Source organism: Moraxella sp. I5G, from assembly GCF_055193055.1.
The window spans coordinates 1-88,441 of the sequence record NZ_JBUXLH010000011.1; the positions used below are offsets into that span (position 1 = coordinate 1).

General features: G+C 37.8%; 80 protein-coding genes, 2 tRNA genes and 4 pseudogenes. 39 read left to right on the plus strand and 47 right to left on the minus strand.

Features of this window, described 5'->3' with window-relative positions; translation table 11 throughout:
- Positions 1 to 352 precede the first annotated feature (352 nt).
- Both pssA and ACZBKJ_RS06930 read right to left on the minus strand, forming a co-directional pair.
- Positions 353 to 1,138, minus strand: a complete 786-nt coding sequence (pssA, locus tag ACZBKJ_RS06925) for a CDP-diacylglycerol--serine O-phosphatidyltransferase (RefSeq protein ID WP_463200254.1) — start codon at positions 1,136 to 1,138, stop codon at positions 353 to 355.
- Between the two features lie 14 nt (positions 1,139 to 1,152).
- Complete coding sequence (locus tag ACZBKJ_RS06930; RefSeq protein ID WP_463200255.1) at positions 1,153 to 2,037, minus strand: 23S rRNA (adenine(2030)-N(6))-methyltransferase RlmJ; 885 nt, start codon at positions 2,035 to 2,037, stop codon at positions 1,153 to 1,155.
- An 83-nt stretch (positions 2,038 to 2,120) separates the two neighbouring features.
- On the opposite strand from ACZBKJ_RS06930, the gene ACZBKJ_RS06935 reads away from it, so the two are divergent.
- Complete coding sequence (locus ACZBKJ_RS06935; RefSeq protein ID WP_463200256.1) at positions 2,121 to 2,723, plus strand: 2OG-Fe(II) oxygenase; 603 nt, start codon at positions 2,121 to 2,123, stop codon at positions 2,721 to 2,723.
- A 36-nt stretch (positions 2,724 to 2,759) separates the two neighbouring features.
- Positions 2,760 to 3,920: a succinyl-diaminopimelate desuccinylase gene (gene dapE, locus ACZBKJ_RS06940; protein ID WP_463200257.1), complete on the plus strand. Its 1,161-nt coding sequence runs from the start codon at positions 2,760 to 2,762 to the stop codon at positions 3,918 to 3,920.
- A gap of 14 nt (positions 3,921 to 3,934) precedes the next feature.
- On the opposite strand, the gene iscX is transcribed toward dapE, so the two are convergent.
- Positions 3,935 to 4,132: a Fe-S cluster assembly protein IscX gene (gene iscX, locus ACZBKJ_RS06945; RefSeq protein ID WP_463200258.1), complete on the minus strand. Its 198-nt coding sequence runs from the start codon at positions 4,130 to 4,132 to the stop codon at positions 3,935 to 3,937.
- A gap of 105 nt (positions 4,133 to 4,237) precedes the next feature.
- Here iscX and yaaA point away from each other — a divergent pair, with 105 nt between their 5' ends.
- The 3 genes from yaaA (at position 4,238) to ACZBKJ_RS06960 (ending at position 7,006) form a co-directional block, all read left to right on the plus strand.
- A complete protein-coding gene (yaaA, locus tag ACZBKJ_RS06950; protein WP_463200259.1) occupies positions 4,238 to 5,026 on the plus strand; it encodes a peroxide stress protein YaaA in 789 nt (262 codons plus the stop codon).
- Positions 5,027 to 5,140: 114 nt separating this feature from the next.
- Positions 5,141 to 6,193: a recombinase RecA gene (gene recA / locus ACZBKJ_RS06955; protein ID WP_463200260.1), complete on the plus strand. Its 1,053-nt coding sequence runs from the start codon at positions 5,141 to 5,143 to the stop codon at positions 6,191 to 6,193.
- Between the two features lie 3 nt (positions 6,194 to 6,196).
- A complete protein-coding gene (locus ACZBKJ_RS06960; protein WP_463200261.1) occupies positions 6,197 to 7,006 on the plus strand; it encodes a regulatory protein RecX in 810 nt (269 codons plus the stop codon).
- A gap of 1 nt (position 7,007) precedes the next feature.
- Here ACZBKJ_RS06960 and ACZBKJ_RS06965 read toward each other — a convergent pair whose 3' ends face one another.
- The 4 genes and pseudogenes from ACZBKJ_RS06965 to ACZBKJ_RS06980 form a co-directional block, all read right to left on the minus strand.
- Entirely contained in the window at positions 7,008 to 7,583 is a 576-nt protein-coding gene (locus tag ACZBKJ_RS06965; RefSeq protein ID WP_463200262.1) for a DUF4126 domain-containing protein, read from the minus strand.
- A gap of 399 nt (positions 7,584 to 7,982) precedes the next feature.
- Positions 7,983 to 9,269: pseudogene (locus ACZBKJ_RS06970) on the minus strand (DASS family sodium-coupled anion symporter).
- The gene (locus tag ACZBKJ_RS06975; RefSeq protein WP_463200263.1) at positions 9,266 to 9,439 is read right to left on the minus strand and encodes a hypothetical protein; all 174 of its coding nucleotides are present in this window, start codon (positions 9,437 to 9,439) and stop codon (positions 9,266 to 9,268) included. Before ACZBKJ_RS06975 ends, ACZBKJ_RS06970 begins: the two are co-directional and overlap by 4 nt.
- 187 nt (positions 9,440 to 9,626) lie before the next feature.
- The gene (locus tag ACZBKJ_RS06980; RefSeq protein ID WP_463200264.1) at positions 9,627 to 10,319 is read right to left on the minus strand and encodes a YidB family protein; all 693 of its coding nucleotides are present in this window, start codon (positions 10,317 to 10,319) and stop codon (positions 9,627 to 9,629) included.
- A gap of 486 nt (positions 10,320 to 10,805) precedes the next feature.
- On the opposite strand from ACZBKJ_RS06980, the gene ACZBKJ_RS06985 reads away from it, so the two are divergent.
- Together ACZBKJ_RS06985 and rpsU are read left to right on the plus strand one after the other, a co-directional pair.
- Positions 10,806 to 11,711, plus strand: a complete 906-nt coding sequence (locus ACZBKJ_RS06985; protein WP_463200266.1) for a DUF808 domain-containing protein — start codon at positions 10,806 to 10,808, stop codon at positions 11,709 to 11,711.
- Positions 11,712 to 11,857: 146 nt separating this feature from the next.
- On the plus strand, positions 11,858 to 12,073 hold the full coding sequence (rpsU, locus tag ACZBKJ_RS06990) for a 30S ribosomal protein S21 (RefSeq protein ID WP_463200267.1): 216 nt from the start codon (positions 11,858 to 11,860) through the stop codon (positions 12,071 to 12,073).
- Between the two features lie 29 nt (positions 12,074 to 12,102).
- Here the strand turns inward: rpsU and ACZBKJ_RS06995 are convergent, their stop codons facing one another.
- The 4 genes from ACZBKJ_RS06995 to ACZBKJ_RS07010 form a co-directional block, all read right to left on the minus strand.
- On the minus strand, positions 12,103 to 12,429 hold the full coding sequence (locus ACZBKJ_RS06995; RefSeq protein ID WP_463200268.1) for an RnfH family protein: 327 nt from the start codon (positions 12,427 to 12,429) through the stop codon (positions 12,103 to 12,105).
- A complete protein-coding gene (locus ACZBKJ_RS07000) occupies positions 12,420 to 13,505 on the minus strand; it encodes a hypothetical protein (RefSeq protein ID WP_463200269.1) in 1,086 nt (361 codons plus the stop codon). Before ACZBKJ_RS07000 ends, ACZBKJ_RS06995 begins: the two co-directional genes overlap by 10 nt.
- A gap of 113 nt (positions 13,506 to 13,618) precedes the next feature.
- Positions 13,619 to 14,305: a c-type cytochrome gene (locus ACZBKJ_RS07005; RefSeq protein WP_463200270.1), complete on the minus strand. Its 687-nt coding sequence runs from the start codon at positions 14,303 to 14,305 to the stop codon at positions 13,619 to 13,621.
- 184 nt (positions 14,306 to 14,489) lie between these two features.
- Entirely contained in the window at positions 14,490 to 14,774 is a 285-nt protein-coding gene (locus ACZBKJ_RS07010; protein WP_463200271.1) for a c-type cytochrome, read from the minus strand.
- Positions 14,775 to 15,039: 265 nt separating this feature from the next.
- On the opposite strand from ACZBKJ_RS07010, the gene yihA reads away from it, so the two are divergent.
- The 4 genes from yihA to ACZBKJ_RS07030 all read left to right on the plus strand — a co-directional run bounded on the left by yihA (position 15,040) and on the right by ACZBKJ_RS07030 (position 18,168).
- Positions 15,040 to 15,708: a ribosome biogenesis GTP-binding protein YihA/YsxC gene (gene yihA, locus ACZBKJ_RS07015; protein WP_463200272.1), complete on the plus strand. Its 669-nt coding sequence runs from the start codon at positions 15,040 to 15,042 to the stop codon at positions 15,706 to 15,708.
- Positions 15,701 to 16,543: a 16S rRNA (cytidine(1402)-2'-O)-methyltransferase gene (gene rsmI / locus ACZBKJ_RS07020; protein ID WP_463200273.1), complete on the plus strand. Its 843-nt coding sequence runs from the start codon at positions 15,701 to 15,703 to the stop codon at positions 16,541 to 16,543. Before yihA ends, rsmI begins: the two co-directional genes overlap by 8 nt.
- A gap of 36 nt (positions 16,544 to 16,579) precedes the next feature.
- Positions 16,580 to 17,029 (plus strand): GatB/YqeY domain-containing protein, encoded by a 450-nt coding sequence (locus tag ACZBKJ_RS07025; protein ID WP_463200275.1) that lies wholly within the window; start codon positions 16,580 to 16,582, stop codon positions 17,027 to 17,029.
- Between the two features lie 95 nt (positions 17,030 to 17,124).
- Positions 17,125 to 18,168 carry a threonine aldolase family protein gene (locus tag ACZBKJ_RS07030; protein WP_463200276.1) on the plus strand — a complete coding sequence of 348 codons (1,044 nt, stop codon included), beginning with the start codon at positions 17,125 to 17,127 and terminating at the stop codon, positions 18,166 to 18,168.
- Between the two features lie 29 nt (positions 18,169 to 18,197).
- On the opposite strand, the gene ACZBKJ_RS07035 is transcribed toward ACZBKJ_RS07030, so the two are convergent.
- A complete protein-coding gene (locus tag ACZBKJ_RS07035) occupies positions 18,198 to 19,787 on the minus strand; it encodes a M48 family metalloprotease (protein ID WP_463200278.1) in 1,590 nt (529 codons plus the stop codon).
- Between the two features lie 12 nt (positions 19,788 to 19,799).
- Positions 19,800 to 20,228 (minus strand): hypothetical protein, encoded by a 429-nt coding sequence (locus ACZBKJ_RS07040; RefSeq protein ID WP_463200279.1) that lies wholly within the window; start codon positions 20,226 to 20,228, stop codon positions 19,800 to 19,802.
- 223 nt (positions 20,229 to 20,451) lie between these two features.
- Here ACZBKJ_RS07040 and ACZBKJ_RS07045 point away from each other — a divergent pair, with 223 nt between their 5' ends.
- Entirely contained in the window at positions 20,452 to 21,900 is a 1,449-nt protein-coding gene (locus ACZBKJ_RS07045) for a YihY family inner membrane protein (RefSeq protein ID WP_463200280.1), read from the plus strand.
- A gap of 14 nt (positions 21,901 to 21,914) precedes the next feature.
- Here ACZBKJ_RS07045 and hisA read toward each other — a convergent pair whose 3' ends face one another.
- The 9 genes from hisA to ACZBKJ_RS07090 form a co-directional block, all read right to left on the minus strand.
- On the minus strand, positions 21,915 to 22,643 hold the full coding sequence (gene hisA, locus ACZBKJ_RS07050) for a 1-(5-phosphoribosyl)-5-[(5-phosphoribosylamino)methylideneamino]imidazole-4-carboxamide isomerase (RefSeq protein ID WP_463200340.1): 729 nt from the start codon (positions 22,641 to 22,643) through the stop codon (positions 21,915 to 21,917).
- Between the two features lie 104 nt (positions 22,644 to 22,747).
- A complete protein-coding gene (gene nqrF / locus ACZBKJ_RS07055) occupies positions 22,748 to 23,983 on the minus strand; it encodes an NADH:ubiquinone reductase (Na(+)-transporting) subunit F (RefSeq protein WP_463200281.1) in 1,236 nt (411 codons plus the stop codon).
- Between the two features lie 9 nt (positions 23,984 to 23,992).
- A complete protein-coding gene (gene nqrE, locus ACZBKJ_RS07060; RefSeq protein WP_463200282.1) occupies positions 23,993 to 24,601 on the minus strand; it encodes an NADH:ubiquinone reductase (Na(+)-transporting) subunit E in 609 nt (202 codons plus the stop codon).
- Entirely contained in the window at positions 24,601 to 25,266 is a 666-nt protein-coding gene (locus tag ACZBKJ_RS07065; protein ID WP_463200283.1) for an NADH:ubiquinone reductase (Na(+)-transporting) subunit D, read from the minus strand. Before ACZBKJ_RS07065 ends, nqrE begins: the two co-directional genes overlap by 1 nt.
- 2 nt (positions 25,267 to 25,268) lie before the next feature.
- Positions 25,269 to 26,072 (minus strand): Na(+)-translocating NADH-quinone reductase subunit C, encoded by an 804-nt coding sequence (locus tag ACZBKJ_RS07070; protein WP_463200284.1) that lies wholly within the window; start codon positions 26,070 to 26,072, stop codon positions 25,269 to 25,271.
- Positions 26,053 to 27,285, minus strand: coding sequence for an NADH:ubiquinone reductase (Na(+)-transporting) subunit B (locus ACZBKJ_RS07075; RefSeq protein ID WP_463200285.1), 1,233 nt, complete (start codon positions 27,283 to 27,285; stop codon positions 26,053 to 26,055). Before ACZBKJ_RS07075 ends, ACZBKJ_RS07070 begins: the two co-directional genes overlap by 20 nt.
- 3 nt (positions 27,286 to 27,288) lie before the next feature.
- Complete coding sequence (locus tag ACZBKJ_RS07080) at positions 27,289 to 28,635, minus strand: Na(+)-translocating NADH-quinone reductase subunit A (RefSeq protein WP_463200286.1); 1,347 nt, start codon at positions 28,633 to 28,635, stop codon at positions 27,289 to 27,291.
- Between the two features lie 404 nt (positions 28,636 to 29,039).
- On the minus strand, positions 29,040 to 30,122 hold the full coding sequence (gene lptG, locus ACZBKJ_RS07085; protein WP_463200288.1) for an LPS export ABC transporter permease LptG: 1,083 nt from the start codon (positions 30,120 to 30,122) through the stop codon (positions 29,040 to 29,042).
- Positions 30,123 to 31,349 (minus strand): LPS export ABC transporter permease LptF, encoded by a 1,227-nt coding sequence (locus ACZBKJ_RS07090; protein ID WP_463200289.1) that lies wholly within the window; start codon positions 31,347 to 31,349, stop codon positions 30,123 to 30,125. It abuts the gene before it with no gap.
- Positions 31,350 to 31,666: 317 nt separating this feature from the next.
- Between ACZBKJ_RS07090 and ACZBKJ_RS07095 the strand changes: the two genes are divergently transcribed.
- Together ACZBKJ_RS07095 and sstT are read left to right on the plus strand one after the other, a co-directional pair.
- Positions 31,667 to 33,151 (plus strand): leucyl aminopeptidase, encoded by a 1,485-nt coding sequence (locus ACZBKJ_RS07095; RefSeq protein ID WP_463200341.1) that lies wholly within the window; start codon positions 31,667 to 31,669, stop codon positions 33,149 to 33,151.
- 179 nt (positions 33,152 to 33,330) lie between these two features.
- Positions 33,331 to 34,548, plus strand: coding sequence for a serine/threonine transporter SstT (gene sstT / locus ACZBKJ_RS07100; RefSeq protein WP_463200290.1), 1,218 nt, complete (start codon positions 33,331 to 33,333; stop codon positions 34,546 to 34,548).
- 44 nt (positions 34,549 to 34,592) lie between these two features.
- On the opposite strand, the gene ACZBKJ_RS07105 is transcribed toward sstT, so the two are convergent.
- Both ACZBKJ_RS07105 and ACZBKJ_RS07110 read right to left on the minus strand, forming a co-directional pair.
- Positions 34,593 to 34,889 (minus strand): oxidative damage protection protein, encoded by a 297-nt coding sequence (locus ACZBKJ_RS07105; RefSeq protein ID WP_463200291.1) that lies wholly within the window; start codon positions 34,887 to 34,889, stop codon positions 34,593 to 34,595.
- 78 nt (positions 34,890 to 34,967) lie between these two features.
- Positions 34,968 to 35,609, minus strand: a pseudogene (locus ACZBKJ_RS07110) (ATP-binding protein); the annotation flags it as partial.
- 141 nt (positions 35,610 to 35,750) lie between these two features.
- On the opposite strand from ACZBKJ_RS07110, the gene ACZBKJ_RS07115 reads away from it, so the two are divergent.
- The 7 genes from ACZBKJ_RS07115 (at position 35,751) to ACZBKJ_RS07145 (ending at position 42,881) form a co-directional block, all read left to right on the plus strand.
- Positions 35,751 to 36,443: a TnsA endonuclease N-terminal domain-containing protein gene (locus ACZBKJ_RS07115; RefSeq protein ID WP_463200292.1), complete on the plus strand. Its 693-nt coding sequence runs from the start codon at positions 35,751 to 35,753 to the stop codon at positions 36,441 to 36,443.
- Positions 36,412 to 38,499 carry a transposase gene (locus tag ACZBKJ_RS07120; RefSeq protein WP_463200293.1) on the plus strand — a complete coding sequence of 696 codons (2,088 nt, stop codon included), beginning with the start codon at positions 36,412 to 36,414 and terminating at the stop codon, positions 38,497 to 38,499. The genes ACZBKJ_RS07115 and ACZBKJ_RS07120 overlap by 32 nt, the downstream gene beginning before the upstream one ends.
- Before the next feature lie 11 nt (positions 38,500 to 38,510).
- Positions 38,511 to 39,440, plus strand: a complete 930-nt coding sequence (locus ACZBKJ_RS07125) for a TniB family NTP-binding protein (RefSeq protein WP_463200294.1) — start codon at positions 38,511 to 38,513, stop codon at positions 39,438 to 39,440.
- Between the two features lie 22 nt (positions 39,441 to 39,462).
- The gene (locus tag ACZBKJ_RS07130; RefSeq protein WP_463200295.1) at positions 39,463 to 40,635 is read left to right on the plus strand and encodes a TniQ family protein; all 1,173 of its coding nucleotides are present in this window, start codon (positions 39,463 to 39,465) and stop codon (positions 40,633 to 40,635) included.
- On the plus strand, positions 40,632 to 41,918 hold the full coding sequence (locus ACZBKJ_RS07135; RefSeq protein ID WP_463200296.1) for a hypothetical protein: 1,287 nt from the start codon (positions 40,632 to 40,634) through the stop codon (positions 41,916 to 41,918). Before ACZBKJ_RS07130 ends, ACZBKJ_RS07135 begins: the two co-directional genes overlap by 4 nt.
- Positions 41,919 to 42,044: 126 nt before the next feature.
- Positions 42,045 to 42,266: a helix-turn-helix domain-containing protein gene (locus tag ACZBKJ_RS07140; RefSeq protein WP_463200297.1), complete on the plus strand. Its 222-nt coding sequence runs from the start codon at positions 42,045 to 42,047 to the stop codon at positions 42,264 to 42,266.
- 18 nt (positions 42,267 to 42,284) lie between these two features.
- The gene (locus tag ACZBKJ_RS07145; protein WP_463200298.1) at positions 42,285 to 42,881 is read left to right on the plus strand and encodes a hypothetical protein; all 597 of its coding nucleotides are present in this window, start codon (positions 42,285 to 42,287) and stop codon (positions 42,879 to 42,881) included.
- Between the two features lie 25 nt (positions 42,882 to 42,906).
- Here the strand turns inward: ACZBKJ_RS07145 and ACZBKJ_RS07150 are convergent, their stop codons facing one another.
- On the minus strand, positions 42,907 to 45,642 hold the full coding sequence (locus ACZBKJ_RS07150) for a DEAD/DEAH box helicase family protein (RefSeq protein ID WP_463200299.1): 2,736 nt from the start codon (positions 45,640 to 45,642) through the stop codon (positions 42,907 to 42,909).
- A gap of 9 nt (positions 45,643 to 45,651) precedes the next feature.
- A complete protein-coding gene (locus ACZBKJ_RS07155) occupies positions 45,652 to 47,583 on the minus strand; it encodes a DNA methyltransferase (protein WP_463200300.1) in 1,932 nt (643 codons plus the stop codon).
- A gap of 243 nt (positions 47,584 to 47,826) precedes the next feature.
- On the opposite strand from ACZBKJ_RS07155, the gene ACZBKJ_RS07160 reads away from it, so the two are divergent.
- Positions 47,827 to 47,997 carry a helix-turn-helix domain-containing protein gene (locus ACZBKJ_RS07160; RefSeq protein ID WP_463200301.1) on the plus strand — a complete coding sequence of 57 codons (171 nt, stop codon included), beginning with the start codon at positions 47,827 to 47,829 and terminating at the stop codon, positions 47,995 to 47,997.
- A 24-nt stretch (positions 47,998 to 48,021) separates the two neighbouring features.
- Here the strand turns inward: ACZBKJ_RS07160 and ACZBKJ_RS07165 are convergent, their stop codons facing one another.
- Positions 48,022 to 50,298: an N-6 DNA methylase gene (locus tag ACZBKJ_RS07165; RefSeq protein WP_463200302.1), complete on the minus strand. Its 2,277-nt coding sequence runs from the start codon at positions 50,296 to 50,298 to the stop codon at positions 48,022 to 48,024.
- Positions 50,299 to 50,435: 137 nt separating this feature from the next.
- Positions 50,436 to 50,666 carry a DUF6471 domain-containing protein gene (locus ACZBKJ_RS07170; RefSeq protein WP_463200303.1) on the minus strand — a complete coding sequence of 77 codons (231 nt, stop codon included), beginning with the start codon at positions 50,664 to 50,666 and terminating at the stop codon, positions 50,436 to 50,438.
- Between the two features lie 128 nt (positions 50,667 to 50,794).
- On the opposite strand from ACZBKJ_RS07170, the gene ACZBKJ_RS07175 reads away from it, so the two are divergent.
- Positions 50,795 to 51,850 (plus strand): IS1595 family transposase, encoded by a 1,056-nt coding sequence (locus tag ACZBKJ_RS07175; RefSeq protein WP_463200304.1) that lies wholly within the window; start codon positions 50,795 to 50,797, stop codon positions 51,848 to 51,850.
- A gap of 27 nt (positions 51,851 to 51,877) precedes the next feature.
- The gene (locus ACZBKJ_RS07180; RefSeq protein ID WP_463200305.1) at positions 51,878 to 52,306 is read left to right on the plus strand and encodes a hypothetical protein; all 429 of its coding nucleotides are present in this window, start codon (positions 51,878 to 51,880) and stop codon (positions 52,304 to 52,306) included.
- Positions 52,307 to 52,548: 242 nt separating this feature from the next.
- Here the strand turns inward: ACZBKJ_RS07180 and ACZBKJ_RS07185 are convergent, their stop codons facing one another.
- The 4 genes and pseudogenes from ACZBKJ_RS07185 to rapA form a co-directional block, all read right to left on the minus strand.
- Positions 52,549 to 54,423, minus strand: a complete 1,875-nt coding sequence (locus ACZBKJ_RS07185) for a hypothetical protein (protein WP_463200307.1) — start codon at positions 54,421 to 54,423, stop codon at positions 52,549 to 52,551.
- Between the two features lie 93 nt (positions 54,424 to 54,516).
- A pseudogene (locus ACZBKJ_RS07190) lies at positions 54,517 to 55,383 on the minus strand (YifB family Mg chelatase-like AAA ATPase); the annotation flags it as partial.
- Positions 55,380 to 55,742, minus strand: coding sequence for a 5-carboxymethyl-2-hydroxymuconate Delta-isomerase (locus tag ACZBKJ_RS07195; RefSeq protein WP_463200308.1), 363 nt, complete (start codon positions 55,740 to 55,742; stop codon positions 55,380 to 55,382). The gene ACZBKJ_RS07195 and the pseudogene ACZBKJ_RS07190, both read right to left, overlap by 4 nt.
- Positions 55,743 to 55,755: 13 nt before the next feature.
- Positions 55,756 to 58,617 (minus strand): RNA polymerase-associated protein RapA, encoded by a 2,862-nt coding sequence (rapA, locus tag ACZBKJ_RS07200; RefSeq protein WP_463200309.1) that lies wholly within the window; start codon positions 58,615 to 58,617, stop codon positions 55,756 to 55,758.
- 565 nt (positions 58,618 to 59,182) lie between these two features.
- Between rapA and ileS the strand changes: the two genes are divergently transcribed.
- On the plus strand, positions 59,183 to 61,939 hold the full coding sequence (gene ileS / locus ACZBKJ_RS07205) for an isoleucine--tRNA ligase (protein WP_463200310.1): 2,757 nt from the start codon (positions 59,183 to 59,185) through the stop codon (positions 61,937 to 61,939).
- The gene (gene lspA, locus ACZBKJ_RS07210) at positions 61,932 to 62,441 is read left to right on the plus strand and encodes a signal peptidase II (RefSeq protein ID WP_463200311.1); all 510 of its coding nucleotides are present in this window, start codon (positions 61,932 to 61,934) and stop codon (positions 62,439 to 62,441) included. Before ileS ends, lspA begins: the two co-directional genes overlap by 8 nt.
- A 48-nt stretch (positions 62,442 to 62,489) precedes the next feature.
- Here the strand turns inward: lspA and ACZBKJ_RS07215 are convergent, their stop codons facing one another.
- Positions 62,490 to 62,837: a hypothetical protein gene (locus ACZBKJ_RS07215; protein ID WP_463200312.1), complete on the minus strand. Its 348-nt coding sequence runs from the start codon at positions 62,835 to 62,837 to the stop codon at positions 62,490 to 62,492.
- A 182-nt stretch (positions 62,838 to 63,019) separates the two neighbouring features.
- Here ACZBKJ_RS07215 and ACZBKJ_RS07220 point away from each other — a divergent pair, with 182 nt between their 5' ends.
- Entirely contained in the window at positions 63,020 to 63,511 is a 492-nt protein-coding gene (locus ACZBKJ_RS07220) for an FKBP-type peptidyl-prolyl cis-trans isomerase (protein ID WP_463200313.1), read from the plus strand.
- A gap of 8 nt (positions 63,512 to 63,519) precedes the next feature.
- On the plus strand, positions 63,520 to 63,996 hold the full coding sequence (locus tag ACZBKJ_RS07225; RefSeq protein WP_463200315.1) for a HEPN domain-containing protein: 477 nt from the start codon (positions 63,520 to 63,522) through the stop codon (positions 63,994 to 63,996).
- Between the two features lie 360 nt (positions 63,997 to 64,356).
- Here ACZBKJ_RS07225 and ACZBKJ_RS07230 read toward each other — a convergent pair whose 3' ends face one another.
- Positions 64,357 to 65,766: a TROVE domain-containing protein gene (locus tag ACZBKJ_RS07230; protein WP_463200316.1), complete on the minus strand. Its 1,410-nt coding sequence runs from the start codon at positions 65,764 to 65,766 to the stop codon at positions 64,357 to 64,359.
- 130 nt (positions 65,767 to 65,896) lie between these two features.
- Positions 65,897 to 66,676: a lysophospholipid acyltransferase family protein gene (locus ACZBKJ_RS07235; protein WP_463200317.1), complete on the minus strand. Its 780-nt coding sequence runs from the start codon at positions 66,674 to 66,676 to the stop codon at positions 65,897 to 65,899.
- Positions 66,677 to 66,765: 89 nt separating this feature from the next.
- Here ACZBKJ_RS07235 and ACZBKJ_RS07240 point away from each other — a divergent pair, with 89 nt between their 5' ends.
- Entirely contained in the window at positions 66,766 to 67,530 is a 765-nt protein-coding gene (locus tag ACZBKJ_RS07240) for a M15 family metallopeptidase (RefSeq protein WP_463200318.1), read from the plus strand.
- Between the two features lie 42 nt (positions 67,531 to 67,572).
- On the opposite strand, the gene ACZBKJ_RS07245 is transcribed toward ACZBKJ_RS07240, so the two are convergent.
- The 3 genes from ACZBKJ_RS07245 to rlmE all read right to left on the minus strand — a co-directional run bounded on the left by ACZBKJ_RS07245 (position 67,573) and on the right by rlmE (position 71,034).
- On the minus strand, positions 67,573 to 68,178 hold the full coding sequence (locus ACZBKJ_RS07245; RefSeq protein ID WP_463200319.1) for an opacity family porin: 606 nt from the start codon (positions 68,176 to 68,178) through the stop codon (positions 67,573 to 67,575).
- A 190-nt stretch (positions 68,179 to 68,368) separates the two neighbouring features.
- A complete protein-coding gene (ftsH, locus tag ACZBKJ_RS07250) occupies positions 68,369 to 70,270 on the minus strand; it encodes an ATP-dependent zinc metalloprotease FtsH (protein ID WP_463200320.1) in 1,902 nt (633 codons plus the stop codon).
- Between the two features lie 131 nt (positions 70,271 to 70,401).
- Positions 70,402 to 71,034, minus strand: coding sequence for a 23S rRNA (uridine(2552)-2'-O)-methyltransferase RlmE (gene rlmE, locus ACZBKJ_RS07255; RefSeq protein ID WP_463200322.1), 633 nt, complete (start codon positions 71,032 to 71,034; stop codon positions 70,402 to 70,404).
- 112 nt (positions 71,035 to 71,146) lie between these two features.
- Between rlmE and ACZBKJ_RS07260 the strand changes: the two genes are divergently transcribed.
- Together ACZBKJ_RS07260 and ACZBKJ_RS07265 are read left to right on the plus strand one after the other, a co-directional pair.
- Positions 71,147 to 71,467: a YhbY family RNA-binding protein gene (locus ACZBKJ_RS07260; protein ID WP_463200323.1), complete on the plus strand. Its 321-nt coding sequence runs from the start codon at positions 71,147 to 71,149 to the stop codon at positions 71,465 to 71,467.
- A gap of 36 nt (positions 71,468 to 71,503) precedes the next feature.
- On the plus strand, positions 71,504 to 72,142 hold the full coding sequence (locus tag ACZBKJ_RS07265; protein WP_463200325.1) for a DOMON domain-containing protein: 639 nt from the start codon (positions 71,504 to 71,506) through the stop codon (positions 72,140 to 72,142).
- A gap of 25 nt (positions 72,143 to 72,167) precedes the next feature.
- On the opposite strand, the pseudogene ACZBKJ_RS07270 reads toward ACZBKJ_RS07265, so the two are convergent.
- Positions 72,168 to 72,822 (minus strand): annotated as a pseudogene (locus ACZBKJ_RS07270) (IS1595 family transposase).
- A 228-nt stretch (positions 72,823 to 73,050) separates the two neighbouring features.
- Between ACZBKJ_RS07270 and ACZBKJ_RS07275 the strand changes: the two are divergent.
- The 3 genes from ACZBKJ_RS07275 to ACZBKJ_RS07285 are packed head-to-tail and all read left to right on the plus strand — an operon-like array spanning position 73,051 to position 75,341.
- The gene (locus ACZBKJ_RS07275; protein WP_463200326.1) at positions 73,051 to 73,320 is read left to right on the plus strand and encodes a FeoA family protein; all 270 of its coding nucleotides are present in this window, start codon (positions 73,051 to 73,053) and stop codon (positions 73,318 to 73,320) included.
- Positions 73,321 to 73,347: 27 nt separating this feature from the next.
- Positions 73,348 to 75,216 carry a ferrous iron transporter B gene (feoB, locus tag ACZBKJ_RS07280; protein WP_463200328.1) on the plus strand — a complete coding sequence of 623 codons (1,869 nt, stop codon included), beginning with the start codon at positions 73,348 to 73,350 and terminating at the stop codon, positions 75,214 to 75,216.
- Positions 75,213 to 75,341, plus strand: a complete 129-nt coding sequence (locus tag ACZBKJ_RS07285; protein WP_003683546.1) for a FeoB-associated Cys-rich membrane protein — start codon at positions 75,213 to 75,215, stop codon at positions 75,339 to 75,341. The genes feoB and ACZBKJ_RS07285 overlap by 4 nt, the downstream gene beginning before the upstream one ends.
- 78 nt (positions 75,342 to 75,419) lie before the next feature.
- Here ACZBKJ_RS07285 and mpl read toward each other — a convergent pair whose 3' ends face one another.
- The 3 genes from mpl to ACZBKJ_RS07300 all read right to left on the minus strand — a co-directional run bounded on the left by mpl (position 75,420) and on the right by ACZBKJ_RS07300 (position 78,571).
- Positions 75,420 to 76,796 (minus strand): UDP-N-acetylmuramate:L-alanyl-gamma-D-glutamyl-meso-diaminopimelate ligase, encoded by a 1,377-nt coding sequence (gene mpl / locus ACZBKJ_RS07290; protein WP_463200329.1) that lies wholly within the window; start codon positions 76,794 to 76,796, stop codon positions 75,420 to 75,422.
- Between the two features lie 344 nt (positions 76,797 to 77,140).
- Positions 77,141 to 77,707, minus strand: coding sequence for a hypothetical protein (locus ACZBKJ_RS07295; protein WP_463200330.1), 567 nt, complete (start codon positions 77,705 to 77,707; stop codon positions 77,141 to 77,143).
- Positions 77,708 to 77,788: 81 nt separating this feature from the next.
- On the minus strand, positions 77,789 to 78,571 hold the full coding sequence (locus tag ACZBKJ_RS07300) for a CHAP domain-containing protein (protein ID WP_463200332.1): 783 nt from the start codon (positions 78,569 to 78,571) through the stop codon (positions 77,789 to 77,791).
- Between the two features lie 297 nt (positions 78,572 to 78,868).
- Here ACZBKJ_RS07300 and ACZBKJ_RS07305 point away from each other — a divergent pair, with 297 nt between their 5' ends.
- Positions 78,869 to 79,264 (plus strand): hypothetical protein, encoded by a 396-nt coding sequence (locus ACZBKJ_RS07305; protein WP_463200333.1) that lies wholly within the window; start codon positions 78,869 to 78,871, stop codon positions 79,262 to 79,264.
- A gap of 361 nt (positions 79,265 to 79,625) precedes the next feature.
- Here ACZBKJ_RS07305 and lpxC read toward each other — a convergent pair whose 3' ends face one another.
- The 4 genes from lpxC to ACZBKJ_RS07325 all read right to left on the minus strand — a co-directional run bounded on the left by lpxC (position 79,626) and on the right by ACZBKJ_RS07325 (position 81,671).
- The gene (gene lpxC, locus ACZBKJ_RS07310; protein WP_463200343.1) at positions 79,626 to 80,540 is read right to left on the minus strand and encodes a UDP-3-O-acyl-N-acetylglucosamine deacetylase; all 915 of its coding nucleotides are present in this window, start codon (positions 80,538 to 80,540) and stop codon (positions 79,626 to 79,628) included.
- A gap of 100 nt (positions 80,541 to 80,640) precedes the next feature.
- Complete coding sequence (locus tag ACZBKJ_RS07315; RefSeq protein ID WP_463200334.1) at positions 80,641 to 81,327, minus strand: metal-dependent hydrolase; 687 nt, start codon at positions 81,325 to 81,327, stop codon at positions 80,641 to 80,643.
- A gap of 114 nt (positions 81,328 to 81,441) precedes the next feature.
- Positions 81,442 to 81,517, minus strand: a tRNA-Glu gene (locus ACZBKJ_RS07320).
- A gap of 78 nt (positions 81,518 to 81,595) precedes the next feature.
- A tRNA-Ala gene (locus ACZBKJ_RS07325) sits at positions 81,596 to 81,671 on the minus strand.
- A 154-nt stretch (positions 81,672 to 81,825) separates the two neighbouring features.
- Here ACZBKJ_RS07325 and ACZBKJ_RS07330 point away from each other — a divergent pair.
- The 4 genes from ACZBKJ_RS07330 to ACZBKJ_RS07345 all read left to right on the plus strand — a co-directional run bounded on the left by ACZBKJ_RS07330 (position 81,826) and on the right by ACZBKJ_RS07345 (position 86,428).
- Positions 81,826 to 82,875, plus strand: a complete 1,050-nt coding sequence (locus tag ACZBKJ_RS07330) for an FAD:protein FMN transferase (protein WP_463200335.1) — start codon at positions 81,826 to 81,828, stop codon at positions 82,873 to 82,875.
- 46 nt (positions 82,876 to 82,921) lie between these two features.
- Positions 82,922 to 83,398: a hypothetical protein gene (locus tag ACZBKJ_RS07335; protein ID WP_463200336.1), complete on the plus strand. Its 477-nt coding sequence runs from the start codon at positions 82,922 to 82,924 to the stop codon at positions 83,396 to 83,398.
- Between the two features lie 9 nt (positions 83,399 to 83,407).
- Positions 83,408 to 84,616 (plus strand): 5-demethoxyubiquinol-8 5-hydroxylase UbiM, encoded by a 1,209-nt coding sequence (ubiM, locus tag ACZBKJ_RS07340; protein ID WP_463200337.1) that lies wholly within the window; start codon positions 83,408 to 83,410, stop codon positions 84,614 to 84,616.
- Between the two features lie 225 nt (positions 84,617 to 84,841).
- Positions 84,842 to 86,428, plus strand: a complete 1,587-nt coding sequence (locus tag ACZBKJ_RS07345) for a Na/Pi cotransporter family protein (RefSeq protein ID WP_463200338.1) — start codon at positions 84,842 to 84,844, stop codon at positions 86,426 to 86,428.
- Here ACZBKJ_RS07345 and uvrC read toward each other — a convergent pair.
- Complete coding sequence (gene uvrC, locus ACZBKJ_RS07350) at positions 86,425 to 88,263, minus strand: excinuclease ABC subunit UvrC (protein WP_463200339.1); 1,839 nt, start codon at positions 88,261 to 88,263, stop codon at positions 86,425 to 86,427. The genes ACZBKJ_RS07345 and uvrC overlap by 4 nt on opposite strands.
- Between the last annotated feature and the right edge of the window lie 178 nt (positions 88,264 to 88,441).

Consider the following 88,441-nt stretch of genomic DNA (forward strand, 5'->3'; position numbering starts at 1 on the left):
TAGGATTTGGCTCATTTATGTACGTTTAATTTACTGGCAAATATTTGCTCATCGTGTAAATGAATTAACTTTGAGTATTTTTGTCAGATAAAACTTATTATAAATGAAATAATATAGTTAATTATCATAGATGACAAAAATCCACACAAGTTGTTCTTAATTTGTTTTTAAAAAGTGTTTAACCCATCATCTGGTGTTAAGGCTGACTATTTTACTATGAAAAGTAAATTTGTCAAGCTATTTTTCAAATTTTTACTTAATCAATACTTACTATTTTGTAAAGTTTTATTGGCTAAGTGGCTGCGTATTATATAGCAAAATTTTTCTAGGTCAAGGGATTTTTAAAAAATTTTTAAATTTTTTCATTTTTATGTCTTAATGTGATGACAAATCCTGAGAGTGCATAGACAATCCCTAACATTAAAATCCCCATTGGGATGTCATAAATGACTGCAACCATCAGTAATACCATTGCCATCAATACCACAAAGGGAACTTTTTTTCTATCAAAGTCTTTAAATGAATAATATTTAACATTACTCACCATCAAAAGACCACAAACTGCTGTCCAAATAGCAAAGAAAATAGTAAGATTTGATTGAGTAAAATTTATCTGTAAATCCAACAAAACCATAGTACTACTAGCAATGAGTAGCGCCGCTAAAGGGCTTGCCAAACCAATAAAAAACTTTTTATCCACTACACCAATTTGTATATTAAACCTTGCCAATCGAAAAGCCGCGCAAGCTGCAAACACAAAAGCACACGCCAAACCAAATCGCCCTAAGTATTGTAATGCAAAATGATAAGCAAGCATCGCAGGAGCAAGTCCAAATGCCACCATGTCTGCTAAGCTATCATATTGTTCACCAAAAGGGCTTTGGGCGTTTAACAATCTAGCTGCCCGACCATCCATACCATCTAAAATTGCTGAAATAAAAATCGCCAAAGCCGCCTTATAAAAATGCCCATCAGCACTTAATGTTAATGAAAAAAAAGCAGACAATAACGACAAACTGGTAATTAGGTTTGGAACCAAATAAACACCGCGTCTCCGTTCTTTTTTACCATTTATGGTGTCGTCTTCCATCACCTCAAAGACAATGCCGTTATGTTCATCTGTAATTTTTTGTCCCATAGTTTATCACTCAATCACTCACCCACAAGCCATTTAACCACTACTATATCATCAAGTGGCATAACAGGTGCATCTTCAGGTTTTAAAACGTTTGCTAGATATTGCAAAATTTGAGTGGCAAATACATCAAATTGCCAAGGCGGATTTATCACAAAAAACCCTGTACCATTAAGACCAACAGCTACATCGTTGGGATATAAATTAAGCTCACAAATCAGCTGTTTTTTAATACCTGTACGTTTCATTTTTTTATAAAACAAATCTGTGGCTTCTTTGTTTTTTAAAGGATACCAAAGCACAAATGTACCTGTTGCCCATTTTTTATGGCAAGCAACTAAAAGGTCAACCAATCGGCTAAAATCTTTGTGTTCTTGTTCAAAAGGCGGATCTAAAAGTATGAGTCCGCGCTTTTCCTTAGGAGGGATAACAGCGGGCACACCTTCAAAAGCATCACGATGATGAATGCCAATAGGTAGTTGATATAACTGATAATTTAATGCATCGTATTCATCAGCAATTGCCTCAAAAGCTTCGGCTCGCATTAATGTAGTATCTGACAAATGTGTTTGACTATAATTAGCTATCCACCATGGTGAACCTGGATATACATGATTGTCATAAGTTTTTTTGGCTATTTGTAAATCGCTTAAATACTGCATGACCGCCTTTGGAGTTTGATTATCCAAAGCAGTTTTTTCAAGTAACTTAACTCCCAAGGTAGCTTCTTGAGTTTTTTGAGCTTCAGTGCTATTGAGTGCATAAAGTCCACGCCCACCATACGCATCTAAAACATAAAATGGCTTATTTTTGCTTGAAAAGTGACTTAACAATTGAAGTAATAAAATATGCTTGGCGACATCGGCAAAATTGCCTGCATGATAAGCGTGTTTGTAATTCATAAATTTAAGATTATTCACATTTTTATTTATAGTTATGGTAGCATAGGTTAGTATTTTTGGCTAATTTTATTTGAGTGGTGGGCATGATTGAACAATTTACTCCCAATTGGCACGAAATTTTTGATGATAAAAAATTAGATTTTTTTGTGAAATATGGCTATGTGATTTTAGATGATTGTTTTGGCAAAAAAACACTTAACCAATTACAAAAAGAAAGTGAACTTTTATCGTATCAAAATGCTCATCTAACACATGGACAAAGACTTACTGATATTCGTGGTGATAGTACAGTATGGATAAATAAAAATTGTCCATATGGTTTGGCGTATCTAAAAGACATTGAACGACTTGGATTGTTTTTTAATCAGATGTTTTTTAGCAACATTAAACGCGGGGAAGCCCATTACGCTCGTTATCCTGTAGGGCATGGCTATCAATGGCATCGCGATAATCCTGCTGGCAGAAATGAACGGATTATTTCAGCAGTTTATTATCTTAATAATGATTGGGGTGATAACGATGGCGGAGAAATCAGCTTGGTAGATAAAACAAACATCACACACCAAATCAGCCCAAAAGCCGATAGATTGGTGATTTTTGATAGCAATCTTTTGCATCAAGTGGAAAAAACTCACCGAGAACGTTATTCCATCGCCACTTGGCTGCGCTGCGATGATGCATTATAACAAGATGTCTTTTAACCTTAAATAATTGGAATTTTTATGACACCTACATTATCACTTAGTATTGAATTATTACAAAAACCCTCCATTACTCCCAACGATGAAAATTGCCAAGATATTATTTACCAACGCTTACAAAAATACGGTTTTAATGGTGAATTTATGTATTTTGGCGAACCAAACAATCCTGCCAGTGAAGTAAAAAATCTCTGGTTAAAACGTGGTAACCAAGGTCCATTAATTTGTTTTTTAGGGCATACTGATGTTGTGCCTGTGGGTGATGAAAATAGCTGGACTTACCCGCCTTTTAGTGCAACCATTGCCGATGGCATGCTTTATGGGCGAGGGGCTGCTGATATGAAAACGGCAATTGCTTGTTTTGTGATAGCGTGTGAAAATTTTATTAACAAACACCCAAACCACAAAGGTTCAATTGCCCTACTGCTGACTGCTGATGAGGAAGGAGTGGCAACACATGGCACTGTAAAAGTTGCTCAAACTCTACAAAACCGCCAAGAAAAAATTGATTATTGTTTGGTTGGAGAGCCATCAAGTACAAAAATCCTAGGTGATGTTATTAAAAATGGGCGTCGCGGTTCACTAAATGGTGTTTTAACCGTTACTGGCAAACAAGGACATGTTGCTTATCCGCACTTAGCCGTTAATCCAATTCACGATGCTTTGACAGCTTTGGATGAATTATCATCAGTTGTATGGGACAATGGCAATGACTATTTTCCACCAACCAGCTTACAAATCTCCAACATTCATGCTGGTACAGGAGCCAATAATGTCATTCCCAAAACACTACACGTTGAATTTAATTTTCGTTTTTCAACTGAGCAAAATGAATCTGGTTTAAAACAAGCCGTTCATGATATTTTTGATAAACATTTTGCCAACAAAAAAGCAGATTATCATATTGACTGGAAGTTATCAGGCAATCCATTTTTAACCGAAAAAGGCGTGCTGGTTGATGCCTGTGAAAATGCCATCAAAAAAGTTACGGGGACAAAAACGACTCTATCCACTTCAGGCGGCACATCTGACGGGCGATTTATTGCACCCATGGGGGCTGAAGTGGTGGAATTAGGCGTATTAAACGCAACCATTCATCAAGTAAATGAAAACGTAGCAATTGCCGATTTAGAAAAATTAACCCAGATTTATGAGTTGATTTTGGAAAATTTATTGCTCTGATTTTGAGTTAAATTTTACAATTCATCAAGCCATGCCATTTGTATGGCTTCTAAAATTTTTTCGTTGGACTTTTCAGGCAACCCTACAAAGCCGTCAAGCTCACAAACATAACGGTGCAAATCGGTAAAACGAATATATTGCACATCTTCATTAGGATATTTTTCTGCCAATGCAATGGCAATTTCTAATGTATCTGACCAATCTAATGTCATATTTTTCTCCAATTAAAATTTGGATATTAACAAACTATTATTTTTCAATCAAGAATAATTTATCTAAATTTTAATTAAACTACAGAAACAATTGGAAATTTCATAATGTATTTTTTACTTTCTCCAGCAAAAAATTTAGATGAAAATCATCAAATTTCTTTAAATTTATCAGAGTATTATAGTCAGCCAAATTTAATTCAATATTCGCAACAAATTATGTCAAAGTTAAAACAGTATGACAATATTGAATTGCAAGAATTGATGAATATTTCTGATAAAATTGCTCAATTAAATACAGTTCGTCACCAACACTGGTCTTATCCTTTTAATCATCATGCCAAACCTGCTATTTATCTATTTAATGGGGATGTTTATCAGGGCTTAGATGCTGACTCTTTGAATAAAAATGAAATACTTTATTTGAATCACCGTATGGGAATTTTATCGGGACTGTATGGTTTATTAAAACCCTTAGATTTAATCTTGGCCTATCGTCTAGAAATGGGAATAAAACTAAAAATCAATCAAAAAGATAATTTATATCAATTTTGGGATAACCACATTACCAATTTAATCAATCAGATTTTAAAAGAAAATAATTTTAATACTTTAATCAATTTAGCTTCTGAAGAATATTTTAAGGTGGTTAATAAACAAAAAATTCATGCTGACATTATTACACCTAAATTTTTAGATTATAAAAATGGACAATACAAAATCATTAGTTTTTATGCAAAAAAAGCACGTGGTATGATGGCAAGGTTTATCGCCCAGAACCAATTGGAAAATCCAGAAGATTTAAAAGCATTTAATCAAGATGGCTATTATTTTTCTGCTAGTCAAAGCGATAAAAACACTTGGGTATTTTTGCGTAATGAATTAAGTAGTATTTAATAATTATGTTCAAAATTTAAACAATATTACCAAATTTTTCAGATAAACGGTCATTTTTATCTAAAAATTTATGCTAAAATAAAGTTGATTTTCACAACGTTTAAAGGTGTATCTGTGGACGAAAATAAAGAAAAAGCGCTTAAGGCAGCACTTGCTCAGATTGAAAAACATTTTGGCAAAAACGCCATCATGAACCTAGGCGACGAAGCGGTTGCCGTTGATGTTGATGTTGTCTCTACAGGTTCACTTGGGCTTGATGTAGCGTTGGGTATTGGTGGACTGCCCAAAGGAAGAATTGTGGAAATTTTTGGTCCAGAAAGCTCTGGTAAAACCACTTTAACCCTACAGACCATTGCCGAATGTCAAAAACAAGGTGGTGTTTGCGCCTTTATTGACGCTGAACATGCTTTAGACCCCATTTATGCGCGCAAACTTGGCGTCAATGTTGACAAACTCATGGTTAGCCAGCCTGATAATGGTGAACAAGCGCTTGAAATCGTGGACATGTTAGTGCGTTCAGGCGCGGTGGATATGATTGTGGTTGACTCAGTTGCTGCTTTGACACCAAAAGCTGAGATTGAAGGCGAAATGGGCGACAGTCATATGGGGCTGCAAGCTCGCCTAATGAGTCAAGCCCTACGTAAAATCACTGGTAACGCCAAACGTTCCAACTGCTTGGTGGTCTTTATTAACCAAATTCGCATGAAAATTGGTGTTATGTTTGGTAGTCCTGAAACCACAACTGGCGGTAATGCATTGAAATTTTATGCATCTGTGCGTTTAGATATTCGCCGCATCGGCTCTGTTAAAGAAGGTGAAGAAATCACTGGTTCTGAAACTCGCGTTAAAGTCATCAAAAACAAAATGGCTCCCCCATTTCGCCAAACTGAATTCCAAATTATGTATGGCGCTGGCATTAACCATTTAGCTGAAGTTGTCGATTTGGGTGTGGATGTTGGTGCTTTAGGAAAATCTGGCGCTTGGTACAGTTACGGCAGCAGTAAAATTGGTCAAGGAAAAGCAAATACAGTTAAATATTTAGCTGAAAATCCTGATATTGCTAACGAAATTGAAGCAAAAATTCGCGCTGAAAAACTCAATAAAGCCAGCATTTCTTCTCAAGAAAGCGCTGATGACGATGTAGAGATGGATGCAGAAGAATCCTAATCTATGTCTAAAATCAAAACATTGGATGAAATTTTGGCAGGTATGGGCAAATCTGTACCTGCCGATTCTTCCCCATCCACCCAAAAAGAAAAAACAACAAAAGACCATATTGCATTAAAAAACAAAAATCAATCTAAAACTACAAAAAAAATCAGCAAAAAATCTTTAGCCAAAACAGCCAATCCATCTGAAAATAAAACAATAAATTGCCAAATTTCTATTAATGATGACCATCTATCCAAAATATTAGCAACCATTGATAGCGAGCCTTTGGTTGAAAATAATAAAAAAACCAATCGTTTACGTTGGCTAGCTTTTTATTATCTATCACGACGTGAACTCTCTCAAAAGGAGCTTCGTCAAAAACTGCTTGATAAAGACCAAGACCCTAAAATGGTAGAAGAGCTTTTGGTAGAATTTGCTAAAAAAGGTTATCAAAGTGATGAACGCTGTACTTATATGCTTATTCGTGAAGCGCTGCGTAAAGGACGTGGCAAACAATACATTTTACAAAGCTTTTATAAGCATGGTATTTCCCCGCAATTACCCTTAGATGAATTGATTCATCATGCAGACATTGACAGTTTAACTGATGGTACTGTTTTGGAAAATCCAGACAATCACCAAAACCAAGAAAATATTGATTGGCGAAAACTTGCAATTGAAGCCAGAACTAAAAAATATGGTAATTTTATTCCTAAAGACCCCAAAGAAAAAGCCCGACAATTGCGATTTTTGCAATATCGGGGTTTTAGCATGGATATCAGTTTAGAAGCCTTGACGATGACGCTTGAAGACTTAGATGATATGTAATTTATGGCTCATTTGCCAAACGTTTTTTAATTTTGACACCAAACCAAATTAAACACAACAGTCCCAAAATAGCTACAATAGCAGCAGCAACGGGCATAACAATAGCCAAAACAGATAAACCAACTGCTGCGCCCGTTTCAGCAGCACCAATGACCGGATTGGCAAGCCCTGCAGTGGTAGCAGTTGAAGCTACTCGGGTCAGCGCTGAGGTGCTTTTTACTACCGTAGCCGCTCCACCACCTGCCACAATGGCAAGTGCCCAAGTTGCTTCTGGACTTAAATTTGCCACATTAGACGCCATGGTCATTGTACCTGCCATACCTGCTAATGGTATCGCTAAACTATCCAACGCGTTATCCACGATAGGCACCAAATAAGCCAAAGACTCCACAATACTCGCCACTGCAAAAATTATCAAAGCATAAGGGCTGCCAAGCCAAGTCCAATTTTCACTTAAAGACAACACATTAAAATAAGCCGCAATTGACATAACAAATAGTGGCACAAACACACGAAAACCTGAACTTGCTGCCAACCCGACGCCCAAACAAATGCTTAACATCAATTCAAAATTCATAATCATCATCCGAAATATTTTTACAATGACAATAGATTTATCAATGATTGATTGAACTTAATACTATTATTAAAAATACAAAATACTATCATAAAAATCTTTTCTGTCATCATATTTTTTATTAGTGTGTGATGCCAATAATACATCTAATACATTATTTGATTAGAAGTTTATCATGAAATGCGCCCTATTTTATTTATTTTAAGTGTTTTTACCTCTATTCACCTCTTAGGTTTATATTATTTATTAAATTGATAAAAATCAATGAAAGTTTATCAGTGTAATAATGTTTACACTAGTAACTTAAGCAGCTAAATCAGTCATGATAAACAAATAAATAAATTAAACAAAATGCCAAATTAACTTGGTATTTTGTTATTACAGTTATTTTAAGGTGTGTTAGTAATAGCCTAAAACCTTCCACCAAACCAATCCCACACCAATCCAAACAATCAAATTGACCACACTCATAACAAAACCAACTTTCCACCATTCACCAAGTGTAGTATAACCTGAACCAAAGATAACAGGTGCTGTACCCGTCGCATAATGAGTTAAAGTCATCATCAAGCTGCTTGTTGCTGCCAAAATTAATGCATAAAGCATCGGTGGCGCCCCAAGAGTTAAACCAACACCATAAAAAGCAGCAAACATCGCAGTAATATGGGCAGTTGTACTAGCAAAAAAAATAATGAGTGTAAAGATAAATCAGTGTCAAGATTGCCACTGCCCCCACCCATGAAACGCCAGCATGTCCAATCGCAAACTCAATATTCTGAGAGACCATTTCACCAGCCCTAATTTACCTAAAAATGTTGCCATCATAATCAGAGCACTAAACCACATAATGGTATCCCATGCTGATTTTTCTTTTAACACGTCATCCCAAGTCAAGACATCCGTCAAAATTAAAATGGACAGCCCCAAAAAAGCGGTTGTGGTTGCATCAACCTCAAAAGCACTGCCAAAAAGCATTGCAGGAATATTTGCCCATAAAAGTAGCATAAATGCAAACACGCCTAGCATTATTTTTTCATGGGCGCTGATAGCACCTAATTCAGACAGTTTGGCACTGGTAAATTCTTTAACATTAGGCGTTTGAGTGATTTCAGATTTTTGTATAAAATAAATAACTAAAGGCATTAGCAAAATACATGCAATGCCCGGTAATAACATCGCTACTGCCCACTGGGTCCAAGTAATAGAAATATTAGCACCTGTGGCATCACTGATTAATTTAACCACCATTGGGTTTGGAGCGGTGGCGGTAATAAACATTGCTGAAGTAATTGGGTTTGAATGATAATTAACCAATGATAAATATTTACCAATGCGATTTTGTGTGCCGTTTTCCACTTTAGAATCAAAACTATTAGCAATGGACTTCATAATTGGATGAATAATGCCACCACCACGAGCGGTATTAGAAGGCGTGATGGGGCTTAAAATCAATTCAGCAATTGCCAAGGAATAACCAATCCCTAAAGTTTTTTTACCAAAAACAGAAATAACTTTATAGGCGATTCTTGCCCCCAAACCCGTCTTAATCAAGCCTCTTGAAATCATAATAGAAATACCAATCAGCCAAATTAATGAATTAGAAAAACTGGACAGTGCGTCATTTAGAGCTTGCTTAGGCGAATCGGCAGTAACTCCTGTAATAGCAACCAATGCAATGGAAATCAAAGCAATTGCCCCAATTGGTAAACTTTACCAATAATTGCCGCAATGGTTCCTACAAATAAAGCGAGTAAATGCCACGCGTTAGGAGCGACACCTTCTGGAACGGGTATCACAAACCAAATTAACAATGTAATGCCAACAGCAATGGCGGCAGGTATTGGTTTAAAAGGCATATCAGCCTCCTTTGTTATAACCCAAAAACAATACAGCCCAAAAACCTCTAAAAATCTGTCCTAACGGACTCATTTTTATTGGCTTTTAGGCTGTTATATAATCTGTTACATTTGTAACTAATTATAACAAAGAAAGTTGATTATCTATGAATGCATTCATTGCCTTATTTAAACCGTTTATCGGATTTTATAAAACTTTTTGCAATTGAGTTAAAATATCGCTGATTTCTTGATTAGCAGCTTGTTCACTATCATTAAGATTGCCCGTTGGTGTCAAATCATTTACCACCTGTGGCAATAATTCAGCAATACCCTGACACACCTGATTTTGACTTGCACCAGTTTGCTGACAAGCATTATTAATGGTATCTTGCCCAAACAGTCGAATTACATCGCCTGCATCAATACCATCATTGTTAGTGTCTATATTTACCCAAGATTGTGCTTGATTACCCAGTCCGCTTCCCTTAATTTTATCTAATACACCTGAAAGCCCGCCGCTACTTTGGATAAAACCTAACACAATTGGTAACAGTGCAAGCAATAATGTACTTTTATCCAAACCACCTGACTGGTTTTGTGATTGGCTTTGACCGCCTAGCACACTACCCAAAACACCGCCTAAACCGCTATTTTGCTGACTTTGACCACCCAGTACGCTGCCTAAGATTCCACCCAAGGCAGAATTGGATGTATTATTGCCTAATTGACTGGCTAAGACATTGCCCAAAACACCGCCTAAACCGCTATTTTGCTGACTTTGACCACCCAGTACGCTGCCTAAGATTCCACCCAGACCGCCTTGATTTTGGGTATTAGCAGTATTATTGCCAACTGCATTGGTAATAACTTGGGTGATAATGCCGTTTAATAAACTCATAATGATAACCTAAATAAAATTTTTTTGTATTTTAGCAAAAATTCCTATCTACAATGATAATTTTTTGTAACTACCATGATAAATTTTGAAACATAAATTTATTATTTTATAAAAATCATAGTTTAATTAAATATATTTAATATTTTCTTAAAATATGCTTGTATTTGATAAAAATAAGCTGATTTTTTGACGGGAGAATATAACTTATAAAATATATTTATTTCAATAAATTATATTATATAAAATTGATACCAAAACATTTAGATGTATTTTGTTAATAAAAAAATAACCATTACTAATTTATAAAATTTAAAAATAATAATTTAAATAAAAAAATTTAATAAATAGTTTAATAATTAAAAAAATATACAATAAAATTGTCTACTGTTATCAATATAAAACGATAAATAATTTTACTTTGTTTGTCATTATTTTATGTTATGATAATTATTTAGTGATTTGTTATAACATATTTTAAGGACATTCATGGCAGGCAGTTTACTTTTATTATTAGATGATATTGCAACGGTGTTGGATGATGTTTCTTTACTCACCAAAGTTGCCGCAAAAAAAACAACGGGTGTACTAGGTGATGATTTAGCACTAAATGCCCAGCAAGTAACTGGTGTGCGTGCTGACCGTGAATTATCTGTGGTGTGGGCAGTTGCCAAAGGCTCAATGGTCAATAAAATCATTCTTGTGCCAACCGCTCTTTTAATCAGTGCGATTGCTGCATGGGCTGTTACACCCTTATTGATGCTTGGTGGTACATTCTTATGTTATGAAGGTGCCGAAAAAGTTATTCATCAATTTTTTCCCAAACTATTACCACATGATTTAGATGATAAAGACAATCATCAGCAGCGCCTACAGGCAAATGCCGATGATAATGTGAATTTGGTTACCTTAGAAAAAGACAAAATCAAAGGGGCTATTCGCACCGATTTTATCTTATCTGCTGAAATTGTAGTAATTTCATTAGGCACAATGACTGCTGCTACTTTTGGTGTCAAAGCAGTTTCATTAGCACTGATTGCTATTTTAATGACCATTGGTGTGTATGGACTGGTGGCTTTGATTGTTAAAATGGACGATGTTGGATTGTATCTTACGCAAAAACAAAGTAAATCGAGTCAAAAGACAGGACGCGCTTTATTGGCGTTTGCACCGCTGCTGATGAAATTTTTATCAATTGCAGGTACAATTGCCATGTTCTTAGTTGGGGGTGGAATTTTGGTGCATGGTCTAGATGTTTTACATCATCAAGCCCAAGATTTAGCAATGCTGGCTGGTGTTTTTGGTGGTTTGGCTGAAAATTTATTTAACGGTGTGATTGGTTTGATTGCTGGTTGTCTGATATTGATGGTGGTTGTAACCAAAGATAAAATTTGACTTTCATTATAAAAAGTTCTATAATTTTTTACTTACTTTTTATTTGAAAGTAATGGTAGATTTGAGCTGATGTCTGCGTACCAAGACCGCAAGTGCTAATTATAACGATACAGCCAAATTGTATTTTGTCTTGATAGGAGTAATGTATGCCTTTTGTAAAGGTTAAAGAAAATGAACCTGTGGATATTGCTATCCGCCGTTTTAAGCGTGCTTGCGAAAAAGCTGGTGTTTTAGCTGACGTTCGTAAAAAAGAATTTTATGAAAAACCAACTCAGGAGCGTAAGCGTAAAAAAGCTGCTGCGGTAAAACGCTATAAGAAAAAAGTATGGCGTGAACAAGTGCGTACTGTTCGCAAATACTAATTGGTATTAAATATCAAAAAGCACCTAGGTTAGGTGCTTTTATTATTTTTAGATTTCACTTTACGCCGTGCCATTGGGTCAATCGTCAAGGGACGGTAAATTTCCACTCTATCGCCATCCACCAACACTGTATCCAAACGCTTTTTTTGGCTATAAATACCTACATACCATGCTTTATGATTGGTATCATGATTGTAATTTTGCTGGCACCAATTTTCAAAATTTTGCAAACTGGCTTCTTGTAACACACCACTAAGCTGAATGGCTTGATACAGCGTTGTGCCACTGCCAACTTGTAATGTTTTATAAAATTGGCGGGTTTGACTGGCGTAACTGACACTAATATTTAAAACCATGATAACACCAAGCCAACCAGCGCTGCCGCAAGAGCTAAAGGCACTAAAATTCGTACACAAACTCGCCAAATATTGTAACGACCTTCAGTTTTAAAATTCAGCGTTTTTCTTAAATGGCTGATTTTCATAATAAAACCTGAAAATATTGACAAGACCGTAACAGCTAACAAGCTGATAATTGTTAATATAATGACAACTGCTTTTATGGGAATCAAACTTAAAATTAGTGATAAAACAACCGTTAAACCCGTCCCCATCATTAACCCAAAACGGGCAATCAGCTGACTGGCAACGTAATGGAGTAAAAATCCCACAAAAAGAAGCATGCCAAGACTTGAAACAGCAAAAGATAATGGCGTAATAAACGCTGCACTGGTCAATAATGCTAAGCCACCAAAAATTATTTGGGTCAGCCAGATGGGTAAAATAAAACCAGACAACGATTTTTTATGCTCATAAACTGCCACACTGGCAGACAGCCCACTAAACCAATACAATCCAGTGCCAATGCCTACAGACAATAATGCCAAAGTCACTGCTTGACCCCATTCTTTTAAGCTGACATGAGTCATAACAGGAGTGGCAATCGTGCTACTAGCCCCGCCATCAAACAAAGAAATTAGCGCTCCTAGCAGAATAAACACCAAGCCCACAGGCAATAAACGTGATTTTAACAAACTTAAAATCAAAGCAACCACCATCAATCCAGTGCTTAAAGCAGCTGTTGGTACGCCAAGATTGATTTGAGGTAAATACGCATCAACCCCTATCGCTATGCGAGTGGTAGTACTCACCGCGGCAAGCAGCCCAACCAATACAGAAAGCCCTGCAAACACTCGCCAGATTATTTTTGCATCAGCATCACGTGTTAATTTTTGCATGCCCTGCCACACAGATAAGCCACTGCGAGCAGATAAGGCAAATTCAGCAAATAAAATTGGCAATCCAACTACAGCCATTGCCAAAAGCCAAATCAGCCAAAAATCCAATTGGTTAGCAGTTTGTGGAGCAAGTAAACTAGTAAATAAAAATGGCAACGCACACGCCACCAAAAATACAGTATAACGAGATAACATTAATTTTGCTCTTTAGAAAATTTGCCTACTATTGTAGCATAAAGCGACAACAACCAAAAAACCCCCAATAAAGGGGGAATTATTCAACCAAAAGGAAACTGAATAAGAACAGCTTAGTGTACGGCTGTCAAAAATTCAGACAAAATCTTAATGTCTTTATCAGAAAGTTTAGCGGCAACCATCTGCATCATCCCTTTTTCGCCCTTTTTGGCAGAGTCATTAGTGCGTTTTTCTGTATCACCAACTTCATCTTCACGACCTGCAGCACGGAACATTTTAAGCTGTGTAGCAAGATAGCTGGCATGCTGACCACCCAAACGAGGGAAAGCCGCCCATTCATTACCAGCGCCTTTAGGGTCATGACAGCCTGCACAAGGAATCACGCCACGAGTTTTATCACCACCTAAATACAACTTTTGAGCAGCAGCAAAGGTTGCTTTATTACCATAACCAGGTTTCCACGGTTCTTGACTTGCATAATAGCCAGCAACGTTTGCTAAATCTTGTTGAGTAAGTCCTTTTAATTGAGCTTCCATAATGCCATTGCGGCGGTTGCCCATCTTAAAATCAACCAATTGTTTATAAAGATACTTTGCACCTTGACCACCAAGATTGGGCTGGGCTGGAGCTACCGAAACACCATTAGCGCCATGACAAGCTGCACAGTTGGCATCTACAATCGCTTTACCTGCTTCAATATCGTAGCTAGGAACGGTTACAGCTGCGGTAGCCGTTAGACTGGCAATACCAAATCCTATCGCAAGGATAACTTTGGTTAAAGTGTTTTTTGCAGGGTTCATAATAACAATTTCCTACTAACTACTGGGGCCTTACCCCATGTCTTGGGTTTTGTTGGATAAATTCACTAAAATATTTCGGCACTATTATAACAAGAGTTCATAAAATTTTCCTACAAAAATTGTGGTTTTAGCAATATTTTTTTGCATTTTGTTAGATTTGTGCAATTTTATTCCAAGATTTTAGCTATTGTGTCATGTATTCAATTAATTGACGAAAATCATCATCACTGCATGTTGCACACAAACCTTTAGCTGGCATTTGAGGCATGCCCTGTTTGGTGGATTTTACCAAACCATCCATACCTTTTTGAGACATTAGATGTTGCCAAGTGGTTTTATCGCCCTTTTTTGGGGCGTTTAAAACACCACCTTCATGACAAGTTGCACATGTTTTTTGATAAGTGCTAGCAGTATCAGCAAATGACGAATTAGCTAGTAAAATCAAAGCGATAAAAAGTAATTTTTTCATCACAAGCATTCCAAAATAAATCTTTGGCTCATTATGCAGTTATTTTTACAAATTGCAAAGTATTTTTGTCAAGATATAAAAATACCATCGCATCTTTATCAACAAAATAGACAAGATTAGTTTAAAGTGCAGTTTTAGACTAGAACAATTATTAAGCCATGCTTTAAATGTAGTTCTATGTATTGAAACATGATAAACTTAAACACAGAATTAATCAGGCATAGAATTAATCAAATACACGATTGACCATTGTAAGAATTTTATTATGACCGAATTTTATCAAAAACAGCTTTATCAAACCACATTTGCTGTATCTGCCCCAACTTTTAAATTATGTCCATCAGATACAGGTTTTGAAGTGGCATTTGCTGGGCGTTCTAATGCGGGTAAATCATCCGCGATTAACACACTAACCAATCAAAAACAGCTGGCACGTTCATCAAAAACCCCTGGGCGTACACAGATGATTAATTTTTTTAATGTAGGTGGTCATGCTGACGCTCGTATTGTGGATTTACCCGGCTATGGTTATGCAGCTGTACCTGAAAGCATGAAAGAGAAATGGCAAAAAGAGTTGGAAACTTATCTAGTCAAACGTAAAAGCCTATGTGGGCTTGTGCTTTTGACAGACATTCGCCACCCTTTAAAATATTTTGATGAAGCAATGTTGCATTGGGCAAAAGATGGTGAATTGCCTGTCCATGTGCTTTTAACCAAAGCAGACAAACTAAAGCATGGAGCCGCCAAAACTGCTCTATTGCAAACTAAAAAGCAGCTTGAAACACTGGATTTGCCATTTTCCATTCAATTATTTAGCGCCCTAAAAAAAGATGGTATTGGCACTCTTGCCAATGTTTTGGGAGATTGGTTGCATTTAGACCAGAAAAATCTCGCCTTGACATTCACAAATGGCAAAGGTGCTGACCATGAATAATTTGGGTACTTTATATATTGTCGCTACACCAATTGGCAATTTATCTGATATGACCCATCGCGCTATCGACACACTCAAAATGGTGGACATCATTGCCTGCGAAGACACACGTACCAGTGCTAAGTTATTAAATTTTTTTAATATTGACACCTTAACACTTGCCTATCATGAACACAATGCTGACAGTCAGACCCAAAAACTGATTGATAAACTGCTTGGCGGTCAATCCGTTGCTCTGATTTCAGATGCTGGCACGCCCTTAGTGTCAGACCCTGGATTTCGGCTAGTTACTGCTGCTTTGGAAAACGGTATTTTATGCGTACCTGTGGTGGGTGCATGTGCCATAATTGGCGCACTGCAAGTTGCAGGACTGCCATCAGATAAATTTAGTTTTTTAGGATTTTTACCCGCCAAACAAACTGCCAGACAAGACTTTTTGCAAAATTACAAAGAGCGTAGTGAGACGTTGATTTTTTATGAAGCCCCCCATCGCATTGTGGACTCTTTGGCAGATATGGTGATGATTTTTGGGGAAAATCGTGTAGCAACCTTATGCCGAGAGCTTACCAAAACTTTTGAAACTGTTAAAAAATTGCCACTTAATCAATTGTATGAATTTGTCAAAAATGACCTTTATCAACAAAAAGGAGAGATTGTTTTGGTTGTTGCTGGCAATACCAAAAAAACGATTGTGTGTGATTATGATGATTGGCTTTTACGCATTGCCAAAGATTTGCCACCCAAAAAAGCAGCTGCGATTATCTCAGACGTCTTAAAACTTAAAAAAAGCGATGTTTATCAGCGCTACCTTGAATTGCATGATAAAAAGCGGTAAAATTTTGTATTCTTATTCCATTGATTGGAGAATATTATGAGTGAATTACAAAACACCATCACAGAAGCCGTCAAAACCGCTATGAAAGCCCGTCAAATGGACCAAGTTAAGGTATTGCGCAATCTACAGGCTGCGATTAAACAGGTGCAGATTGACGGCGGTAAAGATTTGAAAGATGCTGATATTTTACAAATTCTACAAAAACAGGTAAAACAACGCAACGAATCTTTAGCCATTTATCAAAAAAATGGGCGTGATGACCTTGCTCAAAAAGAGCAGTTTGAGATTAATGTCATCAGCAGCTTTTTACCCACCCCATTGTCAGATGATGATATTTTAATCATTGTAACAGAAACCGTTGCAAAACTGGGTGCGTCTGGCATGAAAGATATGGGTCAAGTCATGAGTGTTGTCAAAGAACAAACCTTGGGGCTGGCTGACCCTGCCGTAGTATCCAGTGTGGTCAAAAAAGTACTGACTGCCTAATACAAAAGACTTGCAAGCAAGTCTTTTTTTTATTTCTTTAAGATGATTAATTTATTTTAATTAATTGTTTTACTGCTGATTTGTTTGAGGGGTTCATGGTTCACAATTTAGAACAATTTGCTTTTGCATCAGACAACTATTCAGGAATTCACCCTGATATTTTACAAGCCATCACAAACGCTAATGGCGGTCATCAAAAAGCCTATGGCAATGATATTTACACCCAAAAATTAGGTAAACTTATTAAAGAATTGTTTGGTCAAAATGCCAGCTGCTATCCTGTTTTTAATGGTACAGGAGCCAATATTACCGCCTTAACAGCCTTATCACCTCGTTTTGGTGCCATAATTTGCACTCAAACCGCTCACATTCATAACGATGAAATTAATGCACCTGAATATATTGGCAATTTTAAAATTTTAGCGATTGCTACCAGTGATGGTAAATTAACCCCAGACTTGATTCAAAAAGAGCTCTACAGACTTGGTAATGAACATGCCGCCCAACCTGCAGTAATCTATCTAAGTTTGGTTAGTGAACTTGGAACGTGTTATAGCTTGGATGAAATTCGTGCAATTGTTGCCCTTGCCAAACAATATAAACTTGCGGTATATATTGATGGAGCAAGACTTGCCAATGCTTGTGCTTACCTTGATTGTTCACTAAAAGACATTGCTGATACAGGCGTGGATATACTGTCTTTGGGCGGTACAAAAAACGGTTTGATGATTGGTGAATGCATCATCGTGCTCAATCAAAAATTTGACAGTGATATGAAATACTTACGCAAAATGACTACGCAGCTTGGCTCAAAAATGCGTTTTATTTCTGCTCAATTTATCACATGGCTATCATCAGGTTTGTGGCTAAAACTAGCAGCCCATAGCAATCAAATGGCAAACTATTTTGCGCAAAGCTTGCGTACTCTTGCAAATACTATCATCACTCAACCAGTGCAATCTAATGCTGTATTTGTCATACTACCAAAAAGCATCAAATCTGCTTTACAAGAAAAATATCATTTTTATGATTGGAATGCCAATACCAATGAAGTACGGCTAATGACAAGTTTTGACACCACCAAAAATCAAATTGATGAATTTTTAGACACTGCTAGAGCATTATTAAATAATGTTTAAGCAACCAAACCAGCTTTAAATCATTATAATTAAGGTTTAAAATCGCGAGCATCCAAAATTTCTGTTTTATCTTTTTGTAAGGTTTTTTGCAAAATAACGTCTTGGGCTTGCTTGGCAAGTTCACTTGCCTGGGCATTAGATTGCAGTGCTTGTGTGTATTGACCTTGCCAAAGCTGAATCTGACTTCTTGCCTGTAAAGCGTAAGCAGTGGCGACACTGATTTTTTGACCTGTTAGGGTTTTGGCATGGTTTTGGTAGGCGTTTTGCAATAATGTCCAAGCCTGAACATCGCTGTGATTGGCTTTTACCTGTGCTAATGCATGGGTAATTGCCTGTTCATTTTTACCAGCATCAATCAAGACATCCGCCAAATGCAAGGCTAAATCTCGCCGTTCTGGATAGATGGCTTGACACGCCTGCAAAGTCTCAACCGCCTTATCAAACTGCTTGTCTTTTGTAAATATATGCGCTTTGGTAATGCACACTAAAGGGTCGTTATCATCAAAAATTGGTTGATTTTGCCGAAATAAATAAAATGCTTCCTTAACTTGTCCATTATCTGCCAAAGAAGCTGCCAATGCCAGTTTTGCTCCTGTGCTGTTCTTGGCGGCTATTTTTAAATCACCCAAACCAACTTGGTTGGTTACATACTTAATTCGCCAAACCAATTTATCAAATTCTTTAGCAAGTACCTCTTGGCTTACCATGTTTGTCTTGGGGTATTGACTGGCTCGGGAAGTGGCTTCTGATAAACGTTCGGCAGTAAAAGGGTGTGATTGCATAAAACTTGGCATATACGCATCTTTTGACTGATACAAAGTCATTTGTTTGTATAAATGCGCAAAAAATCTAGGCATTGCTGATGCATCATAACCTGATTGAGTTAAAATCTGCATACCAATACGGTCGGCTTCTCGTTCGTGTTCACGACTGTGTGATGCTGATACTTCAGCGCTTGCTGTTTGTGAGCCAGCAATTGCCGCCAGTGCTGCATCACCGCCAGCAGATTTACTAGCCGCAATTGCTGCTAACAGTCCGCCTAGCTGCAATGCAATGAGTTTCTTTTTATTGTCTTTACTATGTTCATAATGCCTTTGAGCTAAATGAGCGATTTCGTGAGCCAGTACACTTGCCACCTCATCCAATTGATTTGCCGATAAAATCGTTCCAGTATTTAAGCCAATCAATCCGCCTGGTACTGCAAAAGCATTGATGGTTACATCGTTAATAATTGGCACAGCAAGCAAACCTTGGCTACGGACATTTGCATTCATTTTTGCGGTCATATTAAAAACCACTTGATTCACCCAAGGGTCAGTAACTAAAGGCATGCTGCTATTCACTTGGCGTAGTGCCCATTCTGCAATTTTACGATTGATATATTCATCATTAAAACGCGCGCCCATCGTCAAACTGGCATTAATTGGTGCATCTTGCAAAGTTTGATGCACATTTGGCAACTGATTTTGGTAAATTGATTTTTTGATGGGAAAAGCAGATTTTGGCTGGTCTAGTTGTTCTTGTAATTTTTTGGAGTCAATTTGATACATGGTGTCAGCAAAACCGCTACTTTGCCAACAAAACAAAGACATCAAAATTATAACTATCTGTTTTTTCATCAAATTTCCTTTTTAGGCGGTTTTGTACATTGGCGGTAAGCGCTTTAATAACATAAACAATAAAATATTAATCCCAAGTAAAACAAAAGCCTCTACTCCAGACGCCCAGCCAAGAAGTTTGTTTTGCGCATATAAATACACCACAAAAAACACACACGCTGATGAAAAATACAATAGCGTAACCAGATGGGTGATAATCAAGGCATATGGCGATTTAGCCTTGATGACAGCGGGAGTAAAAAGCAAGGCGGGCAACGTGATGATAAATTGCCAAAAAATTCCAAAGATTATTTCTTGACCTTCACGACTTGCAAGATAAGGAAATCCAAAAATACGATACAACACCCAAAAAAACCAACACCCCCAAAGCAGCTTGATAATAAAATCGATTGGTTTATTTGCTGACAAATCAGCTGCCTTGATTTTGGTGGTTTGAGTCATACTAGGTGCCTTGTTGGGTTAAATGGATATTTGAAAATATACGTATTTAAAAACAATACCAAGTTAATATTGAGTGATATCAAATGATAATAATTGCTATTATATCTCAAAAAATTCAAAATAATTTATTCTAAATGCGTTTGTTAAGAATTACACAAAATCATAGAAAAACCCAAGCAATATTGTTACACTAAGGATTTTTTAGATATCCAAAGTTTTTATAATGAATTTTTTTAACAAACTAACTTTTTCTAGGCAACCTTGGTTTTTATATTTGCGTTTATTATTTCGGAATTTTTTAGATGATGATTGTCAGCAAAAAGCATCCAGTTTAACTTATACCACGTTGTTATCACTTGTGCCAATCTTAACAGTAATTATCGTGGTATTTTCGGTTGTACCAGCATTGGCGGATGTACGTGAGACTCTGCAAAATGCCATTTATGATAATCTGCTACCAATGTCCAAAGCAACCATCAGTGAACACATTGAAAATTTTACTCAAAAATCAAGCAATCTTGGATTGATTGGTATTGTTGGTTTGTTTGTTACCACAATTATGACGCTACTCACCATAGAAGAAGCTTTCAATAAAATTTGGCGTGTCAAAGAACGTAGCAGCATCGTATCTAGTGTGGTGCGTTATTGGATGATGATAACATTAGCACCGATTGTATTAGGACTTGCCTTCGGCGCGTCAGGAGCCATTAAGGGGTTTAGTTTTTTAAATCAACAAGTTGCAGGTTATGCGATTGATTGGTCTATTTGGGCTCAAATCATTACTTTTTTTGCGATGGCATTAGGATTTGTTGGAATGTACTGGTTCATTCCTAAAGCTCAAGTTCCCTTAAAAAATGCCGTCATTGCAGGCGTGGTGGTTGCGGTATTATTAGAAACGCTCAAACAAGTTTTTGGCACTGTCATGAGCAATTTTACCAGTTATGAAGCCATTTATGGCGCATTTGCGGCATTGCCTGTGTTTTTATTGTGGATTTATTTTTCATGGAATGTTATTTTGCTGGGTGTGGAAATTAGTTACACTTTAACTATTTTTGAAAATAAAAACACCCAAAACCACCCTTTGTTACTAAGTTTGCTGTTGATGCTTTATGTATTACATCAAAACTACCAAACAGGCAAAGCCACCAATGAAAACGAACTGCGCGCGGTACTTGGGCATAATAATCTACAAAAATGGCAAGAATATATCAGTATCCTTACCAAAGAAGGTCTGATTGCTCACACCAAAGATGATTGTTATTTATTAAAAACGGATTTGCACACAGTTAATTTATGGCAATTCTATCAAAGACTTCCTGCCAATTTATTGATTAAAAACGATGTTTATTATCAAATTACTCAAGAAGAATCAGCAGCTAATGCTTGGCTAACTCGTCTGTATCAGCATTTGGAAGTCATAGAAAATATCGCTGCCAAAGAGCTGGGTTTTTCTTTGGGAATGCTGTTTTGTGGTCAATTCTCAACTGATAAACAGCCGTTAGATACAGATACCACATTACAATCTTTCCCTCAAAACAGCACAGAGATTGCCAAAAATAACGCAGACAATCAAAAAATTGAGGGGTCAATAGCAATGGTCTCAAAAAATAATACCATAAAAGACAAAGTTGTAGCTTGGATTAAAAATCGCAAAACCACAAAAAATCATTGATAATCAATAAAAGATTATTTTTTATCTAAAAATGCTTGGGCTTGAGCTAAATCTAAGGTACCTTCATAGATTGCTCGCCCAACGATTGCTCCAAGTAAATAATCATCATATGGTTTTAGGGCTTCTATATCCTTTATACTGGTAACACCACCTGATGCAATAACAGGAATCTGACAGGCTTTAGCAAGTTCAACCGTTTGATTAACATTGACTCCTTGCATCATGCCATCTTTGGCAATGTCTGTATAGACAATACTGCTTACACCAGCATCAGCAAAACGCTTGGCAAGGTCAGTGGCTTTGGTATCGGTTACATTTGCCCAACCATGAGTTGCTACAAAGCCATCTTTAGCATCAATGCCCACCATGATTGCACCAGCAAATTCTTTACACGCTTCTATGACAAAATTTGGGTCTTCTAGTGCTTTGGTGCCAATAATGATATAACTTAGCCCAGCACTAAGATAATGCTCAATGGTGTGTAAACTTCTCACCCCACCGCCTAACTGAATGGGCAAATTTGGATAAGCTTTAGCAATGGCTTCCACAATATTTTTGTGCACAGGCACTCCATCAAATGCTCCATTTAAATCGACCAAATGAAGGCGTTTTGCACCCTGTTCAACCCATTGACTTGCCATAGCAACAGGGTCATCACTAAATACCGTATCGTCTTGCATACGTCCTTGTTTTAGGCGAACGCACTTACCATCTTTTAAATCAATCGCAGGAATAATAAGCATGGACATAATTTTTCCTTTTTTTATAAGAATTGTTATTGTAGCATCTTTTATGATAATGTACATTGACAAAAAAATAACCTGCCAAAAGACAGGTTATTTGTTTGTTAGCCGCCGAAATTATCCAGCATGATATTTTCATCTTCAACGCCTAGCGATTTTAGCATTTTAATCACCGCGTCATTCATCACTGGTGGCCCACACATATAAAACTCACAGTCTTCAGGGGCTGGATGGTCTTTTAGATACTCTTCATAAAGTACATTATGAATAAATCCTGTATAGCCTGTCCAGTTATCTTCAGGTTGTGGGTCGGAAAGTGCAACATGCCATTCAAAATTATCAAATTCTTTGGCAAGTCCGTCATAATCCTCAACATAGAACATTTCACGCTTACTTCTTGCACCATACCAAAAGCTGATTTTTCGGTCAGATTTTAGACGTTTTAATTGGTCAAAAATATGCGAACGCATTGGTGCCATACCTGCACCACCACCAATAAATACCATTTCGTTTTTAGTATCTTTGGCAAAAAATTCACCATAAGGACCAGATACAGTAATCTTGTCACCTGGTTTTAAACTAAACACATAAGACGACATTTTACCCGGAGGAATGCCCTCGGGACCGCGCGGCGGCGGGCTGGCAATACGAATGTTAAATTTGATAATGCCTTTTTCTTCAGGATAGTTTGCCATCGAATAGGCGCGAATCACTGGCTCATCCACTTTGGATACATAACGCCATAAATTAAACTTATCCCAATCTTCGTGGTACTCAGGAGCAATATCAAAGTCTTTATAATGCACTTCATGAGGTGGCGCTTCAAGCTGCACATAACCACCAGCACGAAATGGCACTACTTCACCCTCAGGGATTTTTAGCGTCAGTTCTTTAATAAAAGTTGCTACGTTGTCATTAGAAACAACCGTACATTCCCATTTTTTAACATCAAAAAACTCTGGGTCAATTTCAATTTTCATATCTTGTTTAACTGCAACTTGGCACGCTAAACGCATATGGTCGCGAATTTCACCTTGAGTAAAATGCCCTTCCTCCGTAGGTAAAATATCACCACCACCATCAATGACCTTACAGCGACATTGTCCGCAACTACCACCACCGCCACAAGCTGACGATAAAAAAATGCCTTCACCAGCAAGAGTTTGCAAAAGTTTACCGCCCGCTTCCACCGAAATGGTGTTGTCAGGGTTATCGTTAATGTTGATATTGACTTTGCCTGTGCTTACCAATTTGGATCGAGCTGCCAAAATCACAACCACCAGCCCCATAATAATGACGGTAAACATGGCAACGCCACCCATTACAATATTAAAATCCATACCGTCTCCTTATAGTGACATACCACCAAAAGACATAAAGCCTAACGCCATCAGTCCTGCGGTAATAAAGGTAATGCCAATTCCACGAAGGGGGGCTGGCACGTCTGAATATTTAAGTTTTTCGCGAATGCCTGCCATTGCAGTAATTGCTAAAGCCCAGCCAAGTCCTGAACTAAAACCATAAACCGCCGATTCAGCAAAGTTGTAATCTCGTTCTACCATAAATAACACCGCACCCATAATCGCACAGTTTACGGTAATTAATGGTAAGAAAATCCCCAAGGCGTTATACAGACTTGGAACAAATTTATCCAAAAACATCTCAAGAATCTGTACAACCGCAGCAATTAGAGCAATGTAACTTAAAAACCCTAAAAAACTCAAATCGGTATCAGGAAAACCCACCCAAGCTAACGCGCCATCTTTTAAGAGATATTGGTAAAGTAGATTGTTTAAAGGTACAGTCAAAGCCATCACAAACGTAACGGCAATGCCAAGCCCCAAAGCTGTAGATACTTTTTTAGATACCGCAATAAAGGTACACATACCAAAAAAGTAAGCCAATGCCATGTTTTGAATAAAAACGGACGTGATAAATAAACTAACATAATGTTCCATTAGTGCTTCTCCATGCCTTTAGATTGTGGTTTTATCACAAATTCTGCAGGTTCAATGTGGTGTGGTTTCCACATACGAAGCAGTGCAATAAACAAAGCAATGATAAAAAATGCTGAAGGTGGTAACAGTAACAAACCATTTGGCACATACCAGCCACCATCTTTAATGGTTTGTAAAATCGTAATACCAAACACAGAGCCCGAACCAAACAGCTCACGAATAATTGCCACCAAAACCAACATCACTGAATAACCTAAGCCGTTACCCAAACCATCAACAAAACTTGCCACAGGCGGATTGCTCATCGCAAAGGCTTCAGCGCGCCCCATTACAATACAGTTGGTGATAATTAGTCCGATAAATACCGATAAGGATTTACTAACTTCATAAACAGCCGCTTTTAAAATTTGGTCAACAACAATCACCAAAGAAGCAATAACTACCATCTGTACAATAATACGAATGGATGATGGGATTTTGTTACGGATTGCTGAAATAAAGAAACTTGAAAATGCTGTTACCAAGGTCAAAGCAATGCTCATAACCAGAGCATTTTTGACGCTAATGGTAACCGCCAATGCAGAACAAATACCCAAAACCTGTACAGCAACTGGGTTGTTGTCAATAATTGGCGTGGTTAGGATTTTTTTTAGGTCAGTTGCCATGATTAACCTTCCTTGCCATTACGTAGATTATCCAAAAATGGTTTAAAGGCACGTTCGCCAAGCCAAAATTGAACCATATTATTCACCCCAGCGCTGGTTAGGGTTGCTCCACTAATACCGTCAATCTTACCGGGTTGTGGACTGCCTGCCTTTGACACACCAATGGTTACTTTGTCAAAACTATCATTATACGTTTTTGCACCATTCCATTTAGCGCGCCAATCTGCCTCTTCAATCAGCGCCCCTAGACCGGGAGTTTCTTTATGCTGATAAAATGAAATGCCTTCAATGGTGTTAATATCGCTTTGCAAGGTGATAAAACCGTAAATTTGCCCCCAAAGACCATAACCATTAATCGGTAAAATGATATTTTTGATTTTACCTGATTCGTCTTTTAGAAGGTAAACTTTAGCGTATTTTGGTACAGCGCCAACACGCGCAGGGTCGTCATCACCTAATTTTACACCCAATTCATCAGATTTAGCGGCTTTAGCAGGGTCATACGCATCAATATTGGTAATGCCTGCTTTGGTCAGTTCATCTTCAGTAGCAAAAGCGCCTGATTGAGTGTTGATAATTTTGGTTTCCACATTTTTAAAGCGTTCTTCTACAACGCTGGCCGCATCTTTGGTTGGGTCAAATAAGTTTGCCGCCATCAAAATATTTTTATTACGGTCAATCTGCACGTTGGATAGCTGTTTTGGTTTTAAACTCACCGCTGCCACAGACACCAAAACCGAGCAGATTAAGCACAAAATCAAGGCAGTTGCCAGCGTGCTGACATTACTATTCTTGGGTTTGGACATGACGCATTCTCCGTGCAGTTTGACGTTTAATACTAGCTTGCACTACAAAGTAATCAAACAAAGGTGCAAACAGGTTGGCAAATAAAATCGCCAGCATAATGCCTTCTGGGAACGCTGGGTTGACCACACGAACCACTACAGTCATAAAACCAATGAGCAAACCATAAAACCAGCGACCTGTATTGGTGTGAGCAGCTGAAACAGGGTCTGTTGCCATAAATACTGCACCAAACATAAAGCCACCAATTACCAAATGCCAATGTGGAGCAAGGCTCATCATCGGATTTGAACCGCCGATTAAATTAAAAATAAAAGAGGTGGCAACCAAACCAATAACAGCGCCACTAATCACACGCCAAGATGCAATTTTTGTCCACAAAAGCCCAATCATGCCAATCAAAATTGCCAAAACGGATACTTCACCAATGGCGCCTTGCATATTACCTAAAAATGCATCTGTCCAAGTAATGGCGTTACCATAAACGTCTGTAAACTTATCAGCGGTAATGCCTGTTGCTGCTTGACCTAAAGGCGTTGCACCACTAAAACCATCGACGGCTGTCCACACACTCGCCCCTGAGATGGATGCAGGATAAGCAAAGTATAAAAACGCACGTCCTGCCAATGCTGGGTTTAGGAAGTTTTTACCTGTACCACCAAACAATTCTTTGGCAACGACCACCCCAAAACTAATCCCTAAAGCAACTTGCCATAAAGGAATATTTGGTGGCATGGTCAGAGCAAATAAAATTGATGTAACAAAAAAGCCTTCATTAACTTCATGACGTCTAACCACAGCAAAGACGATTTCCCAAAAAATCCCTACTACGAAAGTTACGATATAAATGGGTAAAAACTGCATTGCCCCATAAACAAAACACGCCCAAATGCTGCTTGGGTCATAACCTGCTAAACTGGTAATCACAGTACGCCAGCCCTCTGGGGTGATTTTGGCATGCTGCATATAAGTTAGAGCCTGAAAGCCAGCGTTATACATACCCCAAAACATTACAGGAAATGCACAAAGCCACACGGTAATCATAATCCGTTTTAAATCAACCCCATCACGAACGTGGCTAGCACTGTAGGTTTGGGCAGATGGCTGACGGAAAAAAGTGTCAAACATCTCAAAAACGGCATAATATTTTTCGTATTTACCGCCTTTGGTAAATGACGGATGCATACGGTCAAAAATGTCGTGAATAAATTTCATTGGTTAGCCTTCCTGCTCAATACGGGTTAAGTTATCACGCAGAATATCGCCAAATTCATACTTGCCAGGCGATACAAAGGTACACAGCGCCAAATCTTCCTCATCAAGCTCCAAAGCTCCTAAATCCACTGCCGTGATAATATCACCAACAATCAAGGCGCGTAAAAGCTGAGTGGGTAAATAATCCTGTGGCATTACCTTTTCAAATGTACCAATGGGCACCATTGCGCGCGGTGAACCGTGTGTACTGGTTGTAAAGGCGTATTTTTTGGACTTAAAAAACTGTGAAATATAGATAGGTAAAATTGAGAAGCGGTTTGCCCCAAAGCTAAAAAAGTGCATGGTAGGACGTTCACGACCTTCTCGAATTACAGATACTTGATTGTGAAAACGTCCTAAATAATTAACCACACCAAACGCTTTACGTCCTGATAATACTGACCCTGAAATGATACGGTTGTCTGTGCCATCTAACTGGTTTTGGGTAAGTTCAGCAAGACATGCTCCGCGAGACGTACGAATATAGCGAGGATTTTTAACCACAGGTCCTGCTAAAGCAATGATACGGTCGGTGTAAATTTTACCTGTCGTAAATAATTTACCAATGGCAATCACATCTTGATAGCCGATTGTCCATACCGTTACGCCGCGCGCTAATGGATGCAAAAAGTGAATGTGAGTACCCACATTACCTGCTGGATGTACGCCAACAAAACTTTCATAGATGGTTTTATTGGTAACATGGCTGGCTTTAGCAGGCGTGGTCGCTCCATGACACACATAAGTGGTTGGTGATAGCACTGACAACACCGCTAAACCATCGTTAAATGCGTCTATCTGGGTTTTTAAAACATCATCAGGATTGACCGCCAAAGGATTGGTATCGGTTGCGGTTACAAAAATTGCAGATGGTGTACTATCAATTTCTGGAGTGCGACTAAAGGGTCGGGTACGAAATGCCGTCCATTCGCCTGAATCAACCAGTTGTTTTTTGACAACTTGTTTAGACAATTTGGCAAGTTCGCTGCTGGAGTAGGCATCAAAGGTAATTTCACTGGTGTTTTTGGTGTCTTTTTCTATCACCAAACTCTCAAAAACACGGCGTTCACCACGATTAATCGCCACAACTTTACCACTAACTGGTGCCGTGTACTTTACACCTGTACGTTTTTTATCCACAAACAACACCTGACCTTTAGTAACCACGTCGCCTTCCTTGACATTCATGGTGGGTCGCATACCGATATAATCATAACCGATAATGGCAACTTGGGTGGGCGTATGTTCGCTAATTTGATTGCTGGGACTACCTAAAATGGGTAAATCCAGACCTTTTTTGATGGTAATCATAAGCGGATACTTAATTTAAGACCAAAATACGCCAGTACAGACGACCATCGCCCAAAAGAGCAAAAGTGGCTACCTGATGGCTGGCTACCAAGATTTTTTTGATATATCGCAAAAAATCAACAAATCCACTAAAAACAAATCCAATTGTTGCTTAAGTTTTACTATCATTTTATTGCGTATATAATAAGTCTTTCAATTATACGTCAAAAAAGGAGTAATTTACAGTCTTTTTCGGTAATGTTTCAATACATAAGGCTTGATATAAATCAAAGACCTTTACGTCGCTTTATTTGCAAAGAATTGTCCATTATTGATTTTTGCAAAATGTTTAAATCATTTAACAGCTCTTTTATTTAAATTCGTTTACAAACATTACTTTTAAGATAAACCAGTTTTATTTACGATTACGGCTGACGTTTTAATAGCCAAGCACCAACCCCAGCGCTAATCATAATTGGCAAAAGCGCCATAACCAACGGAGAAACATTTATCGCCAGTGCCACAAACCCTAATAAGTCAGTTAAATAACTAAATAAAAGTCCGGTCAATAATGCCATTACAATTCGAAGTCCCAAACCTTGAGAACGCAAGGAACCAAACACAAACGATGACGCCACTAGTACCAATGATAATACCGCAAATGGTGAAAATAGTTTTTGCCAAAAGCTCAATTCGTGACGCAAAGAACGCAGTTTTTGATGAGTCATCAACTGTTTGTGAGCGTACAAATCCGTCAAAGATAAATCGTCAGCATCTTTGGTTAATAAATGTACATCTGTTGGAGAAATAGGCAGCGCCAGCGTTTGAGCATTGTCATAACTTTGGGTTACGCCAGTTTTATTAATAGTTATCTCGTTAATATCCAGCAGCTTCCAAATATAATCATCCTGATTTTTCTTATCATAAGTACCGCCATTGGCACTAAGCGCATGGGTAAGTTCAGCATCTGCTAAACGATACTGCTTAATTTGTCCTAACTGACCTTTGTCATCAGCATAGCCAATATAGGTAATTTGTGTAGCATTGTCTTGCTGTTTTACTGACCAATATCCTTTGATTGAAATGATGTCATGACTATGATGGTCTCTAATTTGTAGAGCTTTTTGATTGGTAATGGGTAAAATAAACTGATTGACTGCAAGCGATAACACCACAAATAAAAATGCAGGAATCATTGCCCAGCTAATAATTTTATATTTACTAACACCTACCGCGCGCATGACCACAAGCTCGCTATTGCCAGCTAGCAATCCAAGACCAATCACCACACCAAGCAAAGCACCTGTTGGAATGAACTGCACCAAAAAATAAGGGGAGCGGTAAAAAATAAATTTAAGCGCATCAATAAATGTATAAGTGTCAGATAAATTTTCAAGTTCTGACAGATATGCAAAAACCATTTGCAAAAGCCAAAGCCCAATTACAGACAATAACATTGCAAAAAAAGCTGAGCGCATCACATAACGGGGCAAAATCGCTTGATTCATTTATACTCCCGTTCTTGGTAATTGGTTATTTGAAGTTTTGTTTAAACGAATTTTAAGCATGACTTTATCATGATAATTTAGGTAAAAAGCAAACACAAAACAGCCAAACACCGCTACAGGATAAATCCATACACCAATTTTGCCTTTGGTAATGGTTTCTTTTAAGGAAATTAAAATCAGTACATTGGCTACAAAAATAAAAATTGCAGGAATTAACTTTAACCATCTGCCCTGTCTGGGTTGAACCACTGAAAGCGGGGTTGCTAGCAGTACAGCCACTATCATCAAAAACGGAAGGCTGATGCGGTAACCAAGTTCTGCCTTTTGCTCATGCAAATCTTCTTGGGTCTTTGGTGGTGTTTGGGTGATATTTTGTATCAGCTCAAATGTGGAAACGCCCTCTATTTTCATTGGTTTAGCTTGTTTATCACTTTTACCCGCCAAACTAATTCGATACCGTCCAAAGCCTATTTGACTGTATTCACGACTTTTGGTATCCACCTCATAACGACGGCCTTCATGTAAATCTAAACGAATGGTACCATCATCACTTGGCACTTGGGTTGCTGATTTGGCAAAAATAATGTTGTCTTTGCTATTAATTAAGTCTTTGGGGAGTTTACTGGTGTCAATTTGAGTTAATTTCGCATCTGAAACTTCACCAGTTTCAGGGTTTTTATTGGCAGGTTTTTGGATAAAACTACCTTTACCATTCATACTAATAACAATCACATCTTTTAGATAGTCTCTGTTTTCGCCAACTTCACCAACATACAAATGGTAATCACCGCTACTGATAAACTGTTTTGGGCGAATCAAATCAAATAGTTCAACTACGGCCTGTTCTTGCCAAATATTAGTTGCCTTTGCCACGCCCCATGGTTTGCCAAACAATGTCAGCCATATCTCAGCTATAAACGCCACTAAAATCAATGGTAAAATCAGCCAAGACAGTTTACCACGGCTAATACCACTGGCGTTTAGCACCGCCATTTCATGGTCGCTATACATACGCCCAAACGTCAGCATCAATCCAATAAAAAATGACAATGGCAAAATCAATTCCAAAAAATAAGGTAGATTATAACCAATCAGTGTAAATAGAACGCTTACATCAAGCCCACCTTCAGCTGCAATACCAAAGTAGCGAATTAGGCGGCCACCAAGCAACATGACAGTCAAAAATCCCAACACCAAAAGGGTTGTTATCGCAACTTGACCCATCATATAACGGCGTAAAATCATAACTATTTAATTAAAAAAATTTAAAAAAGAAGTTTATTATAGCAAAAATTAATCATCGCTTTTTGAGAATTTTTTGTTTTTTCAAGACTTTTTGTGTTGTTTTTATGAAATAGACAAACGGCTGTTTTTAACAATTTAATGGTAAAAATTTTGCATTTTTGGTTATAAAATTACTTGGAAAAGATTACAGATGTGCTACACTAAGTTTAAAGAATTTTAAACTTAAGTAATTTATAGTCTAAAAGTTGTCTTTAAAAATAGGAGCTTGTATGTCTTATAAAAATCACCCCATACCAACAATGACTGTTGTCCAAAATTACACCCCACAAAAATCTAAGAATAAATGCCATTTGGTGTTTATCGCAGATAAAAATAGTGAGATTTTAGGCGATTTCGTGGAAAGCAATGAGTTGTCTCGTGCCAAACAACTTATTAAACATGCTCATTTTAAAGGTGAATTAAGCGCGGTGGTTAGCGATTTTGCTCTGGCAAATGATGCACCTATTATCAGTGTGGTTGGTGTTGGCGATAATCAAAAATTGCCCAACAACATCCAAAAAGTTGCCAAAGCCGTTTATCCTGTCATTAAAAATAGTAAAAATGCAGTGATTATGTTTGGTCAAAGGGTATGTCAAAAACATTTTGGACAATTTGTATTAGCACTTTTAAATGCAAGTTATCGTTTTGATGCTCACAAATCCCAAAAAACAAGTAAAGATTTACTCAGTCAAATCAGTTTTGTTGCCAATCAAGAAGACACTGATTACCAAGCGGCATTAGCACATGCCAAAGCCACATTTGTTGGGCAATCTTTAACTCGTGATGTTGCCAACGAAGCCCCTAATATCTGTAACCCTTTGCATTTAAGCAAAATCGCTAAACAGTTAGGCAAGGACTATGCTGATGTTTTATCGGTCAATGTGCTTGGCGAAAAAGACATGGCAAAACTTGGCATGGGCTGCTTTTTAGCGGTATCACAAGGTTCAGACCATGAAGGTCAATTAATTGTATTAGAATACTTTGGCAAATCAGGTAAAACCAAAGGGAAAAGAGCCAAGCCAAGCCTGCAAGACCCCATTGCTTTGGTTGGAAAGGGCATCACTTTTGATACTGGTGGCATCTCATTAAAGCCCGCTGCTGGCATGGATGAAATGAAATTTGATATGGGTGGGGCAGCTGCTATGCTTGGTACGGTTAAAGCCGTCTGTGAAGCCAAACTTGCTTTGGATATGGTAGTTGTATTGGCGTGCGCTGAAAATATGCCATCGGGTCATGCTAGCCGCCCAGGAGACATTGTCAAAGCAATGAATGGTATGAGTGTTGAGATTTTAAATACCGATGCCGAAGGTCGCTTGGTACTTTGTGATGCATTGTGTTATGTTCAAGAAAACTATGACGCTAAAACCATCATTGATGCTGCCACATTAACTGGAGCGTGTGTCATTGCTTTAGGTAGCGTGCGCTCTGGTTTGTACAGCAATGATGAAGATACATTATTTGCTCTACAACAAGCAGGCGAGTCATCAGGTGATTTGGTGTGGCAAATGCCTTTAGATGACAGTTATCATGCCCAGCTTAAATCTAGTATTGCTGATATACAAAACATTGGTGGTCGTGAAGCAGGTTCGGTAACGGCAGCTTGTTTCTTACAGCAGTTTATTAAAGAAAACCAAGCATGGGCACATTTAGATATCGCAGGCACTGCATGGCTTTCTGGTGAGAACAAAGGCGCAACGGGTCGCCCCGTACCAATGCTGATGAGCTATTTGGTTTCTCAAATTTAATCAACTCATTCAAAACGACCGCATTAAATTGACGGTCGTTTTTTCATGGAAATGTATTTTTATATGATAATAATTCTTGTTTAACACATTAAAAAAGTAACAATTTTGTAAAAATAATGTTATGCTTATATTACTTTTTTTGAATTATTTATTACAATAATTATTTTGGGTTTATTTTTATGAAAAGTATCGTTAATGTATATTTAAAATTAGGCATTGTACCTTTAATCATCATTGCCCTGATTTTGGGCATTTTTATTGGTGGAGTTATTCCAAGTGTTGGACTTAAATTAGGTATTTTAGGTTCTTTATTTGTTGGAGCATTAAAGGCAGTTGCACCTGTTTTGGTATTTATTTTAGTTATGTCTGCTATTGCTAGTTATGAGATTGGCAAACAAGTATACATCAGACCAATTTTAACTTTGTATTTAGTAGGCACATTCGCTGCAGCTTTAACCGCAGTGATTGCCAGTTTTGTTGTTCCTGTGGAATTGATTGGTTTGACTGCTCAAAATGTTGCTGAAACTGCTAATGCGCCGCCTGCCAGTTTGACTGAAGTTTTAACTAATCTGCTAATGAACCTAGTTGCCAATCCCATCACTGCTTTATCAAACGCCAATTACATGGGAATTTTGACTTGGGCAGTGTTGATTGGTTTTGGACTGCGTCATACTTCACAGACCACAAGACAGGTGGTTAGCGATTTATCGCATGCCATCACCAATGTGGTTAAATGGATTATTGCAATTGCTCCTTTTGGGATTTTAGGCTTAGTTTCTAGCACATTTGCAGAAACAGGATTTGATGCATTATTAAGTTATGGCAAACTTTTGGGTGTATTGCTTGGCTCTATGCTGTTTATTGCTTTTGTTGTCAATCCTTTGATTGTTTTTATCAAAATTGGCAAAAACCCCTACCCTTTAGTTTTGCAATGTCTTCGCGAATCTGGCGTTACAGCATTTTTTACCCGTTCATCAGCTGCCAACATCCCTGTCAATATGAACTTGGCTGAAAAATTAGGTCTAAATAAAGACACCTATTCAGTCAGTATTCCTTTAGGGGCAACTATTAATATGGCAGGGGCTGCCATCACCATCAACGTCTTGACACTGGCAGCAGCTCACACCTTAGGTATTGAGGTTGGTTTCGGTTCGGCGCTACTTTTGGCGGTAGTTGGCTCAATCAGTGCTTGTGGAGCTTCTGGCGTGGCAGGTGGGTCACTTTTACTCATTCCTTTAGCGTGCAGTTTGTTTAATATACCCAACGAAGTTGCAATGCAAGTGGTCGCCGTAGGCTTTATTATTGGTGTTATCCAAGATTCTGCTGAAACTGCTTTAAACTCATCAACCGATATTTTGTTTACAGCTGCTGCCGACCCTAAATTTACCCACAAATAATCCACAGCTCAAAAAAAGCCAATATTAAATTGGCTTTTTATTTTTTAATTTTCTGCTTTAGGTTTATAACCTGCGGGACGTTCATAATCACCGTTATCCAAAAACAGTTCTCGTTGTTCAGCAATGAATTTTTTGGCATCTTTATCCATCATGCTGAGATGTTTTTCATTAATCAACATGGTTTGTAGTTCAATCCATTCATTCCACGCTTTGGCAGATACACTGTTGTAAAGCTCTTCACCTTTGGCATTTGGAAACGGTGGAGCGGGCATTTTAGGCAGATTTTGCTGATATTTACGGCAAAAAACTAAATTGGCTTTGGGGTTAAAAACTTCAGTCATAAGCTTACTCATTTTATTAAAATATCTGTGATATTAGATTGTAATACAAACTTAAATCCAGTGTTGGAATAACATTAATTAGCCACGATAGCTCAATGCTTCGGCTAATGATTTGGTACTAATTTTATCTTCTGCTTCCAAATCACTGATAGTGCGTGCTACACGCAAAATTCGATGATAACTGCGAGCAGACAAATTTAATCGACTTTGTGCAGTGGTTAATAGTGCTTTTTCTTTATCGCCCAAAACAGCATAGATATCAATTTCACCTGGCGATAATTCATGGTTGGCTTTACCCTGCCTATCAAGCTGAATTTTTCTAGCATTGATAACACGTTGTCTGACCGTTTTAGAATCTTCACCTTTGGCGGCATTTTGCAAATCACCAATTGGCAGTGTTGACACATAAACGTGTAAATCTATTCGGTCAAGCAGTGGCCCTGATAATTTTTCCTGATAACGGCGAATTTGTTCGGGTCTACATTGACAGCGTCCAGAAGGTTCGCCATGATAACCACACGGACAAGGGTTCATCGCGGCTATCAGCTGAAAATTGGCAGGGAATTTAACTTGATTATTTGCTCGGCTAATGATGATTTCTTTGGCTTCAATTGGCTGACGTAAAACCTCCAATACTTTTCGGTCAAATTCTGGCAACTCATCTAAAAATAATACACCATGATGTGATAACGAAATTTCCCCAGGTTTTGGACGGCTACCGCTGTCATTTTCTTAAATAAATGGCACTTAACCCCCCTCTAATCCATTGACTTTCATGTTATAATAGCCTAAATAAATGGCACTTTTTATCCTAATAAAGTGGCACTTTTTATAAAAATAACCGATTTTGGAACTAAATAAATGACACTTACTTTTAGACAAACTCGTAAAATAAAACCAAATTATCGAAGCGTGACAGGAAAACTTGCCTATAAGGGTGATATGATACCATACGAAAGCACGCTTGAACGAGATTTCTTAATTTATTTTACTTCTTTAAGACAAGTTGTGGATATTGTCCCCCAACCTATTACGTTGGATTTTAAAAAGAATGGCAGGACACATGAATATACACCAGACTACTTTGTGCAATTTAGCTGTCATAACTGTACACAAAAGTCGCTACTAATTGAAGTAAAGCCAGAGACTGAATGGCGTGAGAATTGGCGAGAGTGGTCTGATAAGTGGAAAGTGGCACAACAATACGCCAAAAACAATGGCTTTCTTTTTCATATCTATGATGAAAGTCGCATTCGCCACCAAGCCTTGTATAATCTTAACATCTTAAATAGCTACAAAAGGCTGTATGTTGATAGGACTGTCATCAAAAAGTTGCTTGATGAAATAGACAATAGAGAGATAACAACTGTTGAAACTATCTTAGAGCTTTACTTTAAAGCGGGCGATATTAGAAAGCAAGGACACCGTATTTTACTATACATGATGTCGCAACAACTCATAGACTTTGATATCTGGACAGATGACATTAAAGATGAGCAACTAATTTTATGGGCGTGTGACAATGATAGATACAGATTTAGACCAGTTTATTGAAATGGACAAAGAGTGTCATTTAAATCCAACTGGCGTAAACTTAAAACGTGGTGCAATCACCCTTAAAGTGGGTAATATATACACTCATAAATCTACCGCTAAACAGTATTTACTGCTAGAAGTGGTTGATTTAAGTTTAGGTTTATTTAAAGACCTTACAACTTTAAAAATAACCCTGTTACCAATTAGTGACATGGATAACACTCACAGTACCAACTTAGAGCAGTTGGACGTTACCATGATTTCCGATACTAATTGGCAGACGGCTCAAAATCGTTATATGGCGATTGAACCCTTTATCAAAAAGGTATATGGCACTGATATACCCACCTATCAAGAACGTTCAGATGAAACAGGTGTGCCTGTACGCACTTTAAAACGTTGGGTTAGTCGTTATCAGAACAATCCAAATCTATCAAGTCTGATTGATAGAAAAAGGGGTTGGCAATTAGGTAGTCGCAGACTTTCCAACCATCAGACAAATATTATTGATAGTGTCATTCATGAATACTACTTATCTCCTTTGAAACCAGACGTATCAGCAACCATTCGTAAAATTAGAAGTGAGTGTATCAAACAAAATATTAAGCCTCCTAGTGCCAATGCCATACGACTTTCTATTGAGCAGATTGAGCCTGTTGTCTCTTTGAAAAAACGTGGCTTTAAGAAAAAAGCCAAAGCCATGTTTACACCAAAAGCAGGACATTTTCCAGAAGCACCCTATCCTTTGAGTGTGGTTCAAATAGACCATACGCCAATGGATATTATCTTAGTTGATGATGAACACAGAAAGCCAATTGGCAGACCTTACTTAACACTTGCGATTGATGTTTATAGCCGTATGATTACAGGTTACTACATCTCATTGGACGCACCGTCAGCAACCAGTGTTGGTATGTGCCTTGTGCAAAGCATTAAAACCAAAGATGAATTACTGGCTAGGTTTAACATAGACGGTAAGTGGCAGGTGTTTGGCTATCCCAGCAAAATTCATGTAGATAATGGTGCGGATTTTCACGCAAGCACGCTTGAAAAGTCTTGTTCGTTGCATAATATTGATATTGAGTTTAGACCGCTTGCAAGACCTGAATATGGCGGTCATATTGAACGAGTTATCGGCAACTTTATGAAAGAGTTGCACAGATTGGACGGTACGACTTTTTCCAATATTGCTAAAAAAGGCGAATATAATTCTGAAAAAATGGCAACCATGACATTGTCAGAGATGGAGCATTGGTTTTTAACCTACATCACCAAAGTTTATCATCAAAAGGTACATAGCGGTATTGGTATGCCACCCACAAAAAAATGGGAAATTGGCATTTTAGGTGATGAGACCACAGACGGTTATGGCTTACCTAGCATTCCACAAGATACGCTTACGCTTACCATTGACTTTTTACCGTCTTTTGAGCGAACCATACAGACGACAGGGGTTACCATTGACGGTATACGCTATTATGACCCTGTTTTAAATAACTTTATCAATGACACATACACAAACGGCATGGCAGGCAAGGATAACGTGGTTGGCAAAAAGAAAAAATTCATCTTTCGCCAAGACCCAAGAGATATTAGCATAATATGGTTTTTTGACCCTATTACTAAGCAATATTTTGAAATTCCTTATGCCAGCCAGTCATTGCCAAGTATGAGTGTTTGGGAATTAAACCTGCTTAAAAAAGACCTTAAATCTAAAAATGGCGTGGTTGATGAACACTCATTATCACTTGCCTATGATGAATTAAAGAAAATCACAGAACAAGCAAGCCTTAACACCAAAAAAGCAAGACGACAACAAGCAAGAGCCAAACATCATCAAGACACACGAAGCTATGTCAATAAGACTAAAAACCAGTCTGATAATCAATCCGTAAATCATCAAGCTATTTTTTATGATGAAAGTGATGAAATCAAAGAGTTTTATTCTGGTACGTCTAGCTTACCGCCTACTTCATCTGCTTTAAAAACAGGCACACCAAACGATAAACTACCCAATAATGACAACTTTACCGATTGGGTGGACGAACCTTTGTACTTTGATGACATTGAGTAAGCGAGAAACCCATGACAGACACAGTAACAAGCCTAGACACAAAAACTAAGCCCCTGCCAACTCATTTACACCCAGAGTTTGCACATTTTGCTTTTATGCCTAATGACGAACGCATTCATTTTGTACAGTCGCCACGTTGGATAGGCTACCCAAAAGCCAAAAACATACATGATATGATGTTGTCATTACTAAAATACCCAGAACAGGAAAAAATGCCAAACTTGCTCATTGTCGGTGAAGCAAACAACGGCAAAACAGCTTTATTAAAGCATTTTTACAGAAAGTTTGGTGAACCTGTTACGGTGGATTTAGAAGTTAGAAAGCCTATTATTTATATACAGGCAAATGCCAGTTCCTCTGAAAAAGAGTTTTATATGGCGATATTAGATGGCTTTAATGCTGTATATAATTACAGTAGTTCTACCATGCAATTAAAACATCAAGTGGTTCACTATGTGCGTAATTTTCACACAAAAATGGTGATTATTGATGAAATTCATTCATTGCTATCTGGTTCGCCTAGACAACAACGACACATGATGAATGTCATCAAATGGCTTTGTAATGCTTTGTGTATCCCCTTTGTGCTTGCAGGTACAAAGTCCGCTTTACAGGTGCTACATACTGACCCACAACACATCAGCCGTTTTCAAGTAATGGAATTACCTTTGTGGAAATATGATAAAGAATTTGCTAAATTGGTAGGTAGTTTAGAGCGAGTATTACCTCTAAAAGAACCATCTCAATTGACGATACCAGAGAAACTATCTGTTATCTTTGAAATGTCTAAAGGTTGTGTTGGTTACACAAAACAATTTGTCGCCCAAAGTGCTATTAACGCTATTAATAACAACAGCGAACACATTCGCCTACAAGACTTACAAAACACCAAATGGACGTTCAACCGTCATAACGGTGTGCTTGAATACAACCACCAATAAGATAGCAGGTACAGTAAACGCTATGAATAGACCACCTGTTATCCCTTTTAAACGCCCTTTGACCTTTGATACACCTGCTTTTCATGATGAAAGCCTATCATCATGGCTTGTGCGTGCCAGTTTAAGACATGGTATGAACCCATTGGATTTCACCAAATACTATTGGACAGCAAAAGAGCGTCTATGGACGAAAGACATAGACGTAACCTATCCTACCACTACTTTTCAAGATGAAATCTATTCACTTAGTAATGCAAGTCCTCCGATTAATTTTGAGCAATTATTTGACGCTTATCGTGCCACCCTCAGTCTAAGCAGAACTTATTTTATTTCATCAATAAGTAAAAGGAATAGAAAAAGTGCGTACGGTCAAGTATTTTGCCCTAAATGCTTAGAGCATGACGAAACCGCTTATTTATCTTTGGCATGGCGACTTAGTCCTATGTTATTTTGCCATATCCATGAGTGCAGATTACAGGACAGCTGTCCGCATTGTCAAGCCCCATACGAACCCAATCTTTTAACATATGATAAATTATCAACTTATCAACCCTTATTTATTAATCGTTGCAGTCATTGCTTTAAAAAAGTATCTGATTGGGATATTTCCATCAATCAAGATGAATTACTTATCACGGTTGATGTACCCCTTATCAAAAACGCAATAGTCTTTGAGCAAGATTTCTATCATGCCACATTTTCATATCAAGATGCACGAGCATTTGGCGAAACATTAGACCATATCCAATATTTAGAACTCACAACTTATCTTATTTCTTTTATTCGCTTTACATTTAGGCATAAATTACAAAGTGTGACTTTGCTTCTGAGAAAATTAGGGGTGCCATTAGGCTTTTTAATGGATAATCAGCCATTAAAAGGATTAAACTTCGGTTCTTTAACCTTAGATGAACGACTGCCTATTATTCTTGCACTGCCTTGTCTCATTAACACCGATAAACAAGCCTTTACCAACCTATGTCTTGAATGTGGCGTTAATCGTTCCGCTTTTGCCTTTGACAGTATGACTATACCACCGTCATTCATGTCAATATATGAGAGTTTGATTGATAATTCACGAGAAAATAAAATAGAAAAAGAGAAAGTTTATAAGCCTAAGACATATAAACAGGTCGTTAATCGCTTTGCTTTATTAAAACGTAAGGCTTATGGTGTAAATGGGGCTAAGTCATGAATGAAAATATTGAATGTATTCGTTGCCACCGTGACCTAACAAACAGCCCTAAACGCAGTAGAGTGCAAACAGTTTACGGTATCGCTTGTGTTTATTGCAATAACCGCTATTTTAGACCACAGAATATATGCCCTGTCTGCACCAAAGAAAAGCATAACGTGTATAAGCGTAGTAAACTTGCAAAAAATCCTTATTATCAAAGCGAAACCACCATGTGCCAATCATGCTTTGATAAGATAATGGGTACTCGCAAAACCTGTAAACTATGTCGTTTTTCACGCCTTGTCAATACACAAGGTGTTTGTAAGGCATGTGCCACAGGTGAAACATGTCAATGCCAAAGGTGTCAAATTGTCATGCCGATAGGACGTGGCAAATACTGTGTTTCATGCACCATCAAAAGAACTTTTGAAAAATCCATTCAAACTAGTGTCTTTATCTTAAATAGCGAGCAATTAAGAGATGATTACCGAGAATTTGCTCATCATCTTATTAAAAATTACGACAACATACACACTCTAAAAGCCTTTACCAAGTATATGGATTTCTTTGTTGTTTGTGATGAGCAATGGGGTTATATACCGCCATACGAGCCGTTATTAGTTCATTTTGGTGTGGACGGACTAAGACACCATCTTAGGGTTGTCCGTTGGTTAGAAGCGTCTCTACGGCTCACAATCAATCAAGAATTTAAGAACTTGATTGCAGAACAAGAACGTATTGCTAACTTACTCAAAAAGTTAGACCCTATTCCAAGGATTATTCAAGAATATCATGACAGTTTAGAACAACAGATTAGCATGGGTAAAATTACCATTAAAACTATGCGTTTGGCGTTGCAACCTGCCATTGACATGTATCTGATGAATAACATTCCATGGGATATATTGCCCACCCGCAAGCACTTTAACAACTATCTCGTCAAAACGGCAGGTCAGTACAATAGTCTTTTGAAATTTGTTACTTATCTTAGAGATACACATAATCTTAGCTTGAACGTACCTAGACCAAACAAAACAGAAGTTCTTACCACCAAACAGAAATCTTTGAATGCTAGGCGTTTGGCTTGCGAGAAAAAGCTGATAAAGCTCATGAAAAAGCCCCAAAAAGACAAAACCAAGCATGATGAACTACAATGGTTACGTCATGCTATGTTTATTTTTCAGAGCAAAGAAATCAGTGCAAAAGACACCAAACGGCTTGAACTTGTCAAATTGGATAATACAGGTGAGTTTGGTTTATATCGCCTTAAAAGTATATATTACTGGCTTCCTATTTTTTGAAGGAAAAAATATAAACACATTTTAAATCCCATAACAAGTTGTTATGGGATTATTTATTTTTATCTTTATTTATAATGATGTTTATAAACCGTAGAATAAGTTAATAAACCATGTTTAAATCCACCTATGTCCCAAGCTACCTATAAAAACACCCAACTTAAAAATTTTGGATTAAAACTAAAATTTTTTCGCATTGAAAAAGGTTTTTCCCAAGAAAGTCTAGCTCTCCTTTGTGGTATAGACCGCTCTTATTTGGGTGCGGTTGAGCGTGGAGAGAAAAACATCAGTTTATTAAATATTTATAAACTCGCTAGCGCACTCTCTGTAGACATTAGGGAATTTTTTTGACCTTTCAGGTGTATTATTATGAATGCTTATCAATCTGACCGTGACTTTACAGACTATGTGTTTCATAGCCTTGCCAAAAAAATAATTTATCCCACAATGGGTTGGTCAGAAAAATTGGTTAACAAAACCGACTTGGAAAAGGTAGACTTAGAACAAGGTATAGATGCTTACATCACCCTATCCAACGGTGAGATCTCAACAGTTCAATACAGGTTTCGTGATAGCTATTACAAGACCTATAATGATGTCACTTTGCGTTATGAAAGAGAATATAATCCTAACCCAAATCGCCGTAAATCGGAGTTTTTTAAGATAGAAGCTGACTTTCTAATGTACGGCATTACTAATGGCAAAAAATTTATTGATAAACTATCAACTAATACTAATTTTGAAAAATGGGCTGTATTAGATATAGTTCAACTCAAAAAAGCAATTGATGAAAAGAGGGTTATAATTGACCCAAACCACTCATCAATAAAGTGTATACAATCTGGCGGTAAAATGTTGTGTCCTGTCAATTACAATAAGGACGGTTCATCATCTTTTGTTCCTTTCTCTATACCAATTTTAAAAAGAGTATCCCCAGATACTGTAAAATATAGCTATGGCTTTTAAACAAAAAGGGCTGTGTAGCCCTTTATTAGTCAAGTATTGAGAGTTGATTGATTAAACCACCCTTGCTTACAACTTGATTGCTTTCTAGTGAAAATAGTTCTGACTCTGATAATAGACCCTTATCTTTAACAATTTTATTGTAAAAATCCTGCTTAAAAATGCTTTCATTTACTTGACCGTCCCTATAAAATCGCATACCTATTAATCTAACATTGGTGTCATCAACAGTAATACATACTTCTTTACTACCATTTATTAATTCCAACATATCCTCTTTCCATTTATCTTGTTCATAGAAAGCCTCCCCTTTTGCCTCTAAAAAGACATGATAAAAATACTCTCTATCATTATCTTTCATTAAGAGCAAAAAGTCTGGTTTAAATCCTTTAACCCCTTTAAATTGAGTTAATTTCAAACCTGCTGTATTCTCATTATTGCGGATCAGATAAATTTCATCATATTGGTTAGATAGTTTGCTAATAGCCTCTTTTAATACCATCACCATTTTATGTTCCAGTCCATTACAAACCAATGTATCAAAAACAAACCAGTTATTTACCCCTTTGCCGATACTTCTTACTTCAATTTTTTGAGCTTTATTCTCATGTAAGCTAAGTATACTCTCATCATCAATCAGTAGTTCATGGTCTTTAACAATATCATTGATGTCAATACCCACAAAACGCCCTGTACCATGAGCTTTTTCATAGTTTTTTCTAAGGTTTTCAGAAACTTTTGTCAAGGCTCTTTCTAAAAGTTCCAATTTATCCTTTGATGATATTTCATCAAAATTAAAATCCAATGGTAAGTTATGAACACCAATCTCTAAACCACCCAAATAGTTCTCATGTGTAATAAACTCACTGATACTATTCAAACTTGGAAAGTATTTTTTTAGATTATCAAATTTAAAAAAGGGGTTACGCATAATCGCTTTTCGGTAAAAGGGTTTGGTTAATCTTATCACAGGTATTTCATTACTAGAAATAATTAAGTTGTTACCAAACTTAATATCAGTTAGTAGCTTTTCATCTATTTTACGATAACTCACTATTATTTTATCAGCAATGGAGTATTCTTTAAAATTGCTTTTATGGCTAGGCTTATCCTGTTCATTAATATAAAGTTTGCCATGTTTATATATTTTAGAACGTTTAAAACTATCCTTGACTTTAACAAATACCAATTTTTTATTGCCGTCCACCTGACTTAAAACCTGCTCATTAATTAATGACTGATGTAATAATTTAATATAATCACTGTCATTCATAGTATGATAATGCAACTGCTCCAAAATTGCCAATTCATTTGTACTATTATCAAATTGTCTTATTTGACTAGCATTTTGAGAAGGTAAAGCAAAAGGGTAGTACCTTGCACCACGCCCAATGAGTTGTGCCTCACTAGTTGTACTTTTACTTGTGGCATTGCCATTCTCTTTAATACGAACAATATCGTACAGGTTTAATACATCCCAACCCTCATTTAACTTTGCCACTGCAAAAATAGCCCTGTAAGGATTATTTGCATCCTCTAAACTGTTCAAAATAAAGCCATTATCGTTTTTGAGAATGTCTTCACTATTGGCATTATAGATGTTAAGTTCATGGAAATCATCTTGAATTCCTTTAATAATCTCGCCAAAATTACCATATTTTAGGTAAAAATCTGATAATTTATGCCAAATACTACTTGGTTTTTCTTTTACCTGTTGCTTTTTTATCTTAATATATTCTTGAACCTTGACAGGTTCTAAATTGTTTATCATATTCATAAACAATTGGTGAACCATCTCTGATGTTTTTATGGTGTTAGATTTAAATAATATTACAGGTTTAAAACCCAATATACCATACTTGATAGCAATTAACTTTCTGTACTGACTAAGCAATACAGCTTCAAGCATTTTCTGGCTATCATTACTATCTGTTTCAAGTAACATAACCAACTTTGAATAACCTTGTTGCATAAACTCTTTCAAGTCATATTTATAGACTATTCTATCCTTATATTTTTCATATAAGGACGGTTCGTTAGTATCTAATGTGGCGGTAAATTCTAGTAATCTATTATCCTGTCTCAATGACAATAGATTTTGAATGGTTAATTCCCACGCACTGTCATTATTTTTATTTGATTTTCCTGTTGTTTGAGCATTATAATGATGTGCTTCATCAGCAAGTATAACAATTGGGCTTTCTTGTAAATCCTCATAGCATAAACCATTCTCTCTGGGATTATTTAAATCTATATGTAATTTTTGAATACTTGTCAGCACCAAATAAATAGTGTTTTTATCTGGTACTCGTGGAAATTGTTCTACTTGCTTGATTTGAATATTTTGATTATCTATGATGATGCTTCTGACAAATAAGTATTTCTCACTTGCGACATTTAAAAGGTTATCATTTGTCTTTTTTACAATTGCGTCTGTATTTGCAAAAAATAAAAAATTTTGATAGCCAAATTCATGAAACAAATAAAGAATGCAACTTGCCATAACAAGTGTTTTTCCACCACCTGTGGCTATATTAAATAACACATGATTAATGGGCTGTTCTATTTTCTGTGTATAGTTAAAATTCCACATTGCCTCCTCTTGATAAGGTCTTAAATCCTTACTAAGATTATGCGATATGTTATCAGTTGTCCAATATTGACCCTGTATATCTGATAATAAATCCATACTTTTGCGGACATTATCTATTTTATGATATAAAAAATCTGTTGCCTGTGTAACTCTATTACCTCTCCTAGCCATGACACAACCCTATTTCACATCTTGATAAAAATTGCGTGTAAATATCTTATCTTGCTCGGTTATGGCAAAATCTATATCGTCCATTTCTGATGAGTTAACATACAATTGATTTTTATCTAGTAAGGCAATTAACAGCTCTTTTTGCTTTTTTAGACTTAAATCCATAAAACCGATAACTTCATTATTATTTTGATAAGTAGTATTTAGCAAGTCATTTAGTTGAACTTGATAATTCAAATTAGCATGACTAGCAAATTTATCACTATGCAAAATATCTAGCAAGGCTTGTGTTTCTTTTGCATTCATAATATCATCAACAAAACTTTGATTAAATTTTGCTAACTCAAAATAAATAAACTCACCCCCACCTTGCCAATTCACAAAATCTGATATGCCACTTGATTCCCCATTAATAACGTTTTTTAAACGTGTTAAGCATAAATCAATTTGATTATCTATCTGCTCAATGCCTATATACTGACGACCCATTTTGTGAGCTACCGCACAAGTTGTACCACTTCCCAAATGAAAGTCAAGTACAATATCTCCTTTATCAGTTGCTAGATTGATAATTCTTTCTAGTAGCTTTTCTGGCTTTTTGCCATTTTTTAAATTAACGCCTCCCTCAGAAGCACTTGTTTGGAATATCTCATCGTCCCATAAATCCCCAATCAAAACTCCGTAATAGTTTTTATTTTTTTCTGTGACTATTCTTTCTTTTAAAGAAATGAACACACCACCATCATATATCAACATCTCCTTACCCTTACTGTTTAAAAATTCAATAACTTGGTTGTTATTTTGCTTACTTTTCTCAATTTCTTGTTTTATTTTATCCCCTGCTTTTTTATTATTTTTTTCCAAAGAATAAATATTATTTGGGTTATTTAAGCAGTATTCCTCCAATTCTTTTTCTGTCATATCAAGAGATAAGTCTTTTATCTCATAGTTTCCATCTTTTTTTACCACCTCATATTTATAATTTTTATTGAATTTTGACTTAATAAAAAGTGGTTTAAATCTATACGATTTGTTTTTTGCATAAAATAATATATATTCCTTTAATTTAAACATCTGCTCGCCACGCTTTACATTGATAGCGTTCACACCACTTGGAGTACTTGTTAAAACTACAATAGTCTCTTTGTATTCAAATATCTCATCCATCAGAACCTTTAAATATGCCTGTTCTTTGTCATCACATTGAACAAAAATTGCCCCATCATCAGATAATAAACTTTTGGCTATTTCAAGGCGATTTTTCATGAATGTTAGCCATGTTGAGCGTGAGAATCTATCATTATACTCAAAACTATCATTTTCCGTGTTATAAGGTGGGTCTATGTAGATTAACTTGACTTTTCCTCTGTATTTTTCTACCAAACTATGTAATACTAACAAATTATTCCCTTTTACAATGAAATTGTCTGTCTCTGTCAGTTTAGTAACACTTTCAATTCCTTTTTGAGTAAAACGAACAGCATTACACAATACTTTGGGTTCAAATAACCTATCTATTTCATCTTGGGCAACAATTTCGTTATAAAAAACCTCCTGTTTTAAACTTTCCTCTTTTGTCATACCACCCTCCAACACACAGTCTTTGTAGGGAAAACTTAATACAACATCAGAGTTATAATCTAAATACAATCCATCTACTGTTAATCCAATACTGCTACGATAACGAGTATAACTATCTTGCCAATATTCCTTATAACGAATAAGACTTATAAGCCCAGAAAAATCAAATAATTCCACACTATCAATAACCGTACTATAAGTCTTTCTTACTTTCTCATTAGCAACCAATGCTTTAATAAGCTCACTATTTTTGGCATTTATAGCATCCACTACAACTTGTCTTTGCAAGGTCTCTCCCTGCCAAAATTCATCAAAATTTTTCAAAACAGCATAAATTTCTTTCAACAATAAGGTTTGCATAGCTTTTCTTAATAACACCCCTAAAACAGATGATTTATTTTAGCATAGTTCATATATAATATATGCGCCATTATGTAGCACTTGCACAAAATAACCCAAACATAAATCTCAAGAGGATTATCAGTTTTTAATTTCTAAATTATTTATACAGGAAGCATAAAATATATCATTGCAATCTTAGCAATCATTTTTAAATAACAAACAAAACCTAACCAATCACGGTTAGGTTTTTTAGGATAGACAATGAACAAAGAAACATTAACAGCTATCGGACAAGTATTATACGGCACGCAATGGCAATCTGATTTAGCTCGTGCATTAAATATTGATAGTCGCCGCATTCGTCAATGGTTGAATGAGGAACGCCCTATCCCTGATTGGCTCAATGAAGAGTTAAAAAGACTGTATTGGTAAATATTGATGAAAGCCATAAATACCTTAAAGGTTTAAGTAATTTGTGTAACCAATAGACTTTATGTAATTCCTCATATAATCATAATCTAAACCGTTTTCCTTGCAAGGCAGATACAAAACCTCTTGTTTTAATTCAGTCTGCGAACGTTTTCTTTCATAACCATACCTATATCTTTTTGCATTTATATTTAAAATAGTTACAAAGAACAAAGCGATATAAATGTCCATCGTAAATTTTGGAGTCAATTTTTCAACATGGTCAGAAGCGGAGAAGCTTTCTTTCTGATAAAAGCAAGCACCTATTGTAGCACTATCGACTGTTAACACCTCCCCATCCTCCGTTTTAATGGAGCTATATCCTGCAATACCATTGTTAGTTGCTGCTGTTGTAACATAAGGGTACCTCCCGTCCATGTCTAAATCAAGCTCAGATTTGGAGGTTGTCTTAGAACCACTCACATCAAACAAATCTTTTAAATTAAATTCTTTCCAATTTAATGTATCCAAAACAGAATTTTCATCACAATCTAAGCTGTTGGTTTTAATAAGTTTTTTCTCAAATTCACTTATTTTTAAGCCATACAAAATATGACCTGTTATATTCGATTGCGTTTGCTTCAAAGATAAATTATTTTGAAAAAGCAAATAATCTAAAACCGTCTTTTTAAAATCATTTCTGGATACTTCAAATTTCTCCATTGGCAACATGTATTCAAGTTTTCCATCGGGTTGCAACCATTGTATAGTATCATTTCCTGTCTGCTTAGTAATGACATCTATCCAATAATCTTCTATTTTTGCCCACTTTTTCTTTATATCCTGCCTTCCTTGGTTTTTAACTCGTTCCAAGCCATCTTCGCTAATATTACAAGCAAATATTTCTCTATTGCCTTGCGGTATTCCTGCTTCAAAAACAAAAATAGAAGAGGTAACACCTTCATCAAAAGTATTTTCTGGTAATTTAATTATCTTCAACAACCGATGTGTTTTTAGTAATCTTTTCGAACTTCTTACTGTTTCTAGTTTTCTATCCGGTAAAATAAAAGCACACATAGTACTACGCTCAACATTATTGAGTACATTTTTAACTATGTCCATGCAACCATATTTATTTTCATAAGGTGGATTCATTAAGACTTTCGTAATGTTTTTTTTAGATTTTATCCATTCGCAAGCCTTACTTCCTCGTGTGTCTAGTTGCTCCAAATTTGTTTTTCCGTCCTTATGAATCAACATATTAGCACAAGCTAAGGCATAAATTTCTCTCGAATTTTCAATACCAAGTAGTTGATGCTGTTTAATATGTTTCGCCTTTTCTGTTTGATTACCTCCAGCCTCTTGTATCATATTTGACATACATTTAACTAAAAATGTACCCGAACCACAAGTTGCGTCTAAAATATAATCATCTTTATTCACATCCAATAACTTATACATAAAAGAGGCAATATGTTCAGGTGTAAACACTTGTCCATGTTCAGCTTTTCCTTTGTAACGGTTGAATTCACTAAAAAATATTGCCATTACATCTTCACCATTCCAATAATCAGAGTTAATGGAATTGGATATACTAACAACTTCATCAATAAATGAATTAATATCCTCTTGGGAATCATTTTGATTAATTCTTATTTCACCATAAACCTCTAAAAGAATGTCGATTTTTTCATTTTGTCGCCTCTCTGAGGCTAAAGACTTTGACAAAGTAGAGAGAATCGCTGTATGAAAAGTAGCGTAACCCATATCCTTAACCTTGGTGAGGTTTCCGTCATATCTTTCAGCTACCAAGGCACAGGCAGTAAAAATCATTCTGTGGTATAAATTATTGATTTTGAAATTGAAATGTAAGTTATTGTTGATTTTTTTTGTTGAATCATAAATTTTTTGCTTGTTAATATAATCCTCAGAAAAAAGAGATATGTAATATTCTTTATTTTGCAATTCATCAACAGTTACAGCAAGTTCATGGTTTTTATAAACGATAACATCACTACCATTATAAAGAATACCTATCACTTTACTATATTTTGATTGTACTATCTTAATATAATCAAGAATATCCTCAATAAAGTTTTGCTTATTGATGTTTTGATTTTCTGATTTGGTTTCCAAAATAATGGCGACATCATTAACATTTTTTGGTAAATACCAACCGTCAGGTTTCTTGTTCTTGTCAATTCCCTTAAAACCTAATTGGTTAAAAGTCGTAACCTGCCCCGTACCTTGTTGAACATCATTTTCTTGTTTGTCAAATTGCAAAATAAGTTTTGCATCATCTCTAACTTGGTCTTCAGTACGCATATCAACCCCCAATCCCTTGCAAGGTTGATGAAAAAATTGCTACACTATTGTGCTGTGCTGTGCTGTGCTGTGCTGTGCTGTGAAAGCATGGAGGTTCCTTAAATTTAAGTCAAGGGATTTATTTGGAGTTTATTTGATTAAGCGACTTTGATTTCATCACACCCAATCGCAGTTAATACCTGCAACATAAAATCTGCACCAAAAGCCCCACGAGAAATCTTATTACTTAGATTCTGTGGGGTTTCTTCTATGCCTACTGCCTTAAGTTTTTCAACCACATCGGCATAACTTAAATTACGCAGAGCGATTTCAGATTTTAAAATACCTTTGGCTTTATTTCGCCAGATTGTTTGGGTGTCTTTGTTCATAGATACTTATCGGTTACATCATTTAAAATTTTTTTTCATTATAAATGATATTGATCTGCTTGTCAAAAAATCATGATTAATATATAATCATTATATACGATATATTTTTGTTTAATATAAGGTTTGCTATGCCCCAACACTTCCTACTCTCCGCAAAAGCTCGTAATTTATCACCGATTGCCATTGCTCGCATGAGCGAATATGAGGCGATTATGGTGATGAAGCGATTGCGCTGGGGTGAAGGTGAAGAAGTGGTTTGTCCTCGCTGTGGTAAAGCACATAAAGCCTATTTCATTAAACCCCGTCGCCAATGGCAATGTAAAGAATGTCAGTATCGTTTTAGTGTTACTTCTGGTACTTTATTTGCTCATCACAAATTACCGCTTCGTGATATTCTTTTTGCTTGTGGTTTATATGTCAATGCCGCTAAAGGCATATCTGCTTTGCAAATTGCTCGTGATTTAGATGTTCAATACAAAACCGCCTTTGTTCTTCTGCATAAAATCAAAGAAGCTTTAAAAAACTACCAAGTAAAGAGCTTTAAAAAAGAAGCGAACACAGGTAAAAAACCCTTATCTGGCATTATCCACATGGATGCCACTTATGTACACTCTAGTAGAAAGCCTAAGAATAAAAAGCAAGATCGTATTGATAGACGTCTAAAACAGCACGAGAACCCCAAAAAGCGTGCAATCTTAGTCATGCGCGACAGCTTCCCAAAAACTGAAGATCCTAATCTCATTGGCGCTAGACGTACAATGGCATTTGTGGCCAAATCTGAGAATAGCAAAGTAATCAATGATCTGGCTAATAAGCACATTGAAAAAGGCAGCACCATTCACACAGATGAAAGCCCAGCTTATGACAATCTGATTTACTTTCATGATTTAAAGCGTGTTAACCATCAGCAAGAATATCGCTCAGATGAAGGCGTGACGAATAACCTAGCCGAGAGTTTCTTTAGTCGTTTTAAACGCATGTATTATGGTCAAGTTCATAAAATGGATAATTTGTATCTACATGAGTATGCAAACGAGATTGCTTACAGAGAAGATACCAGAAGAATGAGCAACGGTGAAATCTTTAATGATTTGGTTTCCAGATGTCTAAACAATAAGCCCTCCGATGATTGGCGTGGTTACTGGCAAGGCAATCACAGAATGGCAGAACTCTTAGCGGCATAACCAAAATAACACATATGGAGTTAAACTATGGCCGAAACTCATGTAAATAGTGGCATTACCAACAAAATAAAGAAGCTTAACCAACATAAGCAGTCGCTACTCAAGCAAGTTCAAGAAATAGATAGGCAAATTAGCATTTTAATAGAGGCGGCTCAAATCATTGGAGAGGTAGATCAATTACCAAAACTACGGCAACAAGCATTCCACAACAGCATCAAAACCCTTGTTGTACAAGTCCTTAAAGAATCTGATAAACCGCTATCCGCCAATGAGATTGCAGATCGAGCAGCAATACTAGACAACCCTCAAGAAAAAGGATTAAAAACCACAGCAAAACAGATAAAATCCACAAGAATGGCCTTAAATAATCTAATTGCAGACAGTATGGTGATTAAATCAGGTTCTGGCAGGGGTTCAATTAGGTATGAGTGGGCTAGTTGTAAGAATAAAGATTAAAAAAGACCAATAAATCAATAAAAATGAATTAAAAAGCAGTCAAAAGACTGCTTTTATTATTGAAAAGTTTGTGCAGGTGCTACATAATGGCGAATATATGTATATTTAAGCATTGATTAGACTATCAACAAATACTTAAACATCAATGATTTTATGGTGCAAAATGTGGATTTAACACCAGTCATCAATTTAGAACTAGCCATCTGTCAGCACAACGATACCAACATCTAGCCAAACCCATATCAACTGCTTTTATTTAGTTTTATTAAAACAGTATTTACCCAGTCGCCTGTCTTAGTGTGGTGATAAATTGTCCAATTTACATGCTCTTTTTTAAGAAAATCAATCATATCATCACTCATGACACCATTGTTAAACCCAATGTCTTGCAATACGTCTTTAATAAAAATCAAAAACTCATCACTATCATTCCATTTTTCAAGCCATTCAAAAGTAATACCAGACGAACATCTAGTTGTAAGCTCGCCTGCTTCATTAATTTTTTCAACCTCTTCGCAATCAACAAAGATATACTTTTGTCCTTTTCCATGTTCACATATCAATACAAGCACACTTTGCGGATAGGCTCTACTATATCTAAAACTCATAGGCTTTATCAGCCCTGATACAAACCCACCATTAATTGTAAAACTTAATACACTCTTAAAATGCTTTTGGCATTTATCCATAAGTTTCTGATATTGGTGTGTCTCATCACCTGTAAAATTTTCAGCATCCAGTGCAAGCTCACCACTTATCAATTGGGAAAGACCTACATTACCATCACTGCCATACTGCTCACCCATAGCATACCTATCCGCTTCATCTTTTGAAACAACATATTGTGCCTTTTTTGCATACATCAATCCACCATCTATATTAACTTCCCCTTTTTTAAACTTTTCTCGTACACTTTCCACAGTAAGCATATCAGCATAAATTACAGATACATCATTATTATTAACCCTTTCATTAACAATCAACACCTCTTTATCAATGGTATTTCTGGCAATAACCTTTGGATAAGCCACTCCCTGTATTCCGTCAGCTCTTTTACTTTTGTTATTTAAAGATGGCAAAACATAATAAACTGTATCACCCACTGGTTCATTGATTACAATAATTTGTGTCACTAAAATGGTATTGTCGCCAACATCAATGCCTTTTACGTTCAAGCTAACAGGTTGCCTATGGTAAGGCCTCACCTTTTCTAGCCAAAATTTAACGTTATGTTTATTTCCCTTAAAATCGGCACGTTCATACTGCTCTCTCATATTATTATGAACAGCCTTAACCACTTGCTCAGAATATTCGTCATTTTTCAAGTGATGTAAAAATACACAATCCCTAATATCCAACCTTTCAGCAATCAGAACAGCCTTGTTTGCCATCCCTTGCCCTCCGTCCTTTCTATCATAATGTAAACCCAACTTCTTTTCCACATCTACCCATGCAGGCTCTGACACAAGCAATCTTATAATCTCTGAACTTACACCATAGTGAGCATTTAATAAGGTTAAGGGGTGTAGTAGAAATGTCTTTCCTGCCTTATCCTTGCTTACAATCCAAGTATACTTATCCTGTTCTGGCGTATACACACCATATTTCTTTACTTTCTCTTTATCATCACTATATTCATAGCCTAGAAAATCATACCAATATTTTTGCAATAAACTAAAACATGGTTCATTGTCATCAATTTTTATATATTCATCAGTCATATCGTTGTTATCTGTCTGCAACGCATACGCATACTTTTTAAAGTCCATGACCTGCTTAAACACCACAATCTTGTTTGTTTTTAAACCATCTTGCTTTACAAAGCCAATCGTTCCAATAGGTATGCTTTTCACCAAACCTAACTGAACATCAAGTTTAATCACAAAAGCACTTTTTCTTTTGTATTTTTCTTTTTTCTTATTATTTTCAAGATTTGTTAAATTCACACAGATAAGCTCTACCAATGGTTGACTTTTATCATTATATTCCTCACTAAAAAATACACCACCATAGCCAATAACAAGATATTCTTGACCTGCTAGAAAATAATCTGTTTTATTTTTAGATATTTCTACTGAAATTTGTTTTTTAATCGCTAATCGCTTTGTGTCCAACATAACTTTACCTTCTTTCTCTACTAGCTTATTTAAGTGATTTGATCAATAGTGCCACTTATTTCGGAAAAGTGCCATTTATTTAGGGAAATGACAACCGCCCCCAACCAATGCCACCGCACTGATGGTATGATGACAAGGGCGAAATGGCCTAACGCCATAGTCATAATCCACGCCTGCCACAGAATAAATACTGACAACTTCAAGCGCTTCATCGTCTGTTAAATCTGGTAAAATGCTTGGTAGTCTTGACGCCATTAGAGTTTTTCCACAGCCTGGTGAGCCTGTAAATAATAAAGAATGGCCACCTGCAGCAGCAATTTCTAGAGCACGTCTAGCATGAAATTGCCCCTTAACATCTGCTAAATCCAAAGGATAAGCGATTGCATCTGGCCTATTATCATCCATCATTACAGGCAATAAATGTTCTGGATTTAAGCCGTTTGCCACCGCTTTTAGATGCTGACACACGTCAAGTAAAGAAGTCGCCCCAAACACAGTAACATCAACCACTTTGGCAGCTTCTTTAGCGCTTGTTTTGGGTAAAATTAATGCAGTCTGACCATTTTGTTGTTTGATAGCTCGGGCTATTGCTAAAGCCCCTGTAATTTGACGCAATTCACCATTTAATGCAAGTTCACCAACCAATTCAAAATTTGCCAAAATTTTTTCATCCAGCTGCCCTGAAGCCGCCAAAATCCCAATAGCAATTGGCAAATCCAGTCTTGCACCATCTTTGGGTAAATCAGCAGGGGCAAGATTGATGGTTAGTTTACGATTAGGAAATTCAAAACCACTATTAAGGATTGCTGAACGCACACGGTCTTTACTTTCGCGCACTGATGCTTCAGGAAGCCCCACAATCGTCAGAGATGGCAACCCCTGCGATAAATGCACTTCCACCAAAACCTCTTTAGCGGTCAAGCCAACCACTGAACGGGTGATTACTTTTGCAAAACTCATGACGCAGCCATTTTTTGATAGTTATCCGATAATTCTAAAATCTCAACACTGCATTGCACCGAAATTTTATCATAATCATCTTGGGCGAACTCATCTTGCAAAACATTTAACACAGTTTCGGCAAGGTTATTTTTTATTTGTGTGGTACGACCCGCTAAAAGTTTTAAAGTTACTGCTACAAAACCCGCCTGCCAATCATTGCCCACCAAACTTAAAGTTGGGTAGTGAATGCGCGATTTAATATCGTTTATCTGCCGAAAATGACCCGTCGCAAACAGTGCCTGATTTAATTTATTTAACAGCATTTTAGGATTATTGATTGTGATATTTTCACTGATTTCTAGGGTAATATGGGGCATGATTTTCCTTATATTAACTGGGTTTAACGCATACCAAAATTCGAATACAGTCGGAAACCAGTGATAACTGGGTTAATGCTGACAACCCCGTATCCTTCATTTTTTGCAAAGCAGCAATTTCATCATCGCGCACATTTGGATTGACTGCTTGCAGGCGAGTCAATCTGCCAATTTCTTTGTCTAAATACTCACCAAAGTTTTGAGAGGCGATTTGACCAATCTCTGCCAATTCATGGTTTGCGGTTGTTTTTGCTTGTTCAAACAAGGCGTTAATAACATCCGTTTTTGCTTTGACCACTTGGCGAGCTTTGGTTTTGTCTAAACGTTCTATCAATTGATTTAATTTGTCAGCTGTGGCAACATTACTTAAATCTTTACCGCCTTCAGTTAATAATACCCTAAGTGTTTGTTTAGGCAAATAAGCTGATAAATTAAGATACTCTGGCGCAATCACTTCCACTCTAAACTGACTTTCCATCAAAAGTAGCCCCTGTGGCAATGCTGATGATTTTAATAATGCCACAGAAGTATTGCCAAATGTGCCTGATTTTATCATCTCAAGTAACGCTGTTACCACAGGATGCTCTAAGGTCATGTACTGCATATCTTCATAAATCAAGGCTTGATTTCTATCAAAAGTCAGGGTCATACCATCTTCACCAATTGGCAAATATTCTGCTCCCGTACCTTCTATTTCGCTTCCATCAACCGGATGAATAACCCAAGAACCATTTCGTTGCACACTATAATCAAGCCCAACCGTTTGCATATAATTATCTAAAAACCGTGGTAAAAGCTGCTGACTGTCCAATTCTTGCATGGCTTTTGCAATACGGTCAGCAACATTTGGACGGCAAGAATTGTATTCAAGCAGTCTGTCTCGCCCTTGTTGCATTTGCTCTTCTAATTCTAAGCGTAAAGCCTTAGCATCAGCAACTAAAGCTGCAAACTCCTCGTCAAAATCCGTTTGCGCCTTTCCTTCAAGCAATGGTTTTAATTCGGCAATAAACGTCTCTTGCACCGTTTGGGCGGTAGGACTGATTTGATGAAAAATATTTAGCGCATGGTCATACCAGTGATACAATCGCTCTTGAGCCGTTCCCATGACAAATGGAACGTGCAGCTGAATTTGTCCTGTCTGCCCGATGCGGTCAAGTCGCCCAATGCGCTGCTCAAGTGTATCAGGATTGGCAGGTAAATCAAATAAAATTAAATCCTGTACAAATTGAAAATTGCGCCCTTCAGAACCAATCTCAGAACATAACAAAATTTGTGCGCCATGAGCATCGGCAAAATAAGCGGCAGCTTGGTCGCGTTCTAACAAACTCATTTGTTCAGTAAAAATGGCGGTTTTAACCCCCGCATGCAAACGCAGCACCAATTCCAAATCTTCAACGGTTTGACCGCTTCTGGCGATGAGTAAGGCTTTTTTATATTTTAATTCGTCTTTTAATAATCCAATTAAAAAACCAACTCTAGGGTCATGCTCAAGCCAACTGTTATCTGCAAAAGTTTCTTCGCCCCACAGCTGTTCTCTTAATTTACCATGTGTATAGGTAGAATTTTGCCAAACATCTGGCAGTGGCAAAGGATAAGCAATGCTTGTACGTCCAAAAAACCCTTGCACACTGTCGCGAGTATTGCGAAATAATACCCGACCAGTGCCATGTCTATCTAAAAGTTCATTAATGATTTGAGTGCGTACTTTATCGTTTTCATTAATATCAGCAATCTTATCGGCGGTGAAACCTAAAAGCCCTGCGACTGCTAAAATTTGTTTTTGACTGAGCGGTATGCCATCAATGAGCATGGTTGCGACACTTGCCACGTCCAAAAACGCATCCTGTGCTGCCACAAAATCATCCAAATCGTCAAAACGGTGTGGGTCTAATAAACGCAATCTGGCAAAATGGCTTTCAATACCCAGCTGCTCTGGGGTTGCTGTCAAAAGCAGTACACCTTGGGTATTTTGAGCAAAATCTGCCACCAGTTCGTATTTATCATTGCCACCTTGTTCACCATCCCATTGCAAATGATGAGCCTCATCAACAACCAATAAGTCAAAACCTGCTGCGTAGGCTTGTTCATATAAATCATGATGGTCTAATAATAAATCAATGCTTGCCAAAATCAGCTGCTCAGTGGCAAATACATTTTGAGTTGGGTTATGTTCTTTGATGGATGCTGTTCTTACCAAATCAAAAATTGCAAAATCCAAATTGAATCTGCGTTTTAGCTCAATCATCCACTGATATTGCAAACTATCAGGTACCAAAATCAAGACCCGTTTTGCCTTACCCGTAACCAGCTGCTGATGAATGATAAGTCCTGCTTCAATGGTTTTTCCCAATCCAACTTCATCTGCCAAAAGCACTCTAGGAGCAAGCCTTTTTCCCACTTCATGAGCAATATACAGCTGATGTTTGATAATATCCACCCTCGCCCCAATTAGTCCGCGCAGTGGATGGCGTGATAAAATGGTTTGTAGCGATAGTGCATCCTGACGCAAATCATACCAAGCATTATTTTCAATCTGTCCTGCTAAAAGTCGTTCTAAAGGTTTAGCAAGGGTGATATTGGCACCAAGTCTAGTTTCCATCAGTGATTTACCACACGTTAAATGATAACGCATCACACAAGCGATTTCTTCACAACGCGCCACAACAAATTCATTGCCATCTTGGTCGCTGATGACATCGCCCACCCCAAACACCACGCGCGACAAAGCAGCACTGGCTTTAGCATAAACGCGAGTTTCTTGACTTTGAGGGAATAAAATATGTACTGAACGTTCATCAACATCCACCACTACACCCAGCCCAAGCTGGCTTTCTCTATCGGATAAATACCGCTGACCAATTGCAAAATCTTTCATCAAAAAAATCCTTAACGGTTAAACCCCGTTTTGGGGCGGCATAATAAGGGCAGTCAATCAAAGTTTTGACAAGCTCATCTACCAAACCAAACCCCCAATAATCACCACAAACTTAACTTTTTACTGTTTTTATTTGCAAGATACATGCGCTTTTTATAAACATCATATTAATCATTGCATCTTGTGAATTATATCTGTAAAACAAACCTATTCTACCGCCCCAAAGATAGGGTTTCAATATTGATAAAAATTTTTTATACTTTTAAACCATTTTAAAATGAATTTTCAAATCTGCTTTTGGTGTTGGCGGGTTTTTATATACGAATAATTGGGTTAACATATTAATAAATATACATTAAATAATTAAATTGCTCTTTTGATAATTAGTCATTGAAGCATTTTTATATCTATTGTATTTTTATATCTATGGTGTATGGTTTGGGCAAATTATTGTATATGGGTCTAAAATAATGTCAAGCAATCTTTGTAGTAGCAAGCGGCTGATAATTCCTAAAATTACAAAATTAGGCTATAATGGCTTATTTTTCTTTATTTTGAGATTATCATGGCAATTGACTATAAAGACACGTTAAACCTTGCAGATACGCCGTTTCCCATGCGAGCCGACCTTGCAAAACGCGAACCCAAATGGCTAGAAGAATGGCAAAACGATGATTTATACGCTAAAGTACGCGCCAAAAAATCAGGACTACCAAAATACATTTTGCACGATGGACCTCCTTATGCCAACGGTCAAATCCATTTAGGACATGCGGTCAATAAAGTCTTAAAAGACATCATTACCAAATCTAAAAACTTATCAGGTTTTGATGCCGTTTATGTTCCTGGTTGGGACTGTCACGGCTTACCTATTGAACAAAAGGTAGAACAAAAAGTCGGTAAAGTTGGACAAAAAGTAGATGCCAGAGAATTTCGCCGTCTATGTCGTGAATACGCCAAAAGCCAAATTGACTTACAAAGACAAGATTTTAAGCGTTTGGGTGTGCTGGCAGATTGGGAAAATCCTTATTTAACCATGAATTTTAAACAAGAAGCAAACATCGTGCGCGCTCTTGGTAAAATCTATGAAAATGGTCACATTATTCGCGGACTAAAACCTGTCAATTGGTGCTTGGACTGCGGCTCGGCTTTAGCAGAAGCTGAAGTAGAATATCAGGACAAACAATCCGACGCCATCTATGTGGGTTTTGACTTGGTAGACATCAAAGGCGTTGATTTAAATGGCGCGCCCGCCCAAGCAGTTATTTGGACAACTACGCCTTGGACACTGCCTGCTAACCAAGCTATTAGCCTTAACGCCACAGAAGCATATCAATTTGTAACCACTTCAAAAGGCGTATTACTTTTAGCATCTGCACTGGTAGAAGACGCTCTAAAAGAGATGGGGCTTACCAATTTAGGGGTGATAGCATCTGTTCAAGGTCAAGATTTAGAGTACAGTCTTGCTCAGCATCCTTTGGTTGCTGATAGACAAGTGCCACTAATTTTAGGAGACCACGTTACCACTGACAGCGGCACAGGGCTTGTACATACCGCGCCTGCTCATGGGGTGGATGACTATGTTGTCGGAACCAAATATTCTTTACCTGTTGAAAATCCTGTTGGTGATACAGGTGTGTATAATGACATTGCCAAAGTTTTTGTAGGTGAACACATCTACAAAGCTCAGCCCAAAATCATTGACGCTCTAAAAGCTAGCGGGCATTTGTTGCACCAAAAAACCATCACCCACAGTTATCCACATTGCTGGCGACATAAAACACCCATTATTTTTCGTGCTACGCCGCAGTGGTTTATCAGTATGGAAAAAATGGGACTGCGTCAAAAAGCTTTGGATGACATCAAAAAAGTCAAATGGACGCCTGCTTGGGGACAAAATCGTATTGAAGCTATGGTAGAGGGTCGCCCCGATTGGTGTATCAGCCGCCAAAGAACTTGGGGCGTACCTATTCCGTTTTTTATTCATAAAGACACCGATGAACTGCATCCTAAAACCAATGAATTCATTGAAAAAGCCGCCCAAATAATTGAAAAAGGCGGGGTTGAAGCGTGGTTTGAGGCGGACTGTCAGGACTTTTTAGGCGATGATGCACAGCATTATCACAAAATTAATGATACCTTAGACGTGTGGTTTGATTCTGGAACGACCCACTTTGCGGTGCTTGATAATGATGAAAATTTAACCAATCCTGCTGATTTATACCTAGAAGGCTCAGACCAACATCGTGGCTGGTTTCAAACATCGCTTTTAACATCCGAAGCCATTTATGCACGTGCGCCATTTAAACAAGTCTTAACCCACGGTTTTGTGGTAGATATGAATGGGCGAAAAATGAGCAAATCACTCGGCAATATCATCGAACCACAAAAACAAATTGATAAAACGGGGGCTGATATTTTACGCCTTTGGATTGCATCTAGTGATTACCGTTACGAAATGACTGCAGGCGACAAGGTGTTTGCAGGTGCGGTAGATACATATCGACGCATCCGTAATACACTGCGCTTTTTGCTCGCCAATACCAGCGATTTTGATATAAAAACAGACGGGGTAGCACTTGATAATCTTATTAATTTGGATAAATTTATCTTAAAACAAGCTCAAGATACCCAAAGAGCCATTTTAAGCGCTTATGAAGAAATGGATTTTCACCAGGTAGTACAAGCTGTTTCGGTATTTTGTTCTCAGGCTTTAGGTGGTTTTTATTTGGACATCATTAAAGACCGAACCTACACCACCAAAAAAGATGGGCAGCCGCGTCGCTCTGCTCAAACCGCGTTATACCATATCGCTCAAGCCTTGGTGCGCTGGATTGCTCCGATTTTGCCATTTACTGCTCAAGAAGCTTGGTTGTTTATCCGACCCGATGATGGTGAAAACAAATACATATTTACCAGTACATGGTATGAACTACCAACACCAACCATGACAGACATCATGCCTTATGATTGGGCAAATATTTTAGCGGTTAAAGATTTGGTAAACAAAGCCATTGAAGATGCTCGCGGTAAAAAACTCATCAGCAGCAACCTAACTGCCAAAGCAACCATCAGTTGCGATGTCGATACCTATCACGCTCTGACAAAACTAGGTACAGAAGCTCGTTTTGTCTTTATTACTAGTGATGTAGAGCTGCAAAAAGGTGAATTGGGCGTTACCATCACGCCTGCCGACGGTGAAAAATGCGTTCGTTGCTGGCATATCCGACCTGACGTTGGTACGCACGCTGTACACACCGAGCTTTGTGGTCGCTGTATTGATAATATAGACGGGTCAGGAGAAGTTCGCCAGTATGCCTAATTCATCCAAACCTACCAAAGCAGTCTGGGGCTATTACGCCCTAGCTGTTTTTGTAATTATTTTTGACCAAATAACCAAACATTATTTCAATAATCAGTTTGAATTGGGTGAAACGTTGGAAATCATTTCACCAATTTTAAACTGGACCTTAGCTTACAATCATGGAGCAGCTTTCAGCTTTTTAGCAGAAGCAGGCGGCTGGCAAAAGTGGTTTTTTGCAGTTTTAGGGATTGTGGTTTCGGTTTTTATTACCCACTACCTCAAACAAACTGCCAAAAATGCCAAATTGTTATCCGTAGGTCTAGCTATGATTTTAGGCGGTGCAGTTGGCAATGTGATTGATCGCTTTTTTTATGGTTATGTAATTGATTTTATTCATGTGCATTACGCAGACGTCTGGCACTACCCTATTTTTAATATTGCCGATATTGGCATTTGTGTTGGTATGGCACTTGTAGTGATTGATATGCTGTTTTTGGAAAATAAACGCAAAATTTCTTAAAATACACAATAAAAAGGTGAAACAACGCCTTTTTTACGTTCATTAAAACTAGCCTGGACACTTTAAACGAATCGCCACATCTAAATTTCTAGTAATTGGCACGCCATTATGTTTATAGGGTGTGTAAATTGCTTTTTTAAATTGAGTGGTAATTTGTTTGGCAAGTTTTTTATCCTGAATGGTTAACCCATAAACATCAGTAACCTTGCCACGCTTATCCAGTTTTAGCACCGCAGGTGTGTTGATAAACTCACCACCTCGACAGCTTTTAGTGGATAATTTACTAAAATCAGGAGCTTTGACAATAGTTGGGGGTGTGATGGTGTGATGATTTTTAGTTGCGCACGCGGTTAAAATAAATAGACTGGGTATCATCACACATAAAACAGTTTTCATACATTTTCTCCGTTTAACCCTTTTATCATACCGTAAATCGGCTTATTGATTATCACAGTTTGTATGTATTTTGTGTTTAATGAGTAAGATTTATACACAGATTATTTATCCGTTATCACCATAAAATAAAAGTAAATTTTATGTTAAACTAGCACAAATTTTTAACTGTGATAACTAAATTAATGAACACTCCCATTCTCCCTAGCGAAGAAATTCGTATCAGCAAAGATAGTACTGTGAGCTTGCATTTTGAAGTCAGCCTACCCAACGGCACAATTATTGATAGCACGTTTGGTCGTGAAAATCCAGTTACCTTAACCATTGGTGATGAAAGTTTACTCGCTGGTTTTGAACAGGTTTTAATCAACTTAAAAGCAGGTGATACGCGCACTGCTCATTTACCGCCTGAGCAAGCCTTTGGAACATGGAATGCTGATAATGTGCAAACATTTTCAAAGGCTCAATTTTCACTTTCTGAACCCAACCCAGTAGTTGGCATGGTGATGGAATTTGTCGATAAAGGTAAAAACACCTTAGCAGGAGTGGTTTGTGAAGTCAGTGATGATGTGGTTAAAGTAGATTTTAATCACCCTTTAGCAGGTCAAGATGTGCTGTTTAAAGTGCAGATTTTTAAGGTTACACCAAAGGGGCAAGTAGCAATAACACTAAAATGAGAAATAATATGACTTATATTGGCAAACTTAAACACAATATTATCATTAGCGATAACTACCAACAAATAGCTAATGCTGATGAAAAGGCAGCAATAATTTTAGCTAAATCTGAGTTATTTGAACAGGCTTGTTATTTTATATTACAAGCAATGGAAAAAACTATTCGAGCGAAAATATTTACTTTGGTTGATGCCAAAAACCCTTATTTTAGAGAAAAAAATAAAAGCCATTGTGTGGAAAATGCTGCAAATTTTCTTCTTGATATTTTATCCTCTGATGAAATCGTTAAAAAACAAATAAAACAACAAATGACTGACTTGGTTTTAAAAGATACCAAATATTCTTTTTTACATAATTGTCTACGTTATCCAAACTATTCAGAAAAATACAATAATTTTTCAAAACTAACTGCAGATCAATCTGATTTTGATGAGTTATATAATAGATTGGCTATGCTTAAAAAATTTTTAAAGGATTTACACTAGATAACTTTTACAGATAAAATGTAAATTTATCTTAATCAAGCCAAATATAAATGAATTGAAATTAATAAATAATAGAAATTTTTAATAATAACTTCCATATGGTATCTATTTATAATAGTAGCAAGTTTATTTGCTACTATTACTCGTATTTATGGCAATAAATGGTTGAAGGCATTCTGTGTTAGTATTGTAGTAATATTTATTAACATATTTCTAAATAATCTAGAATATTTACAAAAGCTACAAAATTTACCAATATCCTTGATAGTTTTTTTATTTTTGGATATGTATTCTATCTTTTATTCAAAAAAAGTTCACTATAGTAAAATAATGATACAATCATTGAATTAAATGATTTTATCACAAAGCATCCATTGGTAATATCACACTTTCCAAAGCCGCAATAAAACGCAAAAAATGCTCTGACCAACCACTGATTTCTGCCGACCAAACCCCTTGATAATTGATGCCGTGGGTATGAGCAGATACATCAATGATATAGTTATTGTTCGCAAATGGCTGGGGCAATTTTTGCACTCTATCGCAATCTTGGCTATCTGAAAATACTAACAAACGTTCAGGTTTTTGATAATTTGGCTGTTTTTGCAGGTCATTTTGAATAAACTCCAAACATTGGCGAGTAAAAATTCCGCCATGACCCAAATTATCAGCTGCCTTTAAAATAACATTACCCAGACCAAAACCCATTCGATTGGATAATTTTTGGGTTTGATGAATGCAAGTATAGTCATTGCCTGCTGTGGCATACAATGTGATTGTTTCACACAGCCCACTTGCCAAAATTGCCATTGCAATCGCACAGTCTAAACGTGTCATATTGCTTTGTCTACTGACTCTACTGTTCATTGAACCAGATACATCAACAATAAAAACACTATGTCCTGATAATTTGGGTAAATTTGCCAAACTTTGTAGCATCATTTTTTCTAAAATATCATTAAAATCTGGCGCGTGTTTTGCCGCTGACAAATAATTGATTGGAAGCAGCTTTTTGGTATTTAATGATAACAACCCTTGATAAATCAGCTCATTAGGTACACCTACTTTTTGCATGTTGCGTAAATTTCGCAAATAAGCTAATGCTCCTAATTTATGCTCGGTAATCAGCCTACACCAAGTTTGATATTTATCTTGACCTGCAGACAATGCTACTTCCCAAGTGTCAGGTGTGGGCAATGTATTATCAGCAAGCATTTTAAAAAGCTGTACCTGTTCATTTGTTTTAGGTTTAGGATGAACCAAAAACATTACATCCTTGAGTTTAATGGTATTTTTGCGGTTATATTTTGCCAGTTGATAAGCATCAAATTTTAAGAAAGCGGTTGCCAGCCCCTTTTTAACTTGTTTAGCAATTGGTATTTTGCCTTCTTGCCAGTACAAAGCCAAAAACTCAGTCAGCTCATCAGGACGTAAAATAATCTTAGAAAGCAACTTGCCAACCAATGGTCTGTGCGTTTGATGACGCGTCATTTGACAAGCAATAAACAATGGCACATGACGAAGTTTTTGGATATGACGAGCATCATAAGCAATTTGATAAACGATTTCTGGGGGAGTTTTTGGAATGAGTTTTTTGATGGTATCAGCAATCGATTTACCATCTTGATAGGCATTATCTTCCCACAATAAATTTGCCATTACTGCCCGTTTTAAAGCAGCTTCTGGCGAATTTTTAGCAGCAAATAAACCAAAACCGCCTGCTAATTTTACAGCCTTATCTTTTATGGTTGCTTTGGCATTTATTTTCATCTTGATATTTTCCAATAAAAAAGTCGGGGAACAAAACGATTAAAGACTTTAGATAGAAATTCGAAGTAACTTTAATCTACACCACCGACTGTGTTTTATTATAAATATATTTTATAAAAATATCAATATATTATGAATTTTTCAATACTTTTTTATGCAAAGAATCCAAGCCTTCTTGTAAAACATGTTGTAAAATTTCTGTCAGTTCGTTACGTGTTTTATTTTCAGGATAAATTGGCGATAATGGCAAAACATAAGCGGTAATTCCATCGGTATCAGCAACTTTTTTAATGCTATCTAACATCGTTCTATTGCCATAATAGGCTGCTTCATCAGATAATGTGCCATCCTGATTAACATAAGCAATCACCATTGGACAAATTGGCAGCCCTGTATCCATCGATGCTTGCAAAAGCTTGCCATAAATTTTTTTAATTTTTTTACCATCAGTCGTGGTTGCTTCGGGAAAGAAAACCACCGATGAGCCTGCTTTTAAAAATTTTGCCATTTGGTCAGAAACGCTGCCTGTATCACCTGAACCGCGCTGAATAAATAACGTTCCACCTGCTTTGGCAAGTCGTCCAAAAATTGGCCATTCACCAATCTCTGCTTTAGACAAAAAAAACACAGGCGCAACGCTGCCCACTACAGGGATATCCAACCACGATACGTGATTTGATACCCAAAGTCCATGCGTTTGTGGCACAGGTTCTACTTGCACCACCTCAACACCAAAAGATTTTGCCATTTTGCGGCAAAAGGTTTGCACATAAGGTGACAATTTGTCTCGCGGTGGTTCATTCTTTAATGCTCCTAATTTTTGCACCACCCGAAAACCGCCAATTAGCGTTCCTCCCATGTTAATAATTTTTTTACTGCGTTTATATTGTGTTTGGATAAAATTTGCCATAATATAGAGATGATAAAACCAAAAAAAGTCATGCTATTAAAAATCTTTGTAGATTGCAAGTTATTTTAATTATTCTTTAGGTAACGTTTATGTTGAAATTTGGAATTGTAATACTTGGGATTTTTAGTATTCATTGTGCTGTTGCGGATGTTGCTGACTGCTTAACTCACGCTTATCCCAACATTACATCCGTAAAAAATGGCACCATTTATTTTAAAGACGGCTCATCACTTGCTGTTGGCGAGGTTTCTAATCAGCCCTTTACTCAAAGACTCAAAAATGCCAGTGTTGCCGACCAGTTGTCACAGCGTTATTCTTTAGATTTTACGCCACCTAAACAATATCAAGACGCTGGCAGACTGCGTAATGACAAATTTTTTAAGGCACTGTACGGCAATACAAAAACTCAAGTACAGAACAATTTAGTTAATGTTTATTGGAAACCTGGCAACATTAAAATTCGTTTTAATCAGCAAAATAATGCCAGCCTTCAGTTGCAAAAGGTTGGTGATGAAATTGCCCAAAACCCAAAATTAACCAAATATGTTGCCAAATCCTTAGGTTCTTTTAATTGGCGAACCATTGCAGGTACCAATCGTTTAAGCAGCCACAGCTTTGGGGTGGCGGTGGATTTTCATCTACCTAAAGCTCAACACAAGTATTGGCGATGGGATGGTTGTACCACAGAAGACAAGGTTTGTCCTTATCCATTATCGCTACTTGCCGATTCGGATTTTCTGCAAGTTGTTAAAATCTTTGAAAAGCACGGTTTTATTTGGGGCGGAAAATGGGCAAGTTATGACGCGCCCCATTTTGAGTATCGTCCTGAATTACTAATAAGCCAGTGCAGGTAAATCAAAAGGCGGCTTTCCGCCTTTAAATTTTATATTAACCCATTAAAAATCAGCACGCATACCTGCCTTAATACCAACTTGATCAAATTCTGCATCACCAAATATTTCACTTTTTCCAAAATAATTATATTCGGTTGCCAAATCCAGAGCAACTTTTTGGGCGATTTGATACTGCACACCTAAAATTCCACCTACACCAAGTAGTGTGTCTCTTGCGTGTACGCTTTCTTGATAACTGCCCAACAATTTATTTTTACTTTCAGCTTGTGCCTTTAAGTCCAATTGAGTAAAACCCACTCTTGCACCTACATATGGCGTAATTGCACTTGTGCCCTTAAAATCATAGATATAAGATATGCCCACTGACCTTGCCTTAAACTTACTTTCACTGTTCGTATCAAAAATCAAACCTTTTTCAATTTCTGTTCCTTTTTCTTCAGCAAAATTGGTATAATCAATGGCAACACGTCCATTTTCGCCCGTTGTTGCGCCAATAGTTACGCCATAAGAAACTTGCGAACCTGATCGATAATTTCCAGTTTGGTGCTTCATATACAGTTCTGAAGAACCGGCATTACCTTGAATATACACGCCTGCCACTGCACTGATTGGGGCAAACAGCGCCAATATAAAACATAGTTTTTTCATTAAAAAATCCTTGGGTTTATTTACAACAAAACATTACAAAATGTCCACATATTATAAACAGCACCCCCCGCAACTCAAGGCATTTTATCCTACAAAATAGGTAACTTATCCATTTTACTTTTTTAGCTTATTTTTTATCCATAAAAAAATACCGCTTATCAAGATAAACGGTATTTTGCAACAATCGTCCTTATGCGGTTGGCAAAGGCGGCGGCAGTTCATCATCGGTTTTGGTCAAAATCACACGATTAACTTCGGGAACTTCGTGCTGATATTCCTTAGGTTCTCTTGGCTCTTCCCCTGCCATAATTTGCAAGAACTGCTCTCGGTCAATGGTCTCCCACTTCATCAAGGCCTCAACCATTGCATGCATTTTGTCATGATTTTCATCAATCAAACGATAAGCAACTTGATATTGCTCATCTAAAATGCGGCGAATCTCTTCATCCACTTGTCTTTGAGTTTGCTCAGAAATAGTGCGTGTTGCACCACCAAAATAACCACCACTTTCTTCATCTTCATAAACCATCACCCCCATTCTATCACTCATACCATATTTAGTTACCATAGCACGAGCCATTTTGGTAGCGCGTTCAAAGTCATTTGATGCGCCTGTAGATTGACGATGAATAAAAATTTCTTCAGCAATGCGTCCGCCAAATAAAATTGCCAAATCGTTCAGCATTTTATCTTTATAGCTACTCACAACATCTTGTTCGGGAAGTTGCCAGGTTACTCCAAGCGCCCAGCCTCGTGGCATAATAGTAACTTTATGAACAGGGTCAGTCTCAGGCAATAATTGCGCAACCAAGGCATGACCTGCTTCATGATAGGCAGTGGCGCGGCGTTCTTTTTCACTTAACACCATAGATTTACGCTCAGGTCCCATAAATAGCTTATCTTTAGCATCTTCAAAGTCATTCATGTCCACACTGGTTTTGTTGCGACGAGCTGCAAAAAGAGCCGCCTCATTGACTAAGTTTGCCAACTGAGCGCCACTAAATCCAGGAGTTCCGCGAGCTAAGGCATTAACATCAACGCCAATAGTTTGAGGTAATTTTTTCAAATGTACGTTTAAAATTTGCTCACGACCTTTAATGTCTGGCAAACCAACGCTTACCTGGCGGTCAAAACGCCCCGGTCTTAGTAATGCCTTATCCAATACATCAACACGGTTGGTTGCGGCAATCACAATCACGCCATCATTGCCTTCAAAACCATCCATCTCTACAAGTAATTGGTTTAAGGTTTGTTCACGTTCATCATGACCACCCCCCATGCCACTACCACGATGGCGCCCTACTGCGTCAATCTCATCAATAAAAATAATACAAGGAGCGTTCTTTTTGGCTTGTTCAAACATATCACGAACGCGACTTGCACCAACGCCTACAAACATTTCCACAAAATCAGAACCAGAAATGCTAAAAAATGGTACTTTAGCTTCACCAGCAATCGCTTTAGCAAGCAATGTTTTACCCGTACCTGGAGGACCAACCATTAAAACACCGCGTGGAATGGTTGCACCCAGTTTGGTGAATTTTTCAGGGTCTTTTAAAAAATCCACTACTTCCACAACTTCTTGTTTGGACTCTTCACAGCCTGCCACATCAGCAAAAGTAACTTTAATTTGGTCTTCAGAAAGCATTTTAGCTTTAGATTTACCAAAACTCATTGGATTGCGACCACCCACACCTGAATTACCACCACTCATTCCGCGAGTGAATAGCCAAAATAGTCCGATAATCAATAAAATTGGAAAAGCGGCAATGAAGAGCTGAGTACCAACACTTTGACGTTCGGGCATTGCTCCTTGTATTTCAACATTATGTTTGCGCAAAAGTGGCATCAGTTCATTATCAGTAATTGCAGGACGTACGGTTTCAAAACTAGCACCATTTGCCTTAGTACCTGTAATTTCTTGTCCATCAATTTCAATCTTTTTAATTTGACCTTCTGCAACCGCTGCCACAAACGCCGAATAATTGAGCGAGTCTGCTTTGTTTGACGTGCGGTCTAAATTACCAAATATCGCGACCACCACAGCGATGACCACCAACCATAAAAAAACGTTTTTTGCCATATCTTTCACAAATTATTCCTGTAGGTGCTAGGTTTTATTGATTGCCGTATCAAATGGCAAAAAATTTAAGCCCAATCAGCTGTTAATATAAGGATTTTCACCGCAAAATCAAGTAAAGTTTTTGCTTTATAAACTTACAATTATTTTATCGCCACCCAAAACATTTCTTTAGAACGTGGACGCGATGCAGCCGGTTTTATACTTTTTATTTTACTAAATTTTTTTTGCATATCAGCACGCAATTCTTGAGAACCTTCGCCCTGAAAGACTTTCATAATCAGTGCGCCGCCATCTGGTAAAACTTTAAGGGCAAAATCGACTGCAAGTTCACACAAATACATCATGCGTGGCTGGTCTACCGCAGGCATTCCTGAAGTGTTTGGCGCCATATCAGATAACACCACATCAACTTTACGACCGCCAACTTCATTCATGATTGTATCAAACACCGCTTCTTCGCGAAAATCCCCTTGAATAAACGTTACATTTTCCAGCGTGTCCATTGGCAAAATATCTGACGCAATCAACGTGCCTGAATCGCCAACCAGTTTACCAGCCACCTGCGACCAGCTGCCAGGAGCCGCCCCCAAATCCACCACAGTCATACCTTGTTTGATGAGTTTAGTTTTATCATTAATCTCTAAAAGTTTATACGCTGCCCTTGCTCGATAGCCATCTTTTTGAGCTTTTTGTACATAAAAATCATCAATATGTTCTTTCATCCAAGCACGGCTAGATTTGGAAAATTTTTTGTTGGTGATGCGTGTTGCCATAAATCGTAAATCAAATTTGCAAATTTATAAATTAACCGCTTAGTTTACCACTATCTACAAAAAATAGGGAAAATTTCTGTTATAATAAGGCGGTTTTATTTCGAGAATAGTTATGAGTAATAAAAAACCCAAACAAGAACTTATCAAAACCTTACGCGGCATAGGTCATGAATTAAACCCAATTATTATTGTTGGTGCAAGTGGACTCACGCCATCTGTAATTGAAGAAACAGCTCGAGCTTTAACTGACCATGAACTAATTAAAGTAAAAATTCCTGCGGGTACAAGCGAAGAAAGAAAAGAGATTGCTCAGGCGCTTGCTGAGGCTACTGAAAGTCAAGCCGTTCATCGTATCGGTCGTATGGTGCTACTATTTAAGAAAAACCCAGAAGCTAATGATAAATTATCCAACTTAAGCCGTTTTGGATTTTGATGAATTATTTAGATTAAATCAATCATAAGTTAAATAATGACAGCATTATTACCGCCAGCTATTGAACAAAATTTATATAAAACTCATCAGCAAGTTTTTGATAAAGCTGGTTCATCAAAACATAATATTTGGCAACAGGTGTTTTATTTAATGACATTTTCTGATGTTGCCGTTACTGCGCCCAAAATCGTTGTTTATGCTGATTTTTTATCATACACCAACGATAAAAATCATCTGATTTTAAGTTATTTTATAGAAAAAATTCCAGACAATCATTTAGATACTATTACCCAACATAAACGAGCAGATTTTTTGTGGCAAGAAAATTGTTTGGAATGTTTTATAGAATATAATGAACAAGATGCCTATTTTGAAAGCAATGTTGCATTAGATGGTCGGTACAATCTTTATCATTTTGATGATTATCGCACACCAAATAGTCTGCCGCCCAGATGGGCAGACTCTAACGATATTGACATTTGGTTAATAAAAAATAGTGCTATCGTGGATGATTTTTATGCTTATCACGTTTGTTTAGATAGTCATAAAACTGCCATAATCACAAAACTAAACCCAACGGTGATTTTATATCAGAATAAAATGCCTATTTTTTATGCAAATTGCTATGCCAATCCGCCTGATTTTCATAACAAAGCGTATTGGCAAACCCTTTAAAATTTGGGGCTGACGTAGGTTAGCCCTAAATTCCACACCATTCCCGCAGGATTTTAAGCTGCCTGGACGGTGTGCCGAAGTTAAACCGAAATTCGCATTCTTTCAAGAACAGCGGGAAGGATTTGCGATCGATTCCGTTGTATTTGCGTAAGACACACTTTGCCTGATTCCAAAAATTCTCAATGCCGTTAATGTGGTTCCGACGGTAGGCAAATTCCTTGGAATGGTTGATGCGGTAATGGATAAAACCGCTTACGCCCGGCTTGTCATAGCTGCTCAGGCTATCCGTGTAAACAATGCTGTCCGGCATGATTTTCTGTTTGATAACAGGCATCAAAGTATCGGACTTGGCATGATCTACGACAACGGTATAGACCCGTCCGTTGCGTTTCAGAATGCCGAAGACAACACAACTTTCCCTGCCGCACCGCGACCGCGTCTGCCTTTACGCCGTCCGCCGCAATAGCTTTCGTCCAACTCGACAGGGCCCTCAAAAACCTCATCGGCAGCCAAGGCTAGATGATAGTTGATAACTGTGCGGATTTTACGGTAGAACAGAATAGCGGAGTTGGGCTGAATGCCCAAAATATCGGCGGCAGAACGGGCGGTAACTTGGAGTACAAAAATTCAAGTAGTTTCTTTTGAACTCTCTTGCTTAATTTACAATTGGTTATCTGCATTTTCTTAGCCTAGTATAACTGCTAATCTACGTCAGCCCCTTGATTTTTACATTAATAAGATTTATTATCATTAGCAAAGAAGGTAACAATACTTAAAACAAACCGCACTTATCGAAAGAAGGGGCAAATAGCCACTCATAACCAATCTTTCAAATGTGCCGCACATTTGTTACACTTCTCACGTTTTTTTCAATAATCTGATTTTAAAACAAATGAAAGGAGAGGCTTATGTCTACTATTCCTTTGTCGCGCCTTAAAAAAGGCACAGTCGTACATATTGATTCCATTGCTCCCAACCCTGTTTTTGGTGATTTGGATACCTTGGTAACCCGTCGCCTTGCGGATTTGGGTTTTTCCAGCGGAATGCCGTTACAGGTGATTGCCGTGGGTGGTTTTGGAAGAGGACCGTTTGCAGTACGCTTGGGCAATCAATCCCAATTTTCCCTGCGGTTGGAAGAGGCCGGGAAGATTATATGTCGTGTTATTGAAGCCGTTTGAGTCCGTCTGAAAGGATAAGGAAAAATAATGGAACTAAGCTATTTCGCCCTGATCGGCGCGCCAAACTGCGGCAAAACCGTTTTGTTCAACGGTTTGACCGGCTCACATGCCAAGGTTGCCAATTATCCGGGCGTAACGGTCGATAAGCGCGAGGGTGCCTTCCTCGACGACGAGGCAGTCCGCATTATCGACCTGCCGGGCACATACAGCCTGCGCACGACCAGCCCCGACGAAGCAGTGGCAAAAGATGTAATGGTGGGCAAGATGGGCATTCCGCCCGATGCCATTATTGCCGTTGCCGACGCGACCAACCTGCGTATGACCCTGCGCATGATTTTGGAACTGAAAACGCTGGGACTGCCTATGGTGGTGTCGCTGAATTTGAGCGACGTCGCCCGCAAAAGGGGCTTGAATATCGATGCCGCCAAACTGAGCGAGTTGTTGGATGCACCTGTTTTGGAAACAGTTGCAGTGAGCGCGTCGGGCGTACAGGCAGTGCGCAAAGCCGTGGCGAAGCTGCCGCGCAAACGCTCTTTCCCCGCCAATCCCGCTTCTGCCGAACGCACGCTCGATGCGCTGGATAGCGACAAGCTTTATCAAGAAGTCGAATCGATTTTGGCACAAGTAGTGCGCACGCAGATGACGCTGCCCGCATGGCACAAAAAACTCGACGACATCGTGCTGCACCCCGTCTGGGGCATGATTATGCTGCTGTTCATCCTGTTTATGGTGTTCCAAGCGGTTTACACTTGGGCGGCGCCGATTATGGAAGCCATCGAGGGCGGTTTCGGCTGGCTGGGCGAATGGGTGGCTGCCAACATGGAGCCGGGCATCCTCAGCGATTTGCTCGTCAACGGCGTACTTGCCGGTTTGGGCAGCGTGTTGGTGTTCCTGCCGCAGATTACGATCCTGTTCGCCTTCATCCTGCTTTTGGAAGACTCAGGCTACCTGCCGCGCGCGGCGTTTTTGTTGGACAACCTCATGGCAAAAAGCGGTCTGTCGGGACGCTCGTTTATCCCGCTTCTGTCGAGTTTCGCCTGCGCCGTTCCCGCCGTTATGTCGGCGCGTACGATTAATGACCCGCGCGAACGCCTCGTTACCATCGCCGTCGCCCCGCTGCTGACCTGCTCTGCGCGGCTGCCCGTTTACGCGCTGATTATCGCCGCCGTCATTCCTAATCGCACCGTAGGCGGGATTTTCAACCTGCAAGGACTAACGCTGTTCATCCTCTATCTCGCAGGCATCCTGTCTGCCGCCTTGGCAGCGTATATCATGAAACGCTTGGCGCGTATGAAAGGCAACGTGCAGCAATTCCCGCTCTTGATGGAGCTGCCGACTTTCCGCACACCCAACTTCAAACACATCATGACCAGCCTGTGGGACAGGGTAAAAGCCTTCCTCAAACGCGCCGGTACGATTATCTTCGCCCTTGCCGTAGTTTTGTGGGGCTTGGTCAGCTGGCCGCAACCGCCCGCAGGTGCAACAGGCGCAGCAATCGATTACAGCCTCGCGGGTATGCTCGGCCACGCTATCCAACCATTGTTCGCCCCGCTGGGCTTCACTTGGGAAATGTGTATCGCCATGATTCCGGGCATCGCCGCGCGTGAAGTCGTCGTTGCCGCGCTGGGTACGGTCTATGCCGTCAGCGCGTCGTCTGAAGACGCGGTACAAAACGCGCTGATTCCGATTGTGCACAACAACTGGGGCCTGCCGACCGCCTTCGCCTTCTTGGCTTGGTATGTGTACGCCCCCATGTGCGCCGCGACATTGACTGTGATTAAACGCGAAATCAAATCCACAAAAAATATGGTGATGATTACCGGCTATTTGTTCCTGATGGCTTATTTTGCCGCATTCGTGGTTTACCAAATTTCTTCAAGGATACTATCGTCATGACTCAATATATTATCGTCGGCTTGATTATGCTCGCCTGCGTATTCTTCCTCTTGCGAAAATTCGTATTCAAACCGAAAAAACGCGACTGCAGCAGCGGCTGCGGCAAATGCGGCGGTTGCGGTTAAATATGGATAGCTAGGAAGAAAAAAGGTCGTCTGAAATGGTTTCAGACGACCTCAATCATTCAAAACTTTCAACCAACCTTATTTCAAGGCTTCCAGCAGCTTCCCGTGTATCCCGCCGAAACCGCCGTTGCTCATCACCAAAATATGATCGCCTGCTTCGGCATTTTTCACAATTTCAGCAACAAAGGTATCGAAGTCTTTGCGGACGTGCAGCTTGCCGCCCAAAGGCGCGAGTGCCTCGGCAACGTCCCAGTCCACACCGCCGGCGTAGCAGAATACTTGGTCTGCATCGTTTAAGCTTGCGGGCAGGGCGGCTTTCATTGTGCCGAGTTTCATGGTGTTGGAACGCGGCTCGAGGACGGCGAGGATGCGGGCGTTTCCGACGCGTTGGCGCAGGCCTTCGATGGTGGTTTCGATGGCGGTCGGATGGTGGGCGAAGTCGTCGTAAACGGTGATGCCATTCACCGTGCCTTTGATTTCCATGCGGCGTTTGACGTTTTTAAACGCGCTCAAGGCTTCGCAGGCGGTCTGAATATCGACTCCGGCATGACGTGCGGCGGCGATGACGGCGAGCGCGTTCATGCGGTTGTGTCCGCCCATCAAATCCCATGCGACATGTCCGGCTTTTTTGCCGTCAAGTAACACGTCAAACGAGCCGTCGGCATTGACTCCGCCGACCTGCCAGCCGTGTTCGGTGCCGAATTTTTCCACCGGCGTCCAGCAGCCTTTGTCCAAAGTATCTTGCAGGCTTTGTTGTTGTCCGTTGCAGACGATTAAGCCTTCAGACGGCACGGTGCGTACGAGGTGGTGGAACTGGGTCTGTATCGTGCCCAAATCGGCGAAGATGTCGGCGTGGTCGAATTCCAGATTGTTCAAAATGGCGGTACGCGGGCGGTAATGCACGAATTTGGAGCGTTTATCAAAAAAGGCAGTGTCGTATTCGTCGGCTTCGATAACGAAGAATGGGGATTTTGAATTAGGATCTTGGCGCGGCGTTTGCGGCAGGCGGGCGGAAACGCTGAAGTTTTCCGGTACGCCGCCGATGAGGAAGCCTGGCGCGAGTCCGGCATATTCCAAGACCCATGCCAGCATAGAGGCGGTAGTCGTTTTGCCGTGTGTTCCGGCTACGCCGAGTACCCAGTGTTGGTGTAATACGTTTTCAGCAAGCCATTGTGGGCCGGAAATATAAGGCAGGCCGCGGTTTAAAATCGCTTCAACCACATCCATGCCGCGTTTGGCAACATTGCCGATAACGTAAATATCGGCTTTAAATTCGTCTAATTGAGCGGCATCAAAACCTTCGTGTACGCCTATACCTAAGGCTTCAAGCTGGGTGCTCATCGGCGGATACATCTTCGCGTCGCAACCGCTGACTTTAAAACCTGCTTCTTTGGCAATAGCCGCTACGCCGCCCATAAATGTGCCGCCGATACCGATAATGTGGATGTGTTTCATGATAAGACCGTCTTGGGAATGAATTAATTTTAAAGCCGTCATTATAACGGAGTTTGGATAAAGGGGTCGTCTGAAAAGTAAAGTGGCAATAAGAATAGGGAAAAATATGGGGGATTTGATTTTAGAAGTAGGGCGTTGAGGTTTTTAAGTATGGGATTGGGTAATTTATTTTTTGGAAAGGGTTATTTGATACGGTAAAGTCGTTCATGAAGGCCAAGGGAAGCATTGCCTCGAACTCCTCCATACTTGATGGCGTGAGGTTTTCGGTAACCGGTTTATTTGGATAGACTTTAGAAAATGGATGGTTGTTGTTATTAAAATTTTAATACCTATCTTTGGCTAGCTTATGGACAGTCGTGGGTATTAATAATTGTCTGAGCATCTTTTTTAATATTATTCATGTCTTCAATATAACAGCCATTTGAAACACAGCTAAGTTCAACATCTACAGTGATTTTTTGAACAGGAATATCGTTCATATCCTGAAATCTTTGGTCGTAAGTTGCCTGTACTGTATAATCATTAATAAAATTAACTTTCACATTCTCAGCAATTCGAACGCCATCTTGCGAGTCATCGCCAACATAAACTCGTTCTTGAAAATCGCAACCAAGCTCATCAATGTCTTCTGCGATTTTACTAGCTTGAGCAATTTTTTCTTGTAAAGCAGCAGTAGCAAAAGGCGTAATTTCACCTTTGATGATGGCATTGGTTACTAAATTAATTTTATTTTGACGATCATTTGTTTGGTTGGTTTGCTGGTGGCTTGCTGTGGTTTCTAAGTGAGTGGCTGTATGATTAGGCTGCAAATCTGGTGCAGATTGAGTGATTTTTTGATTTTCAGAAGCATTTTCCTTGCAACCAAACATAGCTACACTTACCAATAAAGCTATCAATGCGCGCTTTTTCATAAATTTTCCTTAACAATCAAATCCGCTTTTGCCCAATAAAAAAAGAGGTGATTAATTCACCTCTATCGAAAAAAAATTAGGCTACTGCTCATTCATAGCAAGATATGTGCCACGACTGCTGCTTGATGCGTTTGTATAACGCAAATCACGCCAAACACTATAGCCGTTATGCTGAGCGTATGGACTGAATTTGCCCACGCCTTGACGAAAATCCGAAACCCATTGAGTGCCATCATAAATTTGAATATGACCATGTGGGTTTTTTGAGGTACGATTAAATACCACAACATCACCAATTTGTGGCATGTAGTTGTCACTACTGATACGTGTAAAACCTGCTCCCGCTAAAGTACCATGAGCGTATTGATAAGCAGATGGCTGAGGTGTAAATTTATAACCTGCGGATTGCAAAGCCTTACGAACGTATAATGCACAACGTTTAGTGCTTCTACCGTGAGCAGCGCGACTGGCGGCACGAGCAGCGATGGCTGGGGCAGATTCACCATTTAGCGCACCGATCATAGAATTATTTTGACTGTAACTTTGATAGGCTTGATAGGTTTGAGAGTAGTTACTTTGTGAGTAATTTGAATTAGCATTGCCATAAGTAGCAGTTAAAAATTCATACTCACTGGTGCCACTTGATACACCACTAAAACTGCTACGACTATTATTAGATGCCATCAAGTCATCAATTTCAGCATCAAGCTGACTGCCACTCATCACTTTGGTGTCATCTTTTGGGGCATTGGTAATATAAATAGTTCTGCCCGATGCAGATTCAATTTTGATTGAACCAGTTTGAGCGTGCGCTGCAGTTACACTGATACCTAAAGCTGATGCTAGCCAAAATATTTTTTTCATAAAAAAGCCTCGCATCATTAACCTACAAGCCATTCAAGTTATGATAACTGATAGGCTAATGATGTTTGATTTGTTGATTTTAGTTTACACACAAAATCCATGCAAGGAACAATCCAATTGTGTTCAATGTGTGCTAAACTAGCCAAGTAATTTGTGTCAAATTTTTAACACTTCCACTACATTTGTCTCCATACAAATCTAGGATGCCATTCATACATTATTTTGATTTGAAAATATATTCTTTACAAATCAACCCCATTTTACCTTCTAATAGAACATAATAATAAGGAATTTTTGATGAAAAGCCCAATAATCCATCCAGACAACACTCAAAAGGTTTTACAACCCAAAATCAAACGCCCCAATCATCTTGCTGATACCACTGAAAAGCTATCTGCAGCTGGTTTTTGTTTACCAAAAACATTATTAGAACAATTTAATTATTATCAACAACTTAGCAAGGAGGCACAACCTCTACTTATCCCTATCATTGGCCCGCAAATGGCTTTATCTTGCCGGGTTACAAACATGACCACAAACAAAATAACACTCACCCTACCAACCTTTACCGCTGTTAATCATTTGCGCAACGTAAAACTGGCATGTCTAGCAGCCCTACAAACATCTACGCGCTTTTGTCAGATTACTGATATGGAAGTCATCCTAAGCAATCCAAGGATTTTAAATAAATAAAAACCTTAGATTAAACTAATAGATGGCGTAACACATGGTTACTATAGCACAGTCAGTAGGCAATGTCATCTGTAACTAAATATAACTTATGGTTTTTTAGTACACGTGTTATTTACAAAAGTTGTTTTTAAAAAAAAGATGGTTGAATTGATTATTATGTAAATTTATGTTAATAAATATTGCTATAATAAATTATTTTAGTCATCTATTTATCATAAATTCTAATAAAACCCATAACACAAAAGCCAATCAACAAATGAGATTGGCTTTTATTATGTTGCTACGAAAAACATTGAATTGGTAGTTTATTACCCATTTATCACGCAAATATTGCACTAAAACAAATATAACTCACTGATAATTAGGAATTTTTGCCCAAATTATAGACAATTGGACAAGATTCTTTGTCATAAAATGTTACAATTTTATAGTTGTCTTGGTCAGCAAGTACTTTGCGAATTAATGCATTATTAAGCGCATGACCTGATTTATATGCTGAGAATTTACCTAAAATCGCCTTGCCAATAACGTATAAATCGCCCACTGCATCTAGCATTTTATGACGTACAAACTCATTGTGGTAACGCAGACCACCTTCATTTACAACCGAATGTTCGTCAAGTACTACTGCATTATCCAAACTGCCGCCTAATGCTAGATTGTGCTTATGTAATTCTTCTAGATCCTTTAAAAATCCAAAGGTACGAGCCTGACCGACTTCGCGAGCAAAATTGGCAGTATTAAAGTCTAATGTGGTTTTTTGATCGGTAGCCTTAATAGCATCGTGGTTAAAATCAATCTCAAAATCCATCAAAAAGCCGTGTTCATAAGGGCTTAATTCTGCCCATTTATCACCATCGGATACGCGGATTGGTTTTTGAATACAGATAAATTCTTTTAATTTATCCTGAATTGCAATTCCAGCCTCATCCAACAAAAATAAAAAAGGCGCTGCTGAACCATCCATAATAGGAATCTCTGGTGCATCCACTTCAATATATAAATTATCAATACCAAACGCTGCCACTGCTGACAATAAATGTTCAACCGTGCCAACTTTAGCCTCACCTGCCACTAAGTTGGATGACATCAAAGTATCTTGCACCAGTTCCGCCGACATTGGAATACGAGCGTTATTTAAATCCGTGCGCACAAAAACCACACCCGTTCCCAAGGGTGCAGGCGCTAAAGTTAAAGTAACTTTTTTACCACTATGCAGCCCAATGCCTGTTGCCGTGATTTTTTTGGCAAGTGTGCGCTGATAACAAGGATAAATCTTCAATGGTTCCTCAATTTGTTACAAAATATGTTATTTTTATTTTAGCATTTTGATAAAATTTTGTCATCACAAAGTAAAATAAAATTATTTTCATTTTTTAATTGATAAAACCGATTGTAGTTTGTTTTAATATTGACCAAATATCATAAAAACTGGGAGCAAAAATCCATAACAGCCCAAGCAATGTATAAAGTATGGCATATTGAATCGGTTTATCGCTTTCAAAAAATTTAAACGCTGTTCCTGCTGATTTTTTAAGTTTAAAATTCCAAATATTAACGCTATACATTTCATCTAAGATTAAATGTACCAAACTACCAAAAAATAAAAATAGTCCTAAAATCCAACTAGTATAAGCTGATAAAGATAAACCATAATGGACAACGTACACCAAAATCAGCCCAAAAACCGCCATGTATGGTACAGAATGCACCATGCCTCGATGGACAGTAATGCGGCTAAATAGTTCAAATACTCCAAAACGAAATATCCCAAATACAAACACCCAAAGCAACATGGCATACATTGCTCCCTCTTGGGTCTTATCATTTGATGCGTAAAGTACTGAAAAAAATGTCGCTAAAAATAACGATGCAAAATAGAAACCTTTTTTAGCTGGATGAGAACTGCGCAAATCAATATCGGGTAATAATCCGCCAATTGTTCCCACCATCACTGCAAAAACTGCCGTACCCACACCGTATAATTTTGCAAAAAATCCCAAACCAGATACTACCACGCTAGCAACAGCAGCAACACTAAAATGGGTTTTAAAATCTGCCATAGATTAAAATAACTAGGATAACTTATGTGCAATTTTATCACAAATTATACACAAGAATTTTTGATGGATAAAACAAAAACCCCAAGTTTAGACTTGAGGTTTTTGATGAAAAAGTGGCATCCCATAGGGGATTCGAACCCCTGTTACCGCCGTGAAAGGGCGATGTCCTAGGCCTCTAGACGAATGGGACGCAATAAATATATCTAAAGGTTAGATAAAGAATATAAGAAATTGCCTAGGTGCTTATATTCTATTAACTTAACAAGTTTGGTGGAGCTAAGCGGAGTCGAACCGCTGACCCCTTGCATGCCATGCAAGTGCTCTACCAACTGAGCTATAGCCCCTTTGTTAAGGTGGGCGTATTATATTAGTTAAAAAATCTACTGTCAAGTATTTTTTTAAAAAAAATTTTAAATTTAAGATAACAATTATTTTCCTACATTCTCAAGCATTTCTAAAAATGCTACAATGACGATTAATTTTTATGTTGATTTTTTTATGCAAAAAATTTATTTTATTGGCGCAATTTGCATGCTTCTTAGTGCTTGTGGTGAATCTAGTGACTACCAAAGCATTAGTGGCAAAACCATGGGAACCAGCTATCATATCACCTATAAAGCACCCAAAAATAGTGATGTAAAGTCAATACAAGCCAGCATTGATGAGCGTCTTTTGCAAATCAATAAATCGATGTCTACTTATGATAAAGACAGTACGATTTCTAAATTCAACACATTAAAAGCAGGTGAGAGTATTCAAATTGATGCTGATTTTGGTAAAGTACTGAATGATAGCCGCACAATTTACCAAAAATCTGGATATGTTTTTGATCCAACTGTTTATCCTTTGGTTGAGCTTTGGGGCTTTGGTAGTAAAATTAGCGTTGATAAATTACAAAGTCCGCCAACAGCAGATGATATCCAACAAGCCAAACAAAAAGTTGGATTGGATAAAGTATTATTAAACGAACACCATTTATCCAAAACGACTGACGGGGTAGGACTTGATTTTTCAGCAATTGCCAAAGGTTATGGGGTTGATGTGGTTGCTGATGTGTTAAAAAACAAATATCATATTGAAAATTATATGGTAGAGATTGGTGGTGAAGTAGCCACACTTGGGCTCAATCAACAAGGTAAAACCTGGACGATTGCTATAGATGCGCCCATTATAGACAGCACCGTCAGCAATCGGCAAATTGCCACCACCATCAGCCAGAAAACTGGTCAGGCTTTACACATTGCTACATCGGGAAATTACCGTAATATGTTACAATTAGATGGCATTAATTACAGTCATACCATTAGCCCTTTAACAGGTCGGCCCATACAAAATGGAACGGCATCAGTCAGTGTCATCGCACAAAGTGTTGCATTAGCAGATGGTTGGGCAACAGCTTTATCAGCGCTACCTTATGATGATGCACAAATGCTCGCAAATCAACAAGGCATTGCTGCTATTTTTATTAACCCTAATAAACAGCGGTCCTTTGAAATCGTGTATTCAGACGCTGCCAAGAGTTACAACCCAAATGCTAAAACGCCTTAAATATCCATTAATTTAATGCTTTCATTAAAAAAATAAAGGAACCATCATGAGTGAACTTACCTACTCTCTTAATTTTAATAAAAACTGGCTATCCGCCCCCGTTGCTGCCAAACAAGCTTTTTATCAAGAACTAAATGACATTCGTAATATGTTAAGCGCAGACACGCCTGCTAAAAATTTTGCTTTCACCCATCAAAATTTTGACCAAGTCATTCAAAACTTATTACATATCTATGATGATAACCTTCAAGCATCACAAAATATTGATGCATCAATTTTTGAAGTGGCAGATGTCAAGAACCCAAAAGATGAGTCCTCACCCTCTCATAATAACCAATTATCTTATTTAAGCCCAGAACAGTTGGCAGAATTAGAAACGCGCCTTTATAAAAAACTATCCAGCCAACTTGATGATTTTTTAAGCGAACAAATGAGTGAAATTTCTGAAAACCTTAGAGGCTGGCTAAAAGATGCCATCAAAAGCGAAATCACTGCTCATAGCGTTCCACAAACACACATATAGGTGATGATGATGACTACTCAAAATAACAATGTGATGAAAAGTGATATTGTTGTCGTTGGTGCAGGCCCTGCAGGTCTTGCTTTTGCTCGTTATTTCAAAAATAGTGATCTAACCATTACCATTTTAGAAAAAGCACCATTATCCACCATTGAAAAAGCTGCTTATGACGGGCGAGAAATTGCCTTAACCCATCATTCCAAAGAAATTTTACAAAATTTGGGGGCTTGGCAACGTTTTGATGAAAACGAAATTTTCAAATTAAAAGATGCTAAAGTTTATAATGGTGATTTTAATTATGCTTTGCATTTTAAAGTACCCAAAGATTTATCATTTTTTACATCCATTGACAGATTGGGTAATTTAATTTCCAATCACAACATCCGTCAGGCTTTATATGATGAAGTTAAAGACCTGCCAAACGTAACCATTAAAACCGATGTAACCATTAAACAGTTGCATACTTCTGATATGCAAGCAACCATAACTTTATCTGATGATACCATTCTAACAGCACAGCTACTTATTGGGGCAGACAGTCGTTTTTCATTTGTACGTCGTGAAATGGGTATTGGGGCGGATATGAATGATTTTGGACGTACGGTTATTGTGTTTCGAGTCAGTCATCCGTTATCCAACGAAGCCACCGCTCAAGAATGTTTCTTATATAATCGCACCTTAGCGCTATTGCCTTTGACAGATAATCTTACTAACTGTGTGATTACTTTAGATAATACTCAAAGTGATGCGTTGTTGTCATTAAGTCCAGAAGCTCTTGCCCAAGAAGTAGAAAATATGATGGATGGACGCTTAGGAAAAATCACTGTTGTTAGTAGTGTCCACCATTACCCACTCATGGGAGTTCATGCTAAGACTTTTGTTACCAAACGCACAGCCTTGATTGGTGATAGTGCTGTAGGCATGCATCCTGTTACTGCACATGGATTTAATTTAGGGCTTATGAGTGCTGATATTTTGGCAAATTTGATTTTAAACGCTGATAAGCAAGGCAAAGATATTGGTTCAACTTCATTGTTAAAAACTTACAATCGTCGCCATCAAGCACATACTCGAGTTTTGTATCACGGTACTAATGCAATGGTTACACTGTTTACCAATGATAAAAAACCAATGAAAATTGTTCGTAGTGCCGCCTTACATCTTAGCAATCACCTGCCACCCATTAAGCGCTGGATTGCAGGGCAATTAACTGGAAAATAAAAATCAAAAGCCAAATTATTAAATTTGGCTTTTTTTAGATTGATGACTTAATGAATAACATCAATTAAACAATCTGCCTGTCTTTTTTCCCTTCAGTATGTAAACAACTTTTTATATAAACAGTCCAGATAACCCGCCAATTATCTAAAGCTGCTTGTCAAAGCTCTCAGCTAAAGCTATTATGAACGTTTTCCTATATAAATTGATGATAAATAATTTATTGTTATGTTAATGGTACTTACGCATCTTACTGGTGGAATTGGTTTATTTTTGCTTGGCATGTCTTTGATGACGGACAGCCTAAAGGCAATGGCAGGCGATAGTTTAAGACAATGGTTAGGGCGCTTTACAGGCTCGCCCATCAAAGCAATGTTTTTTGGCATTAGTTTTACCATGATTGTACAATCATCCACCGCAACCACTTTGGCAACTATTGGGTTTGTCAGTGCGGGTGTATTAAGTTTTGTACAGGCAATCGGTATTATTATTGGCGCCAATATTGGTACAACCAGCACAGGTTGGATGGTAGCCTTTTTAGGATTAAAATTTTCTATTACTGCTTTTGCTTTACCAATGATTGGGATTGGAGCAATGCTCAAGCTTTTGGGTAAAGAATTTTGGGGGCTTTTGGGTCTTTCTTTGGCGGGTTTTGGACTTTTATTTCTTGGAATTGATTTTTTACAAGACGCCATGGCAGGTTTTGCCGGGCAAGTGGATTTGACTCAGTGGTCTGATGATACACTACGCACACAGCTAATTTTGGTGATGGTTGGACTTGTGATGACGGTTTTACTGCAATCGTCTACCGCTGCCGTTACTGCAACGCTTGCTGCGCTTGCCAGTAACGCTATTGATTTACCACAAGCTTTGGCTCTTGTCATTGGTCAAAACATTGGTACAGTTGCCACTGCAATTTTAGCCGCTATTGGTGCAACCGTCAGTGCTAAGCGCACGGCTGCTGTCCATGTGTTGTTTAACGTCATTACAGCCATTGTGGTATTTTTTGTTCTGATGCCAGCAACACTTTGGTTGGTAGAGCATCGCTTTTTAGTATGGGATAATATGGTCGTAGTTGCTGCATTTCATACTGCTTTTAGCTTACTTGGAGCAATGCTGTTTATGCCATTTACCAAACAAATGCAGAAGGTTTTGCAGTGGCTTATTCCTGAAAAAGAAATCCCCACAACACGCTTTTTGGACGACAGTTTGTTTTCACTACCAGCGGTTGCGATTGATAGTGCCAAACGAGCTTTATGTCAAAGTTTATCCCAAATTTATGAACAGATAATTTTGGCAAGTCGTGGTACGATTTTAAGTAATGAGATTAATGGTCAAATTTTAGATGATACCTTGGCAAAAATTGATGAATATTTAGAAAAAATGCCCGTTTCTCAAGCTAAAAATGACCAACAACAATTAAGTAATTTACTGCGGTTGGTGGTGTATAGCCGCATGATTCGAGAGGATTTATCATCAGTAAATTTTATCGATATTTTAAAAAATAACTTACAAAACAATGCATTATCAGAAACTATGGTATATTTTCAACAGCTTACCCATTACTTATCAGAACTGCCAATTAATGGTATTGACAGCGCCTTTGTCAAAAGTTTTGTGGCGTTTGGTGATGATTTAAAAGCTCAAAAAGATAGTGTACGTTTTTCTATTGTAGAACAAAGCGCTTCACAAGCTGAAAATGCAGCGGCAGCTTTGGAACTCATTACCGCTCAACGCTGGCTTGATAAATTTACCAAACACACTACTAAGATGGTAATGATTTTAGACAGTAAAAACAGTCTGCAAAATAATTAATCGCCATGTAATGCATGATAAATTGTTTGCGCCAAAGTCTTGCTGATACCATGAACTTTGGCAATATCAGCCTGTGATGCTCCAAGCAGCTGACTTATGCCACCAAAATGTGTTAAAAGTTCACGGCGACGTTTTGCTCCTAGATTGGGAATCACCTCAAGAATGGATGATCCCCGAGCTTTATCTCGCTTTTTGCGATGATTGGTAATGGCAAACCGATGTGCTTCATCCCTGATATGCATAATTAGATGTAAAGCTTTATTATCTTTTGGTAAATCAATTGCATCATGATTAAGAAAATGCAGAACCTCCAAACCCGCTTTTCGTCCCTCACCCTTTGCCACACCAATCAGCAACGTTTGTGATAGAATACCGAGTTCTTGTAGCGCCTCTTTGGCAGCCGTTAATTGCCCGCGCCCACCATCTATCAAGAGTAAATCTGGCAATGAATGTTTTTTATAACGACGAATTAAAATTTGCCGCATTGATGCATAATCATCACCGCCTACATCAATAACGTTATATTGGCGATATTGGCGCTTTTGTTTGCCCATTCTATCAAAAACCACACAAGAACCCACCGCAAGTTCACCCATGGTATGACTAATATCAAAACATTCGATGCGGTTAATAAAATTATCACAAATACCAAATAATACTTTTTGCAGCTCATCAAAACGCTGCTGCAATTCTTGATAATCAGATAGTTTGCCTGTTAAATCATTACGAACGTTTAATTCAGCCATCTCAAGCCATTGTTTTCGATAGGTATGTACTTGTGATTTAATGATTATTTTTTGATTAAATTTTTGATAGAATACATCTATTATGGTTTGTTTATTGGGTAAATCTTGACTGACAATGATTTCTTTGGGTAAATCTTGACTTATCTGAAAATAAAAAGACAATAAAAATCTTTCAAATGGATTTTCACCTTCTATATCATTATCATCTAAAAAATAAGTTTTTCCACCCAAAACCTTCCCTTGACGTATGGTTAAAACATGGACTGCCAAAATCCCCATTTGTTCCATCATAAAAAATACATCGGCTTCGCCTTCCAAGCGATGTACAGCTTGGGTTGAGGTAATTTCTGATAATACGCCTAAACGATCACGATAAAATATTGCTTGCTCAAAATTCATATTTTGAGAAGCTTCATGCATTTTTTGAGTCAATGTTTTTTGCAAATTTTTAGTATCGCCTCGTAAAAATGCTAAAGCATTTTGAACATCTTGTTCATATTTTTTTTTATCAATTAATCCCGCACAAGGCGCTGAACAACGTTTGATTTGATACTCCAAACAGGGTTTTTTGCTGGTTTGAAATGTGCGATTTGTACAATTTCTCAACATAAATAGTTTTTGTAATAAAACTTGTGCTTCTTTTGCATTAGCTGCCGATGGATAAGGTCCAAAAAATCGATTCTGACGGTGATTGGATTTGCCACGACTAATACCAATTTTTGGAAAATTATCAATAGAAATAAAAAGATATAGATAAGACTTATCATCTCTCAAAAGTATATTATAGGGTGGTCTATGTTCTTTAATCAGATTCTGTTCAAGTAATAATGCTTCAGATTCACTGTGTGCAATAATAGTTTGAATATCCCAAATGCGAGTTACTAGAGCTTTGGTTTTTGGATGCGTAATTGTTTTTGAAAAATAACTAGAAACTCTATGTTTTAAGGATTTAGCTTTACCTATATACAAAATCTCGCCAGATTTATCCAGCATTTGATAAACGCCAGGCAGATTAGGTAAATTTTGTAAAATTTGGAAAAGATGAGTGGTCTTATCTAAAGGCTTTTTAATCGCTGATGAGTTGATCATAACGTATATTAAGAGAAATTTAGATAAAAATGGGTGTAAAAAATAATAAAACAAGACTTGTCTATCGCTATTATCGATTATCAAAACTTAACAATTGAATTTTTTCAAAACGTGTAAAATTAGACAGTATACAAGAAAGAAATAAGAATTAATAAGTTATTTTTATTCGATTCTTAGA

Bases quoted from the DNA above. Each gene is read 5' to 3' on its own strand.
- pssA (WP_463200254.1), bottom strand. From the start codon at position 1,138: ATGGGACAAAAAATTACAGATGAACATAACGGCATTGTCTTTGAGGTG.
- ACZBKJ_RS06930 (WP_463200255.1), bottom strand. From the start codon at position 2,037: ATGAATTACAAACACGCTTATCATGCAGGCAATTTTGCCGATGTCGCC.
- ACZBKJ_RS06935 (WP_463200256.1), top strand. From the start codon at position 2,121: ATGATTGAACAATTTACTCCCAATTGGCACGAAATTTTTGATGATAAA.
- dapE (WP_463200257.1), top strand. From the start codon at position 2,760: ATGACACCTACATTATCACTTAGTATTGAATTATTACAAAAACCCTCC.
- iscX (WP_463200258.1), bottom strand. From the start codon at position 4,132: ATGACATTAGATTGGTCAGATACATTAGAAATTGCCATTGCATTGGCA.
- yaaA (WP_463200259.1), top strand. From the start codon at position 4,238: ATGTATTTTTTACTTTCTCCAGCAAAAAATTTAGATGAAAATCATCAA.
- ACZBKJ_RS06960 (WP_463200261.1), top strand. From the start codon at position 6,197: ATGTCTAAAATCAAAACATTGGATGAAATTTTGGCAGGTATGGGCAAA.
- ACZBKJ_RS06965 (WP_463200262.1), bottom strand. From the start codon at position 7,583: ATGAATTTTGAATTGATGTTAAGCATTTGTTTGGGCGTCGGGTTGGCA.
- ACZBKJ_RS06975 (WP_463200263.1), bottom strand. From the start codon at position 9,439: ATGCCTTTTAAACCAATACCTGCCGCCATTGCTGTTGGCATTACATTG.
- ACZBKJ_RS06980 (WP_463200264.1), bottom strand. From the start codon at position 10,319: ATGAGTTTATTAAACGGCATTATCACCCAAGTTATTACCAATGCAGTT.
- ACZBKJ_RS06985 (WP_463200266.1), top strand. From the start codon at position 10,806: ATGGCAGGCAGTTTACTTTTATTATTAGATGATATTGCAACGGTGTTG.
- rpsU (WP_463200267.1), top strand. From the start codon at position 11,858: ATGCCTTTTGTAAAGGTTAAAGAAAATGAACCTGTGGATATTGCTATC.
- ACZBKJ_RS06995 (WP_463200268.1), bottom strand. From the start codon at position 12,429: ATGGTTTTAAATATTAGTGTCAGTTACGCCAGTCAAACCCGCCAATTT.
- ACZBKJ_RS07000 (WP_463200269.1), bottom strand. From the start codon at position 13,505: ATGTTATCTCGTTATACTGTATTTTTGGTGGCGTGTGCGTTGCCATTT.
- ACZBKJ_RS07005 (WP_463200270.1), bottom strand. From the start codon at position 14,305: ATGAACCCTGCAAAAAACACTTTAACCAAAGTTATCCTTGCGATAGGA.
- ACZBKJ_RS07010 (WP_463200271.1), bottom strand. From the start codon at position 14,774: ATGAAAAAATTACTTTTTATCGCTTTGATTTTACTAGCTAATTCGTCA.
- yihA (WP_463200272.1), top strand. From the start codon at position 15,040: ATGACCGAATTTTATCAAAAACAGCTTTATCAAACCACATTTGCTGTA.
- rsmI (WP_463200273.1), top strand. From the start codon at position 15,701: ATGAATAATTTGGGTACTTTATATATTGTCGCTACACCAATTGGCAAT.
- ACZBKJ_RS07025 (WP_463200275.1), top strand. From the start codon at position 16,580: ATGAGTGAATTACAAAACACCATCACAGAAGCCGTCAAAACCGCTATG.
- ACZBKJ_RS07030 (WP_463200276.1), top strand. From the start codon at position 17,125: ATGGTTCACAATTTAGAACAATTTGCTTTTGCATCAGACAACTATTCA.
- ACZBKJ_RS07035 (WP_463200278.1), bottom strand. From the start codon at position 19,787: ATGAAAAAACAGATAGTTATAATTTTGATGTCTTTGTTTTGTTGGCAA.
- ACZBKJ_RS07040 (WP_463200279.1), bottom strand. From the start codon at position 20,228: ATGACTCAAACCACCAAAATCAAGGCAGCTGATTTGTCAGCAAATAAA.
- ACZBKJ_RS07045 (WP_463200280.1), top strand. From the start codon at position 20,452: ATGAATTTTTTTAACAAACTAACTTTTTCTAGGCAACCTTGGTTTTTA.
- hisA (WP_463200340.1), bottom strand. From the start codon at position 22,643: ATGCTTATTATTCCTGCGATTGATTTAAAAGATGGTAAGTGCGTTCGC.
- nqrF (WP_463200281.1), bottom strand. From the start codon at position 23,983: ATGGATTTTAATATTGTAATGGGTGGCGTTGCCATGTTTACCGTCATT.
- nqrE (WP_463200282.1), bottom strand. From the start codon at position 24,601: ATGGAACATTATGTTAGTTTATTTATCACGTCCGTTTTTATTCAAAAC.
- ACZBKJ_RS07065 (WP_463200283.1), bottom strand. From the start codon at position 25,266: ATGGCAACTGACCTAAAAAAAATCCTAACCACGCCAATTATTGACAAC.
- ACZBKJ_RS07070 (WP_463200284.1), bottom strand. From the start codon at position 26,072: ATGTCCAAACCCAAGAATAGTAATGTCAGCACGCTGGCAACTGCCTTG.
- ACZBKJ_RS07075 (WP_463200285.1), bottom strand. From the start codon at position 27,285: ATGAAATTTATTCACGACATTTTTGACCGTATGCATCCGTCATTTACC.
- ACZBKJ_RS07080 (WP_463200286.1), bottom strand. From the start codon at position 28,635: ATGATTACCATCAAAAAAGGTCTGGATTTACCCATTTTAGGTAGTCCC.
- lptG (WP_463200288.1), bottom strand. From the start codon at position 30,122: ATGAATCAAGCGATTTTGCCCCGTTATGTGATGCGCTCAGCTTTTTTT.
- ACZBKJ_RS07090 (WP_463200289.1), bottom strand. From the start codon at position 31,349: ATGATGGGTCAAGTTGCGATAACAACCCTTTTGGTGTTGGGATTTTTG.
- ACZBKJ_RS07095 (WP_463200341.1), top strand. From the start codon at position 31,667: ATGACTGTTGTCCAAAATTACACCCCACAAAAATCTAAGAATAAATGC.
- sstT (WP_463200290.1), top strand. From the start codon at position 33,331: ATGAAAAGTATCGTTAATGTATATTTAAAATTAGGCATTGTACCTTTA.
- ACZBKJ_RS07105 (WP_463200291.1), bottom strand. From the start codon at position 34,889: ATGACTGAAGTTTTTAACCCCAAAGCCAATTTAGTTTTTTGCCGTAAA.
- ACZBKJ_RS07115 (WP_463200292.1), top strand. From the start codon at position 35,751: ATGACACTTACTTTTAGACAAACTCGTAAAATAAAACCAAATTATCGA.
- ACZBKJ_RS07120 (WP_463200293.1), top strand. From the start codon at position 36,412: ATGATAGATACAGATTTAGACCAGTTTATTGAAATGGACAAAGAGTGT.
- ACZBKJ_RS07125 (WP_463200294.1), top strand. From the start codon at position 38,511: ATGACAGACACAGTAACAAGCCTAGACACAAAAACTAAGCCCCTGCCA.
- ACZBKJ_RS07130 (WP_463200295.1), top strand. From the start codon at position 39,463: ATGAATAGACCACCTGTTATCCCTTTTAAACGCCCTTTGACCTTTGAT.
- ACZBKJ_RS07135 (WP_463200296.1), top strand. From the start codon at position 40,632: ATGAATGAAAATATTGAATGTATTCGTTGCCACCGTGACCTAACAAAC.
- ACZBKJ_RS07140 (WP_463200297.1), top strand. From the start codon at position 42,045: ATGTCCCAAGCTACCTATAAAAACACCCAACTTAAAAATTTTGGATTA.
- ACZBKJ_RS07145 (WP_463200298.1), top strand. From the start codon at position 42,285: ATGAATGCTTATCAATCTGACCGTGACTTTACAGACTATGTGTTTCAT.
- ACZBKJ_RS07150 (WP_463200299.1), bottom strand. From the start codon at position 45,642: ATGGCTAGGAGAGGTAATAGAGTTACACAGGCAACAGATTTTTTATAT.
- ACZBKJ_RS07155 (WP_463200300.1), bottom strand. From the start codon at position 47,583: ATGCAAACCTTATTGTTGAAAGAAATTTATGCTGTTTTGAAAAATTTT.
- ACZBKJ_RS07160 (WP_463200301.1), top strand. From the start codon at position 47,827: ATGAACAAAGAAACATTAACAGCTATCGGACAAGTATTATACGGCACG.
- ACZBKJ_RS07165 (WP_463200302.1), bottom strand. From the start codon at position 50,298: ATGCGTACTGAAGACCAAGTTAGAGATGATGCAAAACTTATTTTGCAA.
- ACZBKJ_RS07170 (WP_463200303.1), bottom strand. From the start codon at position 50,666: ATGAACAAAGACACCCAAACAATCTGGCGAAATAAAGCCAAAGGTATT.
- ACZBKJ_RS07175 (WP_463200304.1), top strand. From the start codon at position 50,795: ATGCCCCAACACTTCCTACTCTCCGCAAAAGCTCGTAATTTATCACCG.
- ACZBKJ_RS07180 (WP_463200305.1), top strand. From the start codon at position 51,878: ATGGCCGAAACTCATGTAAATAGTGGCATTACCAACAAAATAAAGAAG.
- ACZBKJ_RS07185 (WP_463200307.1), bottom strand. From the start codon at position 54,423: ATGTTGGACACAAAGCGATTAGCGATTAAAAAACAAATTTCAGTAGAA.
- ACZBKJ_RS07195 (WP_463200308.1), bottom strand. From the start codon at position 55,742: ATGCCCCATATTACCCTAGAAATCAGTGAAAATATCACAATCAATAAT.
- rapA (WP_463200309.1), bottom strand. From the start codon at position 58,617: ATGAAAGATTTTGCAATTGGTCAGCGGTATTTATCCGATAGAGAAAGC.
- ileS (WP_463200310.1), top strand. From the start codon at position 59,183: ATGGCAATTGACTATAAAGACACGTTAAACCTTGCAGATACGCCGTTT.
- lspA (WP_463200311.1), top strand. From the start codon at position 61,932: ATGCCTAATTCATCCAAACCTACCAAAGCAGTCTGGGGCTATTACGCC.
- ACZBKJ_RS07215 (WP_463200312.1), bottom strand. From the start codon at position 62,837: ATGAAAACTGTTTTATGTGTGATGATACCCAGTCTATTTATTTTAACC.
- ACZBKJ_RS07220 (WP_463200313.1), top strand. From the start codon at position 63,020: ATGAACACTCCCATTCTCCCTAGCGAAGAAATTCGTATCAGCAAAGAT.
- ACZBKJ_RS07225 (WP_463200315.1), top strand. From the start codon at position 63,520: ATGACTTATATTGGCAAACTTAAACACAATATTATCATTAGCGATAAC.
- ACZBKJ_RS07230 (WP_463200316.1), bottom strand. From the start codon at position 65,766: ATGAAAATAAATGCCAAAGCAACCATAAAAGATAAGGCTGTAAAATTA.
- ACZBKJ_RS07235 (WP_463200317.1), bottom strand. From the start codon at position 66,676: ATGGCAAATTTTATCCAAACACAATATAAACGCAGTAAAAAAATTATT.
- ACZBKJ_RS07240 (WP_463200318.1), top strand. From the start codon at position 66,766: ATGTTGAAATTTGGAATTGTAATACTTGGGATTTTTAGTATTCATTGT.
- ACZBKJ_RS07245 (WP_463200319.1), bottom strand. From the start codon at position 68,178: ATGAAAAAACTATGTTTTATATTGGCGCTGTTTGCCCCAATCAGTGCA.
- rlmE (WP_463200322.1), bottom strand. From the start codon at position 71,034: ATGGCAACACGCATCACCAACAAAAAATTTTCCAAATCTAGCCGTGCT.
- ACZBKJ_RS07260 (WP_463200323.1), top strand. From the start codon at position 71,147: ATGAGTAATAAAAAACCCAAACAAGAACTTATCAAAACCTTACGCGGC.
- ACZBKJ_RS07265 (WP_463200325.1), top strand. From the start codon at position 71,504: ATGACAGCATTATTACCGCCAGCTATTGAACAAAATTTATATAAAACT.
- ACZBKJ_RS07275 (WP_463200326.1), top strand. From the start codon at position 73,051: ATGTCTACTATTCCTTTGTCGCGCCTTAAAAAAGGCACAGTCGTACAT.
- feoB (WP_463200328.1), top strand. From the start codon at position 73,348: ATGGAACTAAGCTATTTCGCCCTGATCGGCGCGCCAAACTGCGGCAAA.
- ACZBKJ_RS07285 (WP_003683546.1), top strand. From the start codon at position 75,213: ATGACTCAATATATTATCGTCGGCTTGATTATGCTCGCCTGCGTATTC.
- mpl (WP_463200329.1), bottom strand. From the start codon at position 76,796: ATGAAACACATCCACATTATCGGTATCGGCGGCACATTTATGGGCGGC.
- ACZBKJ_RS07295 (WP_463200330.1), bottom strand. From the start codon at position 77,707: ATGAAAAAGCGCGCATTGATAGCTTTATTGGTAAGTGTAGCTATGTTT.
- ACZBKJ_RS07300 (WP_463200332.1), bottom strand. From the start codon at position 78,571: ATGAAAAAAATATTTTGGCTAGCATCAGCTTTAGGTATCAGTGTAACT.
- ACZBKJ_RS07305 (WP_463200333.1), top strand. From the start codon at position 78,869: ATGAAAAGCCCAATAATCCATCCAGACAACACTCAAAAGGTTTTACAA.
- ACZBKJ_RS07315 (WP_463200334.1), bottom strand. From the start codon at position 81,327: ATGGCAGATTTTAAAACCCATTTTAGTGTTGCTGCTGTTGCTAGCGTG.
- ACZBKJ_RS07330 (WP_463200335.1), top strand. From the start codon at position 81,826: ATGCAAAAAATTTATTTTATTGGCGCAATTTGCATGCTTCTTAGTGCT.
- ACZBKJ_RS07335 (WP_463200336.1), top strand. From the start codon at position 82,922: ATGAGTGAACTTACCTACTCTCTTAATTTTAATAAAAACTGGCTATCC.
- ubiM (WP_463200337.1), top strand. From the start codon at position 83,408: ATGACTACTCAAAATAACAATGTGATGAAAAGTGATATTGTTGTCGTT.
- ACZBKJ_RS07345 (WP_463200338.1), top strand. From the start codon at position 84,842: ATGTTAATGGTACTTACGCATCTTACTGGTGGAATTGGTTTATTTTTG.
- uvrC (WP_463200339.1), bottom strand. From the start codon at position 88,263: ATGATCAACTCATCAGCGATTAAAAAGCCTTTAGATAAGACCACTCAT.